Origin of the sequence: Streptomyces sp. NPDC090077, from assembly GCF_044747545.1 — a bacterium.
In the GTDB taxonomy this organism is placed as follows: domain Bacteria; phylum Actinomycetota; class Actinomycetes; order Streptomycetales; family Streptomycetaceae; genus Streptomyces.
This window is the reverse complement of record NZ_JBIVEG010000029.1, coordinates 1-88348: the sequence shown is the minus strand read 5'-3', so window position 1 is coordinate 88348 and position 88348 is coordinate 1. Positions and strand designations below refer to the sequence as shown.

Here is an 88348-nt window from a genome sequence, read left to right as displayed (position 1 = left end):
CCCTTCCACCGTTCCCCGGGCTGCGCCCGGACCCGTTACGGCGCTACCGCGCCCGCGCCTCAAACGCCGGCGAGGCTAGATATAGCCTCGCCGGCGTTTGAGGCGCGGGGTCTGGGGCGGAGCCCCAGGGAACGGGCGAAGGGCGGGTAGGGGACCTCGCCCCGCGCAGCGGCAGCCCGGCGGCGGGCGGGGACGCCGGAGGGGGCGTCGCGGCTCGCGCGGCGCCCCCTCCGGTGGGACCTGCTCAGCTCTTGTCGGCCTCCGCAGCCTTCGTGAGGCTGGTCGGCTTCTTCGCCCCGGCCTCGGCGGCGGCACCCGCATCAGGCTCGGCGCCGGCCTTGGCCTCCTTCGGCTCCGCCGGGACGGCGACGGCCTTCGCGTCGGCACCGGCCGGCACGGCCTTGTCCTCCGCGCCCGCCGGGACGGCCTCGGCGCCCGGTTCGACGACGGCCTCCCGGCCCGGCCGCAGCTTCGCGGAGAGCACGAAGTACACCACCGCGAGCACGAAGACCACGATCGCGGTCCACACGTTCAGCCGCAGGCCCAGGACGTGGTGCGCCTCGTCGGTGCGCATGTACTCGATCCACACGCGCCCGGAGCAGTACGCCGCCACGTACAGGGCGAACGCCCGGCCGTGTCCCAGCTTGAAGCGCCGGTCGGCCCAGATGACCAGGGCGGCCACGCCCAGGCACCACAGGGACTCGTAGAGGAAGGTCGGGTGGTAGGTGCCGGCGACCCGGTTCGGGCCCTCGCTGATCTTCAGCGCCCAGGGCAGGTCGGTGGGACCGCCGTACAGCTCCTGGTTGAACCAGTTGCCCCAGCGGCCGAAGGCCTGGGCGATGGCGATGCCCGGGGCGAGCGCGTCGGCCCAGGCGGGCAGCGGGATGCCGCGCAGGCGGCAGCCGATCCAGGCGCCGACCGCGCCGAGCGCGATCGCGCCCCAGATACCGAGGCCGCCCTCCCAGATCTTGAAGGCGTCGACCCAGTCCCGGCCTTCGCCGAAGTAGAGCTGGTAGTCGGTGATCACGTGGTAGAGGCGGCCGCCGACCAGGCCGAAGGGCACCGCCCACACGGCGATGTCCGCGACCGTGCCCGGCTTTCCGCCGCGCGCGATCCACCGCTTGTTGCCGAGCCAGACGGCGACGAAGACGCCGATGATGATGCAGAACGCGTAGCCGCGCAGCGGGATCGGTCCGAGATGGATCACGCCGGTCGACGGGCTGGGGATGTAAGCAAGGTCCATGGCAGACCTGACGCTACCCTGCCGGGCGGTGCGCACCGCAACCCGCCCGGCAAGCTGAAACCAAAACCACACATGGCGGGGCCGCCCGGGTCAGCCTCCCGACCCCGTGCCGACGCCCGCCCGGGAGCCGGAACCGGAACCGGATGCGGAACCCGATGCGGAACCGGAGCCGGTGCCCGTGGAGGCCTTGGAACCGGTCTTGGAGCCGCTGCTTCCGGATGCGGACGCGGAGGGGGACGCCGAGGGTGAACCGGTGGTCTTCCCGGCGGTTCCCTCGACCTTCTCCTTCAGCTTCTGCGGGGTCAGCGGGTTGGCCTGGTCGGAGAAGATGTCCTTGCCGTCGAGCAGCACCGTCGGGGTGCCCCGGAAGTTCCCGGCGCGGAAGGCCTCGTGCGACTTGCCCACCCAGCTGTTGTGGGTGCCGTCCTCCACGCAGGAGCGGAAGGCGGGGGTGTCCAGTCCGTCGACCTTGCCCGCCAGCTCCAGCAGCCTGGCGTTCTTGCCGTAGGCGTCGTCGGTCTCCTGCGGCTGGTTCTGGAAGAGGACGTCGTGGTACGCGGAGAACTTGCCGGCGTCCTGGGCGCAGGCGGCGGCGTTCGCCCCCTTGAGGGAGCCGGTGCCGCCCATGTTCCCGTCGATGAGGGTGACCAGGTGGTACTCGACCTTGAGGAGCCCCTTGGCCTCCAGGTCGTGGATGGTGGTGCGGTAGTTGTCCTCGAAGGCCTTGCAGGCGGGGCAGCGGAAGTCCTCCCACACCGTGAGGGTGGACTTGGCCTCGTTCTTGCCGGTCTGGATGGCGAGCGCGTCCTTGCCGGTGGCTCCGGAGGGCGCGGCCACCGGGCCCGCCTTGGCGGACTTGTCGCCCTTGCCGGCGTTGGCCGCGATCACGCCGACGACGGCGGCCAGGCCGAGCACGCCGACGACGGCTCCGGCGACCAGGAAGGTCCGCCGGCGCTTGTCGCGGCTCTTCTGCCGCTCGCGCTCCTGCTGGAGTCGCTCCCGGGCCGATCGTTTCGTCGCATCGCGGTTCGCACCGTCGTTCTTCTCGCTCACGTTCGGCCAAACGAAGCGGGGAGGCACTCGCGTGCCTCCCCGCTGCCGAATCCACCCGATCGGGCTACAGAACCTCGTCCCGGGCCCGCCCGGGGTCAGGACCTGCGTACGCCTTCCGCAAGCTCGCCCGCCAGTGCCCGCACGGCCGACAGGCCCGCGGGCAGGTCGGGGGCGTCCAGGAGGAGCTTCACGAAGGCCGAGCCGACGATCACACCGTCGGCGAAGCCGGCGACCTGCTTGGCCTGGACGGCGTTGGAGACGCCGAGGCCCACGCAGACCGGGAGGTCGGTGGTCGCGCGGGTGCGGCGGACCAGGTCCTGGGCCTCGTTGCCGACGGACTCGCGGGTGCCGGTGACTCCCATGAGGGAGGCGGCGTAGACGAAGCCGGAGCCGGCGGCGGTGATGGTCGCCAGGCGCTCGTCCTTGCTGCTGGGGGCCACGACGAAGACGGTCGCCAGACCGTGCTTGGCGGCGTGTTCCCGCCACAGCGCGGACTCCTGCACGGGCAGGTCGGGCAGGATGCAGCCGGCACCGCCGGCGGCGGCCAGCTCGGCGGTGAACCGCTCGACGCCGTAGCGGTCGATGGGGTTCCAGTACGTCATGACCAGGATCGGGACGCCGGTGGCCTCGAAGGCCTCGCGGACGGTGCGCAGCACGTCGGCGATCTTGACGCCGCCGCGCAGGGCGATGTCGTCGGCGGTCTGGATGACGGCGCCGTCCAGGACCGGGTCGCTGTGGGGCAGGCCGATCTCGACGACGTCGGCGCCGCCCGCGATGATCGCCTTGACGGCTTCGATGCCGCCGTCGACGGTCGGGAAGCCGGCCGGGAGGTAGGCGACGAGGGCGGCGCGGTCCTCGGACTTGGCCTTGGCGAGGGTGTCGCTCAGCAGCTGCAGGTTTCCGTTGCTCACTTGTTCTCCCCCTCGGGCTCCGTGCCGTCGTACAGCCCGAAGTAGCGGGCGGCCGTGTCCATGTCCTTGTCGCCGCGGCCGGACAGGTTGACGACGATCAGGCCGTCCTTGCCCAGCTCCTTGCCCAGGTCGAGGGCGCCCGCGAGGGCGTGCGCCGACTCGATGGCGGGGATGATGCCCTCGGTGCGCGACAGCAGGCGCAGGGCCTGCATGGCGGCGTCGTCGGTGACGGCGCGGTACTCGCCGCGGCCGATGTCCTTGAGGTAGGAGTGCTCGGGGCCGATGCCCGGGTAGTCCAGGCCCGCGGAGATGGAGTAGGGCTCGGTGATCTGGCCCTCCTCGTCCTGGAGGACGTAGCTGCGGGAGCCGTGCAGGATGCCGGGCTCGCCGGCGGTGAGGGTGGCGGCGTGCTCGCCGGTCTCCACGCCGTGTCCGGCGGGCTCGAAGCCGACCAGGCGGACGTCCGCGTCGGGGATGAAGGCGTGGAAGAGGCCGATGGCGTTGGAGCCGCCGCCGACGCAGGCGGCGACGGCGTCGGGGAGCCGGCCGGCGCGCTCGATGATCTGGCGGCGGGCCTCGACGCCGATGACGCGGTGGAAGTCGCGGACCATGGCCGGGAAGGGGTGGGGTCCGGCGACGGTGCCGAAGAGGTAGTGGGTCCGGTCCACGTTGGCGACCCAGTCGCGGAACGCCTCGTTGATGGCGTCCTTGAGGGTCCGGGAGCCGGACTTCACGGCGATGACCTCGGCGCCGAGCATGCGCATGCGGGCCACGTTGAGGGCCTGGCGCTGGGTGTCGATCTCGCCCATGTAGATGGTGCAGTCGAGGCCGAAGAGGGCGCAGGCGGTGGCGGTGGCCACGCCGTGCTGGCCGGCGCCGGTCTCGGCGATGACGCGGGTCTTGCCCATGCGCTTGGTGAGCAGCGCCTGGCCCAGCACGTTGTTGATCTTGTGCGAGCCGGTGTGGTTGAGGTCCTCGCGCTTGAGGAAGATCCGGGCGCCGCCCGCGTGCTCGGCGAACCGGGGCACCTCGGTCAGGGCGCTGGGCCGGCCGGTGTAGTTGACCATGAGGTCGTTGAGCTCGGCGGCGAAGGCCGGGTCGCCCTTGGCCTTCTCGTACTCGACGGCGACCTCGTCCACGGCGGCGACGAGGGCCTCCGGGATGAACTTGCCGCCGAAGTCACCGAAGTAGCCCTCGGTGTTGGGGACGTGACCCTCCGGGTCCGGGATGAAGAACGAGCTGGTGGACATGTGCCACTACTCCTACGGGTACGGAATGCGAGGCTTCGCTCGACGCGGGCTGGATGCACCGTAGTGCGCCGCCGGTCCGCGTCCCGCGCACCCCGCTGAGGGGGTGGGGACGTACGGACGGGACGGCCCGCGCCCACGGGGAGCGGGGACCGTACGCGGCCGCCCGCGCCCGGTACCTCAGGGGTGCCGGGCCGGGAGGGCCGTGATCACGACGCGGACGAGCCGCGCCATCGCATGCCGTTGACCTGTCCGGGCTCGGACCCGATCACGTAGCGCACCCGCCTGCCGTGCACGCGGCGGGCCGGGGCGCGGCAGCCGCGGGGGCGGCAGCCGCGCGCCAGCGGCGCGTGCGCCGTCGGCACGCCGGCCGGGCCGTGGCCCGGACGGGTGCGGACGGAGGGGGAGGCGGGAGGCATGGGAGTGGTCAGCTCCGCCCGTGCCGCAGGGCGGGGTGGGCGCCGGCGGCGACGAGGTCGGCCACGGCCGCCTTCGGGTCGCGGCCGGTGACCAGGGACTCGCCGACGAGCACGGCGTCCGCGCCCTCGTTGGCGTAGGCGATCAGGTCGTGGGGTCCGCGGATACCGGACTCGGCGACCTTCACGATGTGGGGCGGGATCTCTCCGACGACCCGCTCGAAGGTGGAGCGGTCGACCTTGAGGTCCTTCAGGTTGCGCGCGTTGACGCCGATGATCTTGGCGCCGGCGGCGACGGCACGCTCGATCTCCTCCTCGTCGTGCACCTCGACGAGCGGGGTGAGGCCGATGGACTCGGCCCGCTCGATGAGGGAGACCAGGGCCTCCTGCTCCAGGGCCGCGACGATCAGCAGCACGAGGTCGGCGCCGTAGGCGCGGGCCTCCCACAGCTGGTACGCCGTGACGATGAAGTCCTTGCGCAGGATCGGGATGTCCACGCGGGCGCGGACGGCCTCCAGGTCGGCGAGCGAGCCGCCGAAGCGGCGCTGCTCGGTGAGGACGGAGATGACCGCCGCTCCGCCGGCCTCGTAATCGGCGGCGAGCCCGGCCGGATCCGCGATCGCGGCCAGCGCGCCCTTGGAGGGGCTGGAGCGCTTGACCTCGCAGATCACCTTGACGCCGTCGCCACGCAGGGCGGCGACGCCGTCCTTGGCCTGGGGCGCCTTGGCGGCACGCTCCTTGAGCTCGTCGAGGCTCACGCGGGCCTGCCGTTCGGCAAGGTCTTCGCGGACCCCTTCGATGATCTCGTCGAGCACACTCACGCGAGCGGCCCCCTTCCGGGTTGATGACGGTCGGCCGCCTTGCAGACACGTTCCACTGCAAGGTCGGCACTCAAATGGTATCCGCAGGTCGCCGAGGCCTCCGCACGGACTTCTCGGTTTCCCAGGGACTGGACACTCGGAATATGGCCTTCCCGTAGTCCCCGCAAGGCCTCCGCCCGGGTCAGGGAGCCAGAGCGGAACCGAACGGGAGGTTCCGGACAATCGAGAACGCCAGCACCACGGCCCCGATGCCCCACCAGTACGCCGGCCGCAGCGCGATCCGGGGGACCGGGCCGCCGCGGAAGGCCCGCAGCAGCCACAGGGCCGTGAAGGCGGCGAAGACGAAGTAGCCCGCCACCGCCACGGCATTGGCGCCCAGCGCCGCCGGCAGGTCGCCGGTGGCGAAGGCGTGCGCACTGCGCAGCCCGCCGCAGCCGGGGCACAGCACCCCGGTCAGCCGGAACAGCGGGCAGACCGGGTAGTGGCCCGGTTCGTTCGGGTCCACGGCGCCCACGTACGCGAACGCCGCCACCGCCCCGGCCAGGGTCAGCACGGGGGCGGCCGCCCGCCGGGCCGCGGAGGCCCGTACGGGCACCCCGCCGGACGGCAGCGGCTGCCGGGGGCCCGTCTGCGGGGCGTCGGTACGAGAGGCGTCCACCCGCTGATTCTCTCCGCTCATGACAAAAGGCGCAGCCCGACGGGGCCGCGCCTTTCGCGCAGCGGACCGGCGGACCCGCCAGGCCGCGGTCAGACCTTGGCGGCAACCCGGTTGGCGGCGATGACGTCGGCGAGGTCGCGGTGGGCGGCCTTCGGCGCACCCATGCCCGCGGCCCGCATGGCCAGGCCGACCACACCGCCGAGCGCGACGACGACCAGGCCCGCCCAGAACCCGAGCGGGTTCGCCAGCACCATGAAGGCGCCGGAAATGCAGAAACCGATGAAGGCGATGACGACACCGGTCCAGGCGGCCGGGGTGTGTCCGTGGCTCGTGCCCGCCATGAGTTGCTCCTCGTTGCTCTGTCTCGCGTGCGGTGCCGCACGCTCGCTGTCATTGTCCCGCACGACGACGCCGGATTCTCCAGTGGGTGGCGATCTCCGGCGGCCCCGTCTAGCGGGTGGGGTCCTCGCCGCGGTCCAGCGCCTTCCACAGGTCCTCCGGCCGGTCCGGGTCCACCGGGGCCGGGGTGCGCCCGCGGGGGCTCCCGTCGCGCTCGTAGCGGCCCCCCATGGCGGGCCAGCTGCGCCCGAAGCGCAGCGCGAGCAGTCCCGCCAGCAGGATCAGGGCAGCCCCGGAGGCGGTGACGTACGGCCACGCCGTGTGGGTCAGCTCCACCACCCGGGCGGCGGTGTCGGCGGTCGCCGTGGCGGCCCGCTCGTCCAGCGCCCGCCGGTCGTCCGCGGCAGCCACGGCGGCCAGGGCCGCGCCCAGGCCGCTCAGCGCCAGCAGGCCGGAGACCAGCAGCCGGCCGCGGCCCCGTACGGCGAACACCGCGACCAGGGCGGCCAGGCCGACGATGGCCAGGGCCGCCGGGAGGCCCGTGACGGCCCGCCCGTCCGCGGTCAGGGGCAGGGTCCCGCCCCCGATGGAGGCGCTGCCCCGGGCCCAGGTGCGGCCGGAGGCGAGCAGGACGACGGTGGCGCCGAGCGCGCCGAGCAGCAGGGCGACGGCCACGGTCCGGCGGCCTGCGCTGCTCTCGGGGGCCTCGGCCTCGCTGTGGGGGTGGGGTACGGCACTCACGTAACCCACTATCCCCTACGCCCTCAGGCGCGGTGGAGGCGGTTCGCCGCTCCGACGGCGCGGAGCACGGCCGCCGCCTTGTTGCGGCACTCCCGGTCCTCCAGCTCGGGCACCGAGTCCGCGACCACGCCCGCCCCGGCCTGCACGTACGCCGTGCCGTCGCGCAGCAGCGCGGTGCGGATGGCGATGGCCGTGTCGGAGTCGCCCGCGAAGTCGAGGTAGCCGACGCAGCCGCCGTACAGGCCGCGCCGGGAGGGCTCCAGCTCCTCGATGATCTGCATGGCGCGCGGCTTGGGCGCGCCGGAGAGGGTGCCGGCGGGGAAGCAGGCGGTGAGCACGTCGAAGGCGCTCCTGCCCTCGGCGACCCGCCCGGTGACCGTGGAGACGATGTGCATGACGTGCGAGTACCGCTCGATGCTCATGAAGTCGACGACCTCGACCGAACCCGGCTCGCAGACCCGGCCCAGGTCGTTGCGGCCCAGGTCGACGAGCATGAGGTGCTCGGCGCGCTCCTTGGGGTCGGCCAGCAGCTCCTCGGCGAGGTCGTTGTCCTCCTGCGGGGTCGCGCCCCGGTGCCGGGTGCCGGCGATCGGGTGGACCATGGCCCGGCCGTCCTCGACCTTGACCAGCGCCTCGGGGCTGGACCCGACCACGTCGAAGCCGTTCTCGAAGCGGAAGAGGTACATGTACGGGGACGGGTTGGTGGCCCGCAGCACCCGGTAGACGTCCAGCGCGGAGGCCTCGCACGGGGTCTCGAACCGCTGCGAGGGCACCACCTGGAAGGCCTCGCCGGCCCGGATGCGCTCCTTCACGTCCTCCACGGCGGCCTGGTACTTCTCGCCGCCCCACAGCGCGGAGAACTCCGGCAGCTCGGAGGCGGGCAGCGGGGCCGGGGCGTACGGCGCGGGCCGCGCGAGGTCGGCCTCCATGGCGTCGAGCCGGGCGACGGCGTCGGCGTGGGCCTCGTCGACGCCGGAGTCCAGGTCGTTGTGGTTGATCGCGTTGGCGATCAGCTGGACGGTGCCGTCCCAGTGGTCCAGCACCGCCAGGTCGGAGGTGAGGAGCATGGTCAGCTCGGGGAGCTCCAGGTCGTCCTCGGCGTGCTCGCCGATGCGCTCCAGGCGGCGGACGATGTCGTAGCCCAGGTAGCCGACCATGCCGCCGGTGAAGGGCGGCATCCCGCCCGCGAGGTCGCGGGGGGTGTGCAGGGCCTCGACGGTGGCGCGCAGCGCGTCCAGCGGGTCGCCGTCGGTGGGGACGCCGACGGGCGGGGTGCCGATCCAGTGCGCCCGGCCGTCCTTGACGGTGAGGGTGGAGTCGCTGCGGACGCCGATGAAGGAGTACCGGGACCAGGAGCGGCCGTTCTCGGCGGATTCCAGCAGGAAGGTGCCGGGGCGTTCGGCGGCCAGCTTCCGGTAGAGCCCGACGGGCGTGTCCCCGTCGGCCAGCAGCCTGCGGCTCACCGGGATGACGCGGCGGTCGGCCGCGAGCTTGCGGAACGTCTCGAGATCCATGGGGTGGGACCCTAACTGGCTAGCGGGCGTCGCTGAAAAGGACATCGTCGTCGAAGCAGGTGCGGGCGCCCGTGTGGCAGGCGGCGCCGACCTGGTCGACCTTGACGAGCACGGTGTCCGCGTCGCAGTCGAGGGCGACGGACTTCACGTACTGGAAGTGGCCGGAGGTGTCCCCCTTGACCCAGTACTCCTGGCGGCTGCGGGACCAGTAGGTGCAGCGGCCGGTGGTGAGGGTGCGGTGCAGGGCCTCGTCGTCCATCCAGCCGAGCATCAGCACCTCACCGGTGTCGTACTGCTGGGCGATGGCCGGGACCAGGCCGTCCGGGGAGCGCTTGAGGCGGGCGGCGACGGCGGGGTCGAGGGAGGACGTACTCATGGGCCCCATTGTGCCGCGCGGAAGGACCCGTTACGGATCACCGTCCGTCTGGTGGGCAGCCGCGCGGCGGGGCCCGGCCGTAGGCTGGCCCGCATGTCTACCCATGCGAAGCGTGAACGCCTGCTGCTGGCGGACCTCTTGGAGGCGGCGGGACCCGAGGCGCCGACCCTGTGCGACGGCTGGACCTGCCGGGACCTGGCGGCGCACGTCGTGGTGCGCGAACGCCGTCCGGACGCGGCGGGCGGGCTGCTGCTCAGCGTGCTGAAGGACCGCCTCGACCGGGCGATGGCCGAGTACACGGCCAAGCCGTACGAGGAGCTCGTCCAGCTGATCCGCACCGGCCCGCCGAAGCTGTCCGTGTACGCGCTGAAGCAGATCGACGAGGCGGCGAACGCGGTGGAGTTCTACGTCCACGCCGAGGACGTGCGGCGCGCGCAGCCGGACTGGTCGCCGCGGACGCTGGACCCGGTGTTCTCGGACGCGCTGTGGTCCCGGCTGGAGAAGCTGGCCCGGCTGACGGGCCGCCGCTCGCCGGTGGGCCTGGTGCTGCGCCGCCCGGACGGGCGCACGGCGGTGGCCCGCAAGGGGGTGCCGGTGGTGACGGTGACCGGCGAGCCGGGCGAGCTGACGCTGTTCTGCTTCGGCCGGCAGGCCGCCGCCTCGGTGGAGCTGGACGGCGAGAAGGAGGCCGTCGCGAAGCTGACGGTGGCCCAGCTGGGCATCTGAGGCGCTCCCGCCGGCGGGGCCCGGCCGGGCCCCGTCGGCGTGGCGGCTCAGCGGACCGGGTGGCCGGCCTCGCGCAGGGCTCCCTTGACCTCGGAGATCCGCAGGTCGCCGAAGTGGAACACCGAGGCGGCGAGGACCGCGTCGGCGCCCGCGTCGATGGCGGGCGCGAAGTGCTCCAGCCGGCCGGCGCCGCCCGAGGCGATCACCGGGACGGTGACGTGCCTGCGCACGGCGGCGATCATCTCGGTGTCGTAGCCGTCCTTGGTGCCGTCGGCGTCCATGGAGTTGAGCAGGATCTCCCCGGCGCCCAGTTCGGCCGCGCGGTGCGCCCACTCGACGGCGTCGATGCCGGTGCCCCGGCGGCCGCCGTGGGTGGTGACCTCGAAGGAGCCGGTCTCCGTGCGGCGGGCGTCGACCGACAGGACGAGGACCTGGCGGCCGAAGCGCTCGGCGATCTCCTGGATCAGCTCGGGCCGGGCGATGGCGGCGGTGTTGACGCCGACCTTGTCGGCACCGGCCCGCAGCAGCTTGTCCACGTCGTCGGCCGTGCGGACGCCGCCGCCGACCGTGAGCGGGATGAACACCTGCTCGGCGGTGCGCCGCACCACGTCGTAGGTGGTCTCGCGGTTGCCGGAGGAGGCGGTGATGTCGAGGAAGGTCAGCTCGTCGGCGCCCTCGGCGTCGTAGAGCTTGGCCATCTCCACCGGGTCGCCGGCGTCGCGCAGGTTCTGGAAGTTGACGCCCTTGACGACCCGGCCGTTGTCCACGTCCAGGCAGGGGATCACGCGTACGGCGAGGGTCATCGCACGACCTCCTTGAAGGCCTCGACCTCCACCTCGACGACCATGCTCGGGTCGACGAAGCCGGAAACGATGATCATGGAGGCGGCGGGGCGGACGGCGTCGAAGAGCGCCTTGTGCGCGCGGCCCACCTCCTCCACGTCCCGGGCGTGGGTGAGGTACATCCGGGTGCGGACCACGTCCTCGGGACCCAGTCCGGCCTCGGCGAGCGCCTTGAAGGCGACGTCGAAGGCCTTGACCGTCTGGTCGTACGGGCCGCCCGCGTCGGCCGCGGTGCAGCCGGAGACCAGCACCAGGCCGTTGGGGAGGGCGACGGCGCGGGAGTAGCCGATCACGTCCTCGTAGGGGCCGCCGGAGGAGATCCGGCGCACGTCGGAGGTGCTCATGCGCGCACCGCCTCCAGGGCCTCTTCCAGGGTGAAGGCCTTGGCGTACAGGGCCTTGCCCACGATGGCGCCCTCGACGCCCTGCGGGACCAGCCCGGACAGGGCCCGCAGGTCGTCCAGGGAGGACACGCCGCCGGAGGCGACGACGGGCCGGTCGGTGGCGGCGCAGACGTTGTTCAGCAGCTCCAGGTTGGGGCCGGTCAGCGTGCCGTCCTTGCCGATGTCGGTGACGACGTAGCGGGCGCAGCCCTCGGAGTCCAGGCGGGCGAGGGTCTCGTAGAGGTCGCCGCCCTCGCTGGTCCAGCCGCGGCCCTTGAGGGTGGTGCCGCGCACGTCGAGGCCGATGGCGATCCGGTCGCCGTGCTCGGCGATGGCCTTGGCGGCCCACTCGGGGGTCTCCAGGGCGGCGGTGCCCAGGTTGACGCGGGTGCAGCCGGTGGCGAGGGCCGCGGCGAGCGTGGCGTCGTCGCGGATGCCGCCGGACAGCTCCACCTTGATGTCCATGGCTCGGGTGATCTCGGCGACCAGGGCGCGGTTGTCGCCGGTACCGAAGGCGGCGTCCAGGTCGACGAGGTGCAGCCACTCGGCGCCGGACGCCTGCCAGGCGAGGGCCGCCTCCAGCGGGGAGCCGTAGGAGGTCTCGCTGCCGGACACGCCGTGCACGAGGCGCACGGCCTGGCCGTCGCGGACGTCGACCGCGGGGAGCAGTTCAAGCGTGTTCGGCATCAGAGGGTCTCGATCCAGTTGGTGAGGAGCTGGGCACCGGCGTCGCCGGACTTCTCGGGGTGGAACTGGGTGGCCCACAGGGCACGGTTCTCCACCGCCGCGACGAACCGCTCGCCGTGCGTGGCCCAGGTGACCCTGGGGCCCCTGATCCGGGGGTTGGTGACCTCCAGCGTCCAGTCGTGGGCCGCGTAGGAGTGCACGAAGTAGAAGCGCGCGTCGGCGTCGAGCCCGGCGAAGGCCTGGCTGTCGGCCGGGGCCTCGACGGTGTTCCACCCCATGTGCGGGACGACGGGGGCCTTCAGCGGGCCGACGGTGCCGGGCCACTCGTCGAGGCCCTCGGTCTCCACCCCGTGCTCGATGCCGCGCTCGAAGAGGATCTGCATGCCGACGCAGATGCCCATGACGGGCCGCCCGCCGGACAGCCGGCGGCCGATGATCCAGTCGCCCCGCGCGTCCTTGAGGCCCTTCATGCAGGCGGAGAAGGCGCCGACGCCGGGGACGAGGAGTCCGTCGGCGTCCATAGCCTTGTCGTAGTCGCGGGTGATCTCGACGTCCGCGCCGACGCGCGCGAGGGCGCGCTCGGCGGAACGGATGTTGCCGAAGCCGTAGTCGAAGACGACGACGTTCTTCTTGGCGCTCATTCCCAGATTCCTTGGATTCGCAGGACTCCCGCGGCCAGACACATCACGGAGCCGAGGGCGAGCAGAATGATCACCGATTTCGGCATCTTCTGCTTCTGGAAGGAGTAGACGCCCCCGGCCAGGAACAGGCCGAGGACGATCAGGATGGTGTTCAGGCCGTTCACGGCTAGAGGGCGCCCTTCGTGGAGGGAAGGATGCCGGCGGCGCGCGGGTCGAACTCGGCGGCGTAGCGCAGGGCCCGGGCGAGCGCCTTGAACTGGCACTCCACGATGTGGTGGGCGTTGCGGCCGTACGGGACGTGGATGTGCAGGGCGATCTGGGCCTGCGCGACGAAGGACTCGAAGATGTGCCGGGTCATCGTCGTGTCGTACTCGCCGATCATCGGCGCCATGTTCTCGGGCTCGGTGTGCACGAGGTAGGGGCGGCCGGAGAGGTCGACGGTCACCTGGGCGAGGGACTCGTCCAGCGGGACGGTGCAGTTGCCGAAGCGGTAGATGCCCACCTTGTCGCCGAGGGCCTGCTTGAAGGCGGCGCCCAGTGCGAGGGCGGTGTCCTCGATGGTGTGGTGGCTGTCGATGTGCAGGTCGCCGTCCGTCTTGACCGTGAGGTCGAAGAGGCCGTGGCGGCCGAGCTGGTCGAGCATGTGGTCGTAGAAGCCGACACCCGTCGAGACGTCGACCTTGCCCGTGCCGTCGAGGTCTATCTCGACGAGGACCGTGGTCTCCTTCGTGGTGCGCTCGACCCGTCCGATGCGGCTCATGCCTGCTGCTCCTTCTTCAGTGCGCGAACCGCTTCCAGGAACGCGTCGTTCTCGGCCGGCGTGCCGGCGGTGACCCGCAGCCGGCCCGGTACGCCGTTGTCCCGGACCAGGACGCCCTGGTCGAGGATCTTCTGCCAGGCGGTGTGGGAGTCCTCGAACTTCCCGAACTGGATGAAGTTCGCGTCGGACTCGGTGACCTCGTAGCCGATGGCCCGCAGCTCGGTGACGAGGCGGTCCCGTTCGGCCTTGAGCTGCTCGACGTAGCCGAGCAGGGTGTCGGTGTGCTCCAGCGCGGCCAGCGCGGTCGCCTGGGTGACGGCGGACAGGTGGTACGGCAGGCGTACGAGCTGCACGGCGTCGACGACGGCGGGGTGCGCGGCCAGGTAGCCCAGGCGCAGGCCCGCGGCGCCGAAGGCCTTGGACATGGTCCGGGAGACCACCAGGTGGGGGCGGCCCTCGATCAGCGGGAGGAGGGAGTCCCGGTGGGAGAACTCCACGTAGGCCTCGTCCACGATGACCAGCGAGGGCTTGGCGGCCTGCGCGGCCTCGTAGAGGGCGAGGACCGTCTCCGCCTCGACCGCGGTCCCCGTGGGGTTGTTGGGCGAGGTGATGAAGACGACGTCGGGGGCGTGCTCGGCGATGGCCCGCTCGGCCGCCTCCACGTCGATGGTGAAGTCCTCGCGGCGCGGGCCGGAGATCCAGCCGGTGCCGGTGCCGCGCGCGATGAGCGCGTGCATCGAGTACGAGGGCTCGAAGCCGATGGCCGTGCGCCCGGGGCCGCCGAAGGTCTGGAGCAGCTGCTGGAGGACCTCGTTGGAGCCGTTGGCGGCCCAGACGTTCTCCTTGGCGACGGGGTGCTTGCCCGTACGGGTGAGGTAGGCGGCCAGCTGGGTGCGCAGCTCGACCGCGTCCCGGTCGGGGTAGCGGTTGAGGGTGCGGGCGGCGTCGGCGACGCGCTCGGCGATGCGCCGGACGAGCGGCTCGGGCAGCTCGTACGGGTTCTCGTTGGTGTTCAGCTGGACGGGCACGTCGAGCTGCGGGGCGCCGTAGGGGGTCTTGCCGCGGAGCTCGTCGCGGACGGGGAGGTCGTCGATGCCGGTCACTGGTTCGGCACCTTCCATCCGAAGCGGGCCTTGAGGGCGGCGCCGTGCGCGGGCAGGTCCTCGGCCTCGGCCAGGGTCACCACGTGGTGGGTGACCTCGGCGAGGGCGTCGCGCGTGTAGTCGACGATGTGGATGCCGCGCAGGAAGGACTGCACGGACAGGCCCGAGGAGTGGCAGGCGCAGCCGCCGGTGGGCAGGACGTGGTTGGAGCCGGCGCAGTAGTCGCCGAGGGAGACGGGCGCCCAGGGGCCGACGAACACCGCTCCGGCGTTGCGGACCCGGGCGGCCCAGGCGGCGGCGTCGGCGGTCTGGATCTCCAGGTGCTCGGCGCCGTAGGCGTCGACGACCTTGAGGCCGTCCTCCAGGCTGTCGACCAGCACGATCGCGGACTGCTTGCCGGCGAGGGCGGGCTTGATCCGGTCCTCGACGTGCTTGGTCGCGGCGACCTGCGGTTCCAGTTCCTTCTCGACGGCGGCCGCGAGCTCAGCGGAGTCCGTGACGAGGACGGCGGCGGCGAGCGGGTCGTGCTCGGCCTGGCTGATCAGGTCGGCGGCGACGTGGACCGGGTCGGCCGTGGAGTCCGCGAGGACCGCGATCTCGGTGGGGCCGGCCTCGGTGTCGATGCCGATCTTCCCGGTGAAGTAGCGCTTGGCGGCGGCGACCCAGATGTTGCCGGGGCCGGTGACCATGTTCACCGGCGGGCAGTCCTCGGTGCCGTACGCGAACATCGCGACGGCGACGGCGCCGCCGGCCGCGTACACCTCGTCCACGCCGAGCAGCGCGCACGCCGCCAGGATGGTGGGGTGCGGCAGGCCGCCGAACTCCTTCTGCGGCGGGGAGGCGAGCGCGATCGACTCGACGCCGGCCTCTTGGGCCGGGACCACGTTCATCACGACGGAGGACGGGTACACGGAGCGGCCGCCGGGGGCGTACAGGCCCACGCGCTCGACCGGAACCCACTTCTCGGTCACGGTGCCGCCGGGGACCACCTGGGTGGTGTGCTCGGTGCGGCGCTGGTTGCGGTGCACGATCCGGGCGCGCCGGATGGACTCCTCCAGGGCGGCGCGGACGGCCGGGTCCAGCTGCTCCAAGGCGGCCGCGAGGGCCTCCGCGGGCACGCGGACCTGCGAGAGTTCGACCCCGTCGAACTTCTGCGCGTACTCGATCAGCGCCGCCGTGCCACGATGATGGACGTCCTCGCAGATGGGCCGCACCTTCTCCAGGGCGGCTTCCACGTCGAACTCGGCACGGGGCAGCAGGTCGCGCAGGGCGCCGCCCTCGGGGAGGGCGTCACCGCGCAGGTCGATACGAGAGATCACCTCCCAATTCTCTCAGACCGCCTCCCGCCGCCGTCCGCCCGTATCACTGGCTGATACACGCCCCGGACGTCACCGCCGCCCCTTAGCGTTCTCGTACACGTGAATGACAGCGGGGGGCTGCCGTGACCGAAGCGCAGGAGGACGGACGGCCGGACGGCCTGAGCGGGGCCGAACGGCTGATGTGGGAGGCCTTCCGCGCCGGGGCCGTGTGCGACCTGGGGGCCCGCGACGCCGAGCTGGACGATCCGCACGCGGGGCGGGCCTGGGGCCCCGAGCGCCGGGTCCGGGCGGAGGTCGTGGCGCACCTGCTGCTGGCGGGGCCGGCGCCGCTCCCGGGGCGGGTGGGGCGGCTGAAGCTGCGCGGCGCGCAGATCACCGGGCGGCTGGACCTGTCCGGCGCCGCGGTGGCCCCGTACGTGGAGATCCGCTCGTGCCGCTTCGACGGCGAGGTCCAGGTGTCCGAGACCCGGTTCGGGACGCTCCGGCTGGACAACTGCGCGGTGCCCCGGCTGGAGGGGGCCCGGCTGCACACCGAGGGCGACCTGCACCTGGCGCGCTGCCGGGTGGCGCGCGGGATCCGGCTGACCGACGCGCAGATCGGCACCGACCTGCTGCTGAGCCACGCGGTGGTGCACCGGGACAACCGGGGCCGGGCGATCGCAGCGGACGGGCTGGCGGTGGCGCAGGACCTCCAGGCGGACATGCTGGAGACGCACGGCGAGGTGAGCCTGCGCGGGGCGAAGGTGGGCGCCTCGATGAGCCTGCGCGGGGCGCGGCTGAGCAACCGCCACGGCCGGCGGGCGCTGAACGCGCCGACGCTGTCGGTCGAGCGGACCCTGTACCTGACGTCGATCGGCCTGGCCTCGCCGACGAGCGACCCGGAGCGGCCGTACGACTGGGGCCGGACCCCGACGACGGGCGGGCCGGTGCAGCGCTTCGAGTGCCGGGGCGGGCTGCGGCTGGACGACGGCCGGTTCGGTGACTCGGCGGACTTCTACGGTGCCCTCTTCGAGCTGCGCGAGGGCCAGGAGGTGTCGCTGCGGCGGGTCCAGACGCCGGAGCTGCGGTTCGTGGGCGAGGCGCCGGAGCTGGGCCGGGTGGTGGTCTCGGGCGCGAAGGTGGTCAAGCTCGTCGACCGGTCGACGAGCTGGCCCGGGCGCGGCCGGGTGTCGATGGAGGGCTTCGTCTACGAGGAACTGGCGCCCCGGGGCCACTTCCCGCTCTCCCGCCGACTGGAGTGGCTGGAGGCGGCCACGCCCGAGTACTCGCCCGAGCCGTACGAACGGCTCGCCGCGGTGCTGCGGGCGGGCGGGGAGGACGCGGGCGCCCGCGCGGTGCTGGTGGCCAAGGAGCGCTGCCGGCGGGCCACGCTGTCCCCGGCGGCCAGGGCGTGGGGGTGCCTCCAGGACTGGACGGTGGTGTACGGGTACCGGCCGGGGCGGGCGGCGCTGTGGATGGCGGTGCTGTGGGCGGCGGGCACCCTGCTGTTCCTGCGGCACGAGCCGGCGCCGATCAAGGCGGACGAGCATCCGCAGTGGGACGCCGCACTGTACGCGCTGGACCTGTTGCTCCCGGTGATCGATCTCGGCCAGCAGGGGCAGTGGAAGCTGGAGGGCGGCTGGCAGTGGGGTTCGGCGGCGCTGGTGCTGCTGGGCTGGATCCTGGCGACGACGGTGGCCGCGGGTGCGTCGCGGCTGCTGAGGCGGGGTTAACGGGTGACGGCCGGGGCCGTCCGGCCACTACCCTGTGCCAGGTGACCACCGTTCGCCTGCCCCTCTTCCCGCTGAACTCGGTGCTCTTCCCGGGCCTCGTGCTGCCGCTGAACGTCTTCGAGGAGCGGTATCGCGCCATGATGCGCGAGCTGCTGAAGACCGGGGAGGACGAGCCGCGCCGGTTCGCGGTCGTCGCGATCCGCGACGGCCGGGAGGTCGCCCCGACCGCGCCCGGGCTGCCGGACCAGACGGCCCTGCCCGAGAAGGGTCCGGCGGCCGGCTTCGGCTCCGACCCGATCCAGGCGTTCCACCGGGTGGGCTGCATCGCGGACGCGGCGACGATCCGGGAGCGGGAGGACGGCAGCTTCGAGGTGCTGGCCACCGGCACGACCCGGGTGCGGCTGCTGTCGGTCGACGCGTCGGGGCCGTTCCTGGTGGCGGAGCTGGAGGAGCTCGCGGAGGACGCGGGCGAGGGCGCGGGCGCCCTGTCCGAGGGGGTGCTGCGGGCCTTCCGCAGCTACCAGAAGCGGCTGGCGGGGGCCCGTGAGCGGTCCCTGGCCTCGACCCCGGACCTGCCGGACGAGCCGTCGGTGGTGTCGTACCTGGTGGCGGCCGCCGCCGTGCTGGACACCCCGTCGAAGCAGCGCCTGCTGCAGGCCCCGGACACCGCGACCCGGCTGGCGGAGGAGTTGAAGCTGCTCCGAACGGAGACGGCGGTCATCCGCCACCTGCCGTCCCTGCCCGCGGTGGACCTGACCCGTACCCCGACGAGCCCGAACTGAGGCCATGGCGAAGAAGAAGCAGCAGCAGTCGGCCGGCACCCCGGCGATCACGGCCCTGACCGGTTCGGGCGTGGCGTTCACCACCCACTCCTACGAGCACGACCCCGCGCACCCCTCGTACGGGGAGGAGGCGGCCGAGGCGCTGGGCGTCTCCCCGGAGCAGGTCTTCAAGACCCTGGTCGCCGACGTGGACGGGGCGCTGACGGTGGCGGTGGTCCCGGTGTCGGGCTCGCTGGACCTGAAGGCCCTGGCGGGCGCGGTGGGCGGGAAGCGGGCGGTGATGGCCGATCCGGCGCTGGCGGAGCGGACCACGGGGTACGTGCGGGGCGGCATCTCGCCGCTGGGGCAGCGGCGCCGCCTGCGGACGGTCCTGGACGCCTCTGCCTCCGGCCACGCCACGATCTGTGTCTCGGCGGGCCGCCGGGGCCTGGAGGTGGAGCTGTCCCCCGCGGACCTGGCGGCGCTCACCGACGCGGTCCTGGCCCCGATCGGCCGCCCCTGACCCCGGTACCGGACGCTCCGCGCCCGGTGCGCTCAATCGCCGCGCGGGCTGGAGATTCGCTGCGCGAATTCCAGCCCCGCGCAGCGGCAACCCGCCCGCACCCCCGGCCAGGGGTCAGGTCTGCGGGGGTTCCGGGGCGGCGTGGACGTGCGGCGGGGGGTAGGTGCCCTCGGCGTGCCAGTCGGGCTCCGGCTCGGGGTCGCGCGGGCCCCACAGGGCCGTCAGGCCCAGGTGGGCCGCGGCGGCCGCCATCGGCCACACCAGCAGGACCCCGTAAGCGAGCAGCTGGAGCGGCGCGTCGAACGGTACGCCCTTGCCCGCCTTCGCGGCGGCGGCCGGGACGTCGGAGCCGGGGCTCAGCCAGAGCCCGAGCCGCCAGCCCACCAGGGAGGCGAAGCAGGCCCCGACGGCGAGGCCGATGACCAGCGGGACCCCTCCGCGCCGGCGCCACAGGAACACCCCGACCGCGCTGAGCACGCCGAGGCCGAGGGCCAGCAGGAAGAAGGTGCCGTCGGCGCCGATCCGCGCCTCGCTCTCGGTGTTGCGCAGGAAGACGGCCTCGCCGTTGGAGACGTACTGCACGCGCGGCGCCAGCCACGTCCACAGCAGCCCGAGGAGCACCCCGGAGGCGCCCACCGCCAGGGTGGCGGCGGCCGCGTCGCGGACGTCCGCCGCGGTGACGGCGGGCTCCGGTGCGGGGAGCGGGGACACGGTCGGCTGCTGCTGCGGGGTCACGGCTTCGGTCACCCCCACATCGTGCCAGGTGCGGCGGCGGCCGGCGTCAGCGGACCGCGGCCCGCCGGTAGGCCCAGGTGGCGAGGGCCAGGGACAGCACCCCGACGGCCGCGCACACGCCGAGGTCGAGGAGGACGGCCGTCCAGTCGGGGTGCGGGGCGAAGGTCTCCGCGAAGGCCTCGACCCCGTACGTGGACGGCAGCAGGTCCCGCGCCCACACGATGGGGGCCGGCATCCGCTCCGCGGGCAGCACGCCCAGCAGCAGCGCCGCCGACATGCCCAGCTGCCCGGCCAGCGTGGCCAGCTCCTGGCGCGGCGCGAGCAGCCCCAGCGCGGCGCCCAGTCCGGCGAGCGCGGCCCCGGCCAGCGGGACGACGGCGGCGAGGATCCACAGCCCGCCCATCGGCAGGCCGAACAGCACGCAGCCGAAGACGGCCGTCACCAGCGTTCCCGGCAGGGTGAAGGAGGCGTACGCGGCGGCGGCTCCGAGCACCACGGAGGCGGGCGGCACCGGGAGGGTGGCGTAGTGGTCGAGGCCGCCGCCGGCCCGCAGCTGTCCGAAGTACTGCGCGAGCAGGTTCAGCGCGACGAAGGCGACGACGAGGACGGAGGAGCCGGCGACGACGGCGCGGGCCTCCGAGCCGCCGCCCCCGTCGACCACGCCCCGCATCAGGATCATGATCCCGACGGACTGGAAGGTGGCGACGAACAGCAGCGGTATCCGGGCGACCCGCGCCCGGGACAGCTGGGCCCGGTAGACGGCGGCGAGGGCGGGGAACAGCCGCGCCTTCGGAGCCAGGACGCCGACGGGGGCGGCAGTGGCAGCGGTGGTCACGACTTGACCAGACCCTTCATCCGGCCGCCCAGCGCGAGGTACACGTCCTCCAGGCTCGGCGTGGCCAACGTGAAATCGTCGAGGGCGGCGAAGGCCGGGCCGCCGGTGACGGCGGCGACGGCCGCGCGGGCCTCGTCCTGCGGCAGCCGCAGCACCCAGCGGCGGCCGGACTCGGCGGCCTTCGGGGCGAGCGCGGCGACCTCGGGCACGTCCAGCGGCGCGGCGGTGCGCCAGACCAGCTCCAGGCGGACCTCGTCGGAGACCGCGGCCTTGAGGCCGGCCGGGGTGTCGCAGGCGATGACCTTGCCCTGGTCGACGACGGCGACCCGGTCGAGGACGGTCTCGGCCTCGATGACGTTGTGGGTGACGAGGAGGACGGTGGCCCCCTGGGCGAGGCGGCGGCGGTCCACGGCCTCCCAGACGGCCCGCCGGGCCACCGGGTCCATGCCGGTGGTGGGCTCGTCGAGGACGAGGACCGGCCGCTCCCCCACCAGTGCGGCGGCGAAGCAGGCCAGCCGGCGCTGTCCGCCGGAGAGCTTCTTGAGGGGGCGCGCGGCGATCCCGGTGAGCCCGAGCTCCTCCAGTACGTCGTCCCGCGCGGCCCGCGCCTCGCGCGCGCCGAGCCCGCGCAGCCGGCCGGTGGTCTCGGCGGCCAGCGCGACGGTGAGCTCGTCGAGGGCGGTGGACTCCTGTCCGAGGTAGGCCAGCAGCCGGGCGGCCCGCTCGGGGTGGCGCACGAGGTCGTGGCCGAGCAGGGTGACGGAGCCGGAGTCGGGCCGCATCAGGCCCGTGAGCTGGCGGACCAGGGTGGACTTACCCGCGCCGTTGGGGCCGAGCAGGCCGAAGACCTCGCCGCGCCGGACCTCCAGGGAGATCCCGTCGTTGGCGCGGGTCTCGGGCAGGGCCGGAGCCCCGCGCCGGCCGCGTACGGCGGGGTACGTCTTGACCAGGTCACGCACGGCGCAGACCACGTCCGAAGCGGCTCCGGCGGCCGCCGCCGTGGTCGTTCCTGCCTGTGCTGTGCCCGTACTCACGAGGGAGCAGCCTACGCGGCTTCCGGCCCTACTCGGCCGCCGGGGTCATCGGCACCCCGGGGACGGCGGCCGGCGGGCCGGTGACGTGCTCGGCCGCGGCCCGCACGTCGATCTCCCTCCAGAACCCGGCGCGGATGGCGTAGCGGTCGTGTTCGTCGATCTGGTCGTCCTTGTGGGCGAGGAGCCCGAACCGGGCGGCGTAGCGCAGCAGCTCCCCGTCGATGCGGTGCGGGACGCGGGGGTACATGGTGGCGAGCTTCTGCAGGTGGGCGGCTTCGGGGAGGCGTTCCATCCAGCGCCGGGCGAAGACCTGGCCGACCTCGAAGGGGTCGCCGCCGACGGTGGTGATGTCCTCCTCGCGGTCGGCCCAGCGCTGCTCGGCGCTGGTGAGCTGGGCGAGGGTGGGCAGCGAGGCGGTCTCGGCCGGTTCGCCGAGCGGGCCCGCGCGGTCGATCCAGCCCTTGTCGGAGGACCAGCGCAGGGCGCTGCCGGCCGGGTTGGCGGCGGAGTGGGCGGCCGGGGCGGCGGGGACCGGGGAGGGGGCGCGGAGCGCGGCGAGGTCCTTGGGGGTGGGGACGGGCTTGGCCCCCTCGGTGGCGGGCGCCGGTACGGGTGCTCCGTTCGGGCGCGCCTCGGGGGTGGCGGGGGTGCCGTTGCGGGCGGCCTCGGCGAGGGCGGCCTCGGGCAGGGGCGCGGAGAGGATCGCGGCGATCTCGGGGCGGGGGGCGGGCGGCGGGGGACAGAGTCCGGCGAGGTCGCGGGCGCGGACGGCGCGGGTGATCCAGGCGCGGTCGAGGACGCGGCGTTCGTCGGCCTCGGCGACGAGGTCCTCGGACTGGTTGTAGTCCCCATCGGCGGCCTGTACGGCCCAGAGGTGGACGGCGACGCCGTGTTCCTTGGCGGACATCAGTCCGGGCAGCAGGTCGCCGTCGCCGGTGACGAGGACCACGTCGGAGCAGGCCCGGTTGCGGGCGAGTTCGGTGAGTTCGGCGTGCATGGCGGCGTCGACGCCCTTCTGCGCCCAGCGGCCGTCGCTGCGGGTCAGGGCGCCGAGCCGGACGGTGACGCGGGACATGACGCGCAGCCGGCGGTGCTCGGGCTGGGGAACCCGGTCGGGGGCTCCGTCGAACCAGTAGATCCGCAGCAGGGGCTGCTGGGTGTCGGCCTCGGCGCGTTCGCGCAGGCCCTGGATGAGGGCGGAGTGGTCGACGGTGATGCGGGAGCGGGAGGGTTCCCCGGCGAGGAGGCTCGCGGCGGCGCCCAGCAGGTATCCGGCGTCCACCAGGACGACGCAGCGGTCCACGCGTTCCACCCTCTTCCGTGGGGGTCCTCGACAGGTTTTCCCCGAGTCTGCCCGACCGCAAGGGTGTTGACGGCCGGAACTCGATCATCGGCGTGGCGTATCTGTCAGGGGGCCTCGAAAGCGACCCCCGGAGCGCGGGGCAATGATCCAAAATGCGGGGTTTGTGGGGGTGTGTGAGTGTGAAGGCGGCCCTGGCCCCTACACCCCCCACGGAGGCATTCCATGGCCAAGAACAAGAACCAGAAGCAGCCCGCGAAGCAGCAGCCGCGTTCGTCCGCCCCGGACCGGAGTTCGGCCGAAAGCTCGCCGGAGGAGCGCTCCTCTCAGTCGCCGAGCCCGCTGGACATGGCCCACAAGAGCAAGCAGAAGCGCTTCGGCCACAACTGACGCCGCGCGCGGACGACGGAAGGGCCCACCGGCAGCGTCGCCGGTCGGGCCCTTCCGCACGTACGCGGGGGTACGCCCCCCGGTCGGCTACCCGGCCAGGCAGGAGGGGCCGAGCAGGACCTTGAGGTCGCCGAAGAGGGCGGGGTCGGGCTGGACCCGGTGCCGGTCGAGGCGCAGCACGGTGGTGGTGCGGGGGCCCTGGAGCTTGATCCGCACCTCGGTGTTGCCCTTGTGGTGGCGCAGGATCTCGCCCAGACGGGTCACCATCGGCGGGGTGACCTTGACGGTGGGGATGGTGAGGACGACGGGGGCGTTGGTGCCGGCGGAGGAGAGGTCGGGGACCATCATCTCCATGGCGACCAGGCGGGGGACGTCCTCGCGCTTGTCGAGGCGGCCCTTGACGAAGACGACGGTGTCCTCGACCAGCTGGGTGGAGACGAGCTGGTAGGTCGCGGGGAAGAACATGCACTCGATGGAGCCGGCCAGGTCCTCGACGGTGGCGATGGCCCAGGCGTTGCCCTGCTTGGTCATCTTGCGCTGGAGGCCGGAGATGATGCCGCCGATGGTGACGACGGCGCCGTCGGAGTGCTCTCCGCCGGTGAGCTGGGAGATGCCGGCGTCGGTCTTGTCGGAGAGGACGTGCTCCAGGCCGAAGAGCGGGTGGTCGGAGACGTAGAGGCCGAGCATCTCGCGCTCCTGGGCGAGCAGGTAGGACTTCTCCCACTCGACGTCGGAGAACTCCACGTCGAGGCCGAAGCCGGGCTCGTCGCTGCTGTCCTCGTCACCCATTCCGCCGAACAGGTCGAACTGGCCCTCGGCCTCCTTGCGCTTGACGGCGACCACGTTGTCGATCATCGATTCGTGGTGGGCGACCAGGCCCTTGCGGGTGTGGCCCATCTCGTCGTAGGCGCCGGCCTTGATCAGCGACTCGACGGTGCGCTTGTTGCAGACGACCGCCTCGACCTTGTCGAGGAAGTCGGGGAAGGAGGAGTACTTCCCCTTGGACTTCCTGGTCTTGATGATCGAGTCGACGACGTTCTGTCCGACGTTGCGCACGGCGGTGAGGCCGAAGAGGATCACGTCGTCGCCCTGGGCGGCGAAGTTGGACTCGGACTCGTTGACGTTGGGCGGGAGCACCTTGATGCCCATGCGCCGGCACTCGTTGAGGTAGATCGCGGACTTGTCCTTGTCGTCCTTGACCGAGGTGAGCAGGCCGGCCATGTACTCGGCCGGGAAGTTCGCCTTGAGGTAGGCGGTCCAGTAGGAGACCAGGCCGTAGGCGGCCGAGTGGGCCTTGTTGAAGGCGTAGCCGGCGAAGGGGACCAGGACGTCCCAGAGGGCCTTGATCGCCTGGTCGGTGAAGCCGTTCTTGCGGGCGCCCTCCTCGAAGATGACGAAGTTCTTCGCCAGCTCCTCGGGCTTCTTCTTGCCCATCACGCGGCGCAGGATGTCGGCCTCGCCGAGGGAGTACCCGGCGATGATCTGGGCGGCCTTCTGCACCTGCTCCTGGTAGACGATGAGGCCGTAGGTGACCGCGAGCACCTCTTCGAGCGGCTTCTCCAGCTCGGGGTGGATCGGGGTGATCTCCTGCTGCTTGTTCTTGCGCAGGGCGTAGTTCGTGTGCGAGTTCATGCCCATCGGGCCCGGGCGGTAGAGCGCGGACACGGCGGAGATGTCTTCGAAGTTGTCGGGCTTCATCAGGCGCAGCAGGGAGCGCATGGGGCCGCCGTCGAACTGGAACACGCCGAGGGTGTCGCCCCGGCCGAGGAGCTCGAAGGTCTTGGCGTCGTCGAGCGGGAGGGCCAGGAGGTCGATGTCGATCCCCTTGTTGGCCTTCACCATCTTGACGGCGTCGTCCATGATCGTGAGGTTGCGCAGGCCGAGGAAGTCCATCTTCAGCAGGCCGAGCGACTCGCAGCTCGGGTAGTCCCACTGGGTGATGGTGACGCCGTCGGTGTGCCGCACCCAGACGGGTACGTGGTCGGTGATCGTCTCGCTGGACATGATCACGCCGGCGGCGTGCACGCCCATCTGGCGGACCAGGCCCTCGACGCCGCGGGCGGTGTCGATGACCTTCTTCACGTCGGGCTCGTTCTCGTACATCCCGCGGATCTCGCCGGCCTCGCCGTAGCGGGGGTGCTGCGGGTCGAGGATGCCGGAGAGCGGGATGCCCTTGCCGAGGACGTCGGCGGGCATGGCCTTGGTGAGGCGGTCGCCCATGGCGTAGGGGTAGCCGAGGACGCGCGCGGAGTCCTTGATCGCGTTCTTGGCCTTGATGGTGCCGTAGGTGCCGATCATGGCGACCTTGTCGGCGCCGTACTTCTCGGTCACGTACCGGATCACCTCGACGCGCCTGCGCTCGTCGAAGTCGATGTCGACGTCGGGCATGGAGACGCGCTCGGGGTTCAGGAAGCGCTCGAAGATCAGGCCGTGCGGGATCGGGTCGAGGTCGGTGATGCCCATGGCGTAGGCGACGATCGAGCCGGCCGCGGAGCCTCGGCCGGGGCCGACCGCGATGCCCTGGTTCTTGGCCCACATGATGAAGTCGGCGACCACGAGGAAGTAGCCCGGGAAGCCCATCGAGATGATCGTGTCCATCTCGTACTCGACCTGCTTCATGCGGTCGTCCGGGATCCCGCCGGGGAAGCGGCGGTGCATCCCCTTCATGGTCTCCTCGCGGAACCAGGTGACCTCGGTGTAGCCGTCCGGGATGTCGAACTTCGGCATCAGGTTCCGGAACTTGAACATGCCCTCGGTGTCGATCTGGTCCGCGACCAGCTTCGTGTTGGCGCAGCCCTCCTGCCAGGCGTCCGAGGAGTCGATCGCGTACATCTCGTCGGTCGACTTCAGGTAGTAGCCGGAGCCGTCGAAGCGGAAGCGGTCGGGGTCCGAGAGGTTCTTGCCGGTCTGGATGCAGAGCAGGGCGTCGTGGGCGCCGGCCTCGCTGGCGTAGGTGTAGTGCGAGTCGTTCGTGACCAGCGGCGGGATGCCGAGCTTCTTGCCGATCTCCAGCAGGCCGTCGCGGACCCGGCGCTCGATCTCGATGCCGTGGTCCATCAGCTCCAGGAAGTAGCGGTCCTTGCCGAAGATGTCCTGGTACTCGGAGGCCGACTTCAGGGCCTCGTCGAACTGGCCGAGGCGCAGTCGGGTCTGGAGCTCGCCGGAGGGGCAGCCGGTGGAGGCGATCAGGCCCTCCGACCACTTGCTGATGGTCTCCTTGTCCATGCGGGGCCACTTCGTGAGCCAGCCCTCGGCGTAGGCGTCGGAGGACAGCCGGAAGAGGTTGTGCAGGCCGGTGGCGTTCGCCGCCCAGATCGTCTTGTGGGTGTAGCCGCCGGAACCGGAGACGTCGTCCCGCTTCTGGTGGGGCTGGCCCCACTGGATGCGGCGCTTGTTGCGCCGGGACTCGGGGGCGACGTACGCCTCGATGCCGATGATCGGGGTGATCCCCGACTTCTGGGCGGTGTGGAAGAAGTCGTACGCCCCGTGGAGGTTGCCGTGGTCGGACATGGCGATGTGCGTCATGCCCATTTCATTGCAGGCAGCGAACATGTCCTTCAGCCGCGCGGCACCGTCCAGCAGCGAGTACTGGGTGTGGACGTGCAGGTGCGTGAACGGCGTCTTGGTCACGGTGGGGGCCTCCTGAGGAGAGAGGGGCGGCAGCTATGAATCCTACGTCCCACGAGTGACAGACCCCGGGCACCGACGGGTACGGTCATGCGTTGCAGAACCGGGAAGACCGGTCCGGCGTCCAGTCGGTCAGAAGCCGTACCACCCCTTGCACCAGGAGGCATCCGCCATGGCGGTCACCGAGACCACCGACGAGCAGCGCGCCGAGCAGATACTCGATGTGTTCGACACCGCATTCGGCCGGCTGCTCGCCGCCGACCCCGCCGCCTTCCAGGTCAAGTTCCGGAAGATGGCGGCCTCGGCCTTCGCCTTCTACCGGGGCACGGCCTGCCTCTTCTACGCCGACCTGGAGCGGGACCGGCACGGCGGCCCCTACCTGGACGAGCGCACCGGCCGGGTGTGGATCCACGGCGATCTGCACGCCGAGAACTTCGGCACGTACATGGACGCCAACGGCCGGCTGGTGTTCAACGTGAACGACTTCGACGAGGCGTACGTGGGCCCCTTCACCTGGGACCTCAAGCGCTTCGCCGCCTCCGTCGCCCTGATCGGCTACACCAAGGCCCTCAGCGACGAGCAGATCAGCTCCCTGGTGCGGACCTACGCGGCGGCCTACCGGGAGCGGATCCACCAGCTCGCGACGGGCGCCAAGCACGAGGAGGTCCCCTCCTTCACCCTGGACACCGCCGACGGCGCCCTCCTCGGGGCCCTGCGGGCGGCCCGCGCGCGCACCCGCTTCGCCCTACTGGACTCGATGACGGAGATCCGCGACCACGAGCGCCGCTTCAGCTCCGGCGGCGGCGCGATCGAGCTGGACGCGGCCACCCGGTACAAGGTGCTGGCCGCCTTCGACGGGTACCTGGAGACCCTGCCGGAGGAGTCCCTGGTGCGCCCGGACTCCTACCGGGTCAAGGACGTGGTGGGCCGCCGGGGCGTGGGCATCGGCTCGGCGGGCCTGCCCTCGTACAACATCCTGCTGGAGGGGCACAGCGACGCCCTGGAGAACGACGTCGTGATCTACCTCAAGCAGGCGCAGACCCCGGCCGTGTCCCGGCACATCACCGACCGGGCGGTCCGGGAGTACTTCCAGCACGAGGGCCACCGCACGGTGATCTCGCAGCGCGCCCTCCAGGCGCACGCCGACCCGTGGCTCGGCTGGACCGAGCTGGACGGCGCCGGGCAGCTGGTGGCGGAGGTCTCCCCGTACGCGGTGGACCTGGACTGGTCGGACCTGGACGACCCGGAGGAGATCGCGGCGGTGGTCGCGGACCTGGGCCGGGCCACGGCCACCATGCACGCCTCGGCGGACGAGGCCGAGAGCGGGCAGTCCCTGGTGCCGTTCTCCACCGAGCGGGCCATCGACGCGGTGATCGCCGCCGACGAGGAGGGCTTCCCGGAGCTGCTGGTCGACTTCGCGCACGCGTACGGGGCCCGGGCCCGCGCCGACCACCAGATCTTCGTGGACCTCTTCCGCAACGGCCGGATCATGTCGTAATCCGTGGGGCGCGAGGTGCTCCGGGCACCGATTCACAGGGACCGGGGCACCTCGTCCACAGGAACTCGTGGCAGACTCGCGGCGATGGACATATCAGGGGTGAGGATCCGGGGGCTGCGGGCCGCGCTGTTCAGCGCGGTCGTCGTGCTGCTCTCGGCCGGGTCCCACGTGCTCATGTCCCGGGTCCCGCTGCCGCCCGTGATGATCGCCGGGGCCTTCGCCGGGGTCTTCGCGATCGCCTTCGCGCTGGCCGGCCGGGAGCGGGGCTTCGGCCCGATCGCCGGGCTGCTGGTGCCGTTGGAGCTGGCGGCCGACACCGTCTTCACCGCCGGCCAGCACCTCTGCTACGGGCCCGCCGGCGGGCCGGTGGCCGGGCCGCTGCGCGCCCTGGGCCTGGACGAGCTGTGCGGCGGGTCCCCGGTGGGCGGCCCGCTGACCGGGGTGGCCGGGCCCGCCGGGGATCCGGCGGCGCTGCTGGCCTCGCCGGGGCCGTGGACGCCCTGGCTGCTGCTCGGCGCGCACGTCACCGTCGGCTTGGCGGCCGCCGCGTGGCTGCGGCACGGCGAGCGGGCCCTGGTGCGGCTGCTGCGGGCGGTCGCCGCCTTCGCCTTCCGGCCGCTGCTGCTGGCCACGGCCACGGCCGGGGCCGTCCCCGGGCGGGGCGGGCGGGTGCTGCGGCCGGTGTTCCGGGGCGCGGTGGCCCGGACCCGCTTCCCGGCGCACTCCGTGGGCCGGCGGGGCCCTCCCGCGCGTGCGGCGCTCGCGAGCGCCTGACCGCGTACGGAAACCCCTCCACCCTTCCCGTTCCACGGAGATCATCATGAGTGCACGCAACAACCAGCAGAACAAGGCCGCCGCCCGCGAGCGGCTGCGCGTCGAGCGCGAGCAGCAGGCGAAGAAGGACAAGGTCCGCCGGCAGCTGGTGGTGGCCGGAGCCGTGGTCGGCGTCCTGGCGCTGGCCGGCGGCGTCGGCTACGCGGTCGTCCAGGCCAACGAGCCCGGCTACTGGGACAAGGCCGCCAAGGCCGCGCTGGTCAAGCCGAAGAACACCACGGGCGAGGACGGCCTGACCGTGGTCGTCGGCAAGCCCGAGGCGAAGAAGACCCTGGAGCTGTACGAGGACTCCCGCTGCCCGGCCTGCGCCGCCTTCGAGCAGTCGGTCGGCGAGCAGGTCAAGAAGGACGTGGACGCGGGCAAGTACAAGCTCCGCTACTACGGCGCGACCTTCATCGACAACGGCGTCAAGGGCGAGGGGTCGAAGAACGCCCTGAGCGCGCTGGGCGCGGCCCTGAACGTGAGCCCGCAGGCCTTCCTCGACTACAAGGGCGCCCTCTACTCGAAGGCGCTGCACCCCGAGGAGACGAACGACGCCTTCGCCAAGGACGACTACCTGCTGAAGGTCGCGGACACCGTCCCGGCGCTCAAGGACAACGCCGAGTTCAAGAAGGCGGTCCAGGACGGCACGTACGACCGGTGGGCGATGGACATGTCGGACGCCTTCAACAAGTCCGGGGTGACGGGCACCCCGACGCTGAAGATGGACGGCAAGAAGATCGAGACCCCGGCGACGCCGGAGGCCTTCACCGCGGCCATCGACAAGGCCCTCGCGGGCTGATGACCTGACAGATCCGGACAAGGCTCCGGAACCGTCGCACACGGGCGGGCGAACTCTCGGAGTTCGCCCGCCCGTTGCCGTGCCGTGGCTGTTCCCAGCCACATACCGATCAGTAATATGATCGGCCGTGACCAGTCATCTCACCCCTTCACACCCGCGCCGCCGTACGGTCGTCCTGGCCGCCGCGGCCACGGCCGCGCTCGCGCCGATCACGACCCTCGGCGCCCCGGCGGCCCACGCGGCGGGGGCCGCGCCCGCCTTCCTGCACGGCGTCGCCTCCGGCGACCCGCTGCCCGACGGGGTCCTGCTCTGGACCCGCGTCACCCCCACTCCCGAAGCGGCTCCCGGCTCCGGCCTGGGCCCGGACACCGCGGTGGGCTGGGAGGTGGCCGAGGACAAGGCCTTCTCCCGGATCGTCGCGAGCGGTTCCGTCACCGCGAGCGCCGCCTCCGACCACACGGTCAAGGCGGACGTGCGCGGCCTGCGCCCGCAGACCCCGTACTGGTACCGGTTCACCGCGGGTACGGCCGTCTCCCCGGCCGGCCGCACCCTGACCGCCCCGGCGGCCGGCACGACCACCCCCGGCATCCGCTTCGGCGTGGTCTCCTGCGCCAACTGGGAGTCCGGCTACTTCTCCGCGTACCGGCACATCGCCGCCCGCACCGACCTGCACGCGGTGCTGCACCTGGGCGACTACGTCTACGAGTACCAGACCGGCGGATACCCCGAGGCGAAGTACGTCGTGCGCCAGCACGAGCCGAAGCACGAGATCGTCTCGCTCTCCGACTACCGCACCCGGCACGGCAAGTACAAGACGGACGGCGACCTCCAGGCGCTGCACGCGGCCCACCCGATCGTGGCGATCTGGGACGACCACGAGTTCGCCGACAACTCCTGGTCCGGCGGCGCCGGGAACCACACCCCGGGCGCCGAGGGCGACTGGGCGGCCCGCGCGGCCGCCGCCAAGCAGGTGTACTTCGAGTGGATGCCCGTACGCCCCTCCATCGCGGGCACCGTCTACCGGCGGCTCCAGTTCGGCACCCTCGCCGACCTGCACCTGCTGGACCTGCGCTCCTTCCGCTCGGAGCAGGTCAAGACCGGCAGCGGCGCGGTGGACGACCCGGAGCGCACCATCACCGGGCGGGCCCAGCTGGACTGGCTCAAGTCCGGGCTGGCGTCCTCGAACGCGACCTGGAAGCTGGTCGGCACCTCGGTGATGATCTCGCCAGTGGCCTTCGCCTCGCTGCCCGCGCACCTGCTGAAGCCGCTCGCGCACCTGCTGGGCCTGCCCGAGGGCGGGATCGCGGTCAACACGGACCAGTGGGACGGCTACACGGACGACCGCAAGGAACTCCTGGGCCACTTGAAGGACCGGAACATCAAGAACACGGTGTTCCTGACCGGCGACATCCACATGGCGTGGGCGAACGACGTCCCGGTGAACATGGCGACGTACCCGGGTTCGGGCACGGCGGCCACCGAGTTCGTGGTGACCTCGGTGACCTCGGACAACATCGACGACATGCTGCACGTGGCGCCGCGCACCCTCTCCCTCGCGGCGGAGACCGCCGTCAAGGCGGCGAACTGGCACGTGAAGTGGCTGGACATGGACTCGCACGGCTACGGCGTGCTGGACGTGACGGCCGAGCGCTCGCAGATGGACTACTACGTCATCTCGGACAAGCGGCGGCAGGACGCGAGCTCCTCCTGGTCCCGCTCGTACCGCACGCTGAACGGCACCCAGAAGGTGGAGCGGGCCGACCGTCCGGTTAACTGACGTTCCGTCAAATCTATTGCGGAAAGGGGCTTCTGGTGCAGACCAGGAGCCCCATCTGGCACATCGGCAACAAATCTTTAACCTACGGGTACTTGCCATCTCGATGACATGCACACATAAACTTCCGGCCAGCGTGAGGAAATCCCTCACCCCCCACCACGCTTGCCGAGGAGCCACCGTGCGCGCTGCTGCCCGCATATCCCCCCTTCTCCGCCGCCGCCTCATGGGTACGGCCGTCCTGGCCTCCACCCTGGCGTTCGCCCCGCTGACCGCCCCCACCACGGTCGCCGCCGCCGCTTCCACGACCGGTGCCGAGGCCTGTGCCGAGCAGGGCTCCGCCCCTGCCAACGCCCGTGTCGCCAAGCCCAAGGACAACCACGCGGCCGAGCCCAACGAGGTCACCGAGGCCCAGGTCAAGGCCATGGACGCCGACCTGACCAAGAAGCTCAAGGAAGTCCAGCTCTCCCCGCAGCAGGTCTTCGCCTCCGGCGCGGCGGCCGCCGCCGCCACGAACATCCCGGTGTACGTCCACGTCATCACCTCCGGCACCACCGGGAAGCTGACCGCCACGGAGATCAACAACCAGATCGCCGTCCTCAACGCCGCCTACAGCGGCAAGGGCACCGGCAACGTCGACTCCGGCTTCCAGTTCACCCTGGCCGGCACCGACTACACGGACAACGCCGCCTGGTACAACGTCTCCGACGGCACCCAGGCCGAGAAGGACATGAAGAACACCCTGCGCAAGGGTGACAAGAACGCGCTCAACATCTACACCGCCAACCTCGGCGGCGGCCTCCTGGGCTGGGCGACCTTCCCGAGCTCCTACGCCTCCCAGCCCAAGATGGACGGCGTGGTCCTCCTCAACACCTCGCTGCCCGGCGGCTCCGCGGCCAACTACAACGAGGGCGACACCGCCACCCACGAGGTCGGCCACTGGATGGGCCTGTACCACACCTTCCAGGGCGGCTGCACGGGCAGCGGCGACTCCGTCTCCGACACCCCGGCCGAGAAGAGCGCGGCCTTCGAGTGCCCGACCGGCCGCGACTCCTGCGCCAGCAAGGCCGGCGTCGACCCGATCCACAACTTCATGGACTACACGTACGACTCCTGCATGTACCAGTTCACCGCGGGCCAGGTCTCGCGCATGAAGAGCATGTGGACCGCCTACCGCGGCTGACCCCCGGCCCCGGTCCCACCCACGACGATGCCCCCCGGCGCCCGGCGCCGGGGGGCATCGCCCTGCGTCCTACAACGTGTCGAGGAACGCCAGCGCGACCTTCCAGGTCTCCTCGGCGGCCTCCGCGTCGTAGTCCTCCAGGTCCGGGTCCGTGAACAGGTGCCCCGCGCCCGCGTAGCCGTGCACCTCCACGTCCGCCCCGGCCCGCCGCATCCGCAGGTACCAGGCGGTCAGCCAGTCGTGCGTCTCGTACGGGTCCGGGTCCGCGATGTGCAGCTGCACCGGCAGCTCGTCGGCCGTGGCGTCCTCGTCCAGGTCCGCCGTGCCGTGCAGGAGCAGCAGGCCGCGCGCCTTGTCGTCGGCCAGCGCCAGGTGCTGCGCGACGGAGCCGCCGAAGGAGAAGCCCGCGTAGACCAGGCCCGCGTCGGAGAAGGGCGCCGACGCCAGCACCGCCCGCTTGAGCAGTTCGTCGCGGCCCACCTCCTCCTGGTAGGCCGCACCCTCCTCGAACGTGGCGAACGTACGGCCCTCGAAGAGGTCCGGCACCTGGACCTCGTGCCCGGCCGCGCGCAGCCGGTCGGCCGCGGCGCGGACCGCGGGCCGCAGCCCGTACGTCGAATGGAAGAGCATGATGTTCATGCCCTCCATCGTGCCATTCGCACGGAAAGCGGGAGTGCACGGGCGCCCCGCGGATACGTTCTCCGGCATGGAGATGGAGAACGTCCTGCGTCCCGTCCTGGTCGTCGCGGCGGCCCTGGTCCTCACCCTGGTCGCCGGCTGGGTGCTCGACCTGCTGCTGCGCAAGGCCGACGCCCGGCACACCGAGACCCCGCTGTGGGGCCTGCTGCGCCGCTGCGTCCCGCCGTTCCGGCTGGTCCTCGGCACCGCGGCGCTCCAGGCCGCGTACCGCCCTGCGGGCGTCCTGCCCGCCCACGAGACCGGGGTGGGGCACGCCCTGACCCTGGCCCAGATCGCCTCGACCTCCTGGCTGCTCGTCCGCATCGCCACGGCGGTCGTCGAGGCCACGTACGCCCGCTACGCCGCCGCCTCCCCCGACGACGCCCGGGTGCGCCGGGTCCGCACCCAGATCACCCTGATCCAGCGGGTGCTCACCGCCGTGGCCGTGGTGGTCGCCGCCGCCGCGATGCTGCTGACCTTCCCGCCGATGCGCACGGTCGGCGCCTCGGTGCTGGCCTCCGCGGGCGTGCTCGGCATCGTCGCGGGCATCGCCGCGCAGGCCTCCCTCTCGAACCTCTTCGCCGGGCTGCAGATCGCCTTCGGGGACACCGTGCGCATCGGGGACACCGTGGTCGTGGACAAGGAGTGGGGCAGGGTCGAGGAGATCACCCTGACCTTCCTGGTGGTGCGCACCTGGGACGAGCGCCGGATCACGATGCCGGTCTCGTACTTCACCTCCAAGCCGTACGAGAACTGGTCGCGCGGCGGCGCCCAGATGACCGGCACGGTCTTCTGGCACCTGGACCACTCGGCGCCGCTCCCCCTCATGCGGGACAAGCTCGCCGAGCTCCTCAAGGACATCCCGGAGTGGGACGGCCGCACCGGCAGCCTGGCCGTCACCGACACCACCCCGAACACCATCGTGGTCCGCGCGGTGGTCACCGCGAAGGACGCCGACGACGTGTGGACCCTGCGCTGCACCGTCCGCGAGCAGCTCATCGCCTGGCTGGCCGCCCGGCACCCGTACGCCCTCCCCCGCGTCACCACCGCGGACGCCGCGTCGCAGGACACGCCTTAGCCGAGCAGGGTGGCGGCCGACTCCGCCGGCCGGCCGCCCCGCCTACGAACTCCGCAGGCTCCGCACGTCCAGGTGCCGCAGGACCCGGTCGACGATCTCCGGGTCGGCGCCCGGCTCGCTGCGGGCCGCGAGGACCTCGTGCCGGGCGGCGGACATCATCTCCCGCTGGATGCGCTGCACGTCGCGGATCCGCTCCACCCGCTTCGCGTAGGCCTCGCGCCGCTCCTCGTCGACCATGTCGGGGCTGATCCTGGCCCCGACGTCGTACGCGCGCCGGTACAGGGTCTCGACCAGGTCCTCGGGGAGGTCCTCGACCTCCTCGATCTCCTTGAGCCGCCGCTTCGCCGCCTTCGCCGCGCGCAGCGCCAGCCGCCGCTCGGTCTCCCGCTCCACGTCCGCGTCCGCCTCCACCCCCAGCCGGCGCACCAGCCACGGCAGGGTCAGCCCCTGGACCAGCAGCGTGGTCATGATCACCGCGAAGGCGATGAAGACGATCTCGTCCCGCGCCGGAAAGGGCTCCCCGGAGTCCGTGCGGAAGGGCAGGGCCAGGGCCAGCGCCACCGAGGCCACCCCGCGCATCCCGGCCCACCACATCACGAGGCTCTCCCGCCAGCTCAGCGGGATCTCCTCGTCGTAGTCGCGGCGCCGGTGCAGTTTCTTGGCCAGCCAGCCCGCCGGCAGCAGCCAGACCAGCCGTACGCCGACCACCACCGCGACCACCACCGCCGCCCAGCCGGCCATCTCCCACTCGCGGCCCCGGGCCACCCCGAAGACGTTGTGCAGCTCCAGCCCGATCAGCCCGAACGCCACCCCGGTGACCAGCATGTCGACGATCTCCCAGAAGGTGTGCCCGGCGAGCCGCCCCAGCACGTCGTCGGCGTCGCTCGCGTACTCGGCGAGGAACAGGGCCGTCGTCAGCACGGCCAGCACCCCCGAACCCCGGAGCTCCTCCGCCACCACGTACGCGACGAACGGCACCAGCAGCGTCAGCCCGATCTGGAGCGTGGCGTCGCCCAGCCCGCCCATCAGCCGGTTCGCCGCCCAGCCGAGCGCCAGCCCGACGGCCACCGCCACCACGGCGGACAGCACGAACTCCCCGAGCGCGTCGGGCCAGGAGAAGCTGCCGCTCACGGCGGCGGCCACCGCGACGTGGTAGAGCACGATGGCGGTGACGTCGTTGAACAGGCCCTCGCCCTCCAGGATCGACACCATCCGGCGCGGCAGCCCGAGCGCCCCGGCCACGGCGGTGGCGGCGACGGGGTCGGGCGGGGCGACGAGGGCGCCGAGGGCGACGGCCGCGGCCAGCGGCAGCCCGGGCACGACGGCGTGCGCGACCCCGGCCACGGCGGCGGTGGTCACGAACACCAGGGCCACGGCGAGCAGCAGGATCGGCCGGACGTTGGCGGCGAACTGCCGCCAGGAGGTGCGCTGCGCGGAGGCGTACAGCAGGGGCGGCAGCACCAGCGGCAGGATGAACTCGGGCGGGACGTCCACCTCGGGCACGGCCGGCACCAGCGCCAGCACGACCCCGGCCAGGGTCATCAGCACGGGCGCGGGCAGCCCCAGCCGGTCCCCGAGCGGCACCGTCACCACGGCCCCGAGCAGCAGTACGAAGAGCAGAGCGAGCTGATCCACGGCCCCACCCTGCCGCATCCGCGGGTGCGCGGCCCTGAGGCGCGGTGGCTACGCGCGCGTCCCGCTGCGCGGGGGCCGGCCCCGCGTAGCGGCGACGCCGGCTACGGCAGTGCGCGCCGCATCGCCCGGTGCGGAATGCCCGCGTCGTCGAACTCCGGCCCGTACGCCTCGTACCCGAGCCGCTCGTAGAAGCCCAGCGCGTGCGTCTGCGCGCCGAGCGACACCGCCGCCAGCCCCAGCCGCCCGGCCTCCGCCTCGATCGCGCGGACCAGTGCCACCCCGACGCCCAGCCCGCGCGCGGACTTGCGCACGGCCAGCCGGCCCAGCGAGCCGACCTCGGGGGAACCGGTCTTGGACAGGGCCTCGGGCCCGTACAGCAGCCGGCCGGTGCCCAGCGGCTCCCCGTCCGGGCCGACGGCGAGCACGTGCACCGCCACCGCGTCGTACGCGTCGTACTCGATCGACTCCGGCACGGACTGCTCCACCACGAACACCTCGGTCCGCACGGCGTAGCAGGCCGCCAGGTCGGCCTCCGAGGAGGCCACCCGCACGGAGGTCACTGGCTCTCGGCCCGGATCACGTCCAGCGCGTGCTGCAGGTCGGCCGGGTAGCCGGACTCGAACTCCACCCACTGCCCGTCGGCCGGGTGCTCGAAGCCGAGCCGCACCGCGTGCAGCCACTGCCGGGTCAGCCCCAGCCGCTTCGCCACGGTCGGGTCGGCCCCGTAGGTCAGGTCGCCGACGCAGGGGTGGCGGTGCGCGGACATGTGCACGCGGATCTGGTGCGTGCGGCCCGTCTCCAGCTTGATGTCCAGCAGGGAGGCGGCCCGGAAGGCCTCGATGAGGTCGTAGTGGGTGACGGACGCCTTGCCGTCCTGGGTCACCGCCCACTTGTAGTCGGCGCTCGGGTGGCGCCCGATCGGCGCGTCGATCGTGCCGCTCATCGGGTCCGGGTGACCCTGCACCAGCGCGTGGTAGCGCTTGTCGACGACCCGCTCGCGGAACTGGTTCTTCAGCGAGGTGTAGGCGCGCTCGGACTTGGCCACGGCCATCAGGCCGGAGGTGCCGACGTCGAGGCGGTGCACGATGCCCTGGCGCTCGGAGGCGCCGGAGGTGGAGATCCGGTAGCCGGCGGCGGCGAGGCCGCCGATGACGGTGGTGCCGGTCCAGCCGGGGCTCGGGTGGGCGGCGACGCCGACCGGCTTCATGATGACCACGATGTCGTCGTCGTCGTGGACGATCTCCATGCCGGGCACGGGCTCGGCGACGAGCTCGACGGGCCGCGGCGGGGCGGGCATCTCGACTTCCATCCAGGCGCCGCCGTGGACGCGCTCGGACTTGCCGACGACGCTGCCGTCGACCGAGACCTTCCCCTCCGCCGCCAGCTCGGCCGCCTTCGTCCGGGAGAAACCGAACATACGAGCGATGGCGGCGTCGACGCGCTCGCCTTCGAGGCCATCGGGAACGGGCAGGGTGCGGATCTCGGGAATCGTACTCACCTGTCGAGTATGCCGGACTCGGCGCGCGGGCATGCCCGCGCGCGGTCCGCGACCGGCTCCGCGATCAGTCCTTGTGGACGGTGCCGTCCGGGTCCAGGCCCTTGAAGGACAGCAGGACGATCAGGATCCCGCCGCACACGATGGCCGAGTCCGCGAGGTTGAACACGGCGAAGTGGGCCGGCGCGATGAAGTCGACCACCGCACCCCGGAACACGCCCGGCGAACGGAAGATCCGGTCGGTGAGGTTGCCCAGCGCACCGCCCAGCAGCAGGCCCAGGGCGATCGCCCACGGCAGGCTGTACAGCTTGCGGGCCAGCCGGACGATCACCACGATCACGGTCGCCGCGATCACGGTGAAGATGATCGTGAAGGCCTCGCCGAAGCCGAAGGCGGCACCGGGGTTGCGGATCGCGGAGAACTTCAGCCACTCGCCGATGATCTCGATCGGCGGCTGGTGTTCCAGTTTGGCCACGACGACCATCTTGCTGCCGAGGTCGAGCAGGTACGCGAGCACCGCGACCACGAGCAGCGCGGCGATCCGCCTGCGCCCCCGGGGCGCGGCGGGCTCCGACTGCGGCTCGGCGTCGTCCCCGACCTCCGGCATACCGATGATGCGCTCCGCCTCTGCCACGTGAGTCCCTCGAACTAGCTCGAACCGGGTACGGGAACCTTCATCCCGACGAGACACGAGAGTACGTCAGTACGCGTAGGTCCTGGCTAGTGCCTTCGCTCCTGCTTCTGCTTGCAGTCCACGCACAGCGTCGCCCTCGGGAAGGCCTGCATGCGCGCCTTGCCGATGGGGCGTCCGCAGTTCTCGCAGAGGCCGTACGTGCCCGCCTCCAGCCGTTCCAGGGCCCGCTCGGTCTGCTCCAGCATCGAGGTGGCGTTCGCGGCGAGCGCCAGCTCGGACTCCCGGGTGATGTTCTTGGTGCCGGTGTCGGCCTGGTCGTCGCCCGCGCCGTCGCCCGAGTCCCGCATCAGGCCCGAGATGGCCACCTCGGAGGCGTCCAGCTCGGCCCGCAGCCGCAGCACCTCGCTCTCCAGCTCCGCCCGCGCCTCGGCGACCTCCGCGGGGGTCCAGGGGTCCTCCCCCTCGCGCACGGCGAGCTCGCCGGGGGCCGTGGCGGCCTTCGCCTTGGGGAGCCCGCTGGTGGCGGTCCCGGCCGTCTTCCTGGCCGTACCCGCAGTCTTCTTGGCAACCACTTTCCGAGCTCCCGTCTTCCGCGCGGCCGGGGCCGCCCCCTCGGACGCGGCCGTGCCGGCCGCGGCCTTGCTCGTGGTGCGCCCGGCCGCCGCCTTCTCGGCCGGGGCCTTCTCCGCCGCCTTCTTGGCCGGTGCCTTCTTGGCCGGAGCCTTCTTGGCAGGAGCCTTCTTGGCAGGAGCCGCCGCCTTGCCCGCGGCCGCCCGCTTCGCCGGAGCCGCTTCGGCCGGCGCCTTCCCGGCCGCCGTCCTCTTCGCCGGGGCCGCCTCGGCAGGGGCCTCCTTCGCGGCGGCCGCCGGGGCCCGGTCGGCCGCCTGCCGTGTCCCCGTCTTCTTCGCCACCATGGCCGCGGCCCCTTCACCCATGCTGTGATCTTGTTCGCAGATCGTGCCGGAACGATAAATCGCCTCCGACCCCACGGCAACGGGGCACGCGTCCGTCGAGGTCAACCTGCATCCGTTGTGCCCAGCGGGGAGCCCCGTAATCCGCCCCACCCGCCCCAGTGGATCCCGGGCCCGCCCGTCAGCCCATCCGGGTCACGCCGCGGCCCGCCCCGCGACGCGCCGCGGCCCCCGCAAAACCGGTCTGCCGAGCGGCCCCCCGGCCCGTACACTGGGCGCAGCGAGAGGCATGGATGGGGACGAGTAGCGTCGGACGCAGCCAGGAGCGACCCGGGGACGGTGAGAGCCCGGGGGCGAGCGCGATGCGAAGGATCACCCCGGAGCCGCCGGAAGAAAGCCCGCACGGACCCCCGTACGGCGAGTAGAACCGGCTTCGCACCCCAATGAGGGGGCCGCCGGACCCGTCCGGAGGCCAAGGAGGGTGGTACCGCGGGAGCCGTCAGCGCTCTCGTCCCTCCGGACGGAAGTGACACCCCGCCGGAGGAAGAGTTCAGCCTCATGACCACACCGCCGCAGTACCGCCCGGTACCCGCCCAGGTCGACCTGCCCGCCCTCGAACACGCCGTCCTCGACTTCTGGCGCGAGAGCAAGACCTTCGCCAAGACGCTGGAGCAGTCCGAGGGCCGCCCCGAGTGGGTCTTCTACGAGGGCCCGCCCACCGCGAACGGCATGCCCGGCGCGCACCACATCGAGGCCCGCGTCTTCAAGGACGTCTTCCCCCGCTTCCGCACCATGCGCGGCTACCACGTGGCCCGCAAGGCCGGCTGGGACTGTCACGGCCTGCCCGTGGAGCTGGCCGTCGAGAAGGAACTGGGCTTCAACGGCAAGCAGGACATCGAGGCGTACGGCATCGCCGAGTTCAACGCCAAGTGCCGCGAGTCCGTGACCCGCCACACCGACGCGTTCACCGAGCTCACGACCCGCATGGGCTACTGGGTCGACCTGGACGACGCCTACCGGACCATGGACCCCGAGTACGTCGAGTCCGTGTGGTGGTCGCTGAAGGAGATCTTCAACAAGGGCCTGCTGACCCAGGACCACCGCGTCGCCCCCTGGTGCCCGCGCTGCGGCACCGGCCTGTCCGACCACGAGCTCGCCCAGGGCTACGAGACGGTCGTCGACCCCTCCGTCTACGTCCGCTTCCCGCTGACCTCCGGCCCGCTGGCCGGCGAGGCCGCGCTGGTCGTGTGGACCACCACCCCCTGGACCCTGGTCTCCAACACCGCCGTCGCCGCGCACCCCGAGGTCACGTACGTCGTCGCCACCGACGGCAACGAGAAGCTGGTCGTGGCCGAGCCGCTGCTGGAGAAGGCCCTCGGCGAGGGCTGGGAGGCCACCGGCCAGAGCTTCACCGGCAAGGAGATGGAGCGCTGGACGTACGAGCGCCCCTTCGCGCTCGTGGAGTTCCCGGAGCCCGGGGCCGCCCACTACGTGGTCAACGCCGAGTACGTCACCACCGAGGACGGCACCGGTCTGGTCCACCAGGCCCCGGCCTTCGGCGCCGACGACCTCGCGGTCTGCCGCGCGTACGGCATGCCGGTCGTGAACCCGGTCCGCGCCGACGGCACCTTCGAGGAGGAGGTCCCCCTCGTCGGCGGCGTCTTCTTCAAGAAGGCCGACGAGCAGCTGACCGCCGACCTCGACGCGCGCGGCCTGCTCTTCAAGCACATCGCCTACGAGCACAGCTACCCGCACTGCTGGCGCTGCCACACGGCCCTGCTCTACTACGCGCAGCCGTCCTGGTACATCCGCACCACCGCCGTCAAGGACGCGATGCTGCGGGAGAACGAGAAGACCAACTGGTTCCCGGACTCGGTCAAGCAGGGCCGCTTCGGCGACTGGCTGAACAACAACATCGACTGGGCGCTCTCCCGCAACCGCTACTGGGGCACCCCGCTGCCGATCTGGCGCTGCGAGGAGAACCACCTCACCTGCGTCGGCTCCCGCGCCGAGCTCTCCGAGCTGTCCGGCCAGGACCACTCGGAGCTGGACCCGCACCGCCCCTACATCGACGACGTGACCTTCCCGTGCACGGCCGAGGGCTGCTCCCTCACCGCCGTCCGCGTCCCGGAGGTCATCGACGCCTGGTACGACTCGGGCTCGATGCCGTTCGCGCAGTGGGGCTACCCGTACAAGAACAAGGAGATCTTCGAGAAGCGCTACCCGGCGCAGTTCATCTCGGAGGCCATCGACCAGACCCGCGGGTGGTTCTACACCCTCATGGCGGTCGGCACCCTCGTCTTCGACAAGTCCTCCTACGAGAACGTGGTCTGCCTGGGCCACATCCTCGCCGAGGACGGCCGCAAGATGTCCAAGCACCTGGGCAACATCCTCCAGCCGATCCCGCTCATGGACCAGCACGGCGCCGACGCGGTGCGCTGGTTCATGGCGGCCGGCGGCTCCCCGTGGGCGGCGCGCCGCGTCGGCCACGGCACGATCCAGGAGGTCGTCCGCAAGACGCTCCTCACGTACTGGAACACGGTCGCCTTCCAGGCCCTGTACGCCCGTACGTCGAACTGGGCGCCCTCCGCCGCCGACCCGGCGCCGGCCGACCGCACGGTCCTCGACCGCTGGCTGCTCTCCGAGCTCCACACCCTGGTGACCGAGGTCACGGAGGCGATGGAGGCCTACGACACCCAGCGCGCGGGCAAGCTGCTCTCCGCGTTCGTGGACGACCTGTCCAACTGGTACGTGCGCCGCTCGCGCCGCCGGTTCTGGCAGGGCGACGCGGCCGCGCTGCGCACCCTGCACGACGTGGTCGAGACCGTGACCCGCCTGCTGGCCCCCCTCACCCCCTTCATCACGGAGCGGGTCTGGCAGGACATGATCGTCCCGGTCACGCCGGAGGCGCCGGAGTCGGTGCACCTGGCCACCTGGCCGACCGCGGACGCCTCGGCGATCGACCCGGTCCTGTCCCAGCAGATGCTGCTGGTGCGCCGCCTCGTGGAGCTGGGCCGCGCGACCCGCGCCGAGTCCGGCGTCAAGACCCGCCAGCCGCTGTCGCGCGCGCTGGTCGGGGCGACGGGCTTCGACGCGCTCTCCCCCGAGCTCCAGGCCCAGATCACGGAGGAGCTGAACGTCTCCTCCCTGGCCTCCCTCTCGGAGGTCGGCGGGTCCCTGGTGGACACCACGGCCAAGGCCAACTTCCGGGCCCTGGGCAAGCGCTTCGGCAAGGGCGTCCAGGACGTCGCGAAGGCCGTGGCCGCGGCGGACGCCGCCGCCCTCTCCCTCGCGCTGCGCTCCGGCTCGGCGACGATCTCGCTGAACGGCGAGGAGATCTCCCTCTCCCCGGAGGAGGTCATCATCACCGAGACCCCGCGCGAGGGCTGGTCGGTGGCCTCGGACTCCGGTGCGACGGTCGCCCTCGACCTGGAGATCACCCCGGAGCTGCGGCTGGCGGGCCTGGCCCGTGACGCGATCCGGCTGATCCAGGAGGCCCGGAAGAACTCCGGCCTGGACGTGGCGGACCGCATCGCCCTGCGCTGGTCCTCCTCGGACCCGGAGGTCGTGACGGCCCTCACCGACCACGCCGCCCTGATCTCGGACGAGGTCCTGGCGACGGACTACGCCTCCGGCGAGGCCGACGGCTCCTTCGGAGCCGCCTTCACGGACGAGCCCCTGTCCCTGACGTTCCGCCTCCGCAAGGCGTAACCCCCCACCGAAGCGGCCCGCACCCCCACCGGGGTCCGGGCCGCTTCGCCATTCCCGCCCCCGTCACCGCTGCGCGGGGCGAGGTCCCCTACCCGCCCTTCCACCGTTCCCTGGGGCTCCGCCCCAGACCCCGCGCCTCAAACGCCGGCGGGGCTGAATCAGCCCCGCCGGCGTTTGAGGCGCGGGCGCGGTAGCGCCGTAGGGGTCCGGGCGCAGCCCGGGGAACGGTGGAAGGGCGGGTAGGGGACCCAGCACCAGGCCCCCCAGGGGCCGAGCCGCGCGAGCGGCGCATGGAGAAACGGGCCGGGCCCGGTACCCCCTGAGGGGTACCGGGCCCGGCCCGTGAAGCGACTGCCGACAGACGCGGCGGCGGCGCCTAGTTGTCGTCCTCGTCGATCAGGAAGCCCCGCATGGGAGACGGCGCCTGCATCGGCTGCGGCGCAGCCGGCCGCACCGGAGCCATCGGCTGCGTCATCGCCGGGGACATCTGCTGCTGGCCGCCGTAGGACGGGCCGCCGGCCATCGGGGAGGGCCCGCCCATCGGCGACGGACCGCCCATCGGGGACGGGCCACCCATGCCCATGGCACCGGCCGGAGCCATCGACGGGGACGGCGACGGCGGCAGGGCCGGGCCGGCCGGGGTGCGCGGCGGCGCGAGGGAGTCGTCGGCCTGGGTCTCCAGCTGGCGCAGCTGCGACTCCAGGTAGGACTTCAGACGCGTGCGGTACTCGCGCTCGAAGCCACGCAGGTCCTCGACCTTGCGCTCCAGCGTGGCGCGGGCGGACTCCAGCGAGCCCATCGCGACGCGGTGCTTCTCCTGGGCGTCCCGCTCCAGCGCGTCGGCCTTGGCGCGGGCGTCCCGCTCCAGGCCCTCGGCGCGGCTGCGCGCCTCGCCGACGATCTTGTTGGCCTCGGAGCGGGCCTCCGCGATCGCCTGGTCGGCGGTCTGCTGCGCGAGCGACAGGACGCGGGCGGCGCTGTCGCCACCGGGGCCCTGCTGCGGGAGCTGCGGCTGACCCATCGGCTGCATCTGCTGCGGCATCTGCTGCATGGGCTGCATCTGCTGGCCCATGGGCTGCATCTGCTGGCCCATCGGCTGGCCGAGCTGGTTCTGGCCGCCCATGGACTGCTGCTGCATCTGCTGCGGCATGGGCTGCTGGCCCATCTGCTGCTGCGGCGCCATCGGGTGCTGGCCGAGCTGGTTCTGGCCGCCCATGGACTGCTGCTGCATGGGGCCGCCCATCGGACCCGGACCCTGCGGTCCGTGTCCGCCGGGGCCCGGCGGGAGCTGCGGCTGGCCGCCCGGAAGCTGCGGCGGGCCCATCTGCGGCTGCTGCTGGTTCTGCGGCGGGCCGGATATGGCCGCCGGCACGGGGGCGCCCGGACGCTGGTCCTGGGGCTCCGGCTTGCGCATGTTCTGCTGCTGCTGGTTCTGCGCGGCGGCGCGCGTGGCTGCGGCCAGCTTGGCGCGCAGGTCCTCGTTCTCGCGCAGCAGACGGGTCAGCTCGGACTCGACCTCGTCGAGGAAGGCGTCGACCTCGTCCTCGTCATAGCCTTCTCGCAGGCGGACGGTCGTGAACTGCTTGTTCCGCACGTCCTCAGGAGTCAGCGGCATGTCTTCTTCACCTCTACGTAGTCGTCGGCAGTCGGCAGGACCGTATCGGGACTGTCCCCGCGCCTGCGGGGGAGCTCATCGTTCACACGCTTCTCGCAGCGGTGCTCACGAAACTGATGAGGATGTAAACGATGATCATCAGAACGAAGAAGGACAGGTCGAGTGCCACGCCCCCGAGACGCAACGGCGGGATGAAGCGCCGAAGAAGCTTGAGCGGTGGATCGGTGACAGTGTAGGTGGCCTCCAGAACGACCACCATCGCCTTGCCGGGTGCCCACGAACGTGCGAACTGGAACACGTAGTCCATGACCAGTCGGAAGATCAGCACGATGAGGAAGCACATCAGCGCGATGTAGACCACCTGCAGTGCGACGCCCATCCCGTGCTTCCCTCTCCCCTGCTCCCGCTGTGATCCCGGTCCCGTTTCTGACGGATCGGTCTAGCTTTGGTTGAAGAACCCGCCCTCCGCGATGCGGGCCTTGTCCTCCGCCGTGACATCGACGTTAGCAGGAGACAGCAGGAACACCTTCTGTGTCACGCGTTCAATACTGCCGTGCAGACCGAAGACAAGACCGGCGGCGAAGTCCACGAGACGCTTCGCGTCCGTGTCGTCCATCTCCGTGAGATTCATGATCACCGGGGTGCCCTCACGGAAGTGTTCCCCGATGGTACGGGCCTCGTTGTAGGTCCGGGGGTGCAGCGTCGTGATGCGGTACGGCTCCCGCTCGGAGACGACCTTGGGCATGATCACGGGGGCGTTCTTCTCCAGGTTGGTGCGGTCAGGTGTGATGGATGCCACGGGGGCAATTCGCGCGGGACGTCCGTTTTCTGACGGAATTGGGAGGGGTTCGCGCGGGGCCGGCGGCTGTGGAGCTCGTACCGGTTCGTCCGTTACGGGCGTTTGGTGCACCGGCTGCTGTCTACGATCCCGGTCTCGGGCCCGTTCCGGTTCCGGTTCGGGCTCGAACTCGTCATCGGGGTCGTACCCCGGGTTGTCGTACCGGTCGTCCTCCACGAGGCCGAGGTAGACCGCCATCTTGCGCATCGCGCCGGCCATTCTCCGAGTCCTCCGCTCTGTGGTGGATCGCCCTGTCGCAGGTGTCGAGTGTCCGTCAGCAAAGTAGCTGTGTCACCAAAGTCACCAACTGCCCGCGATCCACGTGGTCTGTCCGCTCATCTGCGGAAATGACCATATTTTCTGCTGTGGTCCGACTTTCTTCGCGACGTTACCCGAGCCGGGGTCTCGCGCCGAGTACCGCAGTGCCGACGCGTACATGTGTCGCACCCGCCAGCACGGCCTGCTCCAGGTCGGCGCTCATCCCGGCCGACACCATCGTGGCAGTCGGATGGGCCGCGCGCAGGCTGGATGACAATTCCATCATCCGCTCGAAGGCCGCCCGTTCGCGTCCCGCGTAGGGACCCGACAGGGGGGCGACGGTCATCAGGCCGTCGATCCGCAGTCCCGGCGCGCCGGCGACGAGGTCCGCCAACTCCGCCACGAGGTCCGGGGCCGCACCGCCGCGGGCCCCGCGCTCGCCCGACTCCGCGTCGAGCGCGACCTGGACGAGGCAGCCGAGCTCCCGCCCCTGCCCCTCCGCGGCCGCCGACAGCGCGGCGACGAGCTTCGGCCGGTCGACCGACTGCACCACGTGCGCGTATCCCGCCACGGAACGGACTTTGTTCGTCTGCAACTGGCCCACGAAGTGCCAGCTCAGCGGCAGATCCGCACAGTCGGCCGCCTTGGGGGCGGCGTCCTGGTCCCGATTTTCCGCAACATGACGGACACCCAGGTCCGCCAGCAGGCGTACGTCGCTCGCCGGGTAGGTCTTGGTGACCACGATCAGGGTCACCTCCTCCCGCCTGCGCCCGGCCGCGGCGCAGGCGGTCGCGATGCGCTCCTCCACCCGCGCGAGGTTCTCCGCGAGCTCGGCCTTACGATCCGTCATCAGTCAGTCCAACCAGACATATCCGGCAAGCCGCCCGGTCACCCGGTCGCGGCGGTACGAGAAGTGGTCCCGCGACTCCAGTGTGCAGACCGGGGAGCGGTGCGCGTGCGCCACCCCCGCCTCCGCCAGCTGGGCGTGCACCCCGGCGACCACGTCGACGGCCGGCGTCCCCCAGCTGGTCTCGGCCCACGCGGCGGGCACCACCCCGGCGACCGCCTCCCGCATCTCGGCCGGCACCTCGTAGCAGCGGCCGCAGACGGCCGGTCCGGTACGGGCGACGATGCGCGCGGGGTCGGCGCCGAGGGCCGTCATCGCCTCGACGGCGGCGGGCACCACCCCGGCGACCAGTCCCGGCCGCCCGGCGTGGGCGGCGCCAGCGACCCCGGCGACGGGGTCGGCCAGCAGGACCGGGGTGCAGTCGGCGGTGAGCACCGCGAGGGCGAGCCCCCGACGTGCGGTCACCACCGCGTCCACGGAGGGGATGTCGGCCCCGGTCTCCCAGGGGCCGTCGACCACCGCGACGTCCCGGCCGTGCACCTGGTTCATCCAGACCACCAGGTCCGGGCGGATGCCCAGGCCCCCGGCCACGATGTCCCGGTTCGCGCGAACGGCGGCCGGGTCGTCTCCGACCGCGCCGCCGAGATTGAGCTCCTCGTACGGAACGGCGCTCACCCCGCCCCACCGGTCGGTGAAGGCGAAGTGGGCGCCGTTCTCGCTGTGCTGCCCGAATGTCACTTCAAGAAGTCCGGTACGTCCAGCTCTTCGGCCGGGCTGTCCTGGTAGGGCCGGGCCGTCGGGACCTGCGGTGCGGGGGCGACCGGCTCGACCGGGATCTCCACCGGCGCCGGGGGCTCCTCGCGGGGGGTGACCGTGCCGAGTCCGCCGAAGGCCGGTCGGACCGGCTCGGGCGCGCGGACCGGCGCGGGGGCCGGCTCCTCGCGCTTGGTGGACGCGGCACCGATGACGTTGTCCCGGCGGGCCGGGGGCTGTCCGCCGTCGAAGCCGGCCGCGATGACCGTGACGCGGACCTCGTCACCGAGGGCGTCGTCGATGACGGCGCCGAAGATGATGTTCGCCTCGGGGTGCGCGGCCTCGCTCACCAGCTGCGCGGCCTCGTTGATCTCGAAGAGACCGAGGTCCGAGCCGCCGGAGATGGAGAGCAGCACGCCGCGGGCGCCGTCGATGGACGCCTCCAGCAGCGGCGAGGAGATGGCCATCTCGGCGGCGGCCACGGCGCGGTCGTCGCCGCGGGCCGAGCCGATGCCCATGAGGGCCGAGCCGGCTTCGGACATCACGGACTTGACGTCGGCGAAGTCGAGGTTGATCAGGCCGGGGGTGGTGATGAGGTCGGTGATGCCCTGGACGCCGGAGAGCAGGACCTGGTCGGCCGACTTGAAGGCGTCGAGCACGCTGACCTGGCGGTCCGAGATGGACAGCAGCCGGTCGTTGGGGATGACGATGAGGGTGTCGACCTCTTCGCGGAGCTCGGCGATGCCGTCCTCCGCCTGGTTCGCGCGGCGCCGGCCCTCGAAGGTGAACGGGCGGGTGACCACGCCGATCGTCAGGGCGCCGAGCGAGCGCGCGATGTTGGCGACGACGGGTGCGCCGCCGGTGCCGGTGCCGCCGCCCTCGCCGGCGGTGACGAAGACCATGTCGGCCCCCTTGAGGACCTCCTCGATCTCCTCGCGGTGGTCCTCTGCCGCCTTGCGGCCGACGGCCGGGTTGGCTCCGGCGCCGAGGCCCCGGGTGAGTTCACGGCCGACGTCGAGCTTGACGTCGGCGTCGCTCATCAACAGCGCCTGGGCGTCGGTGTTGATGGCGATGAACTCGACGCCCTTGAGACCGACCTCGATCATTCGGTTGATGGCATTGACACCACCGCCGCCGACACCGATGACCTTGATGACTGCGAGGTAGTTCTGCGGTGCTGCCACGTCGAAGGCCTCTCGCCTCGAGTTACGTGTCGCCGCCTCGCGGGCCTGCGTAGCGACGACTGATGCCGAAATGTGGGACGGTCCGTACGCGCCGACCCGAACCCTCACCCTTAAGTTTAGGGTTAGGGGTGTGACTGTTCTCTGGACTCTTCCGAACAGGACACTAAGTCGACAAGTAGCGCGTGTTCAACGAACACGCCGAACCTCCCGTTTTTCTTTTCACCCTATGTGATCACCCGTATCGGTGGCCAACCAGGGTGCGTCGGCGTTCGACTTGACGTCAACTCCCGGACACCGCAGGTGCCGTGGGGACGCTCACGTCGAAGTGGTCAGCCTTGGGCGAGGCCTTCATCAGGGCCGTCAGCGCCCTGCCTTTGGCCTCACCCAGTTCGCCGCTCCCCCAGACGACCGTGCGGCCCCGGGTGAGTTGCAGTACGACTGAATCGTACGACCGGACCGTGACCTGCAACGTCTCCTTGGAAACGGCCTCGGGGAGGCTACCGGCGATCCCGACGGCCTCGCGCAGCAGCCGCTCCGCGTCGAAGCGGCGGGCGCTGGGCGAGCCCTCCGCTGCCAGTTCGAGGACCGGAACGTGCGCGGGTGCTTGCCGAACCGTGTCGAATCGCACACCGGAAGCGTCCACTTCGACGAACTGTCCGTCCTTCTTGATGAGCAGGACCGGTTTGCGTTCCGTCACCTTCAGGGCGATCCCGTGCGGCCAGGACCGCGTCACATCGACCGAATCGATGCGGGGCAGCCTGCCCCGCACCCGGGCCGCGATCTCGTCGGTGTCGACGCCCACCAGGGGTGCGCCGACGGGCACGGCCGCGGCGGAGAGGACCTGCTCGGGGGTGAGCACCTCGGTGCCGGAGGCCGTGACCTTCTCGACGCGGAGCCAGGAGGATCCGTACAGCGCCCAGGTGACGCCCGCGGCGAGCAGCACCGCGGCGGCCAGGGTGGCCAGCACGCGGACCCGGCGCGGCAGTCCGCGACCGGGCCCCCGCGGGCCGGATCTCCCGGGCGGTTTCGACGACTTGGGCCGCTTGGGGGCTTTGGGCGCTTTGGCGGCGTCCGCCCCCTTCCCGCCCTTGCCTCCCCGGCCGGAAGGGCCGCGCTGTGCCGTCGTCGCTCCGGCCACTCCTGTGCCTCCTGGGTCAGCGGTTACCTGCGTGCAGCCGCAATCGCCTCGTAGACCAGACCGACGAGCAGGTCGTCGGCGTCCCGGCGGCCGAACTCGGCGGCGGCGCGGGACATCTCGTACAGGCGGTGCGGATCGGACAGCACCGGGAGGACCTCGCCGAGCACCCACTCGGGCGTCAGCTCCGCGTCGTCCACGAGCAGGCCGCCGCCGGCCTTCACCACCGGCTGGGCGTTGAGCCGCTGTTCGCCGTTGCCGATGGGCAGCGGTACGTAGGCGGCCGGCAGTCCGACGGCGGAGAGTTCGGCGACGGTCATCGCACCCGCGCGGCAGAGCATCATGTCGGCGGCGGCGTACGCGAGATCCATCCGGTCCACGTACGGTACCGGCACATACGGCGGCATCCCGGGCATGTTGTCGACACGCGGCAGTTCGTTCTTCGGGCCGACCGCGTGCAGGATCTGGATCCCGGAGCGCTGGAGGGTCGGCGCGGCCTGCTGGATCACCTCGTTGAGGCGGCGGGCGCCCTGGGAGCCGCCGGAGACGAGCAGCGTCGGCAGGTTGGGGTCCAGGCCGAAGGCGGCGCGCGCCTCGGGGCGGACGGCGGCCCGGTCGAGGGTGGAGATCGAGCGGCGGAGCGGGATGCCCACGTAGCGGGCCCCGCGCAGCTTGCTGTCGGGGGTGGAGACCGCGACGGCGTGCGCGTAGCGGGAGCCGATCTTGTTGGCCAGTCCGGGGCGGGCGTTGGCCTCGTGGACGATGATCGGCACCCCGAGGCGCTTGGCGGCGAGGTAGCCGGGCAGGGCCACGTAGCCGCCGAAGCCGACGACCACGTCGGCCTTGGTGCGGACGAGGATCTCCTCGGCGGCCTTGATGGTGCCGCGCAGCCGCCCGGGGACGGTGATCAGCTCCGGGGTGGGCTTGCGGGGCAGCGGCACGGCCGGGATGAGGCCCAGCTCGTAGCCGCGCTCCGGTACCAGGCGGGTCTCAAGGCCCCGTTCCGTGCCGAGGGCGGTGATGCCCACGGTCGGGTCCTGCCTGCGCAGTGCGTCCGCGAGGGCCAGCGCCGGCTCGATGTGGCCGGCGGTCCCCCCGCCGGCGAGTACGACATGCACCGAATTTCACCGCTCTCCGGACGGACGCCTCTTGACGCGCCGTCTCATCGACTTCCATATCGGCCCGCTCCGCTTCCAGCCGGCTCTCGGCTGTCGCATCGCGAGCGCCGCCCGCGCCGCCGGTTCCTCCCGCGCGAACGCGATGAGGAGTCCGACCGCGAACATGGTCGGCAGCAGGGCCGACCCTCCGTAGGAGAACAGCGGGAGGGGGACCCCGGCGATCGGCAGCAGCCCGAGCACCGCACCGATGTTGATCACGGCCTGGGCCGTGATCCAGGTGGTCACGCCTCCCGCGGCATACCGTACGAAGGAGTCCTCCGTGCGTCCGGCCACGCGGATACCCGCATAGCCTAGAGCCGCGAAGAGGGCGAGCACCGACAGCGTCCCGGCCAGGCCCAGTTCCTCACCGGTGATGGCAAAGATGAAGTCGGTGTGGGCTTCGGGCAGTTGACCCCATTTTTCCACACTCGCCCCGAGACCGGAACCGAACCATCCACCGGATGCGAGGGCGTAGATCCCGTGCACGGCCTGCCAGCAGAGGTCGTTCTTGCCGGGCTCCGTCGCCCCGAGGCAGGCGAGCCGGTCCATGCGGTGCGGGCTGGTCTTGATGAGCAGTGCGACGATCACACCCGCGAAGGCGAGCACGCCCACGAACAGCCTCGTCGGCGCCCCGGCGAGCCACAGCAGGCCGAACAGGACGGCCCCGAGGATCATCGCGGTGCCCATGTCCCCGCCCAGCATGATCAGTCCGAGCAGCAGGAAGGCCACCGGGACCAGCGGCACCAGCAGGTGCTTCCACTGGCTCAGCAGCCCCTTGTCGCCCTTGCGGGCCAGCAGGTCGGCGCCCCACAGGATCAGCGCGAGCTTGCCGAACTCGCTGGGCTGGAGCATGAACGGGCCGCCCAGGGAGATCCAGTTCTGGTTGCCGTTGATCGAGACCCCTATCCCGGGGACCTGGACCAGGACCATCAGGAACAGGGTGCCGGCGAGCACCGGATAGGACAGCGCCCGGTGCAGCTTGACCGGCATCCGGGAGGCGGCGAAGAGCAGCACGCCGCCGATCAGGGCGGCCAGGAACTGCTTCTTGAAGAAGTAGGCGTCGCCCAGGCCCAGCTGGAGCGCCTTGATCATGGAGGCCGAGTAGACCATCACCAGCCCGAGCACGGTGATGAGCAGCGAGCTGCCGAAGATCAGGTAATAGGCGGTGAGCGGTCGGTCCCATGCCTTGCTCAACTGCCGCTGCGTGCGCCGCAGCCCCGACAGCGGCCCGCGCCCGGCGGGCCGCTTGGACCCGCCCGCCGGGCGTTTGCGGCCCTGCGCCTTGACGGCGGCGGGCCGCCGCCCCGGCAGCATCTGCTTGGCCGGCATCTGTGTTCTTCCCCTCCACTCGTGCGGGGCGAGCGGCCGGCCGGAGGGAACCTGTACCGGCGTCCGGCCTAGGCCGTGTCCGCGGCACTCCCGGAGGCCAGTTCGCGCACCGCGTCGGCGAACGCGTCCCCACGCTTGTTGTAGTTCGCGAACATGTCCATCGACGCACACGCGGGCGCCAGCAGGACCGTGTCCCCGGGCTCCGCGAGCCGGGCCGCTTCCCGGACCGCTGCGAGCATCGCCCCAGTGTCGGTCCGTTCGAGGTCGGTCACCGGGACCTCGGGCGCGTGTCGCGCCAGCGCCTCGGCGATCAGCGCCCGGTCGGCGCCCATCAGCACGACGCCGCGCAGCCGCTTCGCGGACTTCTGGACGAGCTCGTCGAAGGTCGCGCCCTTGGCGAGGCCGCCGGCGATCCAGACGACCGGTTCGAAGGCCGCCAGGGAGGCCTCCGCCGCGTGGGTGTTGGTGGCCTTGGAGTCGTCGACGTAGCGGACCCCGTCGACCTCGTCCACGAAGGCGACGCGGTGCGCGTCGGGGCGGAAGTCGCGCAGTCCGTCGCGGACCGCGCGCGGCTCGACGCCGAAGGCGCGGGCCAGGGCCGCGGCCGCGAGGGCGTTGGCGATGTTGTGCGGGGCGGGCGGGTTGACGTCGTCGACGTGCGCCAGCTCCTGGGCGTTCTTCTGCCGGTTCTGCACGAACGCCCGGTCCACGAGGATCCCGTCGACCACGCCGAGCATGGACGGGCCGGGAGCACCGAGGGTGAAGCCGATGGCCCGGCAGCCCTCCTCGACGTCGGCCTCCTCGACCAGGTGCTCGGTGGCCGCGTCGGCGACGTTGTAGACGCAGGCGATGGTGTTGCCCTCGTAGATGCGGCCCTTGTCGGCGGCGTACGCCTCCATGGAGCCGTGCCAGTCGAGGTGGTCCGGGGCCAGGTTGAGCACGGCCGCGGAGTGGGCCCGCACCGAGGGGGCCCAGTGGAGCTGGTAGCTGGAGAGCTCGACGGCGAGGACGTCGTACTGCTCCTCGCCGGTCACCACGTCGATGATGGGCGTGCCGATGTTGCCGACGGCGGCGGTCTTCAGACCGGCCGCCCGCAGGATCGAGGCCAGCATCTGGGTGGTGGTGGTCTTGCCGTTGGTGCCGGTGATCGCGAGCCACGGGGCCGCGTTCTCGCCGCGCAGCTGCCAGGCGATCTCGACGTCGCCGACGACGTCCACGCCCGCCTTGGCCGCCTCCAGGAAGAGCGGGCTGTCGGGCTTCCAGCCCGGGGAGGTCACCACGAGGTCGGTGCCCTCGGGCAGCACCTCGCCGGCCCCCTCGCCGCCCTCCAGGCGGCCGAGGCGGACCTCGATGCCCAGCTCCGCGAGTTCGGCGGCCCGCGCACGGTGCGCGTCCCCGTCCCCGTTGTCGACGACGGTCACGACTGCGCCGAGGCCGGCCAGGGCGCGGGCGGCACTGATGCCGCTCACGCCGAGACCGGCGACGGTGATGTTCCTGTCCTGCCAGGAGGTCACTTGTCTGCTGCCCATCCCGCGTAGAAGAGACCGAGACCGACGATCACGCACATGCCCTGGATGATCCAGAAGCGGACCACGACGAGGACTTCCGACCAGCCCTTGAGTTCGAAGTGGTGTTGGAGCGGGGCCATCCGGAAGACGCGCTTGCCGGTCAGCTTGAAGGAGCCGACCTGGATGACGACCGACATCGTGATGAGCACGAAGAGGCCGCCGAGGAGGGCCATCAGGAACTCCGTGCGGGAGCAGATGGCCAGACCCGCGAGGGCGCCGCCCAGCGCGAGCGAACCGGTGTCGCCCATGAAGATCTTGGCGGGCGAGGTGTTCCACCACAGGAAGCCGAAGCAGGCGCCCATCAGGGCGGAGGCGACGACCGCGAGGTCCAGCGGGTCGCGCACCTCGAAGCAGGCGTTCGGGTTGGTGAGGTCGGCCGCGTTGGCGCAGGACTCCTGGAACTGCCAGACGCCGATGAAGGTGTAGGCGCCGAAGACCATCACGGCGGCACCCGTCGCGAGGCCGTCCAGGCCGTCGGTCAGGTTCACGCCGTTGGACATGGCCAGGATCATGAACAGGGCCCAGACCACGAACAGCACCGGGCCGATGGACCAGCCGAAGTCCGTGACGAACGACAGCTTGTCGGAGGCCGGCGTCAGTCCGCGGGAGTCCTTGAACTGGAGCGCGAGCACCGCGAAGGCGACGCCGACGATCAGCTGGCCGGCCATCTTGGCCTTGGCCCGCAGGCCGAGCGAGCGCCGCTTGACGATCTTGATGTAGTCGTCGAGGTAGCCGACCAGGCCCATTCCCGCCATCAGGAACAGGACCAGCAGGCCCGAGAAGGACGGCGACTCGCCGGTGATGACCTTCGTCAGGGCGTACGCGATGAGCGTGGCCAGGATGAAGGAGATACCGCCCATGGTGGGCGTGCCCTTCTTCCCGGCGTGGCCGCGGGGGCCGTCGTCGCGGATGAACTGGCCGTAGCCCTTGCGGGCCAGCAGCTTGATCAGCAGCGGCGTGCCGATGACGGTGAGGAACATGCCGATGACACCGGCGAACAGGATCTGCCTCATCGGCCGGCGACCTCGCCCTCGCCCTCGAGCAGCGCCAGCGCCACCCGCTCCAGACCGACCGACCTGGAAGCCTTCACCAGCACGACGTCCCCCGGGCGCAGTTCACTGCGCAACAGGTCGACCGCCGCCTGCGCGTCGGACACGAGCACCGACTCCTCACCCCACGAACCCTCGTTATATGCGCCCAGTTGCAGCCAGGACGCTTCCCTGCCCCCGACTGCCACGAGCCTGCTCACGTTGAGCCGGACGGCAAGCCGCCCCACCGCGTCGTGCTCGGCCAGCGATGCGTCGCCGAGCTCGGCCATCGGGCCGAGCACCGCCCACGTACGTCCCCCGTCCGCCTTGCCGGCCTCCCCCATCGCGACGAGTGCGCGCAGGGCGGCCCGCATGGACTCCGGGTTCGCGTTGTAGGCGTCGTTGACGATCGTCACGCCGTCCTCGCGCTCGGTGACCTCCATCCGCCACCGGGACAGCGTGCCCGCTCCGGAGAGCGCTGTGGCGATCTCCTCGACCGGCATGCCCAGGACATGGGCGACGGCGGCCGCGGCGAGCGCGTTCGACACGTGGTGCTCACCGTACAGCCGCAAGGTCACATCGCTGCACCCGGTCGGTGTGTGGAGTGTGAAGGAGGCCTGTCCCGCGGGCGTCATCCGGACCTCGGTGGCGCGCACCTCGGCGTCCTCGGCCTCGCCGAAGAGCACCGTACGGGCCTTCGTGCGGGCGGACATGGCGCGCACGAGCAGGTCGTCGGCGTTGAGCACGGCGACGCCGCCCTCGGCCTCGGACGGCAGGGCCTCGACCAGCTCCCCCTTGGCCTGGGCGATGGCCTCGCGGCCGCCGAACTCGCCGATGTGGGCGGTGCCGACGTTGAGGACGAGGCCGATCCGGGGCGGGGTCAGGCCGGTCAGGTAGGCGATGTGGCCGATGCCGCGGGCGCCCATCTCCAGGACCAGGTGGCGGGTTTCCGCGGTGGCCTTCAGGGCGGTGAGCGGCAGGCCGATCTCGTTGTTGAGGGAGCCGGGCGTCCACACCGTGGGCGCGTGGTGCTGGAGCACCTGGGCGATGAGGTCCTTGGTGGAGGTCTTGCCGGCGGAGCCGGTGAGGGCCACCACGTCGGTGCCGAGACGTTCGACGACGGTGCGGGCGAGGGCGCCGAGCGCCTTCTCCACGTCCGGCACCACGATCGCCGGTACGCCGACGGGCCGGGCGGCGAGGACGGCGGCCGCGCCGGCGGCGACGGCGCGCTCTGCGTAGTCGTGGCCGTCGACGTGCTCGCCCTCGAAGGCGGCGAAGAGGCTGCCGGGCTCCACCTGGCGGGAGTCGATCACGACGGGGCCGGAGATCCGCACCGACGGATCCGGTATGTCGTGGGGCCGCCCGCCGGTGATGTCGGCGATCTCGGCGAGGGAAAGGGCGATCACTGGTCCACCTCGGCCTGTCGGGCGCTGAGCTGCTGGTTCTCGATGGCTGCGCGGAGCACGGCGCGGTCGTCGAAGGGGCGTACGACGCCCGCGGTGTCCTGGCCCTGCTCGTGGCCCTTGCCGGCGACGAGGACGGTGTCCCCGGCCTCGGCGCGCGCGACGGCGGCGGCGATGGCCGCGGCCCGGTCGGCGTCGACGAGGACCGTGCCGCGCTCCTCGGCGGGCACCGAGACGGCGCCGTCGAACATCGCGGCGAGGATCCTCAGGGGGTCCTCGGAGCGCGGGTTGTCGGAGGTCAGGACGGCGGTGTCGGCGTACCGGGCCGCCGCGGCGCCCATCGGTCCGCGCTTGGTGGTGTCGCGGTCGCCGCCGCAGCCGAGGACGATGTGGAGCTTGCCGGTGGTGACCTCGCGCAGGGCGCGGAGCACCGACTCGACGGCGTCGGTCTTGTGGGCGTAGTCGACGACGGCCAGGTACGGCTGTCCCGCGTCGACCCGCTCCAGGCGGCCGGGGACGCCGGGGACCGCGGCGACGCCGTCGGCGGCGGTCTGCGGGTCGATCCCGGCGGCGGCCAGGGTGACGATCGCGGCGACGGTGTTGGCGACGTTGAACGGGCCGGGCAGCGGGGCCTTGGCCCGTACGCGCTGTCCTGCGGGCCCGACCAGGGTCAGGGTGGAGTCCATGTGGCCGCTGACCACGTCCTCGGCGCGCCAGTCGGCGGCCGGGTCGCCCGCGGCGGAGAAGGTGACGACCGGGATCGGCGACTCCTTGGCGAGGCGGCGGCCGTACTCGTCGTCCACGTTGACCACGCCCAGGCGGGCGCGGCGCTCGGTGAAGAGCTGCGCCTTGGCCTGGAAGTAGTCCTCCATGTCGGAGTGGAACTCCATGTGTTCCGGGCTCAGGTTGTTGAAGACGGCGACGTCGAAGACGCAGCCGTCGACCCGGCCCAGGACCAGGGCGTGGCTGGAGACCTCCATGGCGACGGCCTCGACGCCGCGTTCGCCCATGACGGCGAACAGGGCCTGGAGGTCGGTGGCCTCGGGGGTGGTCCGCTCGGACTTGATGCGCTCGTCGCCGATGCGCATCTCGACGGTGCCGACGAGTCCGGTGGTGCGTCCCGCCGCGCGGAGCCCGCCTTCGACGAGGTACGCGGTGGTCGTCTTGCCGGAGGTGCCGGTGATGCCGAGCTGGAGCAGGGCCTCGCCGGGCCGGCCGTAGATCTCGGCGGCGAGCTCGCCCATCCGGCCGCGCGGGTCGGCGACGGCCAGGACCGGCAGGCCGGTCGCGGCGGCGCGCTCGGCGCCCTCCGGGTCGGTCAGCACGGCGGCGGCGCCGAGGGCGGCCGCCTGGGCGGCGAAGTCCGCACCGTGCAGCCGGGCGCCCGGCAGGGCCGCGTACAGGTCTCCGGGGCGTACCGCACGGGAGTCGTGCGTGATGCCGGTGATCTGAGCGGCGCCGGACTCGGGCAGACCCAGCAGGGTGGCCAGCTCGCCCAGGGGGATCGGGCGGGCGGACACGGGCCGGGGCGCTCCCGGCGGCGCTGCCGGGGCGTCTTTCTGGGAGTTTCTGGGCTGATCAGCGTGGGGCACGGCGGTGAGCGTACCGGGCGCGGCGGGCCGCTCGCGAAGCGAGGGCCCCGGTTCGGCGCCCGCGGCCGTCTGGTTCCCCGGTTCCGGGGTGATCGTTGTCACTGGTCGTGCCTCGCGCTCTGGTGGCTGGACGGTCGGTTCACGGTCCGGGCTGCGGACCGGTGGGGGCGCTGCTCGGGGCGGCGGGCGGCGGGCCCGCGTCGTAGGTCACGGGCAGGCCGGCGGGGGCCGTTCCGGTGGGTGCGACCTGGAGGGTCTTGAGGGCGAACTCCATGACCGTCTTGTAGATCGGGCCGCAGATCTGGCCGCCGAAGTAGCTGCCCTTGGTGGGGTTCTGGATGGCGCAGTAGACGGTGATGCGGGGGTTGTCGGCGGGGGCGAAGCCGGCGAAGGAGGCGGTGTAGCCCTTGTACCGGCCGGTGGCCGGATCCACCCGGTTGGAGGTGCCGGTCTTCCCGCCGACCCGGTAGCCGGGGATCTTCGCCTTGGTGCCGGTGCCCTCCTGGTCGTCGACCACGGATTCCAGCATCTCGGAGAGGGTCTTGGCCGTTTCGGCGCTGATCACCCTGGTCTGCTCGGGGGCCGGGGCCGGGGTGAAGCGGCCGTCGGGGCCCTTGGTGCCGCGCACCAGGGTGGGGGTGATGCGGACCCCGCCGTTGGCGATGGTGGAGTACACGGAGGCGGCCTGCATGGCGTTGAGGGACAGGCCCTGGCCGAAGGGGATCGTGTACTGCTGGGAGGTGGACCAGGCCTCGGGCCGGGCGAGGATCCCGCGGGATTCGCCGGGGTAGTTCAGGCCGCTGGGGCGTCCGATGCCGAACTTGTCCAGGTAGGAGTGGAGGACCTTGTTGGCCTCGGGCTGGGTGGCGCCGAGCTGGCCGGTGGCCAGGATGGTGCCGATGTTGGAGGACTTGGCGAGGACCCCGTTGAGGGTCAGGTACCAGGTCGGGTGGTCGACGTCGTCCTTGAAGAGCCGGTCGCCGCGGTGGAGCCGGTTGGGGACCTCGACGTGGGTGTCGGGGCGGGCCTTGCCCTCCTCCAGGACGGCGGCCATCGACATCACCTTGGCGGTGGAGCCGGGCTCGTAGACGTCCTGGAGCGCGGCGTTGCCCATCGCGGCGGAGCGGGCCCGGGTCAGGTCGTTGGGGTCGAAGCCGGGGGCGTTGGCCATGGCCAGCACCTCGCCGGTGCGGGTGTCCTGGACGATGACGTAGCCGCGGTCGGCGCCGGACTTCTCGACCTGTTCGGCGATGGCGCTCTGCGCGGCCCACTGGATGTCGCGGTCGATGGTCAGCTCGATGTCGTCGCCGGGCACGGCGGGCTTCTCGCTGGATCCCGCGGTGGGGACGCGGCGGCCGCCGGACTGGGCGTAGGTCAGTTCGCCGTCCTTGCCGGCGAGCTTCTTGTCGAGGGCGGACTCCAGGCCGCCGCCGCCCTTGCCCTCGGCGTTGACGTAACCCAGTATCCCGGCGGCGAGGTCGCCGCCCGGGTACACGCGCTTGCTGCTGACCTCGTTGAAGACGCCCGCGATGACGTTGGCGCCGGGGCCGTTCTTCTTCTTGTCGGCGGCCGCCTTGTCGGCGAAGAGCTTCTTGAGGTCCTTGATCTGGTTCCAGACCTGGGGGGTCTGGCGGCGGGCCAGGATCACGTAGCGGCTGTTCTTGGTCTGGAGCCGCTTGGCGAGCTCTCCGGCGTCCGCTCCGAGGATGGGCGCGAGCAGGGCCGCGGCCTGCTGGGGGGCGTCGGGGGCCTTGCTCTCCTGCGGGGTGAACATCTTCGGGTCGGCGGTGATGTCGTACGCGTCGACGCTGGTGGCCAGGGCGACGCCCTTGCGGTCGGTGATCTCCCCGCGCTCGGCGGCCAGGGTGTGGCTGGCGAAGCGGTTCTCGCTGGCCTTGGCGGAGTACGCGGAGGCGTCGACGGCCTGCACCTGGAGGAGCCGGACCACGAAGGCGAGCATCACGAGGGTGAGCCCGACGCCGACCAGGCGCAGCCGCGGCTTCGGGTTCCCGAGCCGGATGGTGTGCGGGGGCCCCGGCCGGGCGTTGACCCGGGCCCGGGGAACCGGCGCCTTGGGGCTCACCGCCGCACCCCGCCGCACGGCGCGGGAGCCGGGGGCGTCACACCCCTGGGGCTCCGCCCCCGGGCGGCGCCCGCCCGTCCGGCCCCGCCGGCGATCGAGGCGTGGGGCGCCGGGTGCGGCGCCCCCGGGGAACGGTGGAAGGGCGGGGCGGGGAGTTGCCCCGCAGGGGTCCGCGTCACGACGTCACCTGCCTGGCGTAGGGGTGGGTTGCGGGGTGCCGCTGGGAGCCTGGGCCGGGGCTGCCGGAGCCGATGCCGGGGCCGACGGGGCGGGCGAGCCGGGGGCGGGGGTCTGCGAGGCCGGAGGTGCCGGAGGGGCCGGCGGCGGGGCGGGGGCCTCGGCCGGCGCCGGGGTGCCCGCGGTCTTCCCGTCGGTGCCGAGGAAGACGGGGCTGCCGCCGGCCACCAGGCCCAGCTCGCGCGCCCGGCGCTGGAGGGCGTCCGGCGCCGAGTAGGCGTCCACGTCCCGCTGGAGCGCCTGCTGCTCGTCCGTCAGCGCGGTGGTCTCCTTCTTCAGCCGGCTCAGCTGGAAGGAGCCCTGGTTCAGCGCGGAGTTCAGCAGCAGCAGGCTGATCAGCCCGCCCGCGAGCAGCGCCACCACCAGCAGGACGAACGGCATCCGCGCGGCGCCGCCGCCCTGTGGCCGCGGCCGGGCGGCGGCGCCGGCGCGGGCCTTGGTCACAGCCGCGCCTCGCGGATGCGCTCGACGCCCCGGAACCGGGCCGGGGCGGCCCGCCGGTTCTCGGCGATCTCCTCCTCGGTCGGCAGCTCGGCGCCGCGCGTGAGCAGCTTCAGCTTCGGCTGGTACTTCTCCGGGACGACCGGCAGCCCGGGCGGGGCCGTGGAGGTCGCTCCGGCGGCGAAGACCTGCTTCACGAGGCGGTCCTCCAGGGAGTGGTACGAGAGCACCGCGATCCGGCCGCCGACCGCGATCTTGTCGACCGCGGCCGGGATGGCCCGCTCCAGCCCGGCCAGCTCTCCGTTGACCTCGATGCGCAGGGCCTGGAAGGTCCGCTTGGCGGGGTTGCCGCCGGTGCGCTTGGCGGCCTGCGGCAGGGCGTCGCGGATCAGCTCCACGAGGCGGGCGCTGTGGGAGAAGGGCTCCTTCTCCCGCTCGCGCACGATCGCGGACACGATCCGCTTGGCCTGCTTCTCCTCGCCGTACTGGCGCAGGATCCGCACCAGCTCGCCGGGGGCGTAGGTGTTGAGGACCTCGGCGGCGCTGATGCCGGTCGTCTGGTCCATGCGCATGTCCAGCGGCGCGTCCTGGGCGTACGCGAACCCGCGGTCGGCCTCGTCGAGCTGCATGGAGGAGACGCCGAGGTCGAAGAGGATGCCCTGGACGGCCGGGAGCCCCAGGCCGTCGAGGACCTCGGCGAGGTCGGCGTAGATCGCGTGGACGAGCGTGGCCCGGTCGCCGAAGGGCGCGAGCCGCTCCCCGGAGAGCCGCAGGGCCTCCTTGTCGCGGTCGAGGCCGATCAGTCGTGCCTCGGGGAACCGGGTCAGCAGGGCCTCGCTGTGGCCGCCGAGGCCGAGGGTGCAGTCGACGACGACGGCCCCCGGCCTCTCCAGCGCCGGGGCCAACAGGTCCAGGCACCGCTGGAGCATCACCGGGACATGTCGGGACTCGCTAGTCAAAGCGCCCTCTCAGATAACGGCGCGGCAGGCATACGCCGCGCCGCGCACGCGGAGTGTTACCAGGGGGCCGGGCGGCCGGTGAGGGCCGGGCTCCGGCCGGTTCGCGTCACTTTAGTGCAACGGTCGCCGCGGTCAACGAACCGCCCCGTGCCCGGTGCGCCCTCCCCCGAACAAAGCCCAAAAGCCGCGAACCACCCGAACAGCGGCCCCCGTCTCACCCCTGTGGGTTAGCTCACAACAACGTTCGTTGACCTTCTTTGTCCACCCTCGCTCCATGCCTCCACGTGCCGTCACCACTAACGTCGTCGCCATGACGACTTCCGCATCCCTGCCCGCCCACCCCGCACCCCAGGCATCGAGCGGCGCATCCGTCACCGACCGGCTGGTGGCGGCCAACCGGCGCTACGCAGCCCGGTTCACCGACCCCGGCATGGACGCCCGCCCCGTCCTGCACGTGGCCGTCGTGGCCTGCATGGACGCCCGCCTCGACCTGCACGAGGCCCTGGGTCTGGAACTCGGCGACTGCCACACCATCCGCAACGCCGGCGGGGTCGTCACCGACGACACCATCCGCTCGCTCACCATCAGCCAGCGCGCCCTCGGCACCCGGTCCGTCATACTCATCCACCACACCGGCTGCGGCCTCGAAAGCCTGACCGAGGACTTCCGGCACGAGCTGGAGGACGAGGTCGGCCAGCGCCCCGCCTGGGCCGTCGAGGCATTCCGCGACGTGGACCAGGACGTCCGCCAGTCCATGCAGCGGGTCCGGACGAACCCCTTCCTGCTGCACAAGGACGATGTGCGAGGCTTCGTCTTCGACGTGCACACCGGTCTCCTGCGGGAGATCGATCCGGCCACCTGAGTGACAGACCCGGCGGACGCCGTCAAGAATGCGGGGAGACGTCACCCGGAACCCCTCCGGGACGGTGTCCGTGTTTCGGGGTGGGCCGGTCCATGCGCCAACAGCGACGGCCCGTAGAAAGGGCCGAGGAGAACCAGGTGACCACGTACGACGACCGAGCGAGCCTCGCCGACCTGACCAGCACGGCCGAACGGGTCCGCCGGTCCGTCGAGAGCGTGATCGAGGGCAAGCCCGAGGTCGTACGGATCGCGCTGACCGTGCTGCTGGCCGAGGGCCACCTCCTCATCGAGGACGTCCCCGGCGTCGGCAAGACGATGCTGGCCAAGACGCTCGCCAAGTCCATCGACTGCTCGGTCCAGCGCATCCAGTTCACCCCGGACCTGCTGCCGTCCGACATCACCGGCGTCAGCATCTACGACCAGCAGCGGCGCGAGTTCGAGTTCAAGCCCGGCGCGATCTTCGCGCAGATCGTCATCGGCGACGAGATCAACCGCGCCTCCCCCAAGACCCAGTCCGCACTGCTGGAGTCGATGGAGGAGCGCCAGGTCACCATCGACGGCACCACCTACGCCCTGCCCAGCCCCTTCATGGTCGTCGCGACCCAGAACCCGGTCGAGATGGAGGGCACCTACCCCCTCCCCGAGGCCCAGCGCGACCGGTTCATGGCCCGCGTCTCCGTCGGCTACCCCAGCCCCGAGGCCGAACTCCAGATGCTCGACGTCCACGGCGGGCTCTCCCCGCTCGACGACCTCACCGCCGTCGCGCACGCCCACGACGTGGTCAAGCTGATCGAAGCCGTCCGCGAGGTGTACGTCGCCGCACCCGTCCGCCGCTACGTGGTCGACCTGGTCTCCGCGACCCGCAGCCACCCGGACCTGCGCCTCGGCGCCTCGCCCCGCGCCACCCTGCACCTGCTGCGCGCCGTCAAGGCCTCCGCCGCCCTGTCCGGCCGGGACTACGTCCTGCCCGACGACGTCCAGCAGCTGGCCGCCCCCGTCCTCGCGCACCGCCTGCTGCCCACCGCGCAGGCCCAGCTCAACCGGCGCACCGCCGAACAGGTCGTCCACGACATCCTCCAGCGCACCCCCGTCCCCGCCGCGCACCACCGCGGCGAGATGCCGCCCGGCTCGGGCGCCCGGAGCTTCTGATGGCGGCCGGTGCCCCGCACGGCGCCGGCGGGCAGGTCAGGGACCCCGGCGGGCTGCGCGCCTCGCTCGCCGGACTGACCACCCGGGGCCGCTCGTTCCTGGCAGCCGGAGCCGCCGCCGCGGCCTGCGCGTACGTACTCGGCCAGGGCCAGCTGCTGCGGGTCGGACTGCTGCTCGTCGTCCTCCCCCTGATCTGCGTCGTCGCCCTGCACCGCACCCGCCACCGGGTCACCGCGAGCCGGCGCCTGGCCCCGCCCCGGGCGCCCGCCGGCGGGGAGGCCCGGGTGCAGCTGCGGCTGGACAACGTCTCCCGCGTCCCCACCGGACTGCTGATGCTCCAGGACCGCGTGCCCTACGTGCTCGGCCCCCGGCCCCGGTTCGTCCTCGACCGGGTCGAGGCCGGCGGCCGCCGCGAGGTGTCCTACCGGGTCCGCTCCGACCTGCGCGGCCGCTACCCGCTCGGCCCCCTCCAGCTGCGCCTGACCGACCCCTTCGGGCTGGTCGAGCTGACCCGCTCCTTCACCGCCTACGACACCCTCACCGTCGTCCCGCGCACCCAGCCCCTGCCCGCCGTCCGGATGACCGGCGAGGCCGGCGGCTACGGCGACGGCAGCCGCCGCTCGCTCGCCCTGGCCGGCGACGACGACGTGATCCCCCGCACCTACCGGCGCGGCGACGACCTGCGCCGGGTCCACTGGCGCTCCACCGCCCGCTACGGGGAGCTGATGGTGCGCCGCGAGGAGCAGCCCCAGCGCACCAGGGCCACCGTCCTGCTGGACACCCGCGACGTGGCGTACGAGGGCGCGGGCCCCGACTCCGCCTTCGAGTGGGCCGTGTCCGCCGCCGCCTCCACCCTGCTGCACGTCCTGGAGCAGGGGTTCTCGGTGCGGCTGCTGACCGACACCGGTGACTCCGTGCCCGGCGAGGGCGGCGGGGGCTTCTCCTCCGGCGGCACCGAGACCGCCGAGGCGGCCGGACTGATGATGGACACCCTCGCGGTCGTCGGCCACTCCGACGGGAGCGGGCTCGGCCGCGCCTGTGACGCGGTCCGCAGCGGCGGAGCGGCCCTGGCCTCCTCCGGCGGCGACGGCCTGCTCATCGCCTTCTTCGGCGACCTCGACGCGGAACAGACCGAAATGGCGGCCCGGATGCGGCAGCGCAGCGCGGCCGCCGTGGCGTTCGTACTGGACTCCGCGACCTGGACCGGAGCGCCCTCGCGGGCGGAGGAGCGGCTGCGCAGGCTGCGGGACGCGGGCTGGACGGCACTGGCCGTCCCGCCCGGCGCCGCCTTCGCAGAACTGTGGCGGCAGGCCGGGAACGCTCCCCTCGGCCCCGAGACCTCCGGAGGCCGGGGATGAGCGGGCGCACGCGGGTGACGCTCTTCGGAATGCTGGCGACGCTGCTGACCTCCTGGTCGCTGGCCCCGCTGGTGGAGTCCTCCGGCTGGCTGCTCCAGGCGGCCGCCCTGCTCGGCGTACAGGCCGCGGTCGGGGCCGGCGGGCGGCGGGTGCCGCTGGCCCGGTCGCTGACCCTGGCCGCACAGCTGCTGGTGTCGCTGCTGCTGCTCGCCCTCCTGTTCGCGGGGAAGGCCGAGTCCACCGGGAGCGGACCGCTGTCCTTCCTGGTCACCGACTTCGGGGCGCTGTTCCAGCAGGGCGTGCGGGACGTGGGCGAGTTCGCCATACCGGCCCCGCTGACCGACGGCATCCGGCTGCTGCTGCTGGCCGGGGTGCTGCTGATCGGGCTGCTGGTGGACGCGCTCGCGGTGACGCTGCGGACCGCCGCGGCGGCCGGACTGCCGCTGCTGGCGCTGTACTCGGTGGCCGCCGGGCTGTCGACGGGGCAGGGCGGCTCCTGGTTCGCCTTCCTGCTGGCCGGCGCGGGCTACCTGATGCTGCTGCTGTCGGAGGGCCGCGACCGGCTGGCCCAGTGGGGCCGGGTCTTCGGCGGCGCCCCCAGCACCCGGGTGTCGGCGGCCTCCGGGTACTCGGGCGGCGGCGGCCGGGCCGTGGCGCCCGTGCGCTTCGGGCGCCGGATCGGCGTGGTCGCGCTGGGCGTGGCCGTGGCGGTGCCGGCCGTACTGCCCTCGCTCGGCGGCGGGCTGCTGGGCAACCCGGGCGACGAGACGGGCTCTTCGGGCCGGGGCGGCGGCACCATCTCGGCGGTCAACCCGCTGGTCTCGCTCCAGAGCAGCCTGAACGCGCAGGACAACCGGGTGGTGCTGAAGTACCGCACGGACAGCCCCCAGCTCGGCGAGCAGTACCTGCGGATCCTGGCGCTGGACGAGTTCAACGGCGTCAAGTGGGAGGCCTCCGGGCGGCCGCTGACGGACGTGCCCGAACGGCTGCCGAACCCGACGGGGCTGAGCGACCGGATCCGCGAGGGCGCGACCGAGGTGCGGACCTCCGTCTCGGCGGCGGAGACCTACGCCCAGCGCTACCTGCCGATGCCGTACCCGGCCACGCAGATCGACATCGGCGGCAAGTGGCGGTACGAGCCCGCCGGCCGGACCCTGGTCGGGGACCAGCTGGGCAAGGACCGCTTCCAGAACGTGCAGGGCGCGCAGTACACCGTACGGAGCCTGCTGCTGCGGCCCACGGCCGCGCAGCTCCAGGCCGCACCGGCCGCCAACCCGCTGGTGCGGGACGAGTACACGAAGCTGCCGGACAACCTGCCGCCGGTGGTCGCGGAGACGGCGCGGAAGGTCACCCAGGGCGCGCAGGACGACTACACGCGGGCCGTGCGGCTCCAGGACTTCTTCGCGGTGAACGGCGGCTTCCGCTACGACACGAAGGTGTCCTCGGGCACGGGCTCGCAGGCCATCGCCCGCTTCCTGGCGGACAAGGAGGGCTTCTGCGTCCACTTCGCCTTCTCGATGGCGGCGATGTCCCGCTCCCTGGGCATCCCGGCGCGCGTCGCGGTCGGCTTCACCCCGGGCGAGAAGCAGGCCGACGGCAGCGTGAACGTCTCGATGCGGGACGCCCACGCGTGGCCCGAGCTGTACTTCGAGGGCGTGGGCTGGACCCGGTTCGAACCGACGCCCCGCTCGGGCATCTCGCTGCCGGAGTACAGCCGCACCGAGGCCCCGGCCCCGCAGCCGTCCACGCCCTCCGCGCTGCCCTCGCAGGCCGCGTCGGCCCCGGCGCCCATGCCCTCGCAGGCCGAGGCGTGCCCGCCGGAGCTGAAGAAGCTCGGCGAGTGCGGGGTGCCGGCCGCCCAGCAGAACACCGGCGCGGGCTCCGGCGGCTTCCCGCTGGGCGCCGTCCTCGGCTGGACCGGCGGAGTGCTGGCCCTCGTCGCCCTCCTGCTGCTGCCGCTGCTGTGGCGCCGCCGGGTCCGCGAGCGGCGGCTGGCCGGCCCGGACGTGCTGGCCGCCTGGCGGGAGCTCGGCGACAGCGCCTGGGACGTGGGCATCCCGCCCGACGAGGCGCTGTCGCCCCGGCGGGCCGCGGGCCGGATCGTGCTCCTGGGCAAGCTGGACGGTGAACCCGCGCAGGCGGTGCACCGGGTCGCGGGCGCGGTGGAGCGGGCGCTGTACGCCCCGCCCGGCGCGGACCTCTCGTACCCGGAGCTGGCCGCCGACGTGCGGCTGGCCGGCACGGCCCTGCTGACCACCGCGGACCGGCGGTCCCGGGCCCGCGCCCTGTTCCTGCCCCGCTCGGCGGCGCGCGTCACCGCCGCCCTCTCGCTCCGCACCGCCGCCGCCTCGGCACGCCTGTCCTCCCTCACGTCCCGCATCCGCCTCCCCCTCCGGGGCCGCGGCTGACCGGCCGGCCGCTGCGCGGGGCTGGTCCCCTACCCGCCCTTCGCCCGTTCCCTGGGGCTCCGCCCCAGACCCCGCGCCTCAAACGCCGGCGAGGCTGATTCAGCCTCGCCGGCGTTTGAGGCGCGGGCGCGGTAGCGCCGTATGGGTCCGGGCGCAGCCCCTGGGCTTTCCAGCCCCGCCGGCGCTTGAGGCGCGGGTCCGGGCAGGGCCCGGGGAACGGCGGAAGGGCGGGTAGGGGACCCAGCCCCGCGCAGCGGCGCACGCCGACCCGCACCCGCCCACCGGCACCGGCACCGGCACCGGCACCCGGCACCCGGCACCCGGCACCCGGCACCCGCCCAAAGGAAAACGCCGGTGCGGCATGGGCTCGTTCCCCCCGAGCCCGCCGCACCGGCGTTCCGTTTCCCCGTGCAGGGACCCGGTCCGCTCCGCGGCCCCGTGTCCGCGGTGCGGGCCGAGCGGCCCTGTCCATGACCTCCAGTCTGCTGTCTTCGCAGGTCGGAGCCCATCCGTACACATACTCATCTCTGCGTCTGAGTACGGATACTCAGTTCTACGCCGCCGACCGGCGGCAGCGGCACCGCCGACCGGGGGTGTCAGCGGCTTCCGCTCACCCGCCCCCGCAGCAGCAGCGACAGTGCCGAGTGGACGTCGTCCAGGGACCGCTCGCTCTGGAAGGCCTGCCAGTCCAGCGCCGCCACCAGCACCATCCCGACCAGCGCCGCCGCCGTCAGCGGCACGTCGATCTCGGCGCTCAGCTCCCCGCGTTCCACGCCCTCCCGCAGCACCGATTCGACGACCGCCACCGCCTCGCCCCGCACCACCATCAGGGTGGACTGCCAGGCCCGGTTGGTCCGCCAGAGTTCGGCGACGTACAGCTGGGTGAAGGCCGGGTACCGGTCGATGAAGACCAGGCCCGCGCGGATCATCCCGTCGAGGGCCTCGATCCGGCTGCCGCCGCGCGCCTCGGTCTCGTCCGCGGCCGCCCGCAGCGAGGCGGTCAGCAGACCCACCCCGTGCCGCAGCAGCTCCTCGAAGAGTTCGGTCTTGCTCGCGAAGTTGTAGTACACGGTGCCCTTGGCCACGCCCGCCCGCTCGGCGATCTCGTCGACCGTGGTCGCGGAGAAGCCCTGTTCGGCGATGAGGGTGACGGCCGCCTCGTACAGCTTCTGCCGCGTGGCCTGCCGCCGGGCACCGACGGCGGTGGTGCTACTGCTTTCCATGGCGCTGATTCTCACAGGTCAACAGCCCCTTACAGGCTCAGTTCGGGGTGCAGCCGGTCCATGGTCCACACCTGCTTGCCGCGGGCGGCGAGCGCGGTGAGGGCCAGGGCTCCGGCCGTGAAGGCCACCAGGACCGCGCCGCCCTGCCACACCGGGGTGAGGTCGCCGCCGGTGATGAGGCGGCGCAGGCTCTCGACGATGTAGGACATCGGCAGGTACGGGTGGATGCCGTTGAAGAAGTCCGGGCTGGTCTGGACGGGGTAGGTACCGCCGGCCGAGGTCAGCTGGAGCATCAGGAAGGCGAGGACGAGGATCCGCCCGGCCGCCCCGAACTTGGCGTTCAGCCACTGGATGATCGCCGCGAAGCAGGCGGTGACCAGGACCAGGAAGCCGATGGTCAGGGCCGGGTGGGCCATCTTCAGGCCGAGGCCCGGGGCCCAGTGCAGTACGGACATCAGCGCGCCCACCTGCGCGGCACCGAGGCCGACCACGGGCAGCCAGCCCGCGAGGGCTATCCGCCAGGGCGAGGCGCCGGCGGCCAGGGCCCGCTTGTTCATGGGGGCGATCAGCATGTAGGCGACCATCGCGCCGACCCACAGCGACAGCGGGATGAAGTACGGGGCGAAGCCGGTGCCGTAGTTGGGCGCCTTGTGCAGGGCCTGGCTGGCGAGCTGCACCGGGTCGGCCATCACCTGGGTGCGGGCGTCGCGCTGCTGCTGGTCGTAGTCCGGGATCTTGCCGACGCCGTCGTGCAGGCCGCCGGCGAGCTGTCCGCTGCCGTCGACCAGCTTGAACATGCCGCCGTTGAGCTTCTCGGCGCCGTCGCCGAGCTTGCCGACGCCCTCGCCCAGCTTGCCGGAGCCGCCCGCGGCGGTCCCGATGCCCTTGTGGAGTTCGGCCATGCCGGCGGCGACCTTGTGGGCGCCGTCGTTGAGGGCGTTGGCCTGGGTGACGGCCGCGTCGAGGTCGCCGGCGAGGGCGGGGGCCTTGACGGCGAGTTCGCGGGCCTTGTTCTCCAGGTCGGTCAGCTGGCCCTTGAGCTTCGCGATGTCGCCGTTGGAGTTGCCGAGGACGGTGTTCGCGTCGCCGGCGAGCAGGGCGGCCTCGGCCGTGTCGTCCTTGACCACCTTCGCGTCGGCGCAGTAGGCGGGGGCCGGCTGGGCCGCGGCGGTGCAGTACTTCGTGTAGAAGGTGTCGGCCCGGGTGGCCGCCCGCTTGGCGATGGACGCGGCGGCCGGGGCCTTCTCCACCGCCTTGTCGAGGTGGTTCCTGACGACGGCCGCGGTGTCCCCGACGAGCTTGGCGGTGTCCGCCAGGTTCTTCGGGTCCTTGACGAAGGGGCGGGCCTTGTCGGTGATGCCGCTCACCTTGTCGGCGACCTTCTGGGTGCCGTCCGCGACCTGCCGGGATCCGGTCTCCAGCTTGCCGGCGGCCTCGTTGAGCTTCTTCAGGCCGCCGGTGAGCTCCCCGGACTTCTCCTTGGCCGTGTCGAGGCCGTCGGCGAGGTCCTTCGCGCCCTGCTGGGCCTTGCCCGCGCCGTCCTTGAGCTTGTCGGCGCCGTCGGCGGCCTCGGCGGTCTTGTCGTGCAGGTCGGAGAAGGAGACGAAGATCTTGTCGAGGAACTTGCGGGAGGCCTTGGTGGAGGCGGCCGAGCGGACCTCGGAGAAGACGGTGCGGGAGATCGAGCCGACGATGTAGTTGTTGGCGTCGTTCGTGTGGACCTGGAGGGCCCCGGTGGCGGGGTCCGCTCCGCCGCTGGAGGCGATCTTCTCGCTGAAGTCGGCGGGCATGGTCAGGGAGAGGAAGTACGTCCCGTCCTCCAGGCCCTTCGCCGCCTCCTGCTCGCTGACCTCGCGCCAGTCGAAGGTCTTGCGCTCGCGCAGGTTCCGGGCGATCTCGCCGCCGACGTCGAGGTGCTCCCCGTTGACGTCGGCGCCCTTGTCGGCGTTGACGAGGGCGACGGGCACCTTGTCGAGGCGGCTGTACGGGTCCCAGAACGACCAGAGGTACAGGGCCCCGTAGAGCAGGGGCAGCAGGAGCAGCGCGACGAGGGCGGCCCGGGGCAGCTTCCCCCGCCCGAACCGCTTCAGCTCAAGCGCGGCCAGTTTCGGCGAGCGCATCGTCCGCCCCCTTCGTGTCTTCCGTGGCTTCGTCGTGGTCGGTGGCGGGCTCCGCGGCCCCGGCTGCGGGCGCTGGGGGCTCCTCGGGCCCGGGCCGTGCGGTGGCGGGGGCGTCGGGGTCCGTGTCCTTGCCCGGGGGCAGGCCCCAGGTGATCTTCGGACCCTCGGCGGCCGGCGCGGCGGGCACCGGCTTCGCGGGTGCGGCGGCGCCGGTCCCGGGCTCCGCCCCGGTGCGCACCACCGTGACGCCCTCCGGGGCCTCGCTGCACACCGCGAGGACGGTCGTGCCGCGGTCGGCGACCGAGCGGAGCAGGGCCCAGGCCTCGGCGCGTTCGGCGTCCGAGAGCTTGAGGTCGAGGTCGTCGAGGGCCAGCAGCCGGGGGCCGCCCAGCAGGGCGATGGCCACGGACAGCCGTACGGCCTCCAGGCGCTCCAGGTCGCGTACGGAGGTCCGCTCGCCCTTGGGCAGGGCGGCCGGGTCCAGTCCGACGGCGGCGAGGGCCTCGTCGATCCGGGTCCGGGCGGTGGCCCGGCGCTCGCCGCGCGGGCGCAGCAGGGTCCGCAGGGGGGCCTCGTAGCGCCGCTGGAGCATGGCCCCCTCGCGGAGCTGCTCGGCGACGGTGAGGGCCTGGTCGAGGTCGTTGACCCCGGGGACCGGGCCGAGGGCGGCGATCCGGCGGACCGCGGCCATCTTCTTGGGCAGCCGGTGGCGGCCGATCTCGGCGTGTCCCTCGGTGGCCTTCATCCGCCCGGTGAGGGCGAGGAGCAGGCAGGTCCGGCCGCTGCCGGAGGGGCCTTCGAGGGCGATCAGGGATCCGGGGGCCGCGTCGATCCCCACGCCCCGGAACACCCAGCCGCGCGGGCCCTTGAGTCCGAAGCCCTCGGCCTTGACGGCGGCTCCGTGCGGGCTGTCCACACCCTCCCCCTTCTTTTGAACTGACCAGTCAGTTCAAAAACTAGCAGGTTCGGGAGCGGGGAACGCGCCCGAGGGGCCCTCCCGGCGGGATTCCGACGCGATCCGGGCGTGATCCCGCCGGCTCACCCCGGCCGCCCGTTCCGCCAAAACCGCAGGTAGGCGCGATTGTCAGTGGCGGCCGTCACGATGGACACACGAACGCACACACCGGCAGCACGCCGAGCACCACGCAACGACAGGAGGTTCGTCATGGCCACACCGTCCCCGTCCCCTGTCCACCCCGTCCCGCGCAGGGCGTCCGCACCCCCGGCCGCCCTCGACCTGCTCGCCAAGGCCCGCAGCGGCCTGGCCGAGGCGGCCCTGCTGCCCCGGCCCAACGAGCGGTACGCCACCGCCCACCTGGCCGCGCTGCGCACCGCCGCGGCCGTGCTCGCCGCGCGCGGGCGGCCCGAACCGGTGAACCCGCGGCGGCGGCCCCGGATCCGCAGTGCGTGGGAGGTGCTGCCGGAGATAGCGCCGGAGCTGACCGAGTGGAGCGCGCTGTTCGCCTCGGGCGCCGCCCGCCGGGCCCGGGCCGAGGCGGGGATACCGGACGCGGCGAGCGGCCGGGACGCGGACGACCTCGTCCGGGAGGTGGGGATGTTCCTGCGGCTGGTGGAGCGGATGCTCGCGCTGCAGCCCGTGGCGCAGGCCCTGCCACAACCCCGCCCGGAGCGTCCGGACGCCGGATGAGCTGCCCGGTCGGCCGAGGCAATAGGGTGGGGCACGCACCGCCCCACCCTTAAGCGCCGAGGAGCCATCAGCCGTGTCGGACACTTCCCGCCCCCGCGCCTCCCTCCGCACCGCCGTGGTGTGGGAGGTCCTCAAGGAGGCCCTCGACCGCCGGGTGAAGGCGACCGGGCGGGACGTCCTCGACGTGCTGGACACCGGCGGCGGCACCGGCAAGTTCGCCGTGCCCGTGGCCCACCTGGGCCACCGGGTGACCGTGGTCGACCCCAGCCCGAACGCGCTGTTCGGGCTGGAGCGCCGGGTCGCCGAGGCCGGCGTCGCCGACCTGGTGCGCGGGGTCCAGGGCGACGCCCAGGGCCTGCTGGACGTCGTCGAGCGGAACGCGTACGACGTGGTGATCTGCCACGGCGTGCTGGAGTACGTGGACGACCCGGCCGAGGGCGTGGCCAACGCCGTCGCCGCCCTGCGCCCCGGCGGCGTCCTCAGCCTGCTCGGCGCCGGCGTCGGCGGGGCCGTGCTGGCCCGGGCCCTCGCCGGGCACTTCACCGAGGCCCGTACCGCCCTCACCGACCCGGCCGGGCGCTGGGGCTCCGGCGACCCGGTGCCGCGCCGCTTCACCGCGGAGCAGCTGGCCGCCCTCGTCGGGGACGCCGGCCTGGAGGTCGGCGCGGTCCACGGCGTCCGCATCTTCGCCGACCTGGTCCCCGGCGTGCTGGTGGACACCGAGCCCGGCGCCGTGGAGGCGCTGCTGCGTCTGGAGGAGGCCGCCGCCGAGCTGCCCGCCTTCCACGCGGTGGCCACGCAGCTGCACGTCCTGGGCGAGAAGCCCGCCTGATCTGCGGGCTTGCTCCGGCGGCCTTCCGGCGGATCCCCTCCCTTCCGGCGCGCCGACCCGTATGATCGGGTGCACCGGTCGGCATGGCGGACTGCTCATTGGGGAATAAGCGCCTCAATGACCGCCTTGGCTCCGGTACGTTCGAAGCACCCGTTCGTTCGGCACCGCGTCCGGCTCGCTGGATTTGCCTGGCACGGTGGTTTGCAGAATGTGGCGTAGAGGGCGGGTATCACGGGGGCGATTCCCCGCCTATCCTGAAGGGGACCCCTGGTCGCTACCCCCCCGCGACCGACGGATGAGGAGGACTCCCGTGCCGCTCTCGGAGCACGAGCAGCGAATGCTCGAGCAGATGGAGCGAGCGCTGTACGCCGAAGACCCCAAGTTCGCGACAGCGCTTGAGGGCAGTGGACTGCGCACGTACACCCGGCGACGGGTCTACCAGGCAGTCGTAGGCATTGTGGTGGGTATCGCGCTCCTCATGACTGGTGTGATCTGGCAGGAAGTGCTCTGGATCAGCGTGGTGGGATTCCTCGTCATGCTGGCCTGTACGGTCCTCGTGGTCACCGGTTGGCGCAAGGCACCCAAGCCCGGCGAGCAGCCCGTCTCCGGAAGTGCCGGAGGTTCGGCCCGTGGCCGAAACCGGCAGCGTCGGTCGATGATGACCCGCATCGAAGAACGGTGGCAGCGCCGCCGTGACGAACAGGGGCAGTAGCCCCGCACACACTCCGCACGTGAGGGGACGGCTGCTGCACCGCGGCCGTCCCCTCACGGTTTCCGCCCACCCGATCGCCCGCACTGCGGCATGCTGATCAGATGAGCGTCCTCCCCCTGGTCTTCACCAGCGGCTGGGCCAGCGGCATCAACGCCTACGCCGTGGTCCTGCTGCTCGGCGTCTTCGGCGCGACCGGCCTCTCCGACGACGTCCCGGCCTCCCTCCAGCGCACCGACGTGCTGATCGCCGCGGCCGTGCTGTTCCTGTGCGAGGCCGTCGCGGACAAGATCCCGTACGTGGACTCCCTCTGGGACACCGTGCACACCGTCATCCGGCCCGTCGCCGGAGCGGTGATCGGCGCCCTGCTCGCCGGGCAGAGCGGCTCGCTGTCCGACCTCGCCGCCGGGGCGGTCGGCGGCTCCACCGCGCTGGCCAGCCATTTCGTCAAGGCCGGCACCCGGATGGCGGTCAACACCTCCCCCGAGCCGGTCAGCAACATCGTGCTGAGCACCGCCGAGGACCTCGGCGTGGCCGGCATCGTCACCTTCGCGATGTTCAACCCCCAGGCCGCCGCCGTGATCGCCGCCGTGCTGCTGCTCATCGGCCTCGCCCTGATCGTCTACCTCTGGAGCCGGATCCGCCGCTACCGACGGCGGCGGGCCCAGCGCCGCGAGGAGAAACGCCTCGCGGCCGCCCGCGCCCCGGGCGGGGCACCGCCCGGCTGGCCCCCCGGCCCCGCTCGATAGGCTCAGCGCCATGGCAAGAATTGCGGTGATCGGCGCCGGCATGGGCGCGATGGCGACGGCGGCCCGGCTGGCCGTGGCGGGCCACCAGGTGACGGTGTACGAGCGCGGGTCCACGTACGGGGGTGCCGTCGGCCGGTACGAGCGCGACGGCTTCGCCTTCGACACCGGGCCCGGACTGCTGCACCTGCCCGCCGTCTACCGCGACCTGTTCGTGAAGACCGGCAAGCGGCCGCTGGAGGACTGCGTCGACATGGTCCAGCTGGACCCCGCGGTCCGGCACGTCCTGGACGGCGCCGCCGTCACCCTCCCGGGCGCCTCCCGGGGCGGGGTCGCCACCGCCCTCGACGAGGCCTTCGGCGCGGGCGCCGGCGAGCGCTGGAACGCCCTCCTGGGCCGGGCCCGCGACACCTGGGACGCCACCCGCCGCCCCCTGCTGGAGGAGCCCCTGCGCCCCGACTGGCAGGTCCTCGGCCGCGACCCCTACCCGGCGCTGCGCGGCAGCGGCCTGCTGCGCCGCCGTACGCCGACGCTGGCCGAGGTGGCCCGGCGCGAGCTGGGCGGCGGGCTCGGCGAGCTGCTGGCCGGCCGGGTCCTGGCGTACGGCCTGGACCCCGACGCGGCGCCCGCCGCCGCGGCCGCGCTGCCCTACATGGAGCAGACCTTCGGCAGCTGGTACGTCCGGGGCGGCATGCGCGAGCTGGCCACCGCCGTGTACGAGCGCTGCCGGGAGCGGAAGGTGGAGTTCGTCTTCGGCGCCGACGTCCGCGCGGTGCTGCACCGCGACGGCCGGGCCGCCGGGGTGCGGCTGGCCGACGGCACCGAGGCCGCCGCCGACCAGGTCGTCTGCGCCGTCGACCCGAGGCAGCTGCCGGCCGCCTCCGTGCCCCGGCCGCGCGGCGGCGTACCGGCCCGGGGCAGCGAGGTGCCCGGGCGGCTGACCCTGCTGCTGGCCCTCCGCGGCGCCCGCCCGGCGGACGCGGTCCACCGCACGCTGGTGCACTCCCCCGGCTCGGCGGGCGTCCGGCTGGTCACGGTGCTGCGCCCGGACGACCCCGCCACCCGGCCCGACGCGGACCACGAGGCGGTCACCGTGAGCGCCGTCTGCGGCCCCGCGGGCGGTGCGCCGGTCCCGGACCCGGAGAAGCTGCTGGACCTCGCCGCACGGGCCGTCCCCGGGCTGCGCAAGCGGCTGCTGTGGCAGGAGGTGCGCACCCCGGCGGACGTGGAGGCGGCCACGGGCGCGCGGGGCGGCTCGGTGCCGGCGCCCGCGCTGCCGGGGGACGGCGGCCGGATGCTGTACCCGGCGAACACGACCGCCCTGCCCGGGCTCTACCTCGCGGGCGGCTGGGCGCACCCCGGCGGCGGACTCGCGCACGCCGGGATGACGGGCGCCCTGGTGGCCGGGCTGATCGTGGAGGGGGCGGAGTTCCGGGGCTCGCAGTGAGCCCCGGCCCGCCGGGCCCCGTCAGTGGCGGTACTGGCCGCCGTACTCCCCGTTGCCGTTGCCCTGGTACGGGTACGGGTACTCCTGCGGCTGCTGCGGGTCCTGCTCCGGGTAGGGCGGCTGCTGCGGCGGGGCGTCCGTGGCGCGCTGCTGCGGGACCCAGACCCCACCGGGCGGGGTGTCCATGGAGTACTGCTGCTGGGCCGGGTCGGCGTAGGGCGGGTAGGCCGCGCCGTCGTAGGGCGGGGCCGGGGAGACCTCGCCGCCGGTGCCGATGTACGGGTCCGAGTAGGCGGTGTAGACCTGCTGCTCGCCGCCGGGGTAGTAGCCGCCCTGGCCCTGCTGCTGGTCGTAGTAGGCCGCGTACTGGTGGGCGTCCTGCTCGGCCGTGGTGAACGGCGAGGCGAAGGGGGTCTCGGCGCCGGGCTGCTGCGGCTGCTGGGGGACGAAGCTCTGTATCCCGTACGAGCCGGTCTCCTCGGGCACGGGCTGCGGGGTGAACACCGCGTCCCGGGAGGGGGTGTCCCCGCCGGTGGCCCGGTCCTCGGCGCCGTACTCCAGCCCGGTGACCTCCAGCGCGGGCTCCGGGGCCGGTGCGCCCCCGGAGCGGCGGCGTCTGCCCGGTGCCTCGGCCGCTTCGGGGCGTCCGCCGCGGCGCAGGGCCCAGCCGGCCACGAAGCCCTTGCGGAAGGACAGCGTGACGAGGGTCTGGCCCACGGCGAACGCGGTCGCGCCGACGGCGATCACGAGCACCGACGGCAATATCACCCCGGCCACCACCCCGACGAAGCCGATGAAGGCGAGCAGGCGCCAGCGCAGCCGGGCCTTGTACTGCATCAGGACCTCGGCAAGCAGCCACAACGCGACGATGCCGAACGCGATGTAGAGGACCGTCATTCCCATGCAAGGCCCCTCTCGGTACGGCCGCCCGCGCGGGAAGGTGGAGACGGCCGGTCAGGCCCGCTGGTGCAGGCCCAGGTTCTCGTAGATTTCGAGGGTCGCCGTGGAATTGTTCAGCGTGATGAAGTGCAGTCCCGGAACACCCTCGGACAGCAGCCGCGCGCAGAACTCCGTGGCGAACTCGATGCCAATGGAGCGTACAGCGGCCGGATCGTCCTTGACGGCGAGCATGCGCTCTTTGACCGCGTCGGGGAAGACCGCGGTGCTCAGTTGCGGCAGCCGGTCGAGCTGCTTGATGCCCACAACAGGCATGACCTCGGGGATGATCGGGGTCTCGCAGCCCGCTTTGGCGACGCTGTCGCGCAGCCGCAGATAATTCTCGGGATCGAAGAACATCTGGGTGATGGCGTAGTCCGCACCGGCGCGGCACTTGTCCACGAAGTGACGGATGTCCGTGTCCCAGTCCTCCGAGCGCGGGTGCATCTCGGGGAAGGCGGCGACGCCGACGCAGAAGTCGCCGGACTCCTTGAGCAGGCGCACCAGGTCGGCCGCGTAGTCCACGCCCTCGGGGTGCTTGACCCAGGGGCCCATAGGGTCGCCCGGCGGGTCGCCGCGCAGCGCGAGCATGTTGCGGATGCCGGCGTCGGCGAACTGGCCGATCACGTGGCGCAGCTCCGCGACGGAGTGGTCCACCGCGGTCAGGTGCGCGACGGGGGTCAGGGTGGTGTCGGAGGCGATCTGCTGGGTGGCGCGGACCGTGCCGCCCCGGGTGGAGCCGCCGGCCCCGTACGTGACGGAGACGAAGCTCGGGGAGACCGCCTCGATCCGGCGGAGGGCGTTCCAGAGGTTGCGCTCGCCCTTCTCGGTCTTGGGAGCCCAGAACTCGAAGGAGTACGAGGTTCCGGACGCGAGGAGGTCGCGGACCGTGTGCGCACGGTCCGACCAGGTGGAAGCGGTACCAAGGGCCATACCGGCAGGTTAGACGCGGCCCGCCGGACACCGAAGCGTTGTCCACAAGCTGGACAGATTTTTGGACACCCCGGGGGTTCAGCCGAGCCGGGCGCGGACCCTCTTGGCGAGTTCGGCGGCGGCGGCGCCGGGGTCGGAGGCCTCGGTGATGGCCCGTACGACCACGACGCGGGTGGCTCCGGCGTCCAGGACCTCGTCCAGGTTGCCGGCGTCGATGCCGCCGATGGCGAACCACGGGCGGTCCTGGGCGAGGGAGGCCGTGTAGCGGACCAGGTCGAGGCCGGGGGCGTGGCGGCCGGGCTTGGTGGGGGTGGGCCAGCAGGGGCCGGTGCAGAAGTAGTCCACTCCGGGCTCGGCGACGGCGGCGTCCACCTCGGACTCGGCGTGGCAGGAGCGGCCGATCAGGACCCGGTCGCCGAGGATGGCGCGGGCGGCGGGGACGGGGATGTCGCCCTGGCCGAGGTGCAGGACGTCGGAGCCGATGGCGTGCGCGACGTCGGCGCGGTCGTTGACCGCGAGGAGCTTGCCGTGGCGGCGGGCGGCCTCGGCGAAGACCCGGAGGTGTTCGAGTTCCTCGCCCGCCTCCATGCCCTTGTCGCGGAGCTGGACGATGTCGACGCCGCCGGCCAGGACGGCGTCCAGGAACTCGGGGAGGTCGCCCTGCCGCTTGCGTGCGTCCGTGCACAGGTAGAGCCGGGCGTCGGACAGCTGCTGCATGGGAGTACCCCCCTGGTGGTGACGGTGTGCGGGCGGGCCGAGGTTACCCGGCCCGCCGCACCCGCTGCTCAGCCGGTCACAGGGCGAGCGCCTGGGCGCGCCGCTTCACCTCCGTGCCGCGGTTCTCCCGCAGCGCCTGCACGGGGGTGCCGGGCAGGGAGGGGTCCTCGGTGAAGAGCCACTCCAGCATCTCCTCGTCGGAGAAGCGGTCGTCCCGCAGTACGGTCAGCAGTCCGACGAGGCCCTTGACAACCTTGTCGCCGTCGATGAACTGGGCCGGAACCTGCAGGGCGCGGTTCTCGCCCCGGCGTACAGCGATCAGCTGCCCTTCCTTGACCATCTGGCGGACCCGGGTCACCTCGATGTCGAGCATCTCCGCGATGTCGGGGAGGTACAGCCAGGAGGGGACGAGGGCATCGATCTTTGCGTCAATCTCGGTCACGGGCACAAGCCTGCCACCTCGAACGGGCCGCCGGTACCCGGCCCCGTCCGTCCGGGGGCGGGAGGCCTCGGGCCGGGGGCCGGGAAGCCTCGGGCCGGGGGCCGGGAAGCCTCGGGCCGGGGGCCAGGAGACAGCAGACCTGGGGCCAGGGGCGGCCTCAGGCCGCGGCCGACTTCAGCGGAACGGCCGGGTCCGCGACCTTGGCCGGATCCACGGCCACACCGGTCTCGATCAGCTTCCGGCCCTGCGCCAGGTCCCGCGGGCGGCCCACGGCCAGCACGGCGGCCAGCGCGCCCCCGCGCAGCCAGCACACCGACCAGGTGGCGCCGGCCGGGTCGCCGCGCCACACCAGGGTGTCGGCCGCGCCGTGGTGGCCCGCGTACTGGACGAAGCGGCCGAACTGCTCCGACCAGAAGTACGGCACGGGGTCGTAGACCTGCACCGGCTCCCCGGCGAGGACGTTCGCCGCGACGGCCCGGGGGCCCTGGAGGGCGTTGTCCCAGTGGTGGACCAGCAGCCGCGCCCCGTAGCGGGCCGACGGGAAGGAGGAGCAGTCGCCGACCGCGTACACGCCGGGCAGCGAGGTGCGCAGGTACGCGTCCGCGGTGACGGAGCCGTCGGCGCCGAGCTCGATCCCGGTGCCGACGAGCCAGCCGGTGGCGGGCCGGGCGCCGATGCCGACGACCACGGCCCCGGCGGGCAGCTCGCGGCCGTCCGCCAGCAGGACCCGGCCCTCCTCGACCCCGGCGACCCTCGCACCGGTGAGCAGGGTGGCGCCGGCCTCCGCGTACCAGCGGCCCATCGGCTCGGCGACCTCGGCGGGCAGCGCCCCCGCCAGCACCCGGTCCGCCGCCTCGACCACCGTGACGGCGCAGCCGGCCTCGCGGGCCGCGGTGGCGAACTCGGCGCCGATCCAGCCGGCCCCGACCACGACGGCCTCCGGGGCCGAGGCCAGCACCGGGCGCAGCCGGGCGGCGTCGTCGAGGGTGCGCAGCAGGTGGACCCCGGGGACCCCCTCGGTGCCCGGCAGGGTCAGCGGCACGGCTCCGGTGGCCAGCACCAGCACCTCGTACGGAACCGGGCCGGCCTCGGTGTCGACCTCGCGGGCCCCGGCCCGGAGCCCGGTGACCTCGGTGCCGAGCCGCAGGTCGATGCGCAGGCCCTCGAAGTCCACCTCGAACGCGGAGTCCTCGGCCTTGCCGAGCAGCACCGCCTTGGAGAGCGGGGGCCGGTCGTAGGGCTGGTGGGGTTCGGCGCCCAGCAGGGTCACGGGGCCCTCGTAGCCCTGTTCCCGCAGGGCCACGGCGGTCTGCACACCGGCCATTCCGGCGCCCACGATCACGACGCCGGGGTTCGTCTGTTCCGTCTGCTGTTCCGTCTGCTCGCTCACGCGGCCCAGCCTAGTGAACTGACGGCCCGTCAGGAACAGGGGGCCGGGAGATCGCCGGACCGGCAGCGGGGAGGCAGCCTTACCCGACCCCGGCGTCGGGGTTAACCTGGCCACCGTACCTATCGCGGGAGTCCGGGCGCACCGGGCTGAGAGGGAGGCTGGCCGGCCTCCGACCGTACGAACCTGATCCGGGTCATGCCGGCGAAGGGAGGGGCTGGACGCCCATGCACTCATCTCGGAACGGATCCGGCAGGGGATCCGACGTCCTCGTCATCGGGGGCGGCATCATCGGCCTGGTCACGGCCTGGCGCGCGGCCCGGCACGGACTGCGCACCGCACTCGCCGACCCCGACCCCGGAGGCGGCGCCGCCCGGGTCGCCGCCGGCATGCTGGCCGCCGTCACCGAACTGCACTACGGCGAGGAGACCCTGCTCGGCCTCAACGTCGCCTCCGCCGCCCGCTACCCCGCCTTCGCCGCCGAGCTCACCGAAGCCAGCGGCGGCATGGACCTCGGCTACCGGGCCTGCGGCACCCTCGCCGTCGCACTCGACGCCGACGACCGCCTCCACCTGCGGGAACTCCACGCCCTCCAGCGCCGCTGCGGCCTGGAGTCCGAGTGGCTCACCGGCCGCGAATGCCGCCGCCTGGAGCCGATGCTCGCCCCCGGCGTACGCGGCGGGCTGCGCGTCGACGGCGACCACCAGGTGGACCCCCGCCGGCTCGCCGCCGCCCTGCTGGCCGCCTGCGAACGCGCCGGGGTCACCGTCCACCGGACCCGCGCCGAACGCCTCCTCGTCACCGCCGACCGGGCCACCGGGGCCCTGCTCGACGACGGCACGGAACTCCGCGCCGACCAGGTGGTCCTCGCCGCCGGGTCGCTCAGCGGCCGGCTGGCCGGCGTACCCGCCGAGGCACTGCCGCCCGTACGGCCCGTCAAGGGACAGGTGCTGCGCCTCGCCGTGCCGCCCGCGTACGCGCCCTTCCTGTCCCGGACGGTACGGGCCGTCGTCCGCGGCAGCCACGTCTACCTGGTGCCGCGTGAGAACGGCGAACTCGTCGTCGGCGCCACCAGCGAGGAACTCGGCTGGGACACCACCGTCACCGCCGGCGGGGTCTACGAGCTGCTGCGCGACGCCCACGAACTGGTACCCGGCATCACCGAGCTCCCGCTCGTCGAGACCCTGGCGGGCCTGCGCCCCGGCTCCCCCGACAACGCGCCGCTGCTCGGCCCCACCGACCTGCCCGGCCTCCACCTGGCCACCGGGCACTACCGGAACGGGGTGCTGCTGACCCCGCTCACCGGCGACGTGATGGCGGAACTGCTGACCACCGGCACCGTGCCGGAGATCGCCCGCCCCTTCACCCCGCGCCGCTTCTCCTCCACGCGTCAGGAGTCCTTCGCATGACCATCTCCGTCAACGGCGAGCCGCGCGAGGTCGCGGCCGGCACCACCCTCGACGCGGTGGTCGCCACCCTCACCACCGCCCCCTCCGGCGTGGCCGCCGCGCTCAACGAGACCGTCGTACCGCGCGGCCAGTGGCGGGCCACGCCCGTCGACGAGGGCGACCGGATCGAGATCCTCACCGCGGTCCAGGGAGGCTGACCCCATGGCTGACGACGTCTTCACCCTGGGCGGCCGCACCTTCTCCTCCCGGCTGATCATGGGCACCGGCGGGGCACCGAGCCTGGACATCCTCGAACGCGCCCTGATCGCCTCCGGCACCGAACTGACCACGGTCGCCATGCGCCGCCTGGACCCCACCGTCCAGGGCTCCGTCCTGTCCGTCCTGTCCAAGCTGGACATCGCCGTGCTCCCCAACACCGCGGGCTGCTTCACCGCCGGCGAGGCCGTGCTCACGGCCCGCCTGGCACGGGAGGCGCTGGGCACCGACTGGATCAAGCTGGAGGTCGTCGCCGACGAACGCACCCTGCTGCCCGACGGCGTCGAACTGCTCGACGCCGCGGAGGTCCTGGTCGACGAGGGCTTCACCGTCCTCCCGTACACCAACGACGACCCGGTGCTCGCCCGCAAGCTGGAGGACGTGGGCTGCGCGGCCATCATGCCGCTGGGCTCGCCGATCGGCTCGGGCATGGGCATCCGCAACCCGCACAACTTCGAGCTGATCACCGAACGCGCCGGAGTCCCGGTCATCCTCGACGCGGGCGCGGGCACCGCCTCGGACGTCACCCTGGCCATGGAACTCGGCTGCGCCGCCGTCATGCTCGCCTCCGCGGTGACCCGCGCACAGCACCCCGCCCTGATGGCGGCCGCCATGCGCGACGCCGTCACGGCGGGCCGCCTCGCCCACCGCGCGGGCCGCATCCCCCAACGCCGCTTCGCCGAAGCCTCCTCCCCGGTCGAGGGCCGCGCAGCCCTGGACCCGGAACGCCCGGCGTTCTGAGGGGGCGGGCGTACGGGGGCTGCGGCGCGGGCCCTGTCGGCTGCTCACGGCGGGGGCCCGCCATCTCCCCCTCGAGGGGGTGGGGGCCGGTCGGCGCCTGCCCACCCGCCTCCCCATCTGCGGGCCGGGGGCCGGGTGAGCGGTACACCCTCGGGCGGTCTCAGGGAGGGTTGGGGGCTTCCCGTCAGTCCCATCGTCCTTCCGTGTCGTGCCGGCCTGTCAAGGGCGCTCCCTCCGGTCGCGTCGCTACGCGATCGCCTTCGGCGACCCTTGACAGGCCGACCCGCCCCGGAAAGCCGAAAGACTGCCGGGAAACCCCCAAAGAAACGGCACGGTCCAGAGGAACAGGGACGGGTCCGTCAGGGATCAGGCGAGGGGCCGGGCCTTGGCCGGCCGGGCATCCGGGCCCGCCATGGCCCCGATCCAGAGTCGGGGGCGCGGCTACCTGCACGAGAAGTTGACCAGTGCCGCCTCCGGAGCACCCAAGCGCGTCAGATCGCTACGCGCTTCTCCCGGCTTGGCGTCCGGCGACCGCCCTGGGCTGACACCCGCACCAAAAGTCGATCAGAGCAGTGCGGAAGCGCAGGGGCGCGTCAGATCGCTACGCGCTTCTCAGATCTCGGCGACTGACGGCCGTCCTGGGCTAATACCCGCACCAGGTGACGACCGGAGCAGCGCGGGAAGCGGTCAGGCGTGTCATTGCAACGACGACAACGGCACCATGTCCGCGATCGGCACCCTGGGCAAATCGGCCCCAAGATGCGCCGCATGATCTGAGACCCGCACGGCAAAGCCCCCCCGCCCCGGCACCCAGCCGGCCGTGGGGGGCTTCGTCGTTCTCGGGTCAGCCCAGGTACTTGTTCCGCCACTCCAACGGCGACATGGTCAGTGCGGCCTCGGCCAGCTCGCGGGCGGACGCGGTCTTGAGGCTGTTCAGCGAGGTGTCGATCCAGTCCTGTACGAGCGTATTGCCCTGAGAGCGGTACTCCACCGCCTGCACCAGGCACTCCAGCTTGTCCGCGTCCTTGGCCACGACCGCCTCGGGGCTGTCATTCGCCTCGTACTCCTCGACCACCCGCAGCACGCCGGACCGGACGGCAGGGTGCGCACGCGCCACCTGGTCCGCGGTGACGTCCACGTTGCCCGCGACGTCGATGTACTGGCGGCCGATGTGCGGGATGTCGCCGATCCGCGTCTCCTGCGTGTCGTGGAAGAGACACATCAGCGCGACCTTCGCCGGGTCGACGCCTTCCATCATGGCCAGCACGGCACCGATGATCCCCACGCGGAACGAGTGGTCGGCGATCGACTCGGGGTTGCTGTTACCGGTGAACCACCAGCCGGTCCTCTTGGCGTTCTTCATCACGCCCATCTCGAACAGGAACGCGGCCGTGCCCTTCGCCGTCTCGTCTGCCATGCGCTGACCTCCGCTCTCAGGTGCGATCACGCAAAACGTAATGCAATGCGCCCAGTTCGTGCCGGGACCTTTCGGAGATCACGCCCCCGTCCAGCAGCCTCCCAGTACGCTCCTCCAGCTCCGCCGCCAACACCCCCGACGCCTGCGGCAGCCACGGATACGCGGTCAGCAAGGACCACAGCGTGTGCGCGTACAGGTCCACGTACCCCGGCGCGTAGTGCAGTCCGCGCACCAGGCCCCGCAGCAGGGTGACCGGATCCCACCCGGTCAGCTCCCGGTCCCGCATGAACCCGTCGTCGGACTGCGGCAGCCGGATCCCTCCGAGCCAGTACGCCCAGTAGTTCAAGTTCGCGGCCTCGGCGGTGTCGTCGCCGGCCAGCGACCGCTCAATGAAATCCAACAGGGGCTGAGGATCCCCCAGCCGCGCCAGCGCCGTTGCCGTCGAGCGGGCCTCCGGCCAGTGCTCCGACCACCCCCGCCGAACCAGCAGACCCCGCCGCGCATACAGAGCGTGAGCCGTCCACGAGGCCGCCTCCGGGCCCCGGTCGTACGAAGCGAGATACAGGGCCTGACGGTGCAGCAGCACCCCGCCCGCGCCCTGCCTCGCGGATTCGGCGGTCTCCCGCAGGTGCTCGAAGAACTGCCCCCGGTCCCCGGCCGCAAGGAGCGGGGCAGCGGCAGCAGGACCCCGCCGCGGCACCGGGATACGACCGGCCAGAGCGAACGGTGCCACCCCGGTCAGCGCCCACGCCAGCATGTGCGCGGTGTCCCGCGTGTGCACCCACGACGCCAGCGGATGCAACTCCAAGACCTCCGGCGGTTCGAGGGCAGCCCCGATGATCTGGTCGGCGTCCATCGCCGGATCGAGTAACCCCACCACCCCGGCGTCCGCACCCAGCAGTGCCAGCCGCCGCCTCAGACTCAGCAGCGCCCCCGCCTTCGTGTTCGCCAGCGGGCGCCGCCCAGACTCCCACCCCTGCAAGGTACCCAGGTCCACCCCCAGGGCCTCCGCCATGGCCGCCTGCGTGCGCGGAATGCTCTCCCGCGCCAGCCGCAGCACGAACCCCGCAACCGATCCCGTAGCCGCACGACTCCGCGCGGGTCCTCTCCCCGCCATGCCCAGCTCCCGACGACGCTCCGTCCCCCAACACGTACTGCCAGTCAGTCCTATCGCGGTTCTCGCGACCGTACGTTCAAAGGGCGGAAACGGACAGGACCCGGAAGGGGAGAACCCGTTGACGCGTCCCCCAGCAGCGGGCCGCAGGCCCTCATCCTCGCGCCGTCCTGCGGTCCGCTGCGTCCCCCGTCGGACACCAGGCCCTGCGGCAGGCCGACGCCCGCTGACCCCATGGACTCCCGCCCTGCCCGTACGGCTCGGGGCGGGCCGCACCACACCCTGCACCGACCGGAGCAGGGTGCCTTCTCGGAAAGGAAGAACTCCTATGTCCGAAAAAATCCAGGTCAACAACCTGACGCGACGTCTGGACCACTCGGTGCCGGACGGCGACTTCGCGCCCGCGGTGGCCGTCGAGTCCCTGACCCGGCGGCTGGACCACTCCGTCCCGGACGGCGTGTTCGAGCCCGCGACGCCGGCCGTCTGACCCTGGCACCGCACTGACGCCGCCTAGCTGACGGCGTCGCGGGGCGTCTCGGCTGCTCATACCGAGGCGCCCCGCACCGGTTCCCACCACTGCCTGCCCATCTCGACCAGGGAGAACCCACGTGCACACCAGCATCGCCACCCGCGTCAAGGCCGGCTCCTTCTTCGATCTCGGCCGGCAGGACCCGGCGCTGACCCGGCTCCGCGAGGACGGCGCCGAGCGAGCCCTTCCGTTCGCCCTGATGGAGCACCTCGTGAAGTCCGGCACCCCCTACGGCGACTACGCCCGCGCCCTGCGCAGCGCCCCCGTCCATGTCGCTGGCGCTGCCTTCGACTGGTACGCGGCCGAACTCCCCGCGCAGATCGCCGAAGAGATCAACCTGACCGACTACGAGCTCGTCGAGCACACCGAGGAGCACCGCGCGGCGCTGACCAGGGCGCTGGAGCGGCTGGCGACGGTCCACCCCGACGGCTTCGCGCGGGTGCGCGAGTTCGTCCGGGGCTTGCTGTGGGTGAGGCTCAAGCCCGGCGTCCGCATCTCCTCGCTGACCAGCTCCAGCGACCCGGCGCTCCCGTACGTCATCGTGTTCTCCGAGAAGGCCCAGCACCACATCCCCCCGAACACCGTCAGCACGGAGCCGTCCCCTCTCTTCCTCGCGGAGAACCTCCTCCACGAGGGCGTCCACCAGTCGATCAGCTTCCACGTCCTGTCGACGCAGGTCTTCGCCGACGGCTACTCCTCCAAGACCTCCCCCAAGATCGAGATCGCGTGGCGCGCAGCGCAGGGGGTGACCCGTAACCAGTTCTGGGAGGTGGACCGCGCCTTCCACGCCACCTGCGTGTACAACCAGCTTCTGCGGTTCCGCCGGACCGAACTCGACCGCGACGACCTGACCGTCAACGAGCGGGCGTGCTTCCAGGCCGCCTACGACGAGGGCATGCCGGCCGTCCGCTACCTCATGGACCAGCTCGAACTTCTCGGCGAGCAGTTCACCCGGCACGGCCGGGAGCTGCTGGCCGGCCTGCGCCGCCAGACCGACGAGCTGTAGTCAGCCGTGAAAAGCGCGAAGGGAGGAGAAGGCGCGTGCTGCACCACTTCATCGCACATGACGAGGGTCTTCGCATGATTCCCGCCGACCGGGACCATCTGACGGCAGCCGTCGAAGGACTGCGTGCGGAACTGCGGGGACTGTCCGGGGAGGAAGACGCCGACCGGCGGCGGGTGCTGTCCCGGTGGATCGGCGTCGGCTCGGTCGTCCTGGGCGACTACGCGGAGGCCCGCACGCTTCTGCGGCAGGCACTCGACCTGGCCACTGCCAGCGGAAACAGCCACGCCGCCATCGCCACCGAAATCAACCTCGGTGACGCCTACCGCTACGGCGGGGATGCGGATTCCGCCGACGCGTTCTACCGCCGGGCCCTGGACATGTCCCGGAGCCGGCACCCGGAACTCGTGGATTTCGCCCTCCAGCACTACGGCAAGCACTTGATGGAGCGCGGTGAGTTCGCGGCGGCCCGCGCTCACATCCAAGAGGCGCTGCAACTGCGGCATGCCAAGGGCGACGCCGCGCTGATCGAGGCGACGCAGTCCGTCATGGACCGCGTGGAGCTGCTGATCAGCCGGGCGGAAGAGGTGCAGTGGAGCAGGCAGTGGACGTCATGGCTCCAGTCGCACACCACGGCCCGGACGCCGGCCGGGTGGGAGGACGGTTTTCCCGCACTCCGCGAAGCCGTCGGCGGCCTCACCGCACACCAGCGTGTACAGCCCCGCCATCTGCGTGCTCAGTTCCCCGTCGAACTGCTCGGCGCGATGACGGAGGAAGCCGAGAAGGCCATCGCGGCTGACGGATGTCTGCACAACGGCAAGTGGAACGCGGCCGTCGGTGACGCGGCCCACCACTTTGCCGCACATGCCGATCTCGCCGCCGTCGCAGCGCGGGCCACCGGCCTGAACGTCGAGCAGCCCCACACCGGTGTCTACATCGCCTACCTGGAAGAGGGCCAGTTCCTCGACTTCCACCTCGACGAGTTCGGATTCGGGGAGGTCAACCTGATCCTCTGCCTCAAGCACGACCGCCCCACCGCGGCACCCACGGTGAGCGCCACCGTCTTCATCGGACCAAGCGGGTACGCGGAATGCGCACTCGCACCCGGTGACTGCGTGGTGTTCGACGGAGCGCTCACGCCTCACGGCCGAACACCCCTCGGCACCGGAGAGAGCGTCATCCTCATCAGCTTCGGCTTCCGCGCGCGGGATCAAGCGCTGCGAGGGTTCCCTTCCGCCCCGCCGAGCCCGGTATCCGCCCAACCCCAGCCGAACTAGCTGAAGGCCTCGCCGCCGCCTGATCGGAGACCACCACATGAGTGCGACCTGGATCCCGCCGGAGGAGTACGCGATCCGGGAGTACCGCGAGGAGACCGGCATCGTCTTCGACGGCGAGAGGAAGTCCACGACAGGGCGCGGCGGCTTCCCGCCCAAGACCAGAGAAGCGCGTAGCGATCTCCTGCGCCTGACCGCTTCTCCCACCGCCCTGATCAACCTCTGGTGCAGGTATCAGCCCCAGGCGGTCGCCGGACGCCGAGAGATGAGGAGCGCGTAGCGATCTGTCGCGCTTGGGTGCTCCGTAGCGTGCTCTGATCGACTTTTGGTGCAGGTAGTCGCGCCCCTGGCCCCG

At 72.5% G+C, this 88348-nt stretch carries 84 protein-coding genes and 1 riboswitch; of the genes, 28 read left to right on the top strand and 56 right to left on the bottom strand.

Annotation, left to right across the window (positions count from 1 at the left end; genetic code table 11):
- Positions 1-244 precede the first annotated feature (244 nt).
- From lgt to hisI, 11 genes are all read right to left on the bottom strand, one after another.
- A complete protein-coding gene (gene lgt, locus ACIPW5_RS32810; protein WP_401252874.1) occupies positions 245-1243 on the bottom strand; it encodes a prolipoprotein diacylglyceryl transferase in 999 nt (332 codons plus the stop codon).
- A gap of 90 nt (positions 1244-1333) precedes the next feature.
- Positions 1334-2296 (bottom strand): thioredoxin domain-containing protein, encoded by a 963-nt coding sequence (locus tag ACIPW5_RS32805; protein ID WP_401252872.1) that lies wholly within the window; start codon positions 2294-2296, stop codon positions 1334-1336.
- A gap of 95 nt (positions 2297-2391) precedes the next feature.
- Positions 2392-3207, bottom strand: a complete 816-nt coding sequence (trpA, locus tag ACIPW5_RS32800; RefSeq protein WP_401252869.1) for a tryptophan synthase subunit alpha — start codon at positions 3205-3207, stop codon at positions 2392-2394.
- A complete protein-coding gene (trpB, locus tag ACIPW5_RS32795) occupies positions 3204-4457 on the bottom strand; it encodes a tryptophan synthase subunit beta (protein ID WP_401252866.1) in 1254 nt (417 codons plus the stop codon). The genes trpA and trpB overlap by 4 nt, the downstream gene beginning before the upstream one ends.
- A 206-nt stretch (positions 4458-4663) precedes the next feature.
- Entirely contained in the window at positions 4664-4873 is a 210-nt protein-coding gene (gene trpM, locus ACIPW5_RS32790) for a tryptophan biosynthesis modulator TrpM (RefSeq protein WP_401252863.1), read from the bottom strand.
- 8 nt (positions 4874-4881) lie between these two features.
- On the bottom strand, positions 4882-5691 hold the full coding sequence (gene trpC, locus ACIPW5_RS32785) for an indole-3-glycerol phosphate synthase TrpC (protein ID WP_007263565.1): 810 nt from the start codon (positions 5689-5691) through the stop codon (positions 4882-4884).
- A gap of 181 nt (positions 5692-5872) precedes the next feature.
- Positions 5873-6370 (bottom strand): DUF2752 domain-containing protein, encoded by a 498-nt coding sequence (locus ACIPW5_RS32780; RefSeq protein ID WP_401252862.1) that lies wholly within the window; start codon positions 6368-6370, stop codon positions 5873-5875.
- A gap of 68 nt (positions 6371-6438) precedes the next feature.
- Positions 6439-6690 (bottom strand): HGxxPAAW family protein, encoded by a 252-nt coding sequence (locus tag ACIPW5_RS32775; RefSeq protein ID WP_401252860.1) that lies wholly within the window; start codon positions 6688-6690, stop codon positions 6439-6441.
- Positions 6691-6799: 109 nt separating this feature from the next.
- Positions 6800-7438 (bottom strand): TIGR02234 family membrane protein, encoded by a 639-nt coding sequence (locus ACIPW5_RS32770; protein ID WP_401252857.1) that lies wholly within the window; start codon positions 7436-7438, stop codon positions 6800-6802.
- A gap of 14 nt (positions 7439-7452) precedes the next feature.
- Positions 7453-8943, bottom strand: a complete 1491-nt coding sequence (locus ACIPW5_RS32765; RefSeq protein WP_401252855.1) for an anthranilate synthase component I — start codon at positions 8941-8943, stop codon at positions 7453-7455.
- A 19-nt stretch (positions 8944-8962) separates the two neighbouring features.
- On the bottom strand, positions 8963-9328 hold the full coding sequence (hisI, locus tag ACIPW5_RS32760; RefSeq protein WP_125816875.1) for a phosphoribosyl-AMP cyclohydrolase: 366 nt from the start codon (positions 9326-9328) through the stop codon (positions 8963-8965).
- An 84-nt stretch (positions 9329-9412) separates the two neighbouring features.
- On the opposite strand from hisI, the gene ACIPW5_RS32755 reads away from it, so the two are divergent.
- A complete protein-coding gene (locus tag ACIPW5_RS32755) occupies positions 9413-10045 on the top strand; it encodes a TIGR03085 family metal-binding protein (protein WP_401252852.1) in 633 nt (210 codons plus the stop codon).
- Between the two features lie 47 nt (positions 10046-10092).
- Here ACIPW5_RS32755 and hisF read toward each other — a convergent pair whose 3' ends face one another.
- Genes hisF through hisD form a run of 8 tightly spaced genes read right to left on the bottom strand, consistent with a single transcriptional unit; the run spans position 10093 to position 15779 of the window.
- The gene (gene hisF, locus ACIPW5_RS32750) at positions 10093-10848 is read right to left on the bottom strand and encodes an imidazole glycerol phosphate synthase subunit HisF (protein WP_401252849.1); all 756 of its coding nucleotides are present in this window, start codon (positions 10846-10848) and stop codon (positions 10093-10095) included.
- Positions 10845-11231, bottom strand: coding sequence for a RidA family protein (locus tag ACIPW5_RS32745; RefSeq protein ID WP_401252847.1), 387 nt, complete (start codon positions 11229-11231; stop codon positions 10845-10847). Before ACIPW5_RS32745 ends, hisF begins: the two co-directional genes overlap by 4 nt.
- Positions 11228-11956: a bifunctional 1-(5-phosphoribosyl)-5-((5-phosphoribosylamino)methylideneamino)imidazole-4-carboxamide isomerase/phosphoribosylanthranilate isomerase PriA gene (gene priA, locus ACIPW5_RS32740; RefSeq protein WP_401252845.1), complete on the bottom strand. Its 729-nt coding sequence runs from the start codon at positions 11954-11956 to the stop codon at positions 11228-11230. Before priA ends, ACIPW5_RS32745 begins: the two co-directional genes overlap by 4 nt.
- A complete protein-coding gene (gene hisH / locus ACIPW5_RS32735; RefSeq protein ID WP_401252842.1) occupies positions 11956-12597 on the bottom strand; it encodes an imidazole glycerol phosphate synthase subunit HisH in 642 nt (213 codons plus the stop codon). The genes priA and hisH overlap by 1 nt, the downstream gene beginning before the upstream one ends.
- Positions 12594-12761 carry a hypothetical protein gene (locus tag ACIPW5_RS32730; protein ID WP_266838544.1) on the bottom strand — a complete coding sequence of 56 codons (168 nt, stop codon included), beginning with the start codon at positions 12759-12761 and terminating at the stop codon, positions 12594-12596. Before ACIPW5_RS32730 ends, hisH begins: the two co-directional genes overlap by 4 nt.
- A 2-nt stretch (positions 12762-12763) precedes the next feature.
- Positions 12764-13357 carry an imidazoleglycerol-phosphate dehydratase HisB gene (hisB, locus tag ACIPW5_RS32725; RefSeq protein WP_007263577.1) on the bottom strand — a complete coding sequence of 198 codons (594 nt, stop codon included), beginning with the start codon at positions 13355-13357 and terminating at the stop codon, positions 12764-12766.
- A complete protein-coding gene (locus ACIPW5_RS32720; protein ID WP_401252839.1) occupies positions 13354-14478 on the bottom strand; it encodes a histidinol-phosphate transaminase in 1125 nt (374 codons plus the stop codon). Before ACIPW5_RS32720 ends, hisB begins: the two co-directional genes overlap by 4 nt.
- Positions 14457-15779, bottom strand: coding sequence for a histidinol dehydrogenase (hisD, locus tag ACIPW5_RS32715; protein WP_401252836.1), 1323 nt, complete (start codon positions 15777-15779; stop codon positions 14457-14459). The genes ACIPW5_RS32720 and hisD overlap by 22 nt, the downstream gene beginning before the upstream one ends.
- A gap of 122 nt (positions 15780-15901) precedes the next feature.
- On the opposite strand from hisD, the gene ACIPW5_RS32710 reads away from it, so the two are divergent.
- The 3 genes from ACIPW5_RS32710 to ybaK are packed head-to-tail and all read left to right on the top strand — an operon-like array spanning position 15902 to position 18775.
- Entirely contained in the window at positions 15902-17491 is a 1590-nt protein-coding gene (locus ACIPW5_RS32710) for an oxidoreductase (protein ID WP_401252834.1), read from the top strand.
- A gap of 41 nt (positions 17492-17532) precedes the next feature.
- Positions 17533-18273 (top strand): LON peptidase substrate-binding domain-containing protein, encoded by a 741-nt coding sequence (locus tag ACIPW5_RS32705; RefSeq protein ID WP_401252831.1) that lies wholly within the window; start codon positions 17533-17535, stop codon positions 18271-18273.
- Positions 18274-18277: 4 nt separating this feature from the next.
- A complete protein-coding gene (gene ybaK / locus ACIPW5_RS32700; protein ID WP_401252828.1) occupies positions 18278-18775 on the top strand; it encodes a Cys-tRNA(Pro) deacylase in 498 nt (165 codons plus the stop codon).
- A 114-nt stretch (positions 18776-18889) separates the two neighbouring features.
- On the opposite strand, the gene ACIPW5_RS32695 is transcribed toward ybaK, so the two are convergent.
- From ACIPW5_RS32695 to ACIPW5_RS32680, 4 genes are read right to left on the bottom strand one after another with little or no spacing between them, the layout of a single operon-like run.
- On the bottom strand, positions 18890-19522 hold the full coding sequence (locus tag ACIPW5_RS32695) for a hypothetical protein (RefSeq protein ID WP_401252825.1): 633 nt from the start codon (positions 19520-19522) through the stop codon (positions 18890-18892).
- A 34-nt stretch (positions 19523-19556) separates the two neighbouring features.
- A complete protein-coding gene (locus tag ACIPW5_RS32690) occupies positions 19557-20345 on the bottom strand; it encodes an ABC transporter permease (protein WP_401252822.1) in 789 nt (262 codons plus the stop codon).
- The gene (locus tag ACIPW5_RS32685; protein ID WP_401252820.1) at positions 20342-21379 is read right to left on the bottom strand and encodes an ABC transporter ATP-binding protein; all 1038 of its coding nucleotides are present in this window, start codon (positions 21377-21379) and stop codon (positions 20342-20344) included. The genes ACIPW5_RS32690 and ACIPW5_RS32685 overlap by 4 nt, the downstream gene beginning before the upstream one ends.
- 28 nt (positions 21380-21407) lie before the next feature.
- A complete protein-coding gene (locus ACIPW5_RS32680) occupies positions 21408-22691 on the bottom strand; it encodes an NYN domain-containing protein (protein WP_401252819.1) in 1284 nt (427 codons plus the stop codon).
- Positions 22692-22904: 213 nt separating this feature from the next.
- Between ACIPW5_RS32680 and ACIPW5_RS32675 the strand changes: the two genes are divergently transcribed.
- Positions 22905-23069: a hypothetical protein gene (locus ACIPW5_RS32675; RefSeq protein ID WP_401252816.1), complete on the top strand. Its 165-nt coding sequence runs from the start codon at positions 22905-22907 to the stop codon at positions 23067-23069.
- A gap of 87 nt (positions 23070-23156) precedes the next feature.
- Here ACIPW5_RS32675 and dnaE read toward each other — a convergent pair whose 3' ends face one another.
- Positions 23157-26699: a DNA polymerase III subunit alpha gene (dnaE, locus tag ACIPW5_RS32670; RefSeq protein ID WP_401252813.1), complete on the bottom strand. Its 3543-nt coding sequence runs from the start codon at positions 26697-26699 to the stop codon at positions 23157-23159.
- A 169-nt stretch (positions 26700-26868) separates the two neighbouring features.
- Here dnaE and ACIPW5_RS32665 point away from each other — a divergent pair, with 169 nt between their 5' ends.
- The 5 genes from ACIPW5_RS32665 to ACIPW5_RS32645 all read left to right on the top strand — a co-directional run bounded on the left by ACIPW5_RS32665 (position 26869) and on the right by ACIPW5_RS32645 (position 32766).
- Complete coding sequence (locus ACIPW5_RS32665; protein ID WP_401252810.1) at positions 26869-28194, top strand: DUF2252 domain-containing protein; 1326 nt, start codon at positions 26869-26871, stop codon at positions 28192-28194.
- Between the two features lie 84 nt (positions 28195-28278).
- Positions 28279-28968 carry a hypothetical protein gene (locus tag ACIPW5_RS32660; protein WP_401252807.1) on the top strand — a complete coding sequence of 230 codons (690 nt, stop codon included), beginning with the start codon at positions 28279-28281 and terminating at the stop codon, positions 28966-28968.
- 46 nt (positions 28969-29014) lie between these two features.
- Positions 29015-29809 (top strand): DsbA family protein, encoded by a 795-nt coding sequence (locus tag ACIPW5_RS32655; protein WP_401252805.1) that lies wholly within the window; start codon positions 29015-29017, stop codon positions 29807-29809.
- Between the two features lie 127 nt (positions 29810-29936).
- Positions 29937-31586: an alkaline phosphatase D family protein gene (locus ACIPW5_RS32650; protein WP_401252802.1), complete on the top strand. Its 1650-nt coding sequence runs from the start codon at positions 29937-29939 to the stop codon at positions 31584-31586.
- Positions 31587-31809: 223 nt separating this feature from the next.
- On the top strand, positions 31810-32766 hold the full coding sequence (locus ACIPW5_RS32645) for a zinc metalloprotease (RefSeq protein WP_401252880.1): 957 nt from the start codon (positions 31810-31812) through the stop codon (positions 32764-32766).
- A 69-nt stretch (positions 32767-32835) separates the two neighbouring features.
- Here ACIPW5_RS32645 and ACIPW5_RS32640 read toward each other — a convergent pair whose 3' ends face one another.
- Positions 32836-33405 carry a dienelactone hydrolase family protein gene (locus tag ACIPW5_RS32640; RefSeq protein WP_401252800.1) on the bottom strand — a complete coding sequence of 190 codons (570 nt, stop codon included), beginning with the start codon at positions 33403-33405 and terminating at the stop codon, positions 32836-32838.
- Positions 33406-33478: 73 nt separating this feature from the next.
- Here ACIPW5_RS32640 and ACIPW5_RS32635 point away from each other — a divergent pair, with 73 nt between their 5' ends.
- Positions 33479-34522: a mechanosensitive ion channel family protein gene (locus tag ACIPW5_RS32635; protein WP_401252877.1), complete on the top strand. Its 1044-nt coding sequence runs from the start codon at positions 33479-33481 to the stop codon at positions 34520-34522.
- 42 nt (positions 34523-34564) lie between these two features.
- On the opposite strand, the gene ACIPW5_RS32630 is transcribed toward ACIPW5_RS32635, so the two are convergent.
- From ACIPW5_RS32630 to ACIPW5_RS32610, 5 genes are all read right to left on the bottom strand, one after another.
- Complete coding sequence (locus ACIPW5_RS32630) at positions 34565-36157, bottom strand: Na+/H+ antiporter (protein WP_401252797.1); 1593 nt, start codon at positions 36155-36157, stop codon at positions 34565-34567.
- 101 nt (positions 36158-36258) lie between these two features.
- Positions 36259-36717, bottom strand: a complete 459-nt coding sequence (locus tag ACIPW5_RS32625) for a GNAT family N-acetyltransferase (protein WP_401252794.1) — start codon at positions 36715-36717, stop codon at positions 36259-36261.
- Positions 36714-37655: an RluA family pseudouridine synthase gene (locus ACIPW5_RS32620; protein ID WP_401252791.1), complete on the bottom strand. Its 942-nt coding sequence runs from the start codon at positions 37653-37655 to the stop codon at positions 36714-36716. Before ACIPW5_RS32620 ends, ACIPW5_RS32625 begins: the two co-directional genes overlap by 4 nt.
- A gap of 64 nt (positions 37656-37719) precedes the next feature.
- Positions 37720-38286 (bottom strand): signal peptidase II, encoded by a 567-nt coding sequence (lspA, locus tag ACIPW5_RS32615; protein ID WP_401252788.1) that lies wholly within the window; start codon positions 38284-38286, stop codon positions 37720-37722.
- An 86-nt stretch (positions 38287-38372) separates the two neighbouring features.
- Positions 38373-39221: a TraR/DksA family transcriptional regulator gene (locus ACIPW5_RS32610; RefSeq protein WP_401252786.1), complete on the bottom strand. Its 849-nt coding sequence runs from the start codon at positions 39219-39221 to the stop codon at positions 38373-38375.
- A 534-nt stretch (positions 39222-39755) separates the two neighbouring features.
- Here ACIPW5_RS32610 and ileS point away from each other — a divergent pair.
- Positions 39756-42908 (top strand): isoleucine--tRNA ligase, encoded by a 3153-nt coding sequence (gene ileS, locus ACIPW5_RS32605; protein WP_401252783.1) that lies wholly within the window; start codon positions 39756-39758, stop codon positions 42906-42908.
- A 376-nt stretch (positions 42909-43284) separates the two neighbouring features.
- Here the strand turns inward: ileS and ACIPW5_RS32600 are convergent, their stop codons facing one another.
- The 16 genes from ACIPW5_RS32600 to rsmH form a co-directional block, all read right to left on the bottom strand.
- Complete coding sequence (locus ACIPW5_RS32600; protein WP_401252782.1) at positions 43285-44523, bottom strand: DivIVA domain-containing protein; 1239 nt, start codon at positions 44521-44523, stop codon at positions 43285-43287.
- An 82-nt stretch (positions 44524-44605) separates the two neighbouring features.
- A complete protein-coding gene (locus tag ACIPW5_RS32595; RefSeq protein WP_007263603.1) occupies positions 44606-44902 on the bottom strand; it encodes a YggT family protein in 297 nt (98 codons plus the stop codon).
- Between the two features lie 60 nt (positions 44903-44962).
- Positions 44963-45580 carry a cell division protein SepF gene (locus ACIPW5_RS32590; RefSeq protein WP_401252780.1) on the bottom strand — a complete coding sequence of 206 codons (618 nt, stop codon included), beginning with the start codon at positions 45578-45580 and terminating at the stop codon, positions 44963-44965.
- Between the two features lie 169 nt (positions 45581-45749).
- Complete coding sequence (locus ACIPW5_RS32585; RefSeq protein ID WP_401252777.1) at positions 45750-46469, bottom strand: YggS family pyridoxal phosphate-dependent enzyme; 720 nt, start codon at positions 46467-46469, stop codon at positions 45750-45752.
- A 3-nt stretch (positions 46470-46472) separates the two neighbouring features.
- Positions 46473-47204, bottom strand: a complete 732-nt coding sequence (pgeF, locus tag ACIPW5_RS32580; RefSeq protein WP_401252775.1) for a peptidoglycan editing factor PgeF — start codon at positions 47202-47204, stop codon at positions 46473-46475.
- A complete protein-coding gene (gene ftsZ, locus ACIPW5_RS32575) occupies positions 47201-48403 on the bottom strand; it encodes a cell division protein FtsZ (protein WP_388935446.1) in 1203 nt (400 codons plus the stop codon). The genes pgeF and ftsZ overlap by 4 nt, the downstream gene beginning before the upstream one ends.
- Positions 48404-48683: 280 nt before the next feature.
- The gene (locus tag ACIPW5_RS32570; RefSeq protein ID WP_401252772.1) at positions 48684-49541 is read right to left on the bottom strand and encodes a cell division protein FtsQ/DivIB; all 858 of its coding nucleotides are present in this window, start codon (positions 49539-49541) and stop codon (positions 48684-48686) included.
- Between the two features lie 23 nt (positions 49542-49564).
- Positions 49565-50656 (bottom strand): undecaprenyldiphospho-muramoylpentapeptide beta-N-acetylglucosaminyltransferase, encoded by a 1092-nt coding sequence (gene murG, locus ACIPW5_RS32565; RefSeq protein ID WP_401252769.1) that lies wholly within the window; start codon positions 50654-50656, stop codon positions 49565-49567.
- 6 nt (positions 50657-50662) lie between these two features.
- Positions 50663-52024: a putative lipid II flippase FtsW gene (gene ftsW, locus ACIPW5_RS32560; RefSeq protein WP_401252767.1), complete on the bottom strand. Its 1362-nt coding sequence runs from the start codon at positions 52022-52024 to the stop codon at positions 50663-50665.
- Between the two features lie 68 nt (positions 52025-52092).
- Positions 52093-53553 carry a UDP-N-acetylmuramoyl-L-alanine--D-glutamate ligase gene (gene murD / locus ACIPW5_RS32555; protein ID WP_401252764.1) on the bottom strand — a complete coding sequence of 487 codons (1461 nt, stop codon included), beginning with the start codon at positions 53551-53553 and terminating at the stop codon, positions 52093-52095.
- Positions 53535-54605 (bottom strand): phospho-N-acetylmuramoyl-pentapeptide-transferase, encoded by a 1071-nt coding sequence (mraY, locus tag ACIPW5_RS32550; RefSeq protein WP_401252761.1) that lies wholly within the window; start codon positions 54603-54605, stop codon positions 53535-53537. Before mraY ends, murD begins: the two co-directional genes overlap by 19 nt.
- The gene (gene murF / locus ACIPW5_RS32545) at positions 54602-56026 is read right to left on the bottom strand and encodes a UDP-N-acetylmuramoyl-tripeptide--D-alanyl-D-alanine ligase (RefSeq protein ID WP_401252759.1); all 1425 of its coding nucleotides are present in this window, start codon (positions 56024-56026) and stop codon (positions 54602-54604) included. Before murF ends, mraY begins: the two co-directional genes overlap by 4 nt.
- Entirely contained in the window at positions 56023-57717 is a 1695-nt protein-coding gene (locus ACIPW5_RS32540; protein WP_401252756.1) for a UDP-N-acetylmuramoyl-L-alanyl-D-glutamate--2,6-diaminopimelate ligase, read from the bottom strand. The genes murF and ACIPW5_RS32540 overlap by 4 nt, the downstream gene beginning before the upstream one ends.
- Positions 57718-57754: 37 nt before the next feature.
- The gene (locus tag ACIPW5_RS32535) at positions 57755-59716 is read right to left on the bottom strand and encodes a peptidoglycan D,D-transpeptidase FtsI family protein (protein ID WP_401252753.1); all 1962 of its coding nucleotides are present in this window, start codon (positions 59714-59716) and stop codon (positions 57755-57757) included.
- Between the two features lie 165 nt (positions 59717-59881).
- Complete coding sequence (locus tag ACIPW5_RS32530) at positions 59882-60379, bottom strand: hypothetical protein (RefSeq protein ID WP_401252750.1); 498 nt, start codon at positions 60377-60379, stop codon at positions 59882-59884.
- Positions 60376-61305: a 16S rRNA (cytosine(1402)-N(4))-methyltransferase RsmH gene (gene rsmH, locus ACIPW5_RS32525; protein ID WP_401252747.1), complete on the bottom strand. Its 930-nt coding sequence runs from the start codon at positions 61303-61305 to the stop codon at positions 60376-60378. The genes ACIPW5_RS32530 and rsmH overlap by 4 nt, the downstream gene beginning before the upstream one ends.
- 304 nt (positions 61306-61609) lie before the next feature.
- Here rsmH and ACIPW5_RS32520 point away from each other — a divergent pair, with 304 nt between their 5' ends.
- The 4 genes from ACIPW5_RS32520 to ACIPW5_RS32505 all read left to right on the top strand — a co-directional run bounded on the left by ACIPW5_RS32520 (position 61610) and on the right by ACIPW5_RS32505 (position 67111).
- Positions 61610-62197, top strand: a complete 588-nt coding sequence (locus tag ACIPW5_RS32520) for a beta-class carbonic anhydrase (protein ID WP_401252745.1) — start codon at positions 61610-61612, stop codon at positions 62195-62197.
- A gap of 137 nt (positions 62198-62334) precedes the next feature.
- Positions 62335-63345: an AAA family ATPase gene (locus tag ACIPW5_RS32515; protein ID WP_401252742.1), complete on the top strand. Its 1011-nt coding sequence runs from the start codon at positions 62335-62337 to the stop codon at positions 63343-63345.
- On the top strand, positions 63345-64703 hold the full coding sequence (locus ACIPW5_RS32510; RefSeq protein WP_401252740.1) for a DUF58 domain-containing protein: 1359 nt from the start codon (positions 63345-63347) through the stop codon (positions 64701-64703). The genes ACIPW5_RS32515 and ACIPW5_RS32510 overlap by 1 nt, the downstream gene beginning before the upstream one ends.
- The gene (locus tag ACIPW5_RS32505; RefSeq protein WP_401252737.1) at positions 64700-67111 is read left to right on the top strand and encodes a transglutaminaseTgpA domain-containing protein; all 2412 of its coding nucleotides are present in this window, start codon (positions 64700-64702) and stop codon (positions 67109-67111) included. Before ACIPW5_RS32510 ends, ACIPW5_RS32505 begins: the two co-directional genes overlap by 4 nt.
- A 596-nt stretch (positions 67112-67707) precedes the next feature.
- On the opposite strand, the gene ACIPW5_RS32500 is transcribed toward ACIPW5_RS32505, so the two are convergent.
- Genes ACIPW5_RS32500 through ACIPW5_RS32490 form a run of 3 tightly spaced genes read right to left on the bottom strand, consistent with a single transcriptional unit; the run spans position 67708 to position 71370 of the window.
- Positions 67708-68334 (bottom strand): TetR/AcrR family transcriptional regulator, encoded by a 627-nt coding sequence (locus tag ACIPW5_RS32500; protein WP_401252736.1) that lies wholly within the window; start codon positions 68332-68334, stop codon positions 67708-67710.
- Positions 68335-68363: 29 nt separating this feature from the next.
- Complete coding sequence (locus tag ACIPW5_RS32495; RefSeq protein ID WP_401252734.1) at positions 68364-70454, bottom strand: YhgE/Pip family protein; 2091 nt, start codon at positions 70452-70454, stop codon at positions 68364-68366.
- Positions 70426-71370 (bottom strand): ATP-binding cassette domain-containing protein, encoded by a 945-nt coding sequence (locus tag ACIPW5_RS32490; protein WP_401252732.1) that lies wholly within the window; start codon positions 71368-71370, stop codon positions 70426-70428. Before ACIPW5_RS32490 ends, ACIPW5_RS32495 begins: the two co-directional genes overlap by 29 nt.
- A gap of 249 nt (positions 71371-71619) precedes the next feature.
- Between ACIPW5_RS32490 and ACIPW5_RS32485 the strand changes: the two genes are divergently transcribed.
- The 5 genes from ACIPW5_RS32485 to ACIPW5_RS32465 all read left to right on the top strand — a co-directional run bounded on the left by ACIPW5_RS32485 (position 71620) and on the right by ACIPW5_RS32465 (position 75836).
- Complete coding sequence (locus ACIPW5_RS32485; protein ID WP_401252729.1) at positions 71620-72102, top strand: SAV_6107 family HEPN domain-containing protein; 483 nt, start codon at positions 71620-71622, stop codon at positions 72100-72102.
- 73 nt (positions 72103-72175) lie between these two features.
- Positions 72176-72934 carry a methyltransferase gene (locus tag ACIPW5_RS32480; protein ID WP_401252726.1) on the top strand — a complete coding sequence of 253 codons (759 nt, stop codon included), beginning with the start codon at positions 72176-72178 and terminating at the stop codon, positions 72932-72934.
- A gap of 310 nt (positions 72935-73244) precedes the next feature.
- Positions 73245-73646 carry a DUF3040 domain-containing protein gene (locus ACIPW5_RS32475; RefSeq protein ID WP_401252724.1) on the top strand — a complete coding sequence of 134 codons (402 nt, stop codon included), beginning with the start codon at positions 73245-73247 and terminating at the stop codon, positions 73644-73646.
- 101 nt (positions 73647-73747) lie between these two features.
- Positions 73748-74392, top strand: a complete 645-nt coding sequence (locus ACIPW5_RS32470; protein ID WP_401252721.1) for a DUF4126 domain-containing protein — start codon at positions 73748-73750, stop codon at positions 74390-74392.
- A 10-nt stretch (positions 74393-74402) separates the two neighbouring features.
- The gene (locus tag ACIPW5_RS32465) at positions 74403-75836 is read left to right on the top strand and encodes a phytoene desaturase family protein (protein ID WP_401252718.1); all 1434 of its coding nucleotides are present in this window, start codon (positions 74403-74405) and stop codon (positions 75834-75836) included.
- A 21-nt stretch (positions 75837-75857) separates the two neighbouring features.
- On the opposite strand, the gene ACIPW5_RS32460 is transcribed toward ACIPW5_RS32465, so the two are convergent.
- The 5 genes from ACIPW5_RS32460 to ACIPW5_RS32440 all read right to left on the bottom strand — a co-directional run bounded on the left by ACIPW5_RS32460 (position 75858) and on the right by ACIPW5_RS32440 (position 80254).
- The gene (locus ACIPW5_RS32460) at positions 75858-76739 is read right to left on the bottom strand and encodes a hypothetical protein (RefSeq protein ID WP_401252716.1); all 882 of its coding nucleotides are present in this window, start codon (positions 76737-76739) and stop codon (positions 75858-75860) included.
- Between the two features lie 51 nt (positions 76740-76790).
- Positions 76791-77705 (bottom strand): methylenetetrahydrofolate reductase [NAD(P)H], encoded by a 915-nt coding sequence (gene metF / locus ACIPW5_RS32455; protein ID WP_401252714.1) that lies wholly within the window; start codon positions 77703-77705, stop codon positions 76791-76793.
- A gap of 78 nt (positions 77706-77783) precedes the next feature.
- Positions 77784-78422, bottom strand: a complete 639-nt coding sequence (thiE, locus tag ACIPW5_RS32450) for a thiamine phosphate synthase (RefSeq protein WP_401252711.1) — start codon at positions 78420-78422, stop codon at positions 77784-77786.
- Between the two features lie 76 nt (positions 78423-78498).
- Positions 78499-78864, bottom strand: coding sequence for an Rv2175c family DNA-binding protein (locus ACIPW5_RS32445; RefSeq protein ID WP_042803199.1), 366 nt, complete (start codon positions 78862-78864; stop codon positions 78499-78501).
- Positions 78865-79021: 157 nt separating this feature from the next.
- The gene (locus ACIPW5_RS32440; RefSeq protein WP_401252707.1) at positions 79022-80254 is read right to left on the bottom strand and encodes an NAD(P)/FAD-dependent oxidoreductase; all 1233 of its coding nucleotides are present in this window, start codon (positions 80252-80254) and stop codon (positions 79022-79024) included.
- 114 nt (positions 80255-80368) lie between these two features.
- Positions 80369-80481: riboswitch (TPP riboswitch) on the top strand.
- Here ACIPW5_RS32440 and thiO point away from each other — a divergent pair.
- The 3 genes from thiO (at position 80479) to ACIPW5_RS32425 (ending at position 82656) form a co-directional block, all read left to right on the top strand.
- Complete coding sequence (gene thiO / locus ACIPW5_RS32435) at positions 80479-81660, top strand: glycine oxidase ThiO (protein WP_401252704.1); 1182 nt, start codon at positions 80479-80481, stop codon at positions 81658-81660. Its footprint overlaps the riboswitch before it by 3 nt.
- Complete coding sequence (thiS, locus tag ACIPW5_RS32430) at positions 81657-81857, top strand: sulfur carrier protein ThiS (protein ID WP_401252701.1); 201 nt, start codon at positions 81657-81659, stop codon at positions 81855-81857. The genes thiO and thiS overlap by 4 nt, the downstream gene beginning before the upstream one ends.
- Before the next feature lie 4 nt (positions 81858-81861).
- A complete protein-coding gene (locus tag ACIPW5_RS32425) occupies positions 81862-82656 on the top strand; it encodes a thiazole synthase (RefSeq protein ID WP_401252698.1) in 795 nt (264 codons plus the stop codon).
- Between the two features lie 844 nt (positions 82657-83500).
- Here ACIPW5_RS32425 and ACIPW5_RS32420 read toward each other — a convergent pair.
- The gene (locus ACIPW5_RS32420; RefSeq protein ID WP_401252695.1) at positions 83501-84073 is read right to left on the bottom strand and encodes an HD family hydrolase; all 573 of its coding nucleotides are present in this window, start codon (positions 84071-84073) and stop codon (positions 83501-83503) included.
- Between the two features lie 16 nt (positions 84074-84089).
- On the bottom strand, positions 84090-85133 hold the full coding sequence (locus ACIPW5_RS32415) for a helix-turn-helix domain-containing protein (protein WP_401252692.1): 1044 nt from the start codon (positions 85131-85133) through the stop codon (positions 84090-84092).
- 382 nt (positions 85134-85515) lie between these two features.
- On the opposite strand from ACIPW5_RS32415, the gene ACIPW5_RS32410 reads away from it, so the two are divergent.
- From ACIPW5_RS32410 to ACIPW5_RS32395, 4 genes are all read left to right on the top strand, one after another.
- Entirely contained in the window at positions 85516-85674 is a 159-nt protein-coding gene (locus ACIPW5_RS32410; RefSeq protein ID WP_401252690.1) for a hypothetical protein, read from the top strand.
- Positions 85675-85795: 121 nt separating this feature from the next.
- Positions 85796-86722, top strand: a complete 927-nt coding sequence (locus ACIPW5_RS32405; RefSeq protein WP_401252687.1) for a hypothetical protein — start codon at positions 85796-85798, stop codon at positions 86720-86722.
- 35 nt (positions 86723-86757) lie between these two features.
- Entirely contained in the window at positions 86758-87996 is a 1239-nt protein-coding gene (locus ACIPW5_RS32400; protein WP_401252684.1) for a tetratricopeptide repeat protein, read from the top strand.
- Positions 87997-88033: 37 nt separating this feature from the next.
- Positions 88034-88273 (top strand): hypothetical protein, encoded by a 240-nt coding sequence (locus ACIPW5_RS32395; RefSeq protein WP_401252681.1) that lies wholly within the window; start codon positions 88034-88036, stop codon positions 88271-88273.
- Positions 88274-88348: the final 75 nt, after the last annotated feature.

Bases quoted from the DNA above. Each gene is read 5' to 3' on its own strand.
- trpM (WP_401252863.1), bottom strand. From the start codon at position 4,873: ATGCCTCCCGCCTCCCCCTCCGTCCGCACCCGTCCGGGCCACGGCCCG.
- ACIPW5_RS32465 (WP_401252718.1), top strand. From the start codon at position 74,403: ATGGCAAGAATTGCGGTGATCGGCGCCGGCATGGGCGCGATGGCGACG.
- ACIPW5_RS32460 (WP_401252716.1), bottom strand. From the start codon at position 76,739: ATGGGAATGACGGTCCTCTACATCGCGTTCGGCATCGTCGCGTTGTGG.
- ACIPW5_RS32665 (WP_401252810.1), top strand. From the start codon at position 26,869: ATGGCGGTCACCGAGACCACCGACGAGCAGCGCGCCGAGCAGATACTC.
- ACIPW5_RS32590 (WP_401252780.1), bottom strand. From the start codon at position 45,580: ATGGCCGGCGCGATGCGCAAGATGGCGGTCTACCTCGGCCTCGTGGAG.
- metF (WP_401252714.1), bottom strand. From the start codon at position 77,705: ATGGCCCTTGGTACCGCTTCCACCTGGTCGGACCGTGCGCACACGGTC.
- hisF (WP_401252849.1), bottom strand. From the start codon at position 10,848: ATGACCCTCGCCGTACGCGTGATCCCCTGCCTGGACGTGGACAACGGC.
- hisH (WP_401252842.1), bottom strand. From the start codon at position 12,597: ATGAGCGCCAAGAAGAACGTCGTCGTCTTCGACTACGGCTTCGGCAAC.
- ftsW (WP_401252767.1), bottom strand. From the start codon at position 52,024: ATGCCGGCCAAGCAGATGCTGCCGGGGCGGCGGCCCGCCGCCGTCAAG.
- ACIPW5_RS32640 (WP_401252800.1), bottom strand. From the start codon at position 33,405: ATGAACATCATGCTCTTCCATTCGACGTACGGGCTGCGGCCCGCGGTC.
- thiE (WP_401252711.1), bottom strand. From the start codon at position 78,422: ATGCAGCAGCTGTCCGACGCCCGGCTCTACCTGTGCACGGACGCACGC.
- ACIPW5_RS32485 (WP_401252729.1), top strand. From the start codon at position 71,620: ATGGCCACACCGTCCCCGTCCCCTGTCCACCCCGTCCCGCGCAGGGCG.
- ACIPW5_RS32720 (WP_401252839.1), bottom strand. From the start codon at position 14,478: ATGGAAGGTGCCGAACCAGTGACCGGCATCGACGACCTCCCCGTCCGC.
- ACIPW5_RS32645 (WP_401252880.1), top strand. From the start codon at position 31,810: ATGGGTACGGCCGTCCTGGCCTCCACCCTGGCGTTCGCCCCGCTGACC.
- lgt (WP_401252874.1), bottom strand. From the start codon at position 1,243: ATGGACCTTGCTTACATCCCCAGCCCGTCGACCGGCGTGATCCATCTC.
- ACIPW5_RS32510 (WP_401252740.1), top strand. From the start codon at position 63,345: ATGGCGGCCGGTGCCCCGCACGGCGCCGGCGGGCAGGTCAGGGACCCC.
- ACIPW5_RS32595 (WP_007263603.1), bottom strand. From the start codon at position 44,902: ATGGGCGTCGCACTGCAGGTGGTCTACATCGCGCTGATGTGCTTCCTC.
- ACIPW5_RS32585 (WP_401252777.1), bottom strand. From the start codon at position 46,469: ATGACGGATCGTAAGGCCGAGCTCGCGGAGAACCTCGCGCGGGTGGAG.
- ACIPW5_RS32410 (WP_401252690.1), top strand. From the start codon at position 85,516: ATGTCCGAAAAAATCCAGGTCAACAACCTGACGCGACGTCTGGACCAC.
- ACIPW5_RS32420 (WP_401252695.1), bottom strand. From the start codon at position 84,073: ATGGCAGACGAGACGGCGAAGGGCACGGCCGCGTTCCTGTTCGAGATG.
- ACIPW5_RS32505 (WP_401252737.1), top strand. From the start codon at position 64,700: ATGAGCGGGCGCACGCGGGTGACGCTCTTCGGAATGCTGGCGACGCTG.
- thiO (WP_401252704.1), top strand. From the start codon at position 80,479: ATGCACTCATCTCGGAACGGATCCGGCAGGGGATCCGACGTCCTCGTC.
- ACIPW5_RS32635 (WP_401252877.1), top strand. From the start codon at position 33,479: ATGGAGAACGTCCTGCGTCCCGTCCTGGTCGTCGCGGCGGCCCTGGTC.
- ACIPW5_RS32755 (WP_401252852.1), top strand. From the start codon at position 9,413: ATGTCTACCCATGCGAAGCGTGAACGCCTGCTGCTGGCGGACCTCTTG.
- ACIPW5_RS32520 (WP_401252745.1), top strand. From the start codon at position 61,610: ATGCCTCCACGTGCCGTCACCACTAACGTCGTCGCCATGACGACTTCC.
- ACIPW5_RS32745 (WP_401252847.1), bottom strand. From the start codon at position 11,231: ATGAGCACCTCCGACGTGCGCCGGATCTCCTCCGGCGGCCCCTACGAG.
- priA (WP_401252845.1), bottom strand. From the start codon at position 11,956: ATGCCGAACACGCTTGAACTGCTCCCCGCGGTCGACGTCCGCGACGGC.
- ACIPW5_RS32675 (WP_401252816.1), top strand. From the start codon at position 22,905: ATGGCCAAGAACAAGAACCAGAAGCAGCCCGCGAAGCAGCAGCCGCGT.
- hisI (WP_125816875.1), bottom strand. From the start codon at position 9,328: ATGGGGCCCATGAGTACGTCCTCCCTCGACCCCGCCGTCGCCGCCCGC.
- ACIPW5_RS32470 (WP_401252721.1), top strand. From the start codon at position 73,748: ATGAGCGTCCTCCCCCTGGTCTTCACCAGCGGCTGGGCCAGCGGCATC.
- ACIPW5_RS32495 (WP_401252734.1), bottom strand. From the start codon at position 70,454: ATGCGCTCGCCGAAACTGGCCGCGCTTGAGCTGAAGCGGTTCGGGCGG.
- hisB (WP_007263577.1), bottom strand. From the start codon at position 13,357: ATGAGCCGCATCGGACGGGTCGAGCGCACCACGAAGGAGACCACGGTC.
- thiS (WP_401252701.1), top strand. From the start codon at position 81,657: ATGACCATCTCCGTCAACGGCGAGCCGCGCGAGGTCGCGGCCGGCACC.
- mraY (WP_401252761.1), bottom strand. From the start codon at position 54,605: ATGAGGCAGATCCTGTTCGCCGGTGTCATCGGCATGTTCCTCACCGTC.
- rsmH (WP_401252747.1), bottom strand. From the start codon at position 61,305: ATGCTCCAGCGGTGCCTGGACCTGTTGGCCCCGGCGCTGGAGAGGCCG.
- ACIPW5_RS32425 (WP_401252698.1), top strand. From the start codon at position 81,862: ATGGCTGACGACGTCTTCACCCTGGGCGGCCGCACCTTCTCCTCCCGG.
- ACIPW5_RS32610 (WP_401252786.1), bottom strand. From the start codon at position 39,221: ATGGGTGAAGGGGCCGCGGCCATGGTGGCGAAGAAGACGGGGACACGG.
- ACIPW5_RS32500 (WP_401252736.1), bottom strand. From the start codon at position 68,334: ATGGAAAGCAGTAGCACCACCGCCGTCGGTGCCCGGCGGCAGGCCACG.
- ybaK (WP_401252828.1), top strand. From the start codon at position 18,278: ATGGCGAAGAAGAAGCAGCAGCAGTCGGCCGGCACCCCGGCGATCACG.
- ACIPW5_RS32600 (WP_401252782.1), bottom strand. From the start codon at position 44,523: ATGCCGCTGACTCCTGAGGACGTGCGGAACAAGCAGTTCACGACCGTC.
- trpB (WP_401252866.1), bottom strand. From the start codon at position 4,457: ATGTCCACCAGCTCGTTCTTCATCCCGGACCCGGAGGGTCACGTCCCC.
- ACIPW5_RS32655 (WP_401252805.1), top strand. From the start codon at position 29,015: ATGAGTGCACGCAACAACCAGCAGAACAAGGCCGCCGCCCGCGAGCGG.
- ACIPW5_RS32395 (WP_401252681.1), top strand. From the start codon at position 88,034: ATGAGTGCGACCTGGATCCCGCCGGAGGAGTACGCGATCCGGGAGTAC.
- murD (WP_401252764.1), bottom strand. From the start codon at position 53,553: ATGGGCAGCAGACAAGTGACCTCCTGGCAGGACAGGAACATCACCGTC.
- ACIPW5_RS32775 (WP_401252860.1), bottom strand. From the start codon at position 6,690: ATGGCGGGCACGAGCCACGGACACACCCCGGCCGCCTGGACCGGTGTC.
- ACIPW5_RS32660 (WP_401252807.1), top strand. From the start codon at position 28,279: ATGGACATATCAGGGGTGAGGATCCGGGGGCTGCGGGCCGCGCTGTTC.
- ACIPW5_RS32765 (WP_401252855.1), bottom strand. From the start codon at position 8,943: ATGGATCTCGAGACGTTCCGCAAGCTCGCGGCCGACCGCCGCGTCATC.
- ileS (WP_401252783.1), top strand. From the start codon at position 39,756: ATGACCACACCGCCGCAGTACCGCCCGGTACCCGCCCAGGTCGACCTG.
- ACIPW5_RS32780 (WP_401252862.1), bottom strand. From the start codon at position 6,370: ATGAGCGGAGAGAATCAGCGGGTGGACGCCTCTCGTACCGACGCCCCG.